Origin of the sequence: Rhodococcus sp. FH8 (genome assembly GCF_019266085.1) — a bacterium.
Taxonomy (GTDB): Bacteria; Actinomycetota; Actinomycetes; order Mycobacteriales; family Mycobacteriaceae; genus Rhodococcus_F; species Rhodococcus_F qingshengii.
In genome coordinates this window covers 1,365,399-1,479,680 of the sequence record NZ_LPNQ01000057.1, presented here as the reverse complement: position 1 = coordinate 1,479,680, position 114,282 = coordinate 1,365,399, and the positions used below count along the sequence as shown (strand labels likewise).

Here is a 114,282-nt window from a genome sequence, read left to right as displayed (position 1 = left end):
CGTCTTCGGCGTTGCAGAAGCTGGTGAAGAACAAGATCGGTGTCACGGTCGAGGTGAGCGTTCTCGAACCCGGCGGACTCGAACGCTCGATCGGCAAAGCGCGTCGTCTGATCGACCAACGTCCGAAGGACTGAAACTACTCCAGGGCCATGCGGGTGGCGAAGATTCCGAGAATGCCACCAGCTAGCCATTTCTGAGCCCGCATCCACACCGGACGCGCCATGAGGAAGGTCGACACGGCTGCCGCACAGCACACGATCAACGCGTTGACGGTGACTGCGACCAGGATCTGCACGCCGCCGAGTACGAGTGCCTGTTGCCAGACCGGACCCGCAGTGGGATCGACGAACTGGGGGATCAGGGCCGCGTACATCAGCGCAATCTTGGGATTGAGCAGATTGGTGGTCAACCCCATCCCGAACAGACGGCCGCTACCGTGGCGGTCGACCTCGCCCACCTCGAAAGCGGACTTCCCACCTGGTCGGAGTGTCGACCAGGCGAGATAGGCCAGGTACAGGGCACCACCGATTTTCACCGCGGTGAACACCGTTGGTACGGCGAAGAGAACCGCCGTCAGCCCTGCACACGTGGCGGCGAGGTAGACCAGGAAACCGGTTGCGACTCCGCCGAGCGAGATCAAACCCGCCCGGCGGCCCTGGCTGATGCTGCGGGACACCAGATAGATCATGTTGGGGCCCGGTGTCAGAACCATCGCCAGGGCGATCAGCGCGACTCCCGTCATCGACGCTGACGTGATCATATCGGTCTCCCACTACTCGATGCGTATGTTTCGTCGAGTACACAAGGGTTTGCAGTCGCGCGCCAAGGTCCAGTTCGCAGGCAGTGGTCCGCTCAGGTGTTGGCCCAGCTGTCGGGCCCGAAGACCTCGTAGTGGATATTCTGTGCCGGGACGTCCCTTTCGAGCAACGATGCGCGCATCGCCAACATGAACGGCATCGGCCCGCAAAGGAAGGCTTGGGTATCGGGCTCCACTGCAATACCTTGCAAATCCGCCCGTCCTTCGTGAACCGATCCGAACGCAACGTGCGTGCCGAGATCCTCGTACCAACGGTGCAGGGTTGCGGCGGGAATCTGGTCGACGAGTGTGCTGAGTTCTGCGCGGTGCGCGTGATCCGCAATGGATCGATCCGCATGGATGACAGATACCGAACGGTCAGCACCGGTGTCCACGAGATGATTGAGCATCCCGATCATCGGTGTGCAACCGATTCCGGCCGACGCGAGCAGGAGCGGTGAGTTGTCGTCCGGCATGGTGAGATCGCCGAAAGGTGTGGTGACGGAGAGTTCTTGACCTTCGAATACGTTGTTGTAGAGGAAGTTCGACACTTCGCCATCGGGAGTTCCGGAGATTCGCTTGACGCTGATCCGCCAGTCTGCGCTGCTCGGTATCGAACACAGGCTGTATTGGCGGATCTGGCGGGCGCCGTCGGGCAGCGTAACCCCGACCGAAAGGTACTGTCCGGGAGCGAAGGTGGGGAGTGCGCTACCGTCGAGCGAGGTGAGCGTCAGTGAGACGGTGTCGGCGGACTGAAGAACTCGTTCGCTGATCCTTACCGTGCGCCAGACGTCACCGGCGTCGACGCCGGCGAGTTGGTAGAGGCCACGCTCCATCGTGATGAGGGTTTCCGCCATCAGCCAGTAGACCTCGTCCCAGGCTGCCGCGACGTCGGGAGTGACTGCATCGCCGAGTATTTCGACGATCGCGGCAAAGAGGTGTTCGTGCACGATTGCGTACTGGTCGGGCGTGATTCCCAGCGACGCATGCTTGTGCGCGATGCGTGAGAGTATGAGATCGACCTTGGCGCTGTCCGGCTCGAGCTGAAGCGTCGCGAATGCCGCGATGGCACCGGCGAGAGCCTTCTGCTGTTCGCCCTGTTTCTGATTGCCGCGATTGAACAAATCACGTTCGAGTTCAGGATGTGCGTCGAACATCTTGCGGTAGAACAGGGTTGTGATATCGCCGATGGCAGCGCCGACCACGGGAAGGGTGGCGCGAATGACCTCGGTTGACTGTGGGGAAAGCATGAGCTGCTCCGTTCGGTCGAAATTCGATTGATCAGCCTGCTTCGTCGCTCCGGGTGGTGAGGCGTAGCAGGACAGTTTTGGACGGCTGCCGGATGACGTCTTCGATCGTGACCGCGTCGAGTGAAACGAAAAACGCTTCCTGTGCTTCGCGCAACGCACTTCGAAGGAGGCAACCTCCGCGCAATGGGCACGGTTTGTCGCCTTCGCAGTCGACGACTTCACCCGGGCCTTCGAGGCGTCTGGCCAGCCAGCCGATGGTGGCGGTGCGGCCGAGTTCGGTGATGGAAAGCCCACCGCCGCGGCCGCGCCTGGTTGTCACGATGCCGAGCTCACCGAGCCGTGTAACCACCTTGGTGGCATGGGAGTACGACACGTTGAGCTGCTGCGCAACATCCCGGGTACTGGGGGAGGCATCCGCGTCGAGTACGGCCAACCGCATGACGACGCGCAATCCCAGATCGGTGAACTGCGTCAGTTGCATGATCTGAACCTACATAATTCGCATCTGAGATGACTATTTATGTGAGGGGGATCTCGAGGTGTCCCAACCAGGGCGAACGGTACGTTCGGCGCCTCCAGTGCGCTGAACGTGCCGTTCGCTCAGAGACGGGCGGCCGAACCCCCGGCAACGACGCCGAGAAAGTGTGGTGCTCGCCAACCTCGCGCCGCAAAGTCGCGGCTCACCGACGCGATGACCTCCGCTCCGCTTCCTTCCGGAACCAGCGCGATGGCTGAGCCTCCGAATCCGCCGCCGGTCATCCGCGCACCGATCGCGCCGCCGCGTCGTGCTGCGGCAACGGCGACGTCGAGTTCATCGCACGAGACCTCGAAGTCGTCGCGCAACGAGGCGTGCGAGTTGTCGAACAGCTCGCCGACGTCACTGAATCTGTTGCTGCGCAGAAGTTCTGCGGTCTTCCGCGTCCTCTCGATCTCGGTCACGACGTGCCGTACCCGCGCCCGGAGGATCGGGTCTCGCACTGTCTCGGCCTGGGCTGCTGTAGCCTCTCGCAAGCTGCCGACGCCGAGAGCTGCTGCTGCAGCGACGCATTGAGAGCGCCGCATTCCGTACTGTCCGTCTGCGAGTGAGTGTTTGACCCGGGTGTCGATGACGATCAGTTCGTAACCTGCACCGTGGAGTTCGAAAGGTATTGGTTCGGTGGATCCGTCCTGGCAGTCCAGCAGGAGCGCGGTCGAGGGCTGAGCAAAGAGGGCAATGGTTTGATCCATCCCTCCGGTCGGTGCGCCGACGCCGTCGTTCTCGGCCTGGATGCACACCTGTACCAGCTCATCGCGGGCGAAAGGTGAATCATGAAGTTCGTTGACGGCCAACGCAACCGAACAGGTGAGGGCAGCGGAGCTCGACAGCCCGGCCCCGACCGGTACCGACGAGTCGACGGCAAGATCGATTCCTTCGGTCGGGAGGCCTCTGCGCGCAAGAGACCACAGAACGGCTGTGGGGTAGGCGGCCCACCCTGTGGCGATGTCGCCGACGGGCCCGGTGTACGTCTCGGCGGATTGCCGACTGTGCACGCGGACGACCCCGTCGCTGCGCAGTGCGACGGCAACCAGTGTTCGCTGCTCAAGAGCGACCGGTAGGCACAATCCACCGTTGTAGTCCGTGTGTTCACCGATCAGGTTGACTCGACCGGGTGCCGCCCACACTCCGGTTGCCGGATAGCCGTAGGTGGCGTGAAACTGTTGGAGCACAGAATTGTTCGAGACCGTATCCACTATTTCAACTCCCGTAGGCGGGCCGCGACTGCCTCGGGAACGGTGTCGTTCACCCAGGCGCCCATGGCGGACTCGGACCCGGCGAGGTATTTGAGTTTGCCCGGTGCGCGCAAGATCGAGAACAGCTGAAGATGCAGTCGGCCCAGAGGTCGGTTGATGCGGACGGGAGCTTGGTGCCAGGCCGCGATGTACGGTACCCGGTCGACGCCCGGATAGAAGCGATCGATACGGCGTAGTAGATCTTGGTAGACGACCGCAAGCTCTTCGCGCTCTTGGTCGTTCAGCGAGGGAAGGTCCGGGACGTCTCGGTGCGGTGCCAGGTGAATCTCGATGGGCCATCGTGCGGCGGTCGGGACGTAGGCGCTCCAGTGATCGCCGTCGTAGATCAACCGGGCCTTGTCCTCGCGCTCGAACGCCAGAACATCGGCGAGTAGTGAGCGACCGGTGCGCTCGAAGTGTTTGTGCGCCTGCGTCAGCATCGATCGGGTGCGTGGCGTGACATACGGGTATGCGTAGATCTGTCCGTGTGGATGGGTGAGTGTCACCCCGATTTCTTCGCCGCGGTTCTCGAAGCAGAACACTTGTTCCACAAGCGGATCCGCCGACAACTCTTCGGTCCGAGAAATCCAGGCACCCACAATCGTGCGCATGCGTTCGAGTGGAAGCTTGGCGACGGCCGCCGTGTGATCGCTCGAGAAGCACATCACTTCGCAGTGGCCGGCCGCTGGGCGATCGCCCACACCGTCTCCGGGACTGTCAATGGCTTCCTCGGGCGCCGCGGCAAAGCTCGGAAACCGATTCTCGAACACCGCGACGTCGTAGTCTCCGTCGGGTATCTCTGTGGGCGTGCGTGTTTCGTCGGTCGGGCACAATGGACATTCGGCGGCGGAGGGGAGATGTGTCCGTGTCATGCGATGCGAAGCCATGGTGATCCACTCCCCGGTGAGAACGTCGAATCTCATCCGAGACGAGTGGTCGAGAGCCGGCAATTCGCGGGAATCTCGCGCAGAGTGGGCGCGGGCACTGCCGGCATCGTCGAAGTAGAAGATCTGACGCCCGTCGGCGAGGGTGCGACGGGTCGGATCCTGCTTGGGTGTCATGCGTCGACTTCCCATTCCAGAACACCCTTGCTGACAACGGGTTTCCACACTCCGATCGTTGATCCTGTTTCCAGCGCTACGGCATGGGCGGCCAGCATTACCGAGATGGACGCCCAGATCGGACCGCCGTTGTCAGTGGCGTCCGAGGCATACTCGGTCACACAATGGTGGAGTGCGCCGCTGCGGGTGTCCACGAAGTAGTGGTACTCGTCCAGTCCGGCGAAGGGAACGAACGAGGGGATGAACATGGTTGCGGCAGTGCCTGCGTCGCGTTGATCGTGTCGATCCATCTCGTCCTCGGCGTAGAGGTCTGGATTCTCGTAGATCGTCTCATCCCACGTTTCGAGCAGAGTGAGACGAACTTCTGTTGCGACGTCGATGGGGTAGAAGAATTTGTCCGGGAGCACGCTGCCGAGAAAGAGGCCGGTCCGGTCGTCGTGGGTCAGGCTGCCGTTGTGGACCCGATACAGGTCGCGAAGTTCCTGGGGCCACGTGACGCCGGTCGAGGCTTCGAATTCCTCGATAACGGCGTCACCGAGTCCTGGTTGAAACGCTGCAGCCGTCACCGGTGCGTGTGTACGGCACCACGCTTCGATTCGGCTCCATTCGTTTGCAACGCTCATGGGCTTTACGATACGTCCGAGTCAGGACCCGTGAATCAGGTACTGCAGTGTGTCCACGAGCTTGCGGTCCGAAGCCTCGGACTTTCGGCCGGTGATTCCCGATCGGAGAATTGCGGAACCCTCGAGCAGGCTCACGATGGTCTGCGCTGTCGCGCCAAGTTCAGTCGCATCCAGCTCCGGTTGTGCACACGCGACTGCGCGCTCTACGTGTGCGATGTACTGGGCGTAGAAGTCTCGAAGCACGACCGCGACTTCTTGGTCCGCCGCTGCAATGGCCCATACTTCGACGTACAGACGCACCGTGGCCTGGTCGTCCTGTTCTCCGAGCAGGACTCCGATGAAGTGTTCGGATTCCTCGCGGGAAAGGCTCTGATCCGTATCGGGGACGACGGCAAGGCGATCCAGTGAGCGGGTCAATGCACGTGACATCACTGCGCGTATCAGATCTGCACGGGTGGGGTAGTAGTGCTGCAGATGTCCTACCCGCACTCCGGCCGCGGCTGCGAAATCGCGCATTGCCGAGTTGGCATTGCCCTGAGTAGTGAGGACCTGTTCTGCTGCGTCGAGAAGTGCTGCCGCACGGGCGGCGCCCTTGGAGAGGGTCATGGTCGCAATACTGCCACCCCGAAGCTCTCCAACTCGGAGACGGTGCGGCGAGGGTTCGGAAGCGATTCGGGGAAAGTGACTCCAGGCCGGGCATCGTCGGCCAAGGCTCGTCTGACGGCCAGCGCGCCGCCCACCGCGGTGAGGTGAGCCTGGCCCTGCCGGTCGACGATTGTCGCGCTTGTCGTGCCGCTCGGGCCGGTGACATCGATGCGTACTTGCGCGCTCCCGCCCTTGCCCGGCGAGTACAGGAGTCCGCGTCGTAGCGGTGTGAAGCGGTCGCCGCGACCCCAACGGAACAGACCCACCTTCTTGGCGGCGAGCAGCGCAGTTGTGGATGCATTCGAACTGAAACCTATTCGAGTGCTGGCAGTTTCGGCGCCCAAGGTCATGGGGAACGTGAATTGTTCCGGAGTGTCGATTCTTCCGACCTTGGTGCGCGATTCGGGGAAGTCGACCCAGCGTGTATCCGTCAACGGGCTGACGGTGATCGGGTTTCCTTGCTGCATCACCTCGAAATCCTGCCCGAGCCGATCGATGAAGTCGACGGAGTCCAGCCCGGCAATGTCGTTGACGTCGTAGCGAATCGAGATGTCGATCGTGCTCGCGCCACCCAGTTCCTCGGCCAGCGCTGCGGCGACGATATTGGTGACTCCGCCCATCCATCCGGACGACAGGTACACCGGTGCGCTCGGCGACTTCTGACCTGCCAGAGTGGCGGCGCGAGCGACGCGGGTTGTCCAGCGGGTGATGTCCACGTACGGAATGCCGGCCTCGACGGCGGCGGACAGGACACGATCGTGGGGATCGTTGACCGTCGACACGACCGCGCGTACGGACGCGTCGAAGGGTGTCGGGTCGAGGAGGTCCCAGCGGCGGACGGAAGCGCCGTGACGGCCGGCCAGTTCGTCGCCTCGCTCGGGGGTGCGTCCGGTGAGGAGTAGTGGGAAGTCGGGGGCGAGCAACGCTGTCAGGGCGCTGCCCACGGTTCCGTATCCGCCGGCCACGAGGATCGGGCCGTCGGCTGAATACTGCAATGAATCGGTCATGCACCTAACTCTAGGTCAAATGACCTAAAACGTCGAATGGGGTTCTTTCCGCTGCTCAGTCCCGGTGTCGCACGATGTTGACGACGTTGCCATCGGGTGCCCGGACGAGGAATCGGCGAACACCCCACTCTTCGGTCGTTATGGGGTGCACGATTTCGTAGCCGAGCCTGCGGGCCTCTTCGTAGGCGCCGTCGACGTCGTCCGTGTGGACTGAGATGACCGAGTCCTCGGCTGCAGTGGCGTCGTGCGTGACGAGCTGTACGTTCGCGCCGGTGTCGGGAGAGGTGTAGCGAGCGACCCACCCCATGTTGAACTCTTCGGTGCTCAGGCCGAGAAAGTCGGAGTAGAAGCTCTTGGCGGTTCCGACATCGGCGACTTTGAGATTGGCGGTGATGCGTCGAGCGCGCATGTGGTTCTCCTACCCTCGGTAACAGATGCGCTCGATGATCGTCCGAAAGCGGAGCCATGTCGACTGTGCCGTCCGAAGATGCGGGCCGCCTGGTTGATTCGATCTGTCACTGCGGATCGAACGAGCTCACAGTTCCCCACCGTGAGAAGGGAAGGACGATCAATTGAACCTTGCCGATGACATTGTCGATCGGCACCGTTCCACTGTGTTCGTCATCGAGATGGAAACGTGAATCCTTCGAATGGGCGCGGTTGTCGCCCATCACCCACAGGTTCCCGTCGGGAACCGTGACCGGCCCGAAATACCTTCCTTGACAAGAGGTATCGTTGCCCGGAATGCGCTTGTCGATGTACGGCTCGGTCAGCGGCTTGCCGTTCACCCGAAGCCCCTCTTCCTCGGACAGACACTGTACGGTTTGGCCACCGACCGCGACTACCCGCTTCACGAGGTCGTTTTCGTCCGGCGGGACCAAGCCGACGATGGACCCGAGTCCCTGAAACGCGCGAACAATCGAATTGTCGGATCGAATGGATTTGTACTCGTCGTTCCAGGACTCGGGTCCCTTGAACACGACCACATCCCCAGGTTGCGGATCCCCGAATCGATAGCTGATTCTGTCGACGAAGATCTTGTCTCCCGTGCAGCCGGTGCATCCGTGAAGTGTCGGTTCCATGGACTCCGACGGGATCAGAAAGATGCGTCCGACGAAGTTCTGAATGACAACACTCAGGACAAGTGCGACGACAACGAGGATCAGAATCTCACGCCACAGTGGACGTTTCCTCGGGTGATCGGCCACTGCCGATTCAGTGGAGTCGGTCGAGTCCTCGTGGGCGTCGGATTCCGTCACACTCCCGACAATAGATGGCGCAACCAGTCGTCGGCCCGATACGAATCTTCTCGGTTCGTGGGTCTGTCTGTCGGCTGACATGCTTCGGAATTGGATCACATCACGCGCGAAGATCCGGTCGAGATCGGCAATCCGCGCAGTCCTGACCCAAACATCGTGCCGACGAATACCTTTCGCAGAAGCAGGTTGAACAACTCTCCGAGATTCAAGCGTGCAGCACGCCGGCGCCTCTGTTGATCGATCGGCACAATCTTTTGCGAGAGATGGGCATTCTCCCACTGAAGCGTCGGTGCGAGACAGCGCCTCGTAAGGACGACTGTACTTCCGGGCAATTTCTCTCGAACTTGGATTGACCGCACGAAAACCTGATGTTTGGGGGACAATGATCTGGGGCGATCACCTGGGGCGACAAGTCGAGGAGATGCAAATGTCCGAGGCCAAATCCGAAAGCACTGAGTCTTTTTCTGAGACGACACCGCCGGCGGAGCCGTCGAAACAATCAGTGCTCAGGTGGTACTACCCGGCTGCGGTGCCCGTCGTCCTCGGCTTGATCATCTATTTCATGCCTGTTCCGGACGGTGTGGATCCCAAGGGCATGCACATGCTCGGAATCTTCGTCGGCACCATCGTGGCGTTGATCTTGCAGCCTCTGCCGACGGGTTCTGTGGCGCTGGTAGGCCTGTCGATCGCCATGATCACCCAGACCGAGACGCCGACGGAAGCGTTGTCCGGCTTCAGTAACACCACGATCTGGCTGATTGTCGCATCGTTCTTCATTGCCGAGGGCTTTCTGGTCACTGGACTCGGCAAACGGGTTGCGCTCATGTTCGTGACCAAACTCGGCAAGTCGAGTCTCGGATTGTCCTACGGAATGGCGTTGACGGACTTGATACTTGCTCCGGCGACGCCGTCGAACACCGCCCGTGCGGGTGGCGTCGTCTATCCGATCATCGTCTCGCTGAGCAAGTTGGAGGACTCCAATCCCGAGCCCGAGGACTCTCGCAAGAAGCTCGGAGCATATCTGCTGCTCACGTCGCTGCAAGTCAACGTCGTGACCTCCGCGATGTTCATCACCGCCATGGCGGGTAACCCTGTGGCCGTCGATGCGGCTGCCAAGATCGGCATCGACATCTCGTGGGGCAAATGGGCGCTGGCAGCATCGGTTCCGGGAATTGCGAGTCTGATCGCGATCCCGTGGGTGATGTCGAAGATCTTCCCGCCCACGATGTTGAAGACTCCGAAAGCACCCGAGCAAGCCAGGGAGGAACTGCGCAAGGCAGGTCCGATCAGCCGCAACGAGAAGATCATGGCCGCCACCTTCGTTCTGCTGCTGGTGCTCTGGTGCCTGGGCTCGCAGCTCAACGTCAATGCCACTACAACAGCATTCGTCGGAATCGGCATCCTGTTGGTGACCAAGGTGCTGACGTGGAACAACCTGGTCCACGACACCGGGGCGTGGCAGACGCTCGTGTTCTTTGCCGTTCTGGTCGGTATGGCAAGCCATCTCGAAGAACTCGGCGTGATCTCGTGGATCGGAACCCAGGTCTCCTCGAGCGTCGACGGTTTGCCGTGGATCTGGGCTTTTGCGATCCTGACCTTGGTGTACTTCTATGCGCACTATCTGTTTGCGTCGAACACCGCGCAGATCGTCGCGATGTACGCGGTGTTTCTCGGCGCGGCGGTGGCAACCGGTGCGCCGCCGCTGTTCTCGGCCCTGGTGTTCGGCTTCATCGGCAGCCTGTTCGGCGGTATCTCGCACTACGCGTCCGGTCCGGCCGGAGTGATCTACGGTTCCGGATACATCAAGACCTCGGAATGGTTCCGAATCGGTTTCGTGATGAGCGTCGTGATCATCCTGATCTGGACGATCATCGGCGGCGCGTGGATGAAGCTGATCGGCGCCTGGTGACGATCAGTTGTCCTTGCGCCGCAATCCGAATCGCATCGATTCCTTGTTGACAGCGGCAATCGCGGTCAGCGGTATCTCCGCGGGACACACCTGCGCACATTCACCGTAGGTCGAGCACGGCCCGAAATCGGCCTCCATCTGGTGCGACATCGCTCGGGCCCGCTTGCCACGTTCGTTGCGGCCCTGCGTGACGAGAGACAGGTGGGTCAGTTTGGACCCGGTGAAGAGGTGCGCGGCACCGTTCGGGCAGGCTGCCACGCAAGCGCCGCAGCCGATGCACGCGGCGAAGTCCAGTGCAGCTTCGGCACTTTGATGCGAGAGCGGCTGACTGTCTGCGTCCGGCGCGGTTCCTGCATTGACCGAAACGTATCCACCGGCTTCGAGCACCCGGTCGAGCGCAGAGCGATCGACGACGAGGTCGCGGACCACTGGAAAGGCTGCGGAGCGGAACGGCTCCAGTTTGATTCGGTCACCGTCGGAGAAGCTACGCAGGTGCTGACGGCACGTGGGAGTGTTCGCAACCGGTCCATGGGGAACATTGTCGACCGTGATGCCGCAGGACCCGCAGATCCCTTCTCGGCAGTCGGAATCGAAGGCGATGGGTTCGTTGCCGCTCTCCACGAGTTGGTCGTTGAGTCGGTCGAGGAGCTCCAGCAGCGACATCTCCACCGTCGCGTCGTCTATTTGGTAGGTGTCGAATGCGCCGGACGACTCAGGTCCGGATTGGCGCCACACGTCCACGGTGATTTTCATACGTAGTTCCTCGTCTGCAGTGGAACAGCGGTGAAGGACAACGGCTCGTCGTGTCGAACGTGTCTGCCGTCCTGGGCGGTTTCCCACGCGGAGACGAAGCACCAGTCCTGATCGTTTCGCTGCGCTTCGCCGTCGGGAGTCTGATGTTCGGCACGAAAGTGCGCTCCACAGGACTCGTCACGATCGAGAGCATCGACGCACATCAGTTCGGCGAGCTCGAGGAAATCGGCTACCCTGCCGGCCCTTTCCAACTCCTGGTTGAACTGGTTTCCGCTACCGGCAACTCGCAGGTTCGACCAGAAATCGGTTCGCAGTGCGCGGATTTCGGCGATCGCCTTGGTCAAGCCCTCGGTCGTTCGGGTGACACCGCAACCCGCATAGAGGATCTCGCCCAGTTGTCGATGAAACCTGTCGGGGCCGTGTGTTCCGCCGACCGAGAGCAGCAGGTCCACCCGACCCCTCACGTCAGTGAGCGTCGACGTCACAGCGGGATCGGACAGTTCGAGTGGAGTGGATCCGAGTAGCGGCGCAAGATAATTCGGAATCGCGTACGGGAGGGTGAACCAGCCGTCGACGCATGCCGAGAGCAACGAATTGGCGCCGAGGCGGTTGGCTCCGTGGTATCCCCAGCCTGCCTCACCACCGACGAACAAGCCGGGGATGGAGGTCATCTGGTCGTAGTCGTTCCACAGTCCTCCCATGGTGAAGTGGGCTCCGGGGGCGATGCGCATCGGCACCGTATAGGGGTCTTCGCTGGTGGCGTCGCGATACATCGAGAACAGATTTCCGTATCGCTCCTCGATGGTCTTGCGGCCGAGCCGTGCCAACGCATCGCGGAAATCCAGGTACACACTGTTTTTCAGAGGGCCGACGCCGTGACCGGAGTCGATTTGCTCGCGGGCGGCCCGTGAAGAGACGTCGCGGGGAGAGAGGTTCCCGAACGCCGGATATTTGCGCTCGAGGTAGTAGTCGCGTTCGTTTTCGGGAATGTCGCCGGGCTCACGATCGTCTCCGGGCTTGGCCGGTACCCAGATTCGGCCGTCGTTGCGCAGGGATTCGCTCATCAGAATGGTTTTCGACTGCCACTCGGAGTTGACGGGAAGTGCCGTCGGATGGAATTGGATGAACGATGGTGAGGCAATCAGCGCGCCGCGTCGGTGCGCTCGCCACGCGGCCGTGGCGTTGGAATTCTTCGCAAGTGTGGACTTGTGGAATACGGTGCCGTAGCCGCCGGATGCCAGTACGACGGCATGGCCTGTGGTGGCGCCGATCTCACCGGTCACGAGATCGCGTGTGACTATCCCTTGTGCTCGTCCGTCCGAAACGATGAGATCGAGCATCTCGGTTCGGGTGTGTAGGTTGACCGTTCCGGCTGCGATCTGACGTTGCAGTGCCTGCGACGACGCTATCTGCAACTGCTGGCCTGTCTGCCCGCGCGTGTAGTACGTGCGCGACACCTGAACGCCGCCGAAGGATCGGGTGGCCAGAGTGCCGCCGTACTCGCGAGCAAACGGTGCCCCGATGGCATTCATGTGATCGATGACGCGTACGGATTCTTCGGCGAGACGGAAACAGTCGGCCTCACGGCCCCGGAAATCACCGCCCTTCACCGTGTCCTTCACGAAGCGGGCGAGACTGTCGTTGTCCACTTTTCGAGCGCGAGCGGCGTTGATGCCTCCTTGCGCGGCGACGCTGTGTGCACGGCGGGGTGCATCGTGGAAGGTGAAGGACTCGACGTGGTAGCCCAGTTCACCGAGGGAGGCGGCGCAGGCCGCGCCGGCGAGGCCGGTACCGACGACGATGACCGTGAACTTGCGCCGGTTGAGTGGGCTGACGAGCTTGTAGTCGAGTTTGCGAGTGGGCCAGGCCGTCGCCGGATCGCCGGCCGGGACCTTACCGTCCACCGGTGTCCCGATGCTGCGCAGATCGTCGAGTTCGAAGCTGTTCACTTATGACGCTCCTGTCTTCGAGATGGCGCCGGTCATGACCGCGATGGGGATCGACATGTTTCCGACCATCACGACGAGCGCAAAGATTCCGGAGAGTGCAACGCCAATCTGGCGCAGTCGTTGGCCGGTCACGCCGAGATCGTTGACCGCGCTCCAGAGTCCGTGCGCGAGGTGCATTGCCAGCAGAGCCATCGCGACGATGTAGAACGCTGCCACCAGCGGACGCTCGAAGCTGGCAATCAGATTGTCGTATGCGTAACTCTGTGTGCGCGTGGCCGCTTCGTACTCGCTGCTGCCGATGGGTCGGGTTCCGGTCGTGAGGTCGAGTATGTGGAAAATGACGAATAGCAGCAGCACAGCTCCGGTGACGGGCATCGTGCGCGCTGTAAAGGACTTGATTCCCAGACCTTTCCGTCGAAATTTTCCTCGAGCTCGGCGTCCGCGGACGGTGAGCAGCCAGGCACACCAGACGTGTGCGACCAATGACGCGAGCAAGACGATGCGAAGAATCCACAGAAGTCCCTCGTAGGGCAGGAAGGGTTCGAACACCGTTCGTAGCCAGTGTGCGTAGTCGTCGAAGTGATCGGCACCGGTGTAGACCTTCAGGTTTCCGATCATGTGGACGAGAACGAAAGCGGCGAAGATCAGTCCTGTCACGGCCATCAGAATCTTGCACGTGATGTTGGACGGCCGCGCTCGAGCTTGGAGTGAATCGCCGGTAGCTCGCGATACACGGGTCGGAGCACTCACAGACAAACCTCCCACGCCAGACTTGCCGGACAGGTGCCGTCAGCCTAAGCCCGATCGAGGTTTTCGGCCAACGGATGGGTGCCCGACTTGTCTGTTAATGCAGGTGAATGGGAGTGTAGGGGTGCTCATTACCCGAAAGTAAGGAACTCGTGAACGATGTTTGACTCGACGTGGCGACGGTGGTCATGGCGCGCCGGAACGGCATCGGCCCTGGCAGTGGCCTTGTTTGCGGTGGGGTCGCCGGCTGGTGCGCAGGAGACCGTCGACCTGGCCGACGTGTTCAACCCGTTGGTCGTGAAGGCACTCCAAGGCGCTGACATTTCCACCGAATTGACTCCACTCGGGCTCTCGTCCGATGATCCGTGGTTCGACGAACCTGAAAGCGAGCCGGGTACCGCCCCCGGCACACTTCTCAAAGCGCGTCCGGTCAGCGTGCAGGTCTACCAGGTCCGTCCCGACGTGGTCTCGGCTCACCAACTCATGTACACCACCACTGATCACTTCGGTCGGCAGGTGATCAGCACCGGAATTCTGATGATTCCCGAGGACGGAACTGCGCCAGGTGATCGCAAGATCATCGGATACGCCGAGGCGAACGACAGCCTCGGCGCGAACTGCGCACCAAGTCACCAGTGGACCGGCGGCAATCAGAGCGACCCGGCGATGTTCTCGGCGCTCGGCCCGGTGGCTCAGATGTTCGGCCACGGCTGGGCAGTGATGATGAGCGACGTCGGCAACGACGGCGACACTGCTCCCCATCCGTTCTCGATCGGACAGTTCTCAGGGAAGGCAACGCTCGACGGCGTTCGGGCAGCACTCGCGCTTCCGGAAGGCGGCCTCGAATCAGACACCCCTGTCGGCATCTACGGTGTCGCCGGAGGCGGTGTCGCAGCGGGCTTTGCCGCGGAACAGGCCCATGAATATGCGCCGGAACTGAACGTCCAGGCCAGTGCCATTCAGGCGATGATGATCGACCCGGCAACGTTCGAGGAAACAGCGGCCGGTGGGATCGGTTCCGGATTCGTCTTCTCGAGCATTCTCGGATTCGACGCGGGCTACCCCGACGTTCGGCTCGACGACCATCTGACTCCGATCGGTCACAACGTCGCCGCAGCCTTCCGCGCGTCCTGCCAGGCGCTCTACCTCGGACTCCCATTCGTTCCGTTCGACGTCCTACTTACCAACCCTTCGCCCCGAACGATCCCTGCGCTGGCCGCGGCGTACGCGGACAACACGTTGGGAAAGCAGGCGCCGGCTTCCAAGCTTCTGATTTCTTCCTGTGAGGACGACTTTCTCGTTCCCTTCAGTGAGGCAGAGCACTTGGCGCAGACATATCGAGCAGACGGCGGCAACGTGGACCTGCTCCCGTCGCAGTGCGGGCCGCTCGATTACGTGACCAACCTGTACAAGACGGTGACCGATCAGCTGGGTATGCAGGACATCGCCTGGCTGGCAAAGACGTTCGACGAAGCCGAGGGACGATGAGCTTGCGGAAGTCTCTGACGCGCAGGGATTTTGCGCGCACGGTTCTCGTTGCTTCGGCAGGTATCGGCGGTGCCGTCGTACTGGGAGGCAGGGCGTCCGCGGGTACTGGTGAGCTCGACAGGTACCTCGACCTGGAAGCAGTGAACGCAAACGCCGAAGCCACGGGCGGCCTGCATCCTTCTCTGCCATCGGATTCCGCGACGCTGCGGTCTTTGGTGGATACCGCCCGAGCCTCGGGAGTGGATCCGCATCGCTATCAGACACTGCTCAAGCAGTACTGGCTCGCGGTCGGGACGGAGTCGGCAGGTATCGATCTCGCTTCGTGGACTCCGTTCGACGGTGTGCACGCGAATCTCGGAAACCTCACCAACACTTTCCAATTCTACGAGCGACTCCAGCTCGAGCATCGAGAGCTGCAGTGGGCAGGTATGGGAGGAATGGTCGGGCCCGCTTTCGCCGGTGGACTCCTCGACTTGGACTACGGGCGGGTTGTGCTGGAAGTCCAAGCGATCAGCGAGGCGATGGCACTGGTGTGGCGAGAGATCGACCGCATCGGGGCGCCGGTTGCATCGTCGATGGGAGCGCCCGAGGACATTGCGGCACTTCTCCAGGTCGGCCACGAGATTCGCCCCGAGGACGTGATGTGGTTCCAGGGGAAAGTGATTGCGATGAGCAAACACATCTTCTCGGACCTGATTCCCATGCACATGGCGTGGGTTCACGACGGTGTCGACGGCATCGCCGAACTCGATCGCGCAGGGCTGCTCGACGAGAACGCCCGTATCGCGTGGAACAACATTGCTTCGGGGACACCGGAATCGGTCTTCGACGGCAATGTGCGTCTGCTGCGAAGGGAGCAGTACCAGTCGGTGGGTGATCAGTGGGACGAGGCGAAGGCCTACCGCGGCAGTGTTGGTCGCTCGTTGACCTACCTGACCACCTTCGCCGCATCACCGTCGATGCCTGGCGTCGTGCCGCCACGCGAGTCGAACCCGCTCTCGTTCGAGGTGGGCAATGCTGTTGTGCAAACGCCGCTTCCGGACTTCAACTGGGCGGACCGGGACGGTCGTTGGACCTACATCAACGGTCAGCTGCTCCCGGTCTACAACAACCTGATGAACAATCAACCGGAACTGTGGCGAGCGACGCTGGCCGCGCCCGTCTCCGTTCGGATAACCGAGCAGCGAATGATCGCTCGCTTGCCGGACATGTTGCGGTCCATGTTGTCGACTCTGGCGATTACGGTCAACTGAACTCGGCGGTGGCGGGGCCTCAGGGTCCCGCCACCGCCCGTGAACTTGTCGGTCAGGCCTGGCTCAGCTCCGCTTGCATGCGCGCGGAGTCCTTGCCGACAGTGCGGGTAGCCAGGTAGATGAATACCGCGGTGAGTGCCAACATGATCGGCACGAGATACATGGCCGAGTTCAACCCGTCGCCGGCGTACTGAGCCAACTTCCCGGTACCTGCATCTGCAAGTGCACGCTTGGCGAACCAGTCCGAGATCGCTCCAACGGCAACCGGTCCGGAGAATCCGCCGAGAAGGTACATGGCAGCGAAGAACAGCGCCGTCGCAGTGCCGCGGAGCCTGGGAACCACGACGTCGTGAATGGCGGGGTAGACGCTGATGTAGAAGCCGTAGGCCAGAAGCCACCCGGCCGAGAACAAGAGCGTGAACATCACGACGTTCCCGCCGTGTTGCAACAGTGCCAGCGCCGTCAAAGGTGCCGCCAATGCCGAGGTTCCGACACCGATCATCAACCGTGCGCGCGGTGAGCGTGCGCTGGCCTTGTCAGCGTAGCGAGCGCCGAGAAGCAATCCGATCAGGCCCGTGATTCCGACGATGATGCCGGTGACCGATGCCGCAGCAGTCAGTTTCAGGTGGTACTGGCGCATCAGAAGCGGGACGACAAACGAATTCACTGCGTAGGCGGCGAAGTTGAACGTCAGTCCGGCAAGGATGAGCCAACGAAGCGTGGGAATTGCGAGCAGACGACGGATCGGACGGGTGATCGGTGCCTGTGAAACAGCGGCTGCGCGGGCCTCCGGACTTTCGGAACCACCACGAACCGGATCTGCCATGCGGTAGAGCACGACTGCCAGCAGGACACCGGGAATCGCCGCGAGGAAGAACGGTGCACGCCAGCTGTCGAATGCCTCGGCGATCTTGCCGACGGTGAAGTAGGCGAGCATGAGGCCAATCGGCAAACCGAGCATGAAGACACCAAGTGCGCGTGAGCGTCGTTCTGCCGGGTAGATATCGCCGATCATCGAGTTGGCTGCAGGTGTGAAGGTCGCTTCGCCCACACCGACGCCTAGACGCGCGAGGATGAACAGCACATAGCTGCCGGCGGCACCGGTTGCTGCCGTCAGTCCGCTCCACACCAGGAGTCCGATCCCGATGATCTTGGGACGGTTCTTCGTGTCGGCCAACCGGCCCAGAGGCAGTCCTGCGACTGCGTAGACGAGGGTGAATGCAGAGGTGATCAATCCCAATTGCAAGTCGCTGAGCGAAAACTCGTTCTTGATCGGCTCGGCAACGACCGAGGGGATCGCCCGGTCGAAGAAGTTGAGCATGTTTGCGAGAAATAGTGCGACGAGTGTGCCGCCGAGAAGTTTGTCGCGTGTTCCGACAGGGGCGCCGTCGACGGACGGCAGCGGCGGAGCGTCTCGTTGAATTGACATGATTGTTCCACCCTTTTCGCGAGTGCTGAATGAATTGTGCTGGGGGAGAAGCTCAGGACAGAGCGTCGGCGACCGTTTTGCCGATCGCCTGCATCCCGGCCGCAGTGGGATGCAGTGGAACCGCCGGCTGGGTAGGGACGATTCCCGTGTAGTAAGCAGTGGCAGGGTCCGTGCAGATGTCATGCCCGGCAGTGGTTTCGGTGATGTCGATGTACTCGACGCCGTGACGGGCCGCAGTTGCTGCCATGACCGTGTTGCCGTAGTCGATCACACTCTGGAGATAGTCGGCGTCGCGCGGCCAGAACGGCTGAGTGCCGGGGCAGCCGCCACCACGGATGTATGTTCCGTATCCGACCACGACGATGCGCGCCGACGGTGCTCGATCCTGCGCGACTTCGATCATGGAACTCCAACCTGTGGACGCATTTTCGATCATTTGTCGCTGTTGATCGACGCCACCGGAGGTGAACTTGTCACGGCAGGACGTTCCGGTGGGTTCGGGGAGTGGATTGACGCAGCTCAGAACTGTCGGGAACAACGAGATGTCGTTGGCACCGATGGTGATGGTGACGAGGTCGGTATCAGGCCCCAATGCTGTTGCCTGCGGTGATACTTGACCGGAGAACGTCGATTGTGCGGTGTCCGTGACGTTGGCGGATCGCGCCGACGAGCAGGTCATATCCGTGAGTTCAGCGCCGAGTTCTCGCGCCACCACGGACGGGTAGTTGTCGAGTGATCGTAGACAGCCCGGTGACGACGAGTCCTGCGCGGTGACCAGTGGGCCGGCCGCCGCGGAATCGCCGAGTGCGACGTACTGGATAGTGCTGACCGGTGTCTCGGCACTCGACACACCGGTCCCGAGAGCCGCGATCGAACCGGCAGCCACGACGCCTGCCAGAATGGCTGCGCTGCGCGTTTTCCACGTCACTCGAGGCTCCTCTTGGTCGAAGGTGGGACTTCCAGTTACGCCGCTGATTGTGAATTCGTGAGTGGCGTGGGTTACATAGTGATAGGAAAAAGGCAGGTCGGCCTTGTGGTGGCAATTCAATTCTGTGGAGGGTTTTGTGTCAGGAAACAAAGATCTGCCGTTCGAGCCGATCCTGGTTGGTGGCAGATCTCTGGCCGACCGACTGGCGCAACGCACCCATCCACTGGTCATTGAGACAGTCGATCTGGTCCACCGCGACGTCACCTTCTACCGGTTGCTCCCTGACGAGGCATTACGTAACGACGTCACCACCATCGTGAGGCGCAATCTGGAACTGTTCATTTCGATGCTGCGGACCGGCGCCGATCTGGCGCCCGAGTTGCTCGCCGACATCAGCGAATCGGCTCGCCAACGGGCTCAGGAATTGGTTCCGCTCGGTGAGGTGCTGCGGGCATATCACCTGGCTGCCGGGCTGTGGTGGGAGACCATCAGCGAATGGGCGGTCCCGGAAGACGGTGTCGCACTTGCCCGCACCGGACGACTCCTGAATGCATACACCGCGGCCTCCGCGTCGGCGGTTCTTGCCGGCTACGGTTCCGACCATGCCACCCAGACGGACGAGGATTCTGCGCGAAGGTCATTGTTCGTAGCACTTTCGACGGGTGTCGATGTTGATCGGGTCTCCGACGATGTGGGCATCAGGTTGGCGCGCCTGTACTGGGTGGTGGCGCTGCACGTCGAACGGAATGACGACGAGTCCTCGACCGAGGTGGACACTGCCGTCGCCGAGCGGAGAAAGGTGCGCCACCTGCAACGAGAGCTCGATCAGGTGGGGCGTGACAAAGCGCTCGGGGTGCTCGGGAGCAGTGGCGGAGCCGTACTGATTCCTATTGTGGAATCGGAACCCGCTGAGGGGAACTGGGCGTCGAGTCCGCAATATCTTTCATTGTGTCGACGATTGGGTGATCTCGAGAAGGTCATCGGTGCATCGACGGTTGCCGCCGTACATGTCGCGGCACCGCCCGCAATTCCCGCAGCGGTGTCGCAGGCGCGCGAGGTGCTGAACGTTGCCCGAAAGTACGGCCGTACAAGTGGGGTCGTGCGTCTCGAGGATCTTGCAGTCGAGTATCAACTGACCCGCCCGAGCGCTGCGCTGCCGATCCTCGCAGATGTGTTGTCGCCGTTGGAGTCCGATCCTGCCGTGCTCGAGACGCTCGAATCTTTCATCGACTCCGGATTCGATCGAGCTACCACCGCTCGGCAGTTGCACGTACACCCGAACACGGTCGTGTACCGCCTGCGTAAAGCGAGTTCCCTGACGGGACTTGACCTGTCGTCACCGAAAGACCTTGTACAGGTCACCATGGCGCTGGGAGCGCGTCGCGCAATCGGCATGGAGGCGGACTCTTCCCAAACGTGATGGGTCTGTGGTTCTCTGTGAACGTGCCTGATTCTCGGATTGGCAATCCGGCCGGGAGACATGGCCAGACTGGGTCAGCTGATGGTGCAACGAGGCGCGTGGCGTGATCAGACGTTGATCGACTCCGCCTACCTCGACGAGTTGTCCGCGCCCTCTCCGTCCAATGGGGGGTACGGCTTCTTGACCTGGGTGAACGCGGGCGAGGACTTCTACTCCGTGAATGCGCCGGTGAGCAAGTATGTTTCGCATCCGGTGTGGCAGAACGCGCCTCGGGATCTCTATCTCCAGGAGTTCTTGCGGCTTGTCGTCGCTTCGATCGTGGACGTTCCACCGCCGCCGTACGTCGGGCCTCCCATGCTTGGGTCGGGTGGTCCGCTCATCGACGATCTGTCACAGCTCGTCGGCTTCGCGAACCCCGAATTGATCTTCGACACGATGGTCGGGACGGGGCGAGCAGGAACACCCGGATGCAACATCGTGATCTGCAACAACGAATTGTTGCCGTTCAGTGTCGTCGGCCTGCTCGGGGATGCTGCAGCTCAGATCGGTAACGCGGCAGGCGCGTCGATTCGAGATGCTGGTAGATGACGGTTTCGAACCCGAATTGTTGCCCAATATTTATGTTTAATCTGTGTGACGGTCAGTGAACAGTAAATTTGAGTCAAATGATGCAATCGCGACGAAATGTTCGTTACCGTGGGCTGGACAATCGACAATCTGGGGGTTCGGCTACATGGCAAATGTTCGTAGGTCTCTGACGAAGGGATTGATTGCTGCTTCGGTAATCGCCGCAGCCGGAGTGGGATTGTCGCCGGCGACAGCGAGTGCCGACATCACTCCGACGACGGTCGTCAACGGCATCCTGTCGACGGTGGGCGGCTGCCAAACACCGGTGCGGTCTCTCATTCTCGCGTGCACGAGTGCTGAGACGCTGACACGCCAGTCGCCCGTGCTGCTCGACCTCAACCCCGTGGGCACGAACATCGTCGTCTTGGGTGCCGGCCTCTTCGACGACGGCACGATGCGTCCGATGTTGGTCGACCGGCTTCAGGCGGCGCTCCAGCTGGCCCGTCAGTACCCGCAGTCTCCGATCATCACAAGCGGTGGGGCTCCGAAGGCCGGAGTAACGGAAGCCAGGGCGATGCGCGAATGGCTCGTTGCCAACGGCGTCAACCCGGGCCGGATCACCGAAGAGGGAACTTCGTGGTCGACGGTCGAGAATGCGATCAACTCTGCGCGGATTCTCGCCGATCGAGGCGCGACCGGCGTGGTTGTGGTCTCGAGCGCCAATCACGTGGAGCGCGCGATGGTGGACTTCCGCGTTGCAGTTCTCGGCCGGATCCCGGTCGCAGGCGTAATCGCTGCGACCTGACGTCAGTGATTGTGGGAGTTGGACTTTCGCCAGTTCAACGGCGAGGCGTCGAATCGTCGACGGAAGGCGCGGCTGAACGCGGCATCGGATTCGTAGCCGACAGTTATCGCAATGGTTCCGACCGGCTCGGTGGTTTGCACGAGTAGTTCGGCGGCACGGTCGAGTCGGCGCTCGGTGATGTAAGCGCCGGGCGTCTGGCCGACCAGTCGCGAGAAGCGCTCCGCAAAAGACGATCTCGACAGGGTGGACAGCGTCGCCAGTTCGTCGATGGTCCAGTTGCGTGACGGGTCGTTGTGGACGGCCTCGAGGGCCTGCCCGATTCGTGGATCCATTGCTGCGGTCAACCATCCGCCGTTCGATCCGTCCGCTCGAGCCCACGCTCTGAGGATCTGGACGAAGAGAAGGTCGAGAATCCGGGAAACCATCACGGAGGAACCAGGTTTCGGATCGTCCACCTCGGCGCCCAACAGTCGGCTGCTCACCTCGAGCCACTCGACCGGGGTTCCTTGTGTCGCGCGCAGTTCGACGAAGTCCGGCAGAACGGACAGCAGTCGCTGCGCTGCGACGTCGTCGAGTGTGAAAGTACCGAAAAGCCAACATGTTTCGTTTTTCGTGTGCATCGGCATCGCATTCTCGATCGTATGAGCATGCCCATGGGGTAACAGTACGAGTTCCCCGGGGCCGAGTTCGATCGGGGCTTTGCCCTGCGTTCTGATCACGATGTCACCGTGCTCGGCAATGTGAAGTGCTCGCACCCCCGTGGGTACCTCCACGGTGAAGTTCTCGCCGTGGACGCAGCGATGAATCTGATCACCGCGAAGGTGGACGACTTCGAGAACGTGCGAGAGGGTGTCCCGGGTTCGAGTCTCGTCGGTGGTGGGTACGTACCGCTGTGATGATGTTGTCCTCATGGATCGATCACTCCGATGTCTCGAGCATTCGGCGTTTCTGCACAAAAACTTGGCAATCTGGTCATGGTTATTGATCCAGGATCCCCTTAACGTGGGTAACAGGCAAGGTCTGGGTTTCGAAGGCTTGCCGATCGTCGGAGTATTCGTCGCACTGCGTATCTGGAGGAGTTGGTCATGACAGAGAAGGTAAACATCGTTCTGGTGCATGGAGCCTGGGGAGACGGTTCTCATTGGCGTCACGTCATACCCACCCTGCACAACGCCGGGCATCGAGTGGTTGCGGTCCAGAATCCACTTACTTCGCTCGCCGACGACGTGGACCGGACCAGGAAGTTGGCCGAATCGATGGACGGCCCGACCCTGCTGGTCGGACACTCGTACGGCGGCGCGGTGATCACAGGCGCGGGTCATGCGGAAAACGTTGTGGGACTGGTATATATCGCTGCCTTTGCGCCGGACGAGGGTGACAGCCTGGGAAGTATCTTCGCCCGCACGGATCAGCCGGCGGGCGCGGCGAACATCGCGCCGGACGCCGAGGGCTTCTTGTGGATCGCCCCGGACAAGTTTCAGGAGAGTTTCAGTCAGGATCTCGACGACACCGAAGCATTGGTCATGGCGCTGACGCAGAAACCCATTGCGGGTCAGTGCTTCTCGGACCCGTCAGGGCCGCCGGCATGGCGTGGGAAGCCCAGTTGGTATCAGGTTTCAGGGCAGGACCGAATGATTCCGCCGGAAACCGAGCGATGGATGGCAGAGCGTATCGGTGCCCGCGAGATCGAGGAACTCGACGCAGGCCATGCATCCTTGGCGTCCCACCCGCACGAGGTCACCCAGTTGATCCTGCGTGCTGCTGCAGAATTGTCGTGACGGCGTAAATCGTCCGGCTGTTCGAGTGGGCTGCCCATCACGACTAATTTGTCGTCAGTCCTCGGAACTGCCCAGTCGGTGAAGCAGCGCTGTCAGCGTGGTGATGTCGTCCGTATCCCATTTCGCGAGTCGAGCGCGCCAGCGATCTATCTGGTGATTGCGGATGGTCGTGAGCTTCGTTCGCGCCTCAGGGGTCAGAGCTACCAACTTGGCGCGAGCGTCGTCGGGATCGGGGATTCGTTCCACCAGGCCGAGTCGAGCTGCGGCGTCGATTTGCCTGGTCAAGGTGGACTTCTCGATATCGAGGGTGCAGATCAGGTCGGACATCCGCACCGCATCCGAACGGTTCAGGATGACCAGAACCGGGTAGAGCGCCGGATCGAGTTTGGGATGAATTGCGCGCGCATAGGTGCGCGCCTGGGCGCGTCCTCGTTGCCACATGTCGGCAAGTTCCATCTCCAGGCCCGTGATCGGATCTGAAACCACTGTCGTTTCCCCTTTGGTGCGATTCGTTCGGTGTTCATCAAACCAGAAGGGGGGCCGAAGTGATTTGGGTGAAGTCACGCTGAGCGAAAGGTACGTTCGGCGTACTGAAGGCGCCGGGCGTACCTTTCGCTCGCAAAAGTGCGTGGGTCAAGCCACCGCATACGCCCGCACGCACGTGTTCAGGTCGCGGGTGAGATCGGCCGCGGTACTGGTCGGAGAACCGAATTTCACGACGGACCCGTCGCTCCCGTGGAACAACAGCGTCGGAAACGAAGTGGCGCCGAGCCTGCGTGCTCGGACGAAATCAGCGCGGGCGGCATCCTTCGAGGCGGCGGTGAACAGGGAAGACACCGCGGCAGATGGGTCGAGTTGGAGGGATTCCGCGATGGATCGGTACGTCTCGGGATCGGAAAGGCTGCGACCGTCTCGGTAGAACGCGATCTGCATGGCCTCCGCGATGTCGAGGGCGCGTGTCGGATCTTGCGCGCGCAGTGCGGCGAGTCCGATCGCTGCATCCGTCGAATCCATGACGAACCGCCCATCAGTCACCAGTTGTGAATATCCGTCACCGAAGACAGCGCCGGTCTGGGCGGCGATGGTGGCGTTGGCTGATTTCAGGTACGGAGCCGAAGACATGGGCGCGACGCGCTCACCGGTGAACAGTCCGCCGCTGACCACGGACAAGTCGATGGAATCGGCATTTTGACGGACGAACTCCGTCAACGCAGGGCCGAAGCCGAAACACCACCCGCAATAGGCGTCGAAGACGTAGGTGAGTTGCGTCTTGCCTGCTGTTTCCGAGCGTGATGTCTGCACTGGAAGATTCCTATCCGAGCGTGAACTGATTGATACCCTGACGGTATGTCGCATTCGGGTATTCGGTCACGGTGAAGATGAGTCCCGAACTAGTGAAAAACAGACAAGTACCCGTCCGGGACGTCGGGTACGCATCGTCGGTGGCAGATGCGACCGAGATCGAAGTACTCAGCCTGGACACCATTCGCATCAACGGGGGAAGCGCAGAGTTCGTCGGCCCCCAACGTCCGCAATTTCACTTGCTCGCTCTGGTGACCGAGGGCTCGGCGCTACACACCATCGACTTCGTGAACTACGCGGTGAGCCCGGGGACCGTGTTCTGGGTCAGACCGGGGCAGGTGCAACAGTGGGGGCGAATCCAGGACTTCGAGGCGACGGTTGTTCTGTTCACGCCCTCGTCGCTCGATGCCGTCAGCCAGCAGTTGTTGGACGGGAACGCCCGCAGTCGGCAGGCAGCGTGGCAGTTGTCCGGCGAGAACCTCGAGACCATCAGCACGGGTATGAAACACCTGAACCTGAACTACGGCTGCCCGGATACTTCCGCGCCGGTCGTTCGCGCGGCCATTCTGCGGCACACGCTGACAGCAATTCTGTTGAAACTGACCCATCTCGGTGGACAGGAACAGAGTTCCGTGCTGGCGCACAATGACGTGTTCGAAAGGTTTCATGCCGTTGTCGAACGTGACTTCGCCACGGTCCGTTCGGTTTCGGAGTACGCCAACAAGATCGGGTACTCCGAGAAGACTGTGCTGCGGGCCACCCGAGCCGCTGCCGGGATGACGGCAAAGCAGTACATCGATCAGCGTGTGGTTCTCGAAGCGAAACGTCTGCTGTCTTTCGGCACGGACACGGTCACCCAGGTGGCGTCGAAGTTGGGGTTCGACGATTCTGCGAACTTCACGAAGTTCTTCGCCACCCGGGTGGGTGTTTCTCCGCTGACCTTTCGTCAGGACGTCAGAGCGCGCTGAATGCCGCCCATCGCGCGTCGGCGCTGTCGAGGGTTCCGATACTGTTCTGCCCCTTGCCATGTGCGATGCCGTCCAGATCCTGGATGATCCAGTAGATGGCAAAAGGATGGCTGCCGAACCAGAGATCACCGCTGACGTCCAGAGCGTGCGCCGGATCGGGTGTCAGGTTGTCGAACAGTGGAGTGTTTCGCACGATGGATGCGTCGTACTGCTGCCCGGAAAGTACGGCGACGGTCTGCGCCGCATGCTCGGGTAGGAGTTCCGGCGAGACGGGGGAAATCGTGCCGGTGTCTTGATTGTTGGTCGCGTTGATTTCCGATGCCGGCCTGGTGAATCCGGCCTCGGTGACCAGTGTGGAGATGGGAGTGGTCGGTGGCACGGTGAACAGGTTTCCGCTGTAGCCGAGAAGGATCGCAAGGCTCTGGCCGGCAGCCGCGGACTTGACGTCTTCGAGACCGGATTCCAGCTTTCCGATCATGGCGGTTGCTTCACTGCCTCGATCGAGCTGTGCCCCAGCTTGTTCGAGCACGTCACGCCACGGCGCCGAGTACGGGAGGACCAAGGTTGGCGCCACGGCGTTGATCTGAGCGAACAGGCTCGGTAATGGACCGGCATTGCTCATCAAGATTTCATCGGGTTCGACGGACGCGATCTCCTCGACGGCGGGGTTGGCGAAGAAGGTTGGCTTGTCGAGAACTTCGACGCCCTGCTCGCGCAGGATCGACTTGGCGACGTCCGATCGCAGGGTGCTGTAGACGACGGTGGGCTTCACGCCGAGTGCGAGTGCACTCAACCCCGCGTACTCGTCGAGCGCGAGAATGCGCTGCGGTGAGGCCGGAACTTCGACGGTGCCGAGTTCGTGGGTGACGGAGCGAGTTGCAGAGGCGGTGTCGGACTCGGCGGAGCTGCTGCACGCGCTTGCGCCGGCGACGGTCAGGAGAAGCGCCGAGACGATGCCGAATGCGGTTCGGGTGGTGAACATCTGAGGTCAACGATCCATTCGTGGGAAGAAGAAGGACAGGAGGGTACCGGCCAGCAGTAGGCCGGAGCAGACGAAGAGGGCTTGGGAGTATCCGGAAACCAGTGCTTCGGTCGGCGCGCTGTCCGAACGTGCCGTCGAGGAAGCGGCGACGCTCACGAGAACGGCTAGTCCGAGTGAACCGCCGATCTGACGCGATGTACTCAGTAGCCCGGATGCCATGCCGACTTCTTCGGGGGGAGCGTCGGCGGTGGCGACGTTACTGAGCGGCATGAACGACAGACCGATGCCGATGCTCGCCAGAAGCGAAGGCACCAGGATGACGGCCCAGAAGGGACTGTCGAGGTTCATGGTCGAAAACATGAAAGTTCCGATTGCGGCGACTGCTGTCCCGACTACGAGCAGCGGTCGAACTCCGTAGCGCGGAAGGAGTTTGGTGGACGCGAGGATGCCGATCACCAGGCCGAAGCAGAAGGGTAGGAAAGCCAGACCGGTGGTGGTCGGTGAATAGCCCAGCCCGCGTTGCAGGAAGAGTGAGACGAAGAAGAACGCGCTGAACTGTGCCGCGCACACCAGGCACATGATGGCGTTGGCCAGTCCGATTCGGGGTCGAAGCAGGGTGGACAGTCGTACCAGTGGTGTGGCGCAGCGGCTTTCGACCACAACGAAAGCAGTGAGCAGCGCGATCGTGAGCGCGAATCCACCCAGCACGTAACCCGAAGTCCAGGAATGTGATTCCGTGGCGATCACTGTGCCGACAAGGGCGGTGATTCCGGCCGTCGCCAAGATGGCTCCGGGGAGATCGAGGGAGCCGCCTCTGGCGGCTTGGCCGGCCGGCAGGCCACGGGCACCGGCAACTGCGGCGATCAGGGCCACTGGTGCGCCGGCGAACATCACCCATCGCCAACTGAGCCCTTCAGTCAAAATGCCGCTCAGGACGACACCGAGTGCGCCGCCCAGTGCTGACGACATTGCGCCGATGCCGAATGCCTTGGCCCTGGCGCGTCCGGTGGGAAAGGCCTGACTGAGTGCGGCGAGCCCGGCCGGAGCGATCAGTGCAGCGCCGACGCCTTGAAGCGCCCGCGCTCCGACAAGCATTTCGGCGGACACGGAGAAGGTGCCGACGATGCTGACGAGGGCGAACAGCAGAAGCCCGGAAACCAGAACTCGACGAGTGCCCATCACGTCGCACAGACGACCGCCGAGAAGAAGTAGTCCGCCGAAGGCGAGGGCGTACGCGTTGACGACCCAGGACAACCCGGCGTCGGAAAAGTTCAGCGATTCCTGGATGTCGGGCAGTGCGACGTTGATGACCGACATGTCGAAGGCCACCAGGAATTGCGCTGCCGCGGCGGCTGTGAGGACCAGAGTCGGTGCGGCTACCGCTCGAGTTGGTGTCATTGCAGGTACCTAATTTGTATACGCGTTCTCATAAGTAGTTAGGTTTACCTTGCTGTCGACTGAGATGCAAGGGGTTCCCCGGGCGAGAGCGTCGTAGCAGGGGCGCGCACAATCGACGGATGGCCGAAAAGATGGAACCGAGATCACCGCGGCTCGGACGTCCCCCGACGATCACGTCGGAGCAGATAGTCGACGAGGCGAAACGGCAGCTACAGACCGGCGGCGCCGACGCGTTGAGCATGCGAGCGTTGGCGAAGTCGCTCGGCACCACGCCGATGGCGCTGTACCGGCACGTGGGCGACAAGGAACAGCTGATCAGCGCGGTGCTCGATCTGTACTCACAAGATCTCGGCGCGCTGGTCCTGCCGCAGGATCAGGTCGAACGGCTTCGCACGATCTTCACCGCGATCTTCGAAAAGCTGGCGTCGGAGCGCTGGATCATCGAGTTGCTTCAGCGCGGTGGCCGTGGTGGGAGCGGCGCTGTGGTCTTGGTCGATCGGGCGATGGCCGCGTGTGTCGAACTCGGTATGTCACCTCGTCGCGCACTGTTAGTCTATCGAGCGCTGTGGAACTACACACTCGGCGCATTGCTCAACATCTACGACACCACTACGCGACCGGAAGGCAGCGTGTCACCTCTCGCGGTCAAGATCCGAGAAATCGGGCCCGAGAAACTGCCGGTGCTCAGTGAGGTGCTCGAGGACTGGCCTGGAGGGACGACGACTGAGAGCTACTTGGAAGGACTGGAAGTCTTGATCAGCGGATATATGAACTCCGACTGAGTGTGTTCACAGCAGTCCGTGCCGCGGTGGGATTGTCCCGGACAGTGTCCACCGGCCGATGTGCTGGACCTTCCACCTCGTCGGATCGTGCAGGGTGTGCGTGCGCGCGTCACGCCAGAATCGGGAGAGGTTCGCCGATTCGCCCGCGCTTCTGGTGCCACCGATCTCGAACAAAGTGCTCGTGGCCGCCAATGACGCCCTGGCGCCGACCACTTTGGCAGTTGCAGCGTCGATGGATGCTCGGGCCGTGGAGTCCTCGGTGGGATCACGACGCGCCACGTCGATCGATCGCGCTGCTTCCGCCAAGAGGGATCTGGCAGCGCGAACCTCGATTGCCGCTTCGCCGGCGAGTTGAACGAGCAGTGGATCCTCCACCGCTGTATCGACTTTCGCTTCGAAGAAGGGACGCGCCTTTGCCGCGAGTTTCACGGATTCACGCAGTGCAGCCGACGCGATGCCGGTGTCGATCGCGGCGTGCAGGATCTGGGCCTGTGCTCCGTAGGTGGTCGGGTGAGTGAAGAGCGACGTGAAGGGCACGACATTGAACCGCGGCACCGAAACGGATTCCAGGGTCACGGTTCCGCTTGCAGTTGTCTTCTGTCCCATGCCGTCCCAGTCGTCGACGATCGACAGTCCGGGAGTATTCCGGGGTAGGTAGACCGCGGATTTCACCTGTGCGCCGGTCTCGGTGAATTGATCCGCATTGGCGGCACGCACCACGATCCAATCTGCGAAAAGCGCTCCGGTGCAATAGAATTTTCGACCTTCGAGCACAAAGTCTTCCCCGTCGGGGGTGAGAGTGGTGCCGTCGATGTCGATGGTCTTGTTGCCGCGCTCGCTCTGGGCGTTGGCGAACTGCTTGCCCGACAATGCTTCGGCGTAGAAGAACTGCTTCTGCTCGTTAGACCCCTGGTACCGGAGCGCTTCCAGGAAAGTGAAGTGGCTGTGCGGAATCTGCGCGATGCTGGGATCGCCCTCGGCGAGTAGGCGGAAGACCTCGGCCAACGTCTCGGTGCTTGCGTCGATGCCACCGAACTCCTTCGGCACCGAGAGTCCGAGCAAGCCGGACCGCGCCAGGGTGCGAACCTCGTCGTGGGGAAGGAGGCGCTGCGCATCGCGGACTCCGGCACCTGCCGCGAACTCGTCGGACAGCTGTGACGCCACCGAGAGCGCCTCGTCCTCGCTGGTGATGCGGTGCGCGATCTCCTGAATGTCCACAGCAGTCATGCTGCCACCGTTTCACAGTCGCAGCACCCACCCAACACTTACAACCTGTGTGATCGCTACCCTGGAAACCACTGGGAACTGCATGTTTGCTGGGTTTCATGTCTACTGAACGTATCGCCGACGAGATCAAGTTCGCGTACTGGGTGCCCAATGTCAGTGGTGGTCTGGTCACCTCCGACATCGAGCAGCGGACCAGCTGGGACTACGAGTACAACAAGAAGCTGGCACAGACCGCCGAGAACAACGGCTTCGAGTACGCCCTGAGCCAGGTACGTTACGAGGCGAGCTACGGGGCCGAATTCCAGCACGAATCCACGAGCTTCAGCCTTGCGCTTCTCCTGGCCACTGAGAAGCTCAAGGTGATCGCCGCGGTGCATCCGGGACTCTGGCAGCCGGCCGTGTTGGCGAAACTGGGCGCTACCGCCGATCACTTGTCGAACGGTCGTTTTGCCGTCAACGTCGTCAGTGGTTGGTTCAAGGACGAGTTCACACATCTAGGCGAGCCGTGGCTCGAGCACGACGAGCGTTATCGGCGTAGCGCCGAGTTCCTTCAGGTTCTTCGGAAGATCTGGACGGAGGACGACGTCGATTTCCGCGGCGACTTCTACCGCATCCACGACTTCACGTTGAAGCCGAAGCCTCTCAACACTCCGGAGCGCCCCAATCCCGAACTGTTCCAAGGTGGTAACTCGGCGGCAGCCCGTGAGAACGCGGGCCGGTATTCGGATTGGTACTTCAGTAACGGCAAGGACTACGACGGCGTCACCGAACAGTTGGTCGACGTTCGCCGTGTTGCTCGTGAGAACGCTCGGGAGGTCAAGTTCGGGCTCAACGGATTCATCATCGCCCGCGACACCGAGGCGGAAGCAAAGGACACACTGCGCGAGATCATCGCCAAGGCCAACCGCCCTGCGGTCGAGGGATTCAAGAATGCAGTCCAACAGGCCGGCGCATCGACCGCGTCCAAGGACGGGATGTGGGCGGATTCGACGTTCGAGGACTTGGTTCAGTACAACGACGGTTTCCGCTCACAACTGATCGGCACGCCGGAACAAATCGCGCATCGGATCGTCGAATATCGCCGTCGCGGTGTCGATCTGATTCTCGGCGGATTCCTGCATTTCCAGGAGGAGATCGAATACTTCGGGGCCAAGGTGCTTCCGCTGGTTCGTGAACTCGAAGCAGCCGACAGCGACGAGCAGGTGCTCGTCACCGCCGGCTGATCGCCTGATCTCTCAGGACTTCGCGTGGCGTTTCGCCAGCATCCAACGTGAGATCTTCATGTCCCTGGCTTTTCGCTCGATGGTCAGCAGGTCCAGTGGAGCGCTGAACTTCTGAACGGCCAGTGATTTCACACTGCTGAACTCACGCAGCCCATCGGCTCCGTGGATACGGCCGAATCCGGAATCGCCGACCCCGCCGAACGGCAGGGCGGCGATTCCGGCGAAACCGAGAACCGAATTGACCGTGACGACACCGCAGTCGAGCTTCTCGGCAATTGCTCGGCCCTTCGACGAACTCTTGGTGAACACCGAGGCGCCCAAGCCGTACTTCGACGCATTGGCGCGTTCGATCCCCTCGTTCATGTCGGCGACCTTGTTCACCACGACGCTCGGGCCGAACGTCTCCTCGGTGATCGCCGTGGAATCCTCCGGAACATCTGTCAGGATGATCGGATCGATGAACGGACCGTTGAACGAATCAAGTCCGCCGAGTACAGCTTTCGCGCCGCGACTGAGAGCGTCTTCGATCTGGCCCCGGACTATCCCAGTCTGCTTTCCCAGCGTCATCGGCCCGTAGGTCGAGCTGTCGGTGGCGCCGGCGTGGGCGTCTCGTAGCGCGGCGGTGAGCTTGGACAGGAAGGCGTCGTACACGGGCGCTGCGACGTAGATTCGTTCGACGCCGGCACAGGTTTGTCCGCCGTTGCCCACTGCCCCGAATGCCGCGAAGCTCACGGCCGCATCGAGGTTGGCATCGGAGTCCACCAGCATGGCGTCCTTGCCACCGCATTCGGCGACCAGGGGAGTGAGGGTGTTCGCGCAGGCGGCCATTACGCGCTTTGCGGTAGCGGTCGAACCGGTGAATGCGATCTTGTCGACGCCGGACGAACACAGAAGTGCTCCGGTTTTGCCGTCGCCGGTAATGGTCTGCAGGACAGGGTGTCCGGGTGCCGCGATGTTCCACAGCCGGGCCAATTCGACGCCGACGCCTGGTGAGAGTTCGCTCGGTTTGAAGACTACGGCGTTACCGGCGGCCAGTGCGTAGCCGATCGACCCCATCGGTGTGTACAGCGGATAGTTCCAGGGGCCGATCACGCCGACGACGCCCATCGGCCGGTAGCCGACGGATGCAGACTGGTTGGCGCTGATCAGTCCTGCACCGACGCGTCTGCGGCGCAACACTTTCTGTGCGTTGCGTGCCGCCCAGTCGAGATGTTCGACGGCCAGCATGACTTCGAGTAGTGCGTCGTCGCTGGGTTTTCCGGTCTCGGCGGAAATGATCGCCGCCATCGATTCGGCGTGAGTGGCGATCGCGGCGCGGAAATTGCCGAGCACCTTCCGGCGGCCTTGGAATCCGAGTTGATCCCACCACTTCGACGCCGTGCGTGCTGCGGCGACCGCTTTCTCGATCTCTCGCTGGTCTGCAATGGGGTGCTGCGCGACCACGGAATCGTTGCGAGGGTCGAGGCTCGCGAAGGTGTGATCGTCCGATCTCGGATCTGTCGACGTGGACGTGCTCTGGCGGCCGAGCTGTTCTGTCATGTTCTTCAGATCCTCCACATGTCGGTGCATCACATATATGTGATGTGATTTACTGTGCTGGTAGTCACAGTATGCGTCGGACCGAGCTCCGACAAGCCTCCAGCCTCATCTCACTCGGGAGTTTTCGATGTACATGGATTTCACGCAGGAGCAGTCTGATTTCGCCAAGTCGGTAGCGTCGTTCTGCAAGAAGGAAAGTGGTACCCGTGAGCAGCGAGACCTGCTGACCGATCATGGCGCCCATAACCACAACCAGGCGTTCTACGAGAAGATGGCGGAATTGGGTTGGCTCGGGCTGACTGTCCCGGAGGAGTACGGCGGATCTGCCGGAAGCACGGTCGACCTGTGCATCTTTCTGGAGGAAGCCGCCAAGGGCATGGCGCCGATCGGTGGACTCGGCCCGACCGTCATCACCGGGGCTGCATACGAGAAGTTCGGCAGTCCGGCCCAGAAGGAGGCAGTGCTCGGCGGGATCGTCCGTGGCGCGTCTCAGTCGATCTCGATGTCCGAACCCGAAGCGGGCTCCGACGTGGGAAATCTGAGTTGCCGCGCCGAGAAGGTCGACGGTGGGTGGCTGATCAACGGCCAGAAGACGTGGTGTTCCAACGCGCACTTCGCCGAGAACATCCTTCTGGTGGCTCGCACATCCCGAGGTGAAGGCAAGCATGAGGGCCTGACGATGTTCCATGTCCCGGCCGACATCTCCGGATTGAAGATCAGTGGAATCGACACCATGGGCGGCAAGGAGGTCAACGATCTCTACTTCACCGACACATTCCTGCCCGAGGACGCGGTGGTTGGGGAAGTCGGCAACGGCTGGCGTCAACTCATGGCCGGACTCAACATCGAACGCCTCATCCTCGCGGCGATGATGCTCGGGACCGCGCAGCGCGCTTTCGACGACACCCTCGAATTCGTCACCACGCGTAAGCAGTTCGGCCGTCCGGTCGGATCGTTTCAGGCGCTTCGCCATCGGATCGCGGATCTCGCCACGGAGATCGAATGCGGCCGTCTGCTGGTCTACAGCGTGGCCAGGATGGTCGACGCCAACCCGACCAAGATGTTCCCGCGGGAAGCGTCGATGGCCAAGCTCAAGCTGACCGAGACCGCCAAGAAGGTCGCGCTCGAGGGGATGCAGATGATGGGTGGGTACGGTTACGCGACTGAGTTCGACATGGAGCACCATGTGCGAAAGACTCTTGTGTCCTCCATTTATGGTGGTACCAACGAGATTCAGCGAGACATCATCGGCAAAACGTACGGACTGTGAGGATCGGTTGTGGCAACGTCTGCACGCACTCGGAGAGCGACATCTGAGCTGAGGAGACGGCCACAGTTGTCGGAGGACGTGGCCAACCACGTTCGCAACCTGATCATGTCCGGCTCGGTCCGTCCGGGCGAGTTCGTCAGGCTGGACGAAACCGCGGCCGACCTCGGGGTCAGCGTCACGCCGGTGCGAGAAGCCCTCGTCGCATTACGCGGCGAGGGGATGGTCGAGTTGGTTCCGCATCGCGGTTATCTCGTCTCGCCCCTCAGTCGCCAGGACATCGAAGACATCTTCTGGTTGCAGGGGCAGATCGCGGTCAAGCTGGCGTTGCGGGCGATGGACAGCATCACCGCTGATCAACTCGCGGAACTCACGGAACTCAATGCCGATTTGCGAGCGGCGGTCGACGCTTCTGATGCAGCTGCGATCGAGCAGTGCGAATTCGAGTTCCATCGCCTGATCAATCGCGCTGCGGGTGGTGCGAAGTTGGCATGGTTCCTGTTCGGCGCGATTCGGTACACCCCTGCTCGTCTCTACGCGACGGATCCAGGCTGGGGTGAGCTTGCGGTATCGAGCCACGATGCTTTGATCGCGGCGTTCGAGAAGCACGATCGAGAACAGGTGGACGCGCAGATGAGTCTGCAGTTCTCCGACGGCGCTGCTCGACTTCTCGCTCACCTCGACAACATCGGGATCTGGGACTGAATCAGGAGCTCAAGACGGCGGCAGGGCGGGTGCGAGCAGGATCGCCGCACATTCGGCGACCAGTTCTTCTTCCGTCACGTCGATGTACCCGTCGAGCCATGCACTGAGGGTCTGCGCCAGGCCGCCGACCAGGAACGTGGCGGTCAGGGTCAGATGACCGCTGTCGTTCAATCGGTAGAAGGTCTTCGCGTTGGCGGCCAGGAGACCGATGAATATCGTCGTCGACGCTTGGCGTTTCTCGGCCAGGACAGGGCTCGTCAGGGCGCTGGAGAACAGTAGACGTCCGCGACGGGGATCGTTCGCGATAGTGCGGACGATGTTCGCGATTCCAGCGAGCGCCTTGCCGCGTTCGGTCTCGGCGGCGTCCACTGCAGCCTGGGTTGAAACGGCGATGTCCGTGATGACGGTGTCGTAGACGGCCGACATCAGAGCATCACGATCGGTGAAGCTCTCGTAGAAGTACCGCGCCGCGACACCGGCCTTCTTGCACACTCCGCGGACCGTCAGTTCGGGCTCGGCGGAGCCCATGAGTTCCAGACCGGCCTCGATCAGCGCCTCCCGTCGTTGGGCTATGCGGAGCGCGCCGTCGACGCCACCGTACGAACGCGGTTGGTCATTCATGAAGACCATCTTTGCATCCCGAGATTGCTTGACATCTCGGAATTTCGGCGTTTCACTCATCTGAGAACATGCGTTCGCAGATATCGACTCGAAGGGGTTCTGCCATGACGGTGAGTAGGGATTCGATGGACGGGCGCGAGGAAGCGGTGGTAGGCGGCATCGGAGCGGTCGGCGTCCAGGCGGTCGACATCGACGCCGAGGTTGAAAAGGCGATGTCCGGGCTCGGACTGTTGGCCGCAGGCGCCAACGTCATCATGCAGTTGGCGCGCCCGGCGGTGGGGTACGGCGTGTATGAGAGCAAGGTCGAGACGGGTCGGTTGGATCGGCATCCGGTGAAGCGAACCCGGACGACGCTGACGTATCTCGCGGTGGCGAGCCTGGCGACGGACGAAGAAAAGAAGCTGTACCGACGCGCAGTCAACGGCTCTCACAAGCACGTTCGCTCCGATGAGAACAGCGCGGTCGAATACAACGCGTTCGATCCCGAACTGCAGTTGTGGGTAGCCGCCTGCCTGTACCGAGGCTTCGAGGACGTCTACAAAATCTTGTACGGGGATCTCGATCCGGTAACCCGGGATGCGTTCTATCAGCGCAGCGCCACGTTCGGTACAACCCTTCAGATGCGACGCGACATGTGGCCGGCGGACCGGGATGCGTTCGAGGTCTACTGGAACGAGAACCTCGACAAGGTGGCGATCGACGAGACGATTCGTGAGCATCTCTACGGGATCGCGTCGGCGACCTTCACTCCGAAGCTGTTGCATCCCGTGGTCGGTCCGCTCAACCGATTTGTCACCACCGGGTTCCTGCCCCAAGCCTTTCGTGACGAAATGCGGCTCCCGTGGTCAGTGCGTCAGCAGCGTAACTTCGACCGATCCATGCGCGTCGCCGCGCTGGTCAATCGGTTCAGTCCGAAGATTCTGCGGATGTTTCCCTACAACTTCTATCTCTGGGATCTGCGTCGGCGCATCGCCAAGGGAATCCCGTTGGTCTGAGCCGACTCTGGCACTTGAAGTGATTGACACCACAGGTGAATCGGACACATACTCAACGTAGTTGAAGTTGACGTCAAGTTTCATCATTCCTGTGGAGGCTGTCAGTGGCGAACATCGAAGGCGTATGTGACCAGCGATTCTCTGGCTTGAAGGAGGCGCTGGCACGCAATCTCGATTCCGGCGAGGACGTCGGGGCAGCGATCGCACTGACGATCGACGGCGAATCCGTCGTCGACATGTGGGGCGGTTGGGTCGACGTCGAGCACACTGCTCCTTGGTCTCGCGACACCGTCACCAATGTCTGGTCCTGCAGCAAGACCGTGACCGCGCTGGCCGCGCTCATGCTCGTCGACCGCGGGTTGCTTGATCTCGACGCCCCGGTCGCGCAGTACTGGCCGGAATTCGCAGCAGCGGGCAAGGACCGAATTCGGGTCCGGCAACTGTTGTCGCACACCTCGGGTGTGTCGGGGTGGGATCAACCGTTCACCCTCGAGAACATTTGCGACGACGAATATGCCACCGCCCGGTTGGCGACACAGGCTCCGTGGTGGGAACCGGGTACGGCATCCGGATACCACGCCCTCAACTACGGCCACCTGATCGGCGAGGTCGTCAGGCGCATCGACGGACGAACCCTCGGTAGCTTCATCGACGAGGAAATCGCCGGCCCGCTCGATGCTGATTTCCGCCTGGGCTTGCCGAAGTCGGAATACGGGCGAGTCTCGAATGTGATTGCGCCACCGCCTTTGCCGATCGACATCGCGGCACTCGGGATGGACAACATCATGGTGAAGACATTCACCGCGCCGCCGGCTGACGCTACAGGTTCGTGGACCGACGGGTGGCGCGCCGCCGAGATCGGTGCGGCCAACGGTCATTCGAATGCGAGGGCACTCGCAAGGATCCAATCGGTGATCGCGTGCGGTGGCAAGGTCGGTGACGTTCGCTTGCTGTCGGAGGAAACGATCGACAAGATCTTCGAGGAGCAGTCGTACGGGGTCGACCTCGTCCTCGGCGTGCCGGTCCGCTTCGGTGTCGGATTCGGATTGCCGACGCCCGAGTCCGTCCCGTTCATTCCGGAGGGGCGAATCTGCTTCTGGGGAGGTTGGGGTGGCTCGCAGATCATCATCGACACCGAGAAGCGCATGACGTTCTCGTACGTGATGAACAAGATGGGGCCGGGTCTGCTCGGTTCCGAGAGATCGGCGCAGTACGTATCGGCGGCCTACGACGCTTTGAGTTGATCGACCGATTCAAATCCGGCAGAACGGTTTTGTCTGTCGCCGCTGACTATGCTGCCGGATATGCCAGTGTGCTCCGGGGGGAAGTCAGCGAGTCCGTTTCGTCGAAGTACGCCCAAAAGTTGCGGAGCTGCATCGGCTGATCGGCGATGAACGGTTTGGTCGACGTCGTCATGCGCTGGTGGCAGTTGCCGGACCAGTTCCACAGTTTCAGCAGGTACCTCGAGGACCGCGGGTTCTTGACTTCCTGCCGGGCGCTGGTCGGCGGAACAGCATTCTGGATGGGGCTGGTGTTGCTGTCGGCGCGATTCAGTGACGTCGGTCCGCAAGGTACGTTCTGGCGAGCGGTCAATCTGGCGGTCATCGCGCTGTGCCTCGGCGCGGCCCTGATCTGGTGGCTGTTTCCGCCTACGCCGCTGTGGTCGTACACCTTTGTCGTGGGTTCCGACGTCGCGATTGCGGCGGCGGCCGCAACCGACTCGGAACCGCTGGGACGACTCATCGCGTGCGTCGTTTTCGCGTCGATCGGCGGCTACATCGCGTTCTTCCACAATCCGAAACTCCAAGTCGGTCACTTGGTCTTCGCCTCGACCGTCACGGTGCTTTCGGGGTGGACTTTGTTGTTCGGGCCAGCAGCGGACGTCGGCTTGGGACTGGCGAAGATCTCGGTTGTGCTGGCTACGATCATCGTGATTCCTGTTGTGTCACAGATTGTTCTGGCGGTCCTGGGTTCGGATGCCACTACCTCCGACATCGACCCGTTGACCGGACTGCTCAACCGTCGCGGATTGGCGCGTCGGGTGAATGACTTGATGGGCGCTCCGGTCACCGAAGCGGATGCACTGCTCGTAGTGGTGATCGACCTCGATCGCTTCAAGACGATCAACGACGTTCACGGCCATGACGTGGGAGACAGCACGATCATGCGAACTGCACTGCGCATCCGTTTGTGGACAACCCAGTCCGCCTTGACTGCTCGTATGGGCGGTGACGAGTTCGTCGTGGTCGAACGGGTACCGGTCAGCGTGATCTCCAGGCTGGAAGGACAGATCCGCTCCGCGATGGACGGAGCGAACGATGACCCTCCGACGAGCGCGAGCATCGGAATGGCGATCCGCACCGCGCCCCGGAATCCGGGTGAGTCCGTCGACGCTGCTTTTGCCGAACTCTTCCGCGTCGCGGACTCGGTGATGTACGAAGCGAAGCGCGAAGGTGGCAACCAGGTGCGGGCGAGCCTGGTCTGATGTGAGAGCTCAGTCGGCGAAGCTCAGACCACGTTCGGCGAGTGCTTCGCGCAGAATCCTCAAGGCCTTCGGTCCCATCCCGTGCAAAGCGCCGAGTTCCTTCTCGGACACGGACGTCAGCTGCGCGAGATGGGTGTAACCCGCTGCGATCAGCGCGCGCTGTGCGGGAGCTCCCGTCTTCGGGAAGTCGGTTTCCACTGTGCCCGGATCCGGTTCTGTCACTGGCCAACTCCTCCGTGTGGGTTTCTCACAGTTTAGCGAGCGTCGTGAACGATTTCGGGGCTGCCGATTTTGTCGGGCGTTCGCGGAAGTGCGCGAGCTGCCACGGCAATGCCGATGATCGAGACAGCGGCGAAGGTGAAGAGAAGCAATTGCGCAGAACGAAGCGTCGACGGTTCGCCGATGTTGACCAGCACTCCGGCCAGGGCTGCACCGAAGGCATTGGCGATCAGCTGAACGGTGTTGATGGCAGCGGAGGCACGCGCACCTTCTCCGGGATCGGTGACCGAGGTCATCGCCCCGACTGCAAGATGAGGCCAGGCGATGCCGATTCCGACGCCGGCGAACAGCAGTCCGATCACCCACGCGACCACCGCACCGGCGCCGGCGTGTTCGGTGAGAAATGCTGCCATGATGCCCAACCCGATCGCGACGAGGATCGGACCGCTGACAACGATTCGTCGCACGATACGAGGGGCTGTTGCCGAGGCGCTCGGGATTTCGCCGAGAGTCCAGCCGAGAGCGAGTGCGGCCCCGAGGAATCCGGCCGCGAGCGGCGCCAGGCCGGCAAGTCGTTGCCCGAAGAGTGGAATGAACGTCTCGACGGTCGACGCGACAGCGAGGACGACGATGGTCAGGTACACCCATTTGAGGGACGACGCGTTGAACGTCGACGGCGGTAGTACGCCGTGGCGCGAGCGACGGTCAGCGGCGACAAAAGCGATCAGTAGCAGCACAGCGGCGAGAACCATTGCGGCGGTCACGGCGAGGTTGGACAGAATTCCGGCAACGCTGACCAGCAAAGCTGCCGCAGTCAGCAATGCCAGCGAGAGGACCGGCACCGGGCTACTGGTGGTGCTGCCCGGTTCATGTGCCGGTAGCGCGCTGGGGACGAGAGCGGCGACTGCGATCGTCGCGATGACCAGGACGCCGAAAGCCCATCGCCAGGCTCCGAACTGAGCAAAGACACCGCCGATTGCAGGGCCGGCGAAGGTGCCGACTCCCCACATCGCCGAAACCAGCGCGGCCCCGCGAGTCCACAGATGTCTGGGGAGCGCGGCATTGATGACGGCGTAACCGAGACCGGCCAGCAGGCCACCGCCCGAACCCTGGATCGTGCGGCCGACCAACAGCAATTCCATCGTCGGGCTGACCGCACAGACAACGGTGCCGAGCGCGAAGATCGCGAGGCCGATCAGGTAGGCCCCGCGCGGTCCCCTGGCAGCGAGGACGTTGGTGACCAACATCGAAGAGATGACGGAAGCAATGAGGAAGACCGTCGCGGTCCAGGCGTAGTACTGCTGACCGCCGATGTCGTCGATGGCAGTCGGAAGCAGGCTGGTCGTCAGGTAGACGTTGGTCGCGTACAGCGCAACGCCGCCTGCGAGGACGGTAGCGGTGCCGAGGTATCGACCGCTCAGGAGCTGCCGCCAGGTTCCGGTGGGAGCATCGGTGGGGGAGTGCATGTTGTCGAAGGTAGAATCTCGAGTGCGCTTCAGGTCAATGTCGCGCAGCCATTGGGAGGCCGAATGATCCGTAAGAGTGACGAACTTCTCTCGATCGGCGAGGTATCGGAGCGCACTGGCGTCGCCGTGTCGGCTGTGCGCTACTACGAAACACTCGGTCTGGTTCCTGCGGAGCGGACGGCAGGAAATATGAGGAAGTTCCCGCGGCACTCGATCCGGCGGGTGTCGCTGATCCAGTTGGCAGTCAGATTCGGGATACCCCTGGCCGAAGTTGCCGAAGTATTCGGATCGTTGCCGCAGGGGCGAACTCCGACGAAGAAAGACTGGCGCAAGATTTCCACGGAGTGGAATCAGCGCCTCGAGGATCGCAAGCAGGCCATCAACCGGATGCAGGACGAACTGACGGGCTGTATCGGCTGCGGGTGTCTGTCACTGAAAACATGCAACCTGCTCAACCCTGGAGACGAACTGGGCCGGGAGGGACCCGGCGCCAGGCGTCTCTGAAACTACTGTCGGTCACACTCTTTCGCGTGGCCGCGACTGAGCATTCCACCGACCACCACGACGCTCGATCTCGATGGGATGCGAGAAGCACTCGCTGATGTTCTGGGTGGTGATCACATCCTCGGCGAGGCCGCTGGCGGTCACGACGCCGTCCTTGATCAGAAGAGCATGTGTGGTGGTGCTGGGGATCTCCTCGATGTGGTGCGTCACGAGGATGCTGGCAAGTGACGGGTTCTGATTGCGGAGGTCGTCCAGTGCCGTCAAGAGTTGTTCGCGTGCAGCAAGATCGAGCCCGGTCGCCGGTTCGTCGAGCAGAAGCAGGCGCGGTTCGACCATGAGTGCGCGGGCGATCAGGGCTCGTCCCCGTTCGCCTTGGGACAAGTTGGGCCACAGTGCGTCCGAACGCGGACTCATTCCGAGTAGATCGATCAGTGCGTCGGCGTGAGCCTCTTGCTCCGGCGTCGGTGACCAGCGCGGCATCACCTCGGTGGTGTTGGTGAGGCCGGTGATCACGACGTTGCGGACGGTGATCGGAATTCCGATCGTGTGACGAGGGTTCACGTGCCCGATGTCCATCCGCAGTTCCCTCATGTCGACGCGGCCCAACTTGTGGCCGAGGACGTAAACGGAACCGCGAGTCGGGTGGGCGGTTGCTCCGAGCAGGCTCAGAAGCGTGCTCTTGCCCGCGCCGTTCGCGCCGAGGAGGACCCAGTGTTGTCCGGGTTCGATCGAAATGTTGATGTCTTTCAACAAGTATCGGCCGTCGCGGACGAGATCCACGTGTTCGGTCGACAGAACTGTGCCGGTGGGGTGTTGCACGAGAACTAACCTCTCTTAGGCGTCGAGCACACGCAGTCGTCGTAGGACGGTGTCGATGTTTGCTCGAGTTGCCGCTACCGCGGCTTCTGGGTCGGCGTCTTGAAGGGCCTCGACCAACTGATCATGGGCATGTGAGGTGTCGGGGACGCCGGCCTCGTGGGCCATCATCTCGACGAGGGATTCACGAAGGAGTGGACGCACCGACGTGAAAAGCGAGAGCAGAACTGCGTTTCCGGACAGCCGAACGACTTCGGTGTGGAAGTCGAGGTCGACGTCGACGAACTTCTCGACATCACCCTCGAAATGACTGTGTCGCATGGTCAGTCGACGCCGCAGGCCGTCGAGGTCCTCGGGTTGTACCCGCTCCGCGGCCAGTCTGGCGGCCTCGATCTCGAGTGCGCGACGGACTTCGAAGACCTCGAGGATCCTCGAGCGTCGAAGAAGTTTGGTGAATTCGTCGACGTGCTCGAGTTCGGACGCGGCAGCCACGAAGGTTCCTACGCCGTGTCGGACTTCGAGTAGTCCGTCGCGAGCGAGGAGGCGGATTGCCTCGCGAATCGAGGAACGCCCGACGCCGAGTTCGACGGCGAGGGCCGCCTCGCTCGGTATGCGCTCGGACGGCGCCCACGTTCCATGCATGATTCGCCCGCGCAGCAACTGTTCGAGTTGCGGTACCAGCGGACCACTGCGAAGTGTGAATCCTGTGTGGTCGTCGGACACGGCTTGCCTCTCGGGTGGGTACCGAAAGAGTAACAACTCATCAGACGTCTGAGGACTCGGGTGGCCGGTGTGTCGCCGTAGTGTTCACGCGGTCGAAGCGTGTCAGTTGCGGGTGACGCCGAGGAGCAGTGCGATCAGGTCGAGGGCCGTCTCGATCTCGGCCTTTTCTCGGCCGAGCAGGGGGGCGTAGAGGTGTACGTCGCAGATGCGAACGAGGGCTTCGCCCAGCACTTGCGGCGAGAGCGTGATCGTCAGCTGGCCGGCGTCGACCTGGGATTGCAGGATTTCTGCGGTGATGGAGGCGGAGATCGATTCGATGGAGCCGGGCATCATCGCGAGTTTGATGAACACCATCGGTTCGCGTTTGGTCAGCGCGCGCAGTTCTGTCGACGATTCCACCGATCGCATGACGCGGCCGAAGACGTCGAGAATGTACTCCGGACCTTGCCCCGACGCCTGTGACATCGCCTTTCGGTATGTCCGTTCGGTGGCCTCGGCCAGCACTGTTCCGAGCAGCTCGTCGCGGTTGCCGACCCAGCGGTACAGCGTCGCGCGCCCTACGCCGAGACGTTCGGCGAGCAGTGACATGTCGAGTGGTTCCTCCGCGAGGTACATGCTCGCGGCGGTGTCGATCGCGCGTCGGCGTTCGAGGTCGGTAGGCATCGGGACATTCTCTCCGGTTGTCCGGTACTGCACAATTTCGGCCGTTGAAAAATGGTGAGCCTCGGGGGATCGAGCCTATTGACGAACCTGGCCACGTGAGACACACTAGCTCATTGTCTCATGTTAGTGATGGCGATCACAGTCAGGGGTTCGATCGATGAGTTCAGTACAAACCGTTCGTGGGCCGGTGGATACAGCCGATCTGGGAAAGGTGTTGATGCACGAGCATGTCTTCGTTCTGGGTGAGGAGTTGCGCCAGAACTACCCCGACTACCCCGAACCCTGGGACGAGGAAGTACGGGTAGCGGACGCGGTGGCAAAGCTGACCGAGGTGAAGTCCCGCGGAATCAGCACGATCGTCGATCCCACGGTGATCGGCCTCGGCCGGTACATTCCGCGAATCGTCCGGATCAACGAGCAGGTCGATCTCAACATCATCGTTGCTACCGGCATCTACACCTACAACGACATTCCCTTCCAATTCCATTACACCGGACCGGGATTGCTGTTCGACGGCCCCGAGCCGATGGTCGAACTGTTCGTCAAGGACATCAGGGAAGGAATCGCCGGAACCGGTGTCCGAGCCTCCTTCCTGAAGTGCGCCATCGAGGAGCCGGGCCTTACCCCCGGCGTCGAGCGGGTCATGCGCGCGGTCGGACAGTCGCAGGTGGAAACGGGAGTGCCGATCACCGTGCACACCAATCCGCACACTGAATCCGGGCTGGTCGCGCAGAAGGTTCTGGCCGAAGAGGGCGCGGATCTGACCAAGGTGGTCATCGGTCACTCCGGCGACACCACCGATCTCGACTACCTGTGTGCGCTGGCCGATGCCGGTTCGCTACTGGGGATGGACCGTTTCGGTCTCGAACCGTTCCTGTCGTTCGAGGATCGTGTCAACACGGTGGTGGAGATGGCCCGTCGCGGTTACGCGGAGAAGATGGTTCTGGCACATGACGCGTCGTGTTTCATCGACTACTTCCCCAGTGCTGCAAGAGAAGTGGCACTTCCGAACTGGAACTACACCCACATCAGTGATGATGTCATTCCTGCGCTGCTCGAACGTGGTGTCACCGAAGACCAGGTCAAGGCGATGCTGGTGGACAACCCACGTCGGTACTTCGAGAGCTGAGATATGACCAACGTGTACGAGAGCAAGCCCTGGCTCGCCAATTACGACGCCGACACTCCGCCGAACGTAGACATCGAGCACGTCGACGCCCTCGCGATGTTCCGTGCTTCGCTGGAGCGCGATCGCACTGCCCCGATCATCAGGTACTTCGACAGGACCGTCAGCTTTGCCGAGCTCGACGAGATGTCGGATGCGCTTGCCGTAGCCCTCGCCAAGGATGGAATCGGGTTCGCAGACAGAGTTTCCTTTGTCCTGCAGAATGTTCCGCAGTTCGTGATCGCGACAGTCGCGGTCTGGAAGCTCGGTGCCGTCGTCGTTCCGGTCAATCCGATGTACCGCGACCGTGAGCTGTCCACCGTACTGGCCGACAGCGGAGCGGCGGCAGTCATCTGTCTCGAGTCCTCGGCCGAGACCGTGGCGACTGCGTCCGAGGGCACCGCAGTGAGACGGGTGATCACCACGTCGGAACTGGATTTTCAGTCGCGCGACGATGAACGGATCTTCGGTTCGGCGTCCAGGATTCGGCACGATGGATTTCCGGATCTACTGGAATTGATCGAGGCTCATCGAGGGCAGAAGCCCGAGAAGGTCGATCTGTCCCCGGAAGACCTTGCCTACCTTCCCTATACGTCAGGGACAACCGGCCCGCCGAAGGGGTCGATGAACTCGCACTCAAATGTCGTGTTCGCAGCGCAGATCTATCGGGACTGGCTGGGGTTGCGCCCCGGCGGCGCGATGTTCGCGGTGGCGCCACTGTTCCATATCACCGGGTTGATCGGGCACGTCGCGGCTCCACTCCTGGCCGGCGCGCCCACGATTCTGACCTGCCGATTCCATCCCATCGTTGCAGCGGAGTCAATTTCGGAGCATCGGGCTACCGCGATCATCGGAGCGATCACGGTATTCATCGCGTGGACGGACAGCGCCGCAGTCTCGAAGGAATCTTTGAGCTCTCTCGAGTCGGTGTATTCAGGTGGCGCGCCGATCCCGCACGCGGCGTTGGAAGCGTTCCGGGCGAAGTTCGGTCACTACATTCACAACGGCTACGGGCTGACCGAGACGAACAGCCCGGCAATCGTGGTGCCGAATTCGCGTGAAGCGCCGGTAGATCCGGCGTCGGGGGCCGTTGCTGTCGGCGTACCGGTATCGAATACGTACGCCGAGGTGGTGGACGAGAACGACAAGCCGGTACAGATCGGGAAGTACGGCGAGATCGTGGTCTCCGGGCCTCAGGTTGCACTCGGTTACTGGAACAAGCCGGACGAAACCGCGCATGCCATGCCGGACGGGCGTTTTCACACCGGCGACATCGGATTCATGGACGGCGACGGTTGGTTCTACATCGTCGACCGGATGAAGGATCAGATCAATGCGTCGGGCTTCAAAGTGTGGCCACGCGAAGTGGAAGATGTTCTCTACGAACACCCCGCCGTACGAGAAGCTGCCGTCGTCGGTGTCATGGATCCGTATCGGGGCGAAACCGTGAAGGCCTTCGTGTCTTTCAAGGACGGTTTCGAGGCGACCACCGAGGATCTGGTCGAGTTCTGCAAGGAAAGGCTTGCAGCATACAAGTATCCACGCATCGTCGAGGTCATGAACGACCTGCCGAAAACAGTGAGCGGCAAGATTCTTCGTCGTGAACTGCGGGTACCGAACTAGATCTACCTGACAAACGAATTGCCGGCCGCCGACAAGGTGAGCCGGCCATTCGTCGTGGTGGCTGACGAGCATCGGTAGGGGATTTAGTCCCCTATGCGGCAATGCATTTCAGTGATTGACATCACTCTTTTTGTATCGCAGACTGATCGCAACGCCACAGAGTTGAAGTTGGTGTCAGTTTCTACTTCTGGCCCGGTTCCGCTTCTCAACTCCCGGCGCGACGAGCGTCCGACCCATCGAGGAGTAACCCATGACGAGATCGGCAGTGGATTCGAGCACGCAGGCAGGGGGCCTGTCCGATCAGGAACGGAAGAAGAAGAAGGCGCACCGCAAACTTCTAGGCGCGGGACTGCTCGGCAGTTCCATCGAGTGGTACGACTTCTTCCTGTACGGAACGGCTGCGGCACTGGTCTTTCCGCATGTGTTCTTCCCCGATTCATCCGCACTGATGGGCACACTGCTCTCGTTCAGTACGTTCTGGGCCGGCTTCGTTGCCCGCCCCATCGGCGGTTTGGTCGCCGGACACTTCGGCGACAAGTACGGACGTAAGCCCGCCGTCGTCACCTGCCTGTTGCTGATGGCTGTCGCGACGTTCCTGATCGGCGCGATTCCGAGTGCTTCGGCAATCGGCGTAGTCGCTCCGATTCTCCTCGTGACACTGCGATTCATCCAAGGTCTCGCCTGCGGTGGCCAGTGGGGCGGAATCGTCCTTCTCCTCACCGAATCAGCGAGTCCCAAGAAGCGCGGATTCTCAGGCACTTTCGGTCAGATGGGTGTTTCGTTCGGTGTAGTGCTTGGCAACCTGGTCTTCCTCGTCGCGACCGCGACCATTTCCAACGAAGCATTCCTGAGCTGGGGTTGGCGGGTTCCGTTCTTCGCCAGCGCGCTGCTCTTCCCCGTGGTTCTGTACATCCAGACGAAGGTCGAGGACACGCCGGAATTCCTCGAGTTGCAGGAAGACGCCAAGAAGAACCAAAAGGACGTGGTCGTTCAGGCTCCACTGGCGCAGGCGCTCAAGGATCACTGGCGCAAGATCCTGCTTGGCTGCGGACTTCTGGCCGCCACCAATGCACTGTTCTACATCAGCATCGCCGGCGTGCTCAGCTACGGCACAACCGAACTGGGGTTGAAGCGGAACTCACTGCTCATCATCTCGCTCCTGAGTGCGTTGCTGACAGTCGGTGTGGTGCTGTGGTCCGGGAAGATGTCCGACAAGATCGGTCGTCGTCCGATGATCCTGATCGGCGCCGCGGCGATCGTGGTCTGGGCATTCCCGTACTTCTGGTTGATCAACACCAAGTCCCTGCCGCTGTTCTTCATCGCGGTGACAGTCGGCAGCGTGTTCCAGTCGATGACCTACGGGCCGATCGCTGCGTACATGGGTGAGCTGTTCGCGCCCAACGTGCGTTACTCGGCAGCATCGTTGGCGTACCAGCTGGCGGCGATCACGGTCAGCGGTGGTACTCCGTTCATCATGACGGCACTCATCGCGAAGACCGGGACCACTACATGGGTTGCCGTGTTCGTAGCCCTCATGGGTCTGGTGACCTTCTTCAGTGCCTGGGTGCTGAAAGAGACCAACCCGAAGGAAGTTCGGGACGATCCGAACGCAATTCCGGGCGCGCACCTGTACGCCAAGTAACTCTTTCGGTTTCGAGTAGACGCCCGCTATCGGTCACCGGTAGCGGGCGTCTGACGTATAACTGGAGCATGGCTGCAGCACGCACAGGCTCCGAAGATGCTTCGTCGACAGTGTCACGGGAACTCCCCTCCACTCAGCGTGGTTTGCGTACGCGTCGAGCGTTGATCGATGCGGCCCGCACCGTTTTCGAACGGTCCGGCTATCTGGACTCGCGGCTGATCGACATCACTGTGGAGGCGCAGTGCTCGGCCGGTACCTTCTACACCTACTTCGCGAGCAAGGAAGAGATCTTCGCGGCAGTGATGGAGTTGGCACGCGAAGACATGATGCATCCGGGTATGCCGCACACTCCGAAAGGCGCGGATCCCGCTGAGGTCATCGCGGCGAGCAACCGCGCGTACCTCGAGGCGTACCGACGTAACGCGAAGCTGATGGGACTGCTCGAGCAGGTAGCAAGCATCGATCCGGAGTTCCGGGTTCTCCGCCTCGAGCGTGCTGACGCGTTTGTTCGACGCAACGCGCGCAGTATCGAGAAGCTGCAGAAAGCCGGACTGGCGGACGCGAATCTGGATCCGCTACTGACGTCTCGGGCACTCTCCGGGATGATCAGTCGACTTGCGTTCGGGTACTTCGTATCCCGCGGCGGCGAGGACGGCGCCGCCGGAGTGACCTTCGACGGTCTGCTCGATACCGTCAACCGGTTGTGGATCAACACTTTGCAATTCTCGCTACGCCAAAATTGATGTTGACGCCGGGTTCATGTTTGGTGTCTGATGGAGCAATGACACCCACGCGTACGGCAGTGCTCGTCGATTTCGGTGGAGTTCTCACCTCCAGTGTGCTGCGGGCCTTCGAAGATTTCGGGGCCTCGCTTGGCGGCGACCCACGACTTCCGTTGACCCTGCTCTCCCGCGACGACGTCTCGAAGAAACTGCTCTCCGATCACGAATCCGGAAAGATCGACCAGGAGGCCTTCGAAGCAGGATTCGGAGAACGTCTACGAGCGCACGGCGCCGTCGTGGACAGCGAAGGATTGGTCGACCGTATGCAGGCCGGGCTTGTCCGAGACGAAGAGATGGTGCGACTGATTGCGGACGTCCGAGCGGCGGGTCACCCTGTTGCGCTCGTGTCCAATGCTTTCGGGCGTGATTGCTACGCGGGTTTTGTGCTCGAGGACCTCGCCGACGAAGTGGTGATCTCCTCGGAAGTCGGGATTCGTAAGCCCTCTCGTCAGATCTACACCATCGCGTGCGAGCGGCTGGGTGTTGCGCCCGAAGGTGCCGTGATGATCGACGACCTGCAACAGAACCTCGACGGCGCGGCACGATTGGGGATCGCCGGCATTCTCCACACCGATGCGGAAAGCACTCGCAGGCAGTTGGAATCGACGTTCGGACTACTGCCCATGCAGTGAAACTGTAGGTTCTCGGTAACACTCGAATTCTGCTGGAACACTTTTGGAGGAATGAATGATTGCTGTCATCGCGGATATCACCGTCAAAGACGGAAGCGGCGAACAGTTCGAAGCCGTAGTCGCCGAACTTGCCGAGAAGGTGCGCACGGAAGAGCCCGGAACGGTTCTGTATCAACTGATCCGCTCGAAGACGGATACGAATTCCTACAAGTTCATGGAGCTGTATCAAGACAGTGCTGCGATCAAGGCCCATGGATCGTCCGAGCATTTCCAGGCCGCGGGAAAGGCGATGGCGCCCTTCCTCGCAGGCGCCCCGCAGATCGAGTACTTCGACGCACTCTGAGCGCATGGACAGGGCACTCTGAGCGCATGGACAGGTGAACCCCGGCGAAATCTCGCCGGGGTTCACCTGTGTTTTCAGTTCTGCTTCTGGGCGCGGAGTTCGGTGCGGTCGATCGATCGCTTGAGGATCTTTCCCGTCGAACCCTTCGGGAGCGCGTCGATGAACTGGACCACCCGCGGAATCTTATAGGCGGACAGACGTTCCCGAGCCCACGAGGTGACGTCATCTGCTTCGAGGTCGGAGCCTGGGCGCACGGCCACCACCGCCGCAACCTCCTCGCCGTAGTAGTCGTCGGGTATACCGATCACCGCGGCCTCGATGATGTCGGGGTGCTGGTAGAGCACCTCTTCGACCTCGCCTGGATAGACGTTGTATCCACCGCGGATGATGAGGTCCTTGACGCGGTCGACGATGCGAAGGTCACCGTCGGCGTCGGTCTCGCCGAGGTCTCCGGTGCGGAACCATCCGTCGTCGGACAGGACGGCGGCCGTGTCGGCCGGGCGCTTCCAGTAGCCCTTCATGACCGTCGGTCCTTTGATGAATACCTCGCCCACTGTGCCTGCCTGGCAGACATTTCCGTCGTGATCACGGACCTCGACCTCGGTGCGCGGTACGGCGCGGCCGGTGTATCCGATCTTTGCGACGCGGTCGATGCTGTTGAAAGTTCCGAATGCGCTCGTCTCGGTCAGGCCGTAGCCCTCGAGGATTGTGCAGTTGAACCGTGCTTCGAAGGCGCGAGCGACTTCACCGGGAAGTGATGCGCCACCGGAGATTGCGATCCGCAGTTGTTCGAAGTCGGAGCTGTCCACGTCGGCTGCGGCGTGCAGCATGGCATTCCACATGGTGGGGACGCCGGCCATGATGGTGAGCTTGTCCCGACGCACCAGATCGAGCATGGCGGCCGGGTCGAACCGGGCGAGCAGGGACAGTGATCCGCCGCCGGTGAAGGTTGCCATCATGACCGAACCCTGGCCGAAGATGTGAAAGAGCGGCAGTCCGGTACCGGTGCGGTCCGAGGGATTTCCGCGGCTGCTCTCGGCGCCGATCTCACCGGCAGACAACAGATTCCCGACTGTCAGCTGAGCGCCCTTCGGACGTCCGGTGGTACCGGAGGTGTAGAGAATCGCCGTGGTGTCCGCTGCGTCGCGGTCGACCACCGTTGCCGGTGGATGGTCGGCCTTCGCCGATTCTTCGGTGAGCGTCCACACCGGGACGCCGCGCGCACTCCCTGCATCCTGAACTGCGGGACCGAGCTGGTGCCAGGCGATCGCCAGCGAAATCTCGGCGTCGTCCAGTACGTACTCGACTTCGGGTTGCGCCGACATCGTGTTGATGGGCACCACGACACAACCTGCAGCCTGAATCCCCATGTACGCCACGATGAATTCAGGCACCGACGGCGCCGCGAGCAGAACCCGGTCGCCGATGCTCAACCCTTCGTCGCGAATGCGGCCGGCAAACGCCAAAGACGCGTCGTGGAGCTGTCGGTATGTCCAATGATTATCCGTGCCGCGAATTGCAATATTTTCCGGAGTGGCTTCCGCGTGACGGGTCACCGGGTCGAGAACGCTAACCATGGTTCTGCCTTTCGGGAGGAATCGACCGATTGTGTGTCCTGGGTCTCACCAGAGCGTACACTTGAATCCGGCGTCAACATCGAGTCTGCTGGGATTGTCCCGAAAATGATGTTGATCGGAAGGATGAGGAGCGCACCGTGCTCGACGACGAATCGCGAATTGCCGCCTTGCCGGTGGCTCCGCCCGCGCTGCTCCGGGATCGACCGACCACCGAGCGGGGGACACGCACGCGTGCGGCTTTGGTTGCTGCTGCCCGTAAGGTTTTCGAGCGCAGTGGCTATCTCGATGCACGTTTGATCGACATCGCCAAAGAGGCCGGTTGCGCGACGGGATCGTTCTACACGTACTTCGCGAACAAGGAAGAGGTGTTCGCCGCCGTCCTCGAGGTCGCGCGAGACGACATGATGCACCCGGGCATGGGACGCGTTGCGGGTGCGGACGATCCGTACGCCGTGCTCGAGGCAAGTAATCGAGCGTATCTGGCCGCGTATCAACGCAATGCGAAGTTGATGGGGCTCATGGAGCAGGTTGCTCACATCGACCCGGAGTTCCGGAAGTTCCGCAGCGAGCGTGCCAATGCGTTCATACGCCGCAATGCCCGCGGGATTGCAGATCTGCAGTCCCGCGGCATCGCGGACGCGACGCTGGATCCGATGACGGCGTCGATTGCTCTGTCCGGCATGGTGAGTCGACTCGCCTACAGTCTGTTCACCCTTCGTGAGGGTGAGGTGGACGGGCGTTCACCGGAGTTCGATCAGATTGTCGCCACTGTGACCGATCTGTGGGCGAACGCTCTGAAGTTCCCCGACCGTCTCTGACGAGGTGGGCCGCCCCGGCTGCATAGATGTTCGAGCGGCCGGGCGTCCCAGTCTCGGTTCAGCTCTTTTCGGTCAGCTCTTTTCGACGACGCGAGCGACGGATTCGGCGACCACGACGGGCTTGTCGGAACCCTCGCGCTCGACCACCTGGCTCATCTTCACTTGGATTCCGCCGGGCAACTGCTCCGCGGACACGACGGTTGCGCGCATGCGGACCCGGGATCCCACGGGAACGGGAGCGGGGAAGCGAACCTTGTCGTAGCCGTAATTGAGGCTGTGGGCGAAGCCGTCGAAGTGGATGAGTTGGTAGGAGAACTGGGGGCCCAGCGAGAGGCTGAAGAGTCCGTGCGCGATCGTGCTGCCGAGCGGGCTCGATGCGGCTCGTTCCGGGTCGACATGAATCCACTGATGATCGTTTGTGGCTTCGGCGAACGCGTTGATGCGCTCCTGGGTGATGTCGTACCACTCCGTCGGGCCAAGTTCCTGGCCGATGAGCTTCTCGAGCTCGGCGAAGGTGGACGGGCGGACGGGCAATTGGTTTTCAGTCATCGTTATCCCTTTACTCGCAGTTCAGGAGGTCGGAACGGGCCGTTCGGGTGACCGTCGCGATTCGACGGTTGAAACTGACGCCGGATTCAACTATACATGAGGGGAGACGTGGATCACTGTCAGCGCGTAGGTATGACGCAAGCGAGAGGAATCGCTCATGAAGGTTGCCCAGAAGGTAGCAATTGTCACCGGTGGCGGCGGGGGAATCGGCGGTGCACTGGCCGAGCGACTGGCTGCCGAGGGTGCTCGCGTCGTAGTGGCTGACCTGGACGGGGCAGCAGCTTCGGCAGTAGCAGAGGCGATCAACGCGGAGCGTCCCGGAGCGGCCGTGTCTGCCGGTGGCGACGTCTCCGACGAGACGGTCATTGCGGGCCTGATCGCGCAGGCGGAAAAGGAATTCGGCCCGGTCGACCTCTACTTCGCCAATGCCGGCGTTACCGGTGGCATGGGCCTCGACATCAGTGAAGACGTCTGGGACACGACGATCGACGTCAACGTTCGCGCCCACATTCGCGCTGCCAGGCTCCTCGTCCCAGGCTGGACGGAGCGCGGGGAGGGCTACTTCATCAGCACGGCCTCTGCGGCCGGCTTGCTCAGTCAGGTCGGGTCCGCCGCGTACTCGGTGACCAAACATGCCGCGGTCGCGTTTGCCGAGTGGCTCTCGATCACCTACGGAGATCAGGGTGTTCGCGTCAGTTGCTTGTGCCCGATGGGCGTCAACACCAAGCTTCTCTACGAAGGTGAGAACTCCGGCGATCCGGTCGGCAAGGCCGCAACCGGAGCCGTGCTTGCGGCAGGCAATGTTCTCGAGCCTGCCGAATGCGCCGAAATCGTTCTTGCGGCAGTGGATGCCGAAGAATTTCTCATCCTTCCGCACAAGAACGTGCTGGACATGTACCGGCAGAAGGGCGCCGACTACGACCGTTGGCTGCGCGGGATGCGCCGGTACCAGGCGTCGCTCCTCGCGGGAACACGATGACCGAGGAACTCGTCCTCTCCGAGCAGAGAGGAGCGGTGCTGGTTCTGACATTCAATCGGCCCCGCGTTCTCAACGCGTGGACCAACGAGCTCGAAGATCAGTACTACGACTTTCTGGCCGTGGCAGACGAAGATCCCAGTGTCCGAGCAATTGTTGTCACCGGCTCCGGCCGAGGATTCTGCTCGGGGGCTGACCTCGGCAATTTGAAGAACGTCGGCGAAGTCTCCGAAAGTGATCTTGTCCGGCCGCGAGACCGTCATTTCCCGACCACCATCCGCAAGCCGCTGATCGCCGCCGTCAACGGCGTCGCCGCAGGGCTCGGAATGGTCGAGGCTTTGTACTGCGACGTTCGTTTCGGTTCGAGCGCAACACGATTCACTACCGCGTTCGCGCGTCGAGGCCTGATTGCGGAGTACGGCATCTCCTGGATGTTGCCCCGCTTGGTCGGGCACAGTCGAGCAGTCGATCTTCTGCTTTCCAGTCGGATGGTGGACGCCGACGAGGCGTACCGCATCGGTTTGATCGACCACCTGGTCACCGGCGGTGACGTTCTGGACGCGGCGATTGCTTACGCCGAGGACATCGCGGCGAACTGCTCGCCGACGTCCCTCTCCGTCATCAAATCTCAGATGAGTGCCGACGCGCACTCGACCTTCACCGATTCCGCCAGGCGTGCGGAATCGCTGATGCTGAACGCATTTCACGGCCCGGATGTCGTCGAGGGCGTCAACAGCCATCTCGAACATCGAGCCCCCAATTTTCCTTCCCTCTCTGTCAGGAGTTCACATGTCAGTGTTTGAGTTCTCGGATCGCACCAAGAAGTACCAGGCCGAACTGCTCGATTTCATGGACAAGCACGTTTACCCGGCCGAAGCGGTCTACGAAGAGCAGATGCGTGAGTCCGGTAACCCGCACTTCCAGCCGCCGATCATCGACGACTTGAAGAAGGAAGCCAAGGCCCGCGGGCTGTGGAACCTCTTCCATCCCCATCCCGAGTGGGGCCCCGGCCTGACGAACCTGGAATACGCACCGCTCGCAGAGATCATGGGCCGCAGCCACCTGGCCTCCGAGGCCACCAACTGCGCCGCTCCGGACACGGGAAACATGGAGGTGCTCACGCTCTTCGGCACCGACGAGCACAAGGAGAAGTACCTCAAGCCGCTTCTCGAAGGCGAAATTCGTTCCGCTTTCGCGATGACCGAGCCCGAGGTTGCCAGCTCCGACGCCACCAACATCCAGCTCCGTATGGACCGTGACGGCGACGAGTACGTGCTGAACGGCCGTAAGTGGTTCGCTTCCAACGCCTTGCACCAGAACTGCAAGGTTCTGATCGTCATGGGCAAGACCGACTTCAATGCCGCCACCCACCGTCAGCAGTCGATGATGGTCGTGCCGATCGATGCTCCCGGCGTCACGATCCTGCGCAACCTGCCGGTTTTCGGCTACCAGGACCGCGAAGGACACGGCGAGATCACTTTCGAGGACGTGCGCGTCCCGGCCAAGGACATTCTCGCCGGTGAGGGTGAAGGATTCGCGATCAGCCAGGCCCGCCTCGGCCCCGGCCGCATCCACCACTGCATGCGTGCAATCGGAATGGCCGAGCGCGCACTGGAACTGATGTGCAAGCGCGCATCCACCCGCATCACCTTCGGGAAGCCTGTCAGTGACAACGCGAATATCCAGGACTGGATCGCCGAGGCTCGTATCGACATCGAGATGGTTCGACTCCTCACCCTCAAGGCCGCACACATGATGGACACGGTGGGCAACAAGGAAGCGCGCACCGAGATCGCAGCCATCAAGGTTGCGGCACCGAACATCGCGCTCAAGATCATCGACCGCGCCATCCAGGTTCACGGCGGTGGCGGCGTCACCGACGACTTCCCGCTCGCGATGGCTTACGCCCACATGCGCACCCTTCGCCTGGCGGACGGCCCGGACGAGGTGCACAAGCGCGCCATCGCCAAGCAGGAACTGCGCAAGTACCGCGAAGTCAAGGCGAACTGACATGGCAGGACTGGATCTCACAGGTAAGACGGCAATCGTCACAGGCGCATCGCGGGGCATCGGCCTCGCCACCGCGCAGGCGATTGCGGCGGCGGGCGGAAACGTCGTACTGACCTCACGCTCACAGGAATCCGCAGATGCGGCTGCCGCACAGGTGAAGGGCAACGCGATCGGCGTCGGCGCTCACGCGACGGACGAGGATGCTGCCCGCAAGTGCGTCGAGCAGACGATCGAGTGTTTCGGCAGCCTCGACATCTTGGTGAACAACGCGGGCACCAACCCGTCGTTCGGGCCGATCATCAATCAGGATCACTCGCGCTTCGCCAAGACCTTCGACGTCAACGTGTGGGCTCCAGTCCTGTGGACCGGCCTCGCAGCGCGGGCCTGGATGGGCGAGCACGGTGGTTCCGTGGTCAACACCGCCTCGATCGGCGGCATGGCGTTCGAGGCGGGAATCGGTACGTACAACGCGTCGAAGGCTGCTCTGATCCACATCACCAAGCAGTTGGCGCTCGAGTTGTCGCCGAAGATTCGTGTCAATGCGGTCGCTCCCGGAGTGGTGAGAACCAAACTCGCCGAAGCACTGTGGAAAGAACACGAAGAAGCGGTGTCCGCGTCGACCGCGCTCGGACGCATCGGCGAACCTGAGGACGTGGCCGCTGCCATCGCCTTCCTGGTTTCGGATGCAGCCCAGTGGATCACCGGCGAGATCATGACCATCGACGGTGGCCAGTTGTTGGGTGACGCACTCCCGTTCCGGCAAGGGGCGTCCGTCGGTGGCTAGCGTCGGAGTAGTGGGACTCGATACCGAAGCGGTTACCGGGTGGATAGCAGCCCTGGGGATCGACTTCAGCGGGCCGCTGTCCTTCGACCGAATCGGCCTGGGGCAGTCCAATCTCACGTACCTGGTACGTGATCAGGGCGGCCATCGCTGGGTGCTGCGACGCCCACCGCTGGGTCACCTTCTGGCCTCGGCTCACGACGTGGCGCGCGAAGCTCGAATCCTGAGCGCTCTCGAGTCCACCGATGTACCTTCGCCGCGAGTATTCGGGTTGACCGAGGATCCGGCCGTCACCGAAGTTCCGCTGCTCCTGATGGAATTCGTCGACGGCGAAGTGGTCGACCGGATGCCTCTGGCGGAAGCGTTGTCGGAAGATCGTCGTCGGGAAATCGGCATCTCGCTCGCTCAGACGTTGGCGAAAATTCACGCCGTGGATCTGAAGCAGGCCGGGCTCGACGACTTGGCAAGCCACAAGCCCTACGCCGCACGGCAGTTGAAGCGTTGGGGTGGGCAGTGGGAACAGTCGAAGACGAGGGAATGCCCCGACCTGGACGATCTCACGCGACGCTTGATTGCAGCCCAGCCGGAGCACACTGAAACCACCTTGGTGCACGGCGACTTTCACCTGCGCAACGTGATCACCTCCGCTCAGAACGGCGAGGTTGTCGCGGCCCTCGACTGGGAACTCTGCACACTCGGTGATCCGTTGGCGGATGTCGGAAGCTTGTTGGCGTACTGGCCGGCGGCTGGGGAGAATACCGGCGGCGATTTCCCGGCGTCGGCACTCCCCGGATTCCCCTCGCGAGAGGAGATCTCCCGGATCTATCTCGAGGCCACCGGACGGGATCCGGCTGCGCTGAAGTTCTGGCACACGTTGGGACTGTGGAAGATTGCCGTGATCGCCGAGGGCGTGATGCGTCGCGCCCGCGACGAACCGCAGAATGCCGCCGAGAGCGGAACTCCCACCGTGGAACGTATTGACGCCTTGGTCGCCAAAGCCAGGGAAATTGCAGATCAGGCCGGGATCTGACGAGATCGTCCGGTGTCCGTCGAATCACGAAAGTATGGAGGGCCAGTGAGCCAGGAACGTAGAACCGCAATTGTCACGGGTGCAGCACGCGGAATCGGTGCGGCAGTAGCGAAGCGACTGTCGGAAGACGGTTTTGCCGTCGCCGTGCTCGACCTCGACGAAGCGGCGTGTGCCGGAACCGTCGACGCGATCAAGGCCGCAGGCGGACAGGCGCTGGCCGTCGGCGCTGACGTCTCCGACGAGGCTTCGGTCGCTGCAGCAGTGGATCGTGTGGCCGCAGAACTGGGTGCACCCACCGTACTGATCAACAATGCCGGCATCACTCGCGACAACCTTCTGTTCAAGATGAGCGTTGCCGAGTGGGATTCGGTGATGAACGTCCACCTGCGCGGAGCGTTCCTCATGTCGCGTGCGGTGCAGAAGTACATGGTGGAAGCGAAGTTCGGCCGCATCGTGAACCTCTCGAGCACGTCGGCTCTCGGTAATCGTGGACAGGTCAACTACTCCGCTGCGAAGGCCGGAATGCAGGGCTTCACCAAGACATTGGCCTTCGAGCTGGGCAAGTTCGGCGTGACCGCGAACGCTATTGCCCCCGGATTCATCGAAACCGAGATGACCGCCGCAACGGCCGAGCGAATGGGCGTCGGCTTCGAGGACTTCAAGACCGCTGCCGCTTCGCAGATTCCGGTCAATCGCGTCGGACAGCCCGAGGACATCGCGCACACCGCGTCGTTCTTCGTCAGCGAAGGCGCGGGCTTCGTTTCCGGTCAGGTCGTCTACGTCGCCGGTGGACCGAAGGACTGACCGTCCGCTCACCGCTCGAACCGAAGGAATGGGCATGGCTTTCGACGAAGAGGCAGTATCGCGTGATCTCACCGAAAAGGTGAACACGCTTCTCGCGGAGAACGATCCGAACAGCGTGTCGGTATCGGATTTCCTCGGCGCACGATTCGACGCCGGACTGGCGTGGGTTCATTTCCCCGAAGGTCATGGGGGACTCGGTGTACCGCAGAGCTTTCAGCGTCAGGTGAACGCTCAGCTGGAGGCCGCCGGTGCACCGGGCCCGGCCACCGGCAAGAACGGGATCGGACTGGGCATGGCGGCACCGACCATCGCTGCCTTCGGCACCGAGGAGCAGAAGCAGAAGTTCCTGCGCCCGTTGTGGACTGCGGAGACGGTCTACTGCCAGCTGTTCAGTGAACCGGGCGCAGGTTCGGACCTCGCGGCCGTCGCTACCCGCGCCGTCCGCGACGGCGACGACTGGATAGTCAACGGGCAGAAGGTATGGACGTCGGGCGCGCAGAATGCGCAGCTGGCGATTCTCGTGGCCAGGACCGATCCGTCACGTTCCAAGCATGCGGGTCTGAGCTACTTCATCTGCGACATGACCGACCCGGGCGTCGACGTCCGGCCGCTGCGCCAGATCACCGGCGAGGCCGAATTCAACGAGGTATTCCTCACGGACGTCAGGATTCCGGACGCCAATCGCCTCGGAGCCGAAGGTCAGGGGTGGAAGGTTGCGACCACCACCCTGAACAACGAGCGGGTTGCCATCGGTTCGGGCGCACCGCGTGAGGGCGGCATGATCGGAAAAGTCGCTCAGGCCTGGCGTGACGAGCCCGAGCTGCGTAACCCGGCGATGCACGACGAGTTGATGCGACTCTGGACCGAATCCGAAGTTGCGCGTCTGACCGGGGAGCGACTGCGCCAGCAGCTCGCCGCCGGCCAGCCTGGCCCCGAAGGCTCGGGAATGAAGCTCGCGTTTGCCGGTTTGGCCCAGCAGATTTCTGGATTCGACCTCGAACTGCACGGCGAAGCCGGTCTGCGCTACGACGACTGGACACTGCGTCGACCGGATTCCGTCGACTTCACCGGGCGTGAACCCGGATACCGGTACCTGCGAGCCAAGGGCAATTCGATCGAGGGCGGAACGTCGGAGATCCTGCGCAACGTCATCGCAGAACGTGTACTCGGGTTGCCGCCCGAGCATCGCGTCGACAAGGACATCGCCTGGAAGGACTTACCCCGATGAGCGCCGATCTGTTGTACTCCGAGACCGAACAAGATCTGCGAGCCAGCGTCAGACGACTGCTGAGCGAGCGCGCCGGCGCCGACACCGTGGTCACGGCGTACGACGACGTGTCCGCCGACTTCACCGGGCTGTGGAAGTCGCTGGCGTCGGAACTCGGTTTGGCGGGACTGCTGGTACCCGAGGAACTGGGCGGGGCAGGTGCGTCGACGCGTGAGGCGGCGGTCGTGATGGAGGAGATCGGACGTGCGGTCGCTCCCGTTCCGTTCTTCACCAGCGCGGTGCTGGCGACGACGGCGTTGCTGAAGGCCGGCGAGACCGAGGTGCTCGGTCAATTGGCAGCGGGGGATTCGACGGCTGCTCTGGTCGTCCCGTTGTCCACTGCACCAGGAACTTTCACACCTACTGTCAAGGCAACGGCGAGTGGACTCGTCGGCAGCGTCACGACGGTTGCCGGCGTCGCCGAGTCCGATGTTCTTGTTGTTCCGGTTGCGGGTGAAAGCGGTCTGGAGCTGCATACCGTTCGGATCGCCGACGCTACCGTCACGCCGGTTCTGTCCCTGGACATGACGCGCCGATTGGCGGACGTCGAGTTCTCGGGGTCGTCGTCGGTCCGTGTCGACAGCGGCAATGCGGCGCAAGCGGTTGAGGAAGCGTTGCTCTGTGGAAGCGCACTTCTGGCGTCCGAACAGTTCGCTGTAGCTCAGTGGTGCCTCGAAACGACTCTCGCGTATGTGAAGGAGCGCAAGCAGTTCGGCCGGGCGATCGGTTCGTACCAGGCGATCAAGCACCGCCTCGCCGATCTCTGGCTCGAAGTCAGCTCTTCGGGAGCGGCAGCACGATATGCGGCGGACACCTATGCACGCGGCGACGCCGATGCGGCGATCGCAGCGACGGTGGCCCAGGCATTCTGCAGCGGCGTCGCGGTTCATGCTGCCGAGGAGTGCGTCCAACTTCATGGTGGTATCGGAATGACGTGGGAGTATCCGGCGCACCTGTACCTCAAACGGGCGAAGAGCGATCAGCTGTCGCTGGGAACCGCGTATCAGCATCGGGCACGCCTCGCCGAGTTGGTCGACCTCCCGATCTCGTCCTGAAACTCACCCACTATCTGTCTGGAGAATTGCTGTGAAGGCTTGGCGCGTCAACGAACTCGGTCAACCCCGCGATGTGCTCGCGTTGGAGGAGACCGCGGATCCCACCCCGAATGCGACGGAGATGTTGGTCAAGGTGCTGGCGGCTCCGGCCAACTTCCCCGACGTCCTCATGTGCCGGGGTGAGTACCAGATCAAGCCGCCGCTGCCCTTCACACCCGGTGTCGAACTGTGTGGTGAAGTGGTCTCGGTCGGTGAATCGGTGACCAAATTCGCAGTGGGGGACCGGGTGATCGGTAATCCGAGTCTGCCGTCCGGCGGATTCGCCGAGTACTCGGTACTGGATCAGAACAACACGTTCCCGGCGCCGTCGGCTCTCGACGACGCGGAAGCATCCGCTCTGAGCATCGGCTATCAGACAGCGTGGTTCGCTCTGCATCGCCGCACCCAACTGCTCGAGGGTGAGACGTTGTTGGTCCACGCTGCTGCGGGTGGTGTCGGTAGTGCGGCAGTGCAACTCGGCAAGGCGGCAGGCGCCAAGGTGATCGGTGTCGTCGGCGGTCCGGACAAGGCCGAGTACGCGCGCAAGCTCGGCGCAGACCTCGTCGTAGACCGTCACAGTGAGGACTTCGTGGCAGCGGTCAAGGAGTTCACCGGCGGCAAGGGCGCCGACGTGGTCTTCGATCCGGTCGGCGGCGACGCATACGCGAAGTCCACCAAGTGCATCGCCTTCGAGGGACGGATCGTCATCATCGGCTTCGCCGGGGGCACGATCCCGCAGCCGGCACTCAATCACGCTCTCATCAAGAACTATTCGCTCATCGGACTGCACTGGGGGCTGTACAAGGCCTACAACCAGCAGGCCATCGACGACTGCCACGTCGAGCTCACCAGGCTCGCCGATGCCGGCTTGGTCAAACCACTGATCAGTGAGCGGCTGTCGTTGACGGACGTTGCCGACGGTATCGGTCGCCTCGGCGACGGCACCACTGTCGGTCGCGTCGTGTTCCAGCCCTGATTCTTGCTGTGCGCCTTTATTAACCCCCGGCGGTTAATAAAGGCGCACAGCACTTCGTGTTCGACGAAAGGATTCCCCGATGAGGCAAGCTGTCATCGTTTCCACCGCCCGTACCCCGATCGGTAAGGCGTACCGCGGCGCGTTCAACAACACTCAGGCTCAAGAGCTTGCTGCACATGCCATTTCGAATGCAGTTCAGCGCGCGGGCCTCGAGGGCGGCGAGGTCGAGGACGTCATCCTCGGCGCCGCGCTGCAGCAGGGATCCTCCGGCGGCAACGTCGCACGGCAAGCGGTGCTGCGGGCCGGGCTTCCGGACTCGGTTTCCGGAATGACGATCGACCGTCAGTGCTCGTCCGGGCTCATGGCCATCGCAACCGCAGCAAAGCAGATCGTGGACGACGGAATGCAGATCGCGGTCGGCGGCGGAGTCGAATCGATCTCGTTGGTCCAGAACGATCACATGAACAACTTCCGCGCGGCTGATCCGTGGCTGAAGGAAAACAAGCCGTCGATCTACATGCCGATGCTGCACACGGCCGAGATCGTCGCCGAGCGCTACGGAGTGACCCGCGAGCAGCAGGACGAGTTCGCGCTCGTCTCTCAGCAGCGGACCGCAGCGGCCCAGGACGCAGGTCGGTTCGATCTCGAGATCGTCCCGCTGCCCTCGATCAAGCAGGTGCAGGACAAGGAGACCGGTGAGATCCGCAGCGAGTCCGTGACGCTGACCCGCGACGAAGGCAACCGCGCTTCCACCACGTTGGAAGGGCTGTCGAGTCTGCGACCGGTTCTGGCCGACGGGACTGTCAGTGCTCATTCGTCCATTACTGCGGGCAACTCGTCTCAGCTCTCCGACGGCGCTTCGGCGTCGGTGCTGATGGAGGCAGGCGAGGCGCAACGCCGCGGGTTGGCTCCTCTCGGTATCTACCGTGGCATGGCTGTCGCGGGTTGCGCTCCCGACGAGATGGGCATCGGACCGGTGTTCGCGATTCCGCGTCTGCTGGATCTTCATGGGCTGAAGGTCGACGACATCGATCTCTGGGAACTCAACGAGGCCTTCGCCTCTCAGGCCCTGTACTGCCGCGACAAGCTCGGGATCGATCCCGAGAAGTACAACGTCGACGGCGGCGGTATCTCCGTCGGCCATCCGTACGGAATGACGGGGGCTCGTCTGGTCGGCCATGCTCTTCTTGAAGGAAAACGGCGCGGAGCCAAGCTCGTGGTGGTGACCATGTGCATCGGCGGCGGTATGGGTGCTGCCGGGCTTTTCGAGGTCGCATGAGCTTGATCGAGGGACTGTTCGACGTCAGTGGCAAGACCGTTGTGGTCACCGGTGGATCACGCGGCATCGGATACATGATCGCTCGCGGGTTTGTCGAAGGCGGAGCGACGGTCGTCATTTCGGCCCGAAAAGCCGAAGCCTGTGACGAAGCCGCGCGAGAGCTTTCGGAGTTCGGCACCTGCATCTCGCATCCGGCCGATCTGTCCACGGACGAGGGGATCGAGAGCCTCGTTGCGAAGGTCGCCGAGATTTCGCCGACGCTCGACGTACTGGTCAACAACGCCGGTGCCACGTGGGGAGCTCCCGTCGACGATTTTCCGGCCGCCGGCTTCGACAAGATTTTCGACATCAATGTCAAGGCAATCTTCCTCTTGACGCAGAAGCTGTTGCCGCAGTTGCGTTCTGCCGCCACGGCGGAAGATCCCGCGCGCGTGATCAATATCGGATCGATCGACGGACTCGTGGTGTCGGGTTCGGAGAACTTCTCGTACGGAGCCAGTAAGGCTGCGGTGCACATGTTGACGCGCAAGCTCGCGGCAACGCTTGCGGGGGAACAGATCACGGTCAATGCCATTGCGCCGGGCCCGTTCCCGTCGAAGATGATGGCATTCCTCCTCGAGGACGAACAGAGTGCAAAGGCTGTGGCGGACTCGGTCCCGTTGGGCCGGGTCGGAACTCCCCAGGATGCCGCAGGTCTTGCCATCTTCCTGGCTTCACGTGCCGGGGCTTATCTGACCGGCGCGGTGATTCCACTCGACGGCGGTGCGAGCGGAGCGCGCTGACCTACTGACCGATCTCCTCTGTCCCAAAAGGCCTGAAAGTCTGAACTACTATGACTTTCAGGCCTTTTCGTCCCTTTGTCTGATTGGGTTGTCTGTGACTGCAGTTGCTAGATTATCCGAGGTTCGGGGGGAACGACGACGACAACACCAACAATCCCGGCCTTGGGGGAGTCATGTTTCGCGCGGGGAGATCGTTGGGGGTGTTCGAGGTAGTTGCTGCTCTGGCAGCTGCTGCCGTCACGGTGGTGGCTTCGCCGGCGATGGCTGCGCCGGGATGCGTCGGAGTCAGTGGCGTCGGTAGTAGCGGTGGTCCGGCCAATGCGGCACCGTGGCTCAACGGCAACACCGGAGGGTTGCCAGGTCTGTCCGGTCGTACTGCCGCGATCGAAAAGGTCACCGGGACATACAGTCCCAACAAGACCGTTGATCGCTTCAATGTCCTGGGTACCGACCTGGGCATCATGTGGGACAACGGTGCGGGGCAGATTCTGACCGCTTTCGGCGATACCACCGGGCTCAGTCGTAACCCCGGCTGCGACGGTTTGGTGGGCGAGTGGCGAAGCAATGTACTCTTCCGCAGCTCGGATCGGGTACTGGCCGACGGTATGCGCATCGACAGTGCGCCGATGGACGGCACAGCTCAGGCGCGTGAGATCATTTCCGGTCTGAAGATTCCGGGTGTCGAGGCCTCCAGCATCCCCACGAGCGGCATCGCAGTGAACGGTGTGCAGTATCTGAGCTACATGTCGGTGCGTAACTGGGGCGAGGCCGGGCAGTGGAGCACGAACTACTCGCAGATTGCCACCTCATCGGACAACGGCGAAACGTGGACCACTCGTCCGGAAACTCTGCGCCCCAACATCGGTGGGGTTCTTCCCGCGGGTGTCGCCCCCGTCGCCGGTAGCGAGAACTTCCAGATGAGCTCGATGGTGAAGGACGGCGGGTTCGTCTACAACTACGGAACCCCCGCGGGACGATCCGGCGAGGTTCGACTTTCTCGCGCGCCCGAGGGGGCGATCCTCGATCTTTCCGCCTACGAGTACTGGAACGGAAGTGGCTGGGTCCTTGCCGATCCCGCTGCGGCCGTACCCGTCATGGACGGCCGCATCGGTGAGGTCTCCGTTCAGTACAACGAGTTCCTCGGCAAGTTCGTGGCGATGTACGCCGACGCGTTCAGTTCGATCGTAATGCGAACCGCTCCCAGTCCGGTCGGTCCGTGGACGGCACCGGAAACATTGGTCAATCTGGTCGAGGTTCCCGGTATCTACGCTGCATACATCCACCCGTGGTCCAGTGGTTCGGATCTGTACTTCCTTGCCACCACGTGGGCCGACTACAACGTCATGTTGATGCGTACGACGCTCGTTCGCTGATCCGGCTCACGCTTGCGTTTGCTGGAGATACACGATCTCCTCGGTGATCGGCGCGTCGTCGTCGTCGGTCGGCGGTTCTTGTCGCCGTCGCCACCAGATGGTGAACAGGACGGCTCCGATCACCAAGGCAGCCAGAGCGATTACCGCCACCCAGAATTTCGGGCCGTAGTATCCGACAAGGACCATGCGCATGGCGTTGCGCGCCCACGTGAGTGGCATCAGAGCGTGCAGCCACTGCAGAACCGTCGGCATCTGTTCGATGGGGTATACCGCGCCGAAGGCGAAGATCTGAATCATCAAGGCGCCCAGAGCGATGAAGGTTCCGTTGACGGCACCGAACACAACGGTGAAGAGCCTGCCCGAGCTGGCCGCGGCGGCACCCACCAGGATCATCACTGCGATCATCGCCAGAACACTAGGTGGTTCGACGTTTGCCACGGTCAGTGACACCACCGACAACACGAGCGCCGCGACCAAGGTGACCAGGGCGGGAATGCGGTAGCGGCGCAGCCCCTCACGTACCACGCTGGTGTGCGAGTTCAGTGAACGTCCGCGTCGTGGGCGGACGACGAACCACGTGAGAATTCCGCACAGGAACAGTGCCACCGAGATCACGGCAGGTACGGCTCCCGGCCCGAAACCGGCTGCGGGATAGTTGTTCCGCGCGTCGACGGCAACCGGGGAGGAGAGGAGATTGGCCGTGGTGGCGCGCTCGTCGTCCGTGAACTGCGGTACCTGGGCGGCACCGTCGGACAAACCGGTGGCGAGTTCCGCGCTGCCCGCGTCGAGCTCGCCGACGCCGGCCGATAGCTGCCCGAGACCGTCACGGAGCGCAATACTTCCAGTGTCCAACTGCCCCAGCCCGGTGGCGAGTTCCTGTGCACCGGTAGCGAGTTGGCCTGCGCCGTCGGACAGTTGGCCCAGGCCGGTGTTGAGTTCACCTGCACCGGCCGCGGCGGCAAGGAGCCCACCACGGTAGTCGCTGCTCGGATCAGTGAGCTGCCGCGAGATTTCCCGCGCGCCGTCGCGAAGCTGGCCGAGCTGACCGATCACGTCGTCGTCCGACGGTTGTGCAGTCAGGGAAGCCCGCAGTCCAGCCAGGGCTTCGACGAGTCCGGCGGAGACCGGATCGGCCGAGTTTCGAAGCATCGACGTGAGGGCGTCGATCTGACCGACGACGGCGTCCGAGGACCCCGCGAGGTCGAGTACCGGGGTGGTGACCATGTCGACCACTTCGCTGATCTGACGGGCGCCTGCGCCGAGTTCGTCGGTTCCCCCGACCAACTGGTTGAGTCCGCTGCTCAGCTCGCCCGAGCCTGCAGCAGCTTCGCCAGCTCCGGCAGCCAGCTCGCCGGCTCCGGCGGCCAGCTCCTTGCCGCCCTGATCTGCTTCGCCCATGCCGGTGGCGAGTTCCTTGCTTCCGGCGTAGAGCTCGTTGGTTCCGGCAAGCGCTTCGGAGGATCCGTCGGACAGCTGTTGCGCTCCTGCTGCTGCTTCACCGAATCCTGTTCCGAGTTCACCCAACCCGACCAGCACCTGGTCGATGGACTGCTCGCCGATCGACTCGGAGACCGCCGAGCGCACCTGAGCGATGATGCTTTCACCGACCGGGCCGGCGACCAGACTGTTGTAATCGTTGTACAAGACGTCGAGTTCGGCCTTGCGGCCCGAACCCGATGCGGCACTGGCCACATCCGCGCTGAAAGTCTTCGGAATGACGACAGAGAAGTAATAGGTGCCGTCGTTGACGCCGTCGGCGGCTTCTTGTTCCGAGACGACCTTCCATGCAACGTCTCCGCTCTCGACGAGCGCGGCAACAACTTCATCGCCGGCTTGCAGACGTGTTCCGTCGAGTTCTGTGCCGGCATCGGCGTTGACGATGGCGACGGGCAAGCGGTTGACCGTGTCGCCCGGATCCCACAGTGCCCACATGTAGAACGCCGCAATCGACAGCGGTGCGATGACGAGGACAGCGAGAACTGTCCGGATGATGTGCGTGCGTCGCGTCGTGGCCGCGTTGTCGACTACGGGTTGTGGCGCCATGTGGAGCTCTCTTCTCGTGGACCGAAGCAGGTGTGGCACGAAAGGAAGCCACCAAAACTGCTGGACATACGTCCAGCTCGGTCACGATACAAAGCAAACGGCCATCCTGTGACCGTTTTCGAAGAATTGGGCGTTATCGGTCGCCGTGCTCTGCCTCGATCTTTGCCCACTCCCACCCTCGGAAGTTGGCCAGACGAAGCTCCTCTGCTTCGTCGAAGGTGTACCACTCGGTGCTCGGCGCATCAGGGAGAGTGCCGCGCAAGTATTCGCCCAGGTAGTGAAGTGGGCCTTCCCAGCCGGTTCCGACGCCGTAGCAGCCGGTGTCCGGGTCGTTGCGGAAGACATCGGCGACGGAGGCGTGCTCCAACTCGAGCCAGGTGGCGTCGGGGCCGTCTGCAGTCAGCCGGATCTCGACCTGATCGCTGTATCCGCGATCGCCGGGCGGTGTCCACTGCAGTCGCAGCAGGTGTGGGGCGTCGCAGGCCAGGATCTCGCCACTTGCCTGGCCTTCGAAGGCGTACGAGCCGCCCACCTGGAAGTCTCCGCTCACCGGAAGGAAGAAACGGTTGATGCGGTCAGGGGTCGTGATGGCATCCCAGACGTCGTCGACCGACGCGTTGTAGCGGCGCTTGAGTACGGCAGTTCGAGCCGAACCTTCTGCGATGTCGCGGTTACCCATGCTCCGCTCCACCGCGGTGAGGCTGGTGTCCTGGTTCGCGATCTCGGTCATTGTGAGTCTCCTTCGTCGGAAGAATTCGATTGTGAAGATCTGCTCCGCTTCGAGCCGCGTCGTTTCCCGCGTGCGAGTTCTGTGGCCAATGCGTCGAGAGGGCCGCTCCAGAACTGCCGGAATCCGTCGAGCCATTGGTCCACTTCTTGCAATGGCGCGGGCTCGACGGCATAGAGACGCCTGGTGCCTTCGCTGCGGACGGTGGCGAATCCGTTTTCTCGGAGTACTCGCAGGTGTCCGGACGCGGTCGGTTGCGAGATTCCGAACTCCGCTGCCACGACTTCGGCGATCTGACCCGCCGAGCGCTCGCCGCCGGACAAGAGTTCCATGATTCGTCGCCGCACTGGGTCTCCGAGAACGTCGAATGCATGCACCAGTCATTTATATCGGCAATGACCAATATAGGCAAGCGCCGAAACTTGTACCCGGACTCGGTCAGTCCGAGAGCGCGAACTCGTCGGCGTCGAAAAGTTCGCCGATCAGCCCGCCGAGATGGCGTCGATGTTCGGCTGACAGCGTCGCTGCCGCCTCGGCATCGTGGTCTGCGCACAGCTTGATCAGCCTGTTGTGATGATCGACGGAGTCCTGGCTCCCGAGGAGGCTCGAGAACTTGCGGTAGTAGATGCGGTGAATTTGTGGGTGCACTTGGTGGATCAGCTTCTTCAACAGCGGATTCGCCGCAGCATCGATGATGACGCTGTGTAGGCGATCGTCAGCGGTCAGGGCTCGGCCTATGTCGTTTCGCTTGACGGCGGCAGCGAAGTCCTTGTTGGCCGAACGCATCGCCCCGATCATCTCGTCGGTGAGATTCGGTACAGCGGTGACGACGGCCAGTTGGTCGAGAGCTTCGATGACTGCGAGTGTTGCCTCGACGTCGCCGCGGTCGAGGGTGGTGATGCGCGTGTACGCACCGGGTTTCGCTTCCACGAGTCCGGTGTCGACCAGCCTTGCGAGCGCTTCGCGGACCGGAGTTCTGCTCAGTCCCAGATACTCGGCGAGTTCGCTGTCCTTGATCTTCGAGCCCGGCGCCAGTTCACCGGTGACGATCGCTTCGCGAATGCGTTCGAGAGCGATGTCGCTCATTCGTGCTCGCTCAACCGGTTTACCGCCACGCAACATACTGGATATCGTACTCTGCAGCCTCCCTGCTGCAGGTCAGCCCGAAACGACCATCGAAGGGTGTCTCCGGGCATCTGCAACCCGCCGGAGCAGAGCGCGGGCGAGAATTGTTGCCGGATCGATGATCTGACAGGTTGTGGCGTCGGCGGGCAGTCCGAGCGGAATCTCGGTGCATCCGGCCACGACGACCTGCGCGCCCGATTCGACGAGAAGATCAGCGGCCCTGACGAGCTTGTCGGTGGTCTCGTCTCCGACGTAGCCGCTCTTGATTGCTCGGATCGCCGGCATCACCAGTTCGTCCTGGATCGCAGGTCCGGGCACCAGGACGTCAATCGAGTATTCCGACAGCCATTGTTGATACAACCCGGTGCGGACCGTCCCCGTGGTGGCCAATAGTCCGACGGATGTGACGGCGGGTGAGAGCGTCCGGATGTGCCGAGCGACTTCGTCGATCATGTGGACGACGGGAAGTCCCAGTTGGGACGAGATGGCGGGCAGGAAGGCGTGGGCGGTATTGCATGGGATGGCGAGCGTCGTCGCGCCCGACTCTCGGAGAACGCGCGCACCGCGGATCAGCCAGGGGGTGGGGTCAGGGCCGTTCTCGGTGAGTGCCAATGTCCGGTCGGGAACGGTGGGATCGGCCCAGATGATAACTTTGGGGTGCTCCTGATCCGTCGAACCTGGTGTCAGCGCAACGAGTTTGGAGTAGAAGTCGGCAGTAGCGGCGGGCCCCATGCCTCCGAGTATTCCGATGACGGGGTCGCTCATGGCCGCCGGAGAGTTGACGCTCTGCCGTATTCGTTGCACCTTCATATTGCAATCCAACCTTTCGCATCCAATATATTGGATACTCGTAATGTTGACTACAGTGAAGGAGATCGGAGGTGGTTGTCAAGTAAGGCGCAGCGTTCCCGGAATTGCGAAGTTCGAGAACTCAGCCGATCAGCAGGGGTTCGGTTCGCCGATCTTCACGGCCGAGAGCACGGCTTCGATTTCCCCGAAAGGACTTCCGGCAGAGGGTGTCTGATCGACGACAATCCAGTTGGAATCGACCAGTTGGCGTCGACCCGCGCCGGTTGCGTCAGCACTTCTGGAGAAGAAGACTCCGGCCGACTGAATGGTGTCCTGCGCGTCTTGAAGATTCATGCACACGACGTTGGGCATGATCGCGGGAGCTGCAGCGGGCGTCACTTCCGCGGCGACTGGGGTCGTGGCCAGTGGAGAATTCGTCGTACCGATCACCGAGGTGGTCAATGGAGCCCGAGTCGTCGTGGGTTGAGTTGTCGAGGTTGCAGTGGTGGTCGCGGTGGATGTTGATTCGGCCTCGCTGTCGGTGCTTGTTCCTGAGCACGCGGCAAGTGACGCCAAGGCGAATGCGCTGAGTCCGATGCGAACGGCAGTTGAGGGCGGGCGAATCGATGTCGAAAAGAGGTGTGGTGCGCGCACAGACGTTCCTTGTCGGTAAAGGGGCGATGAAAGCGGAGATTCGAGCGCAGAGCACATCCGACGCCGTCGATGTGCCTTATGTCGAATAGAACCATAGGCTTTCGGCACCGGATTCGAGAGGAATTGCCTACATGCATTTTCTGGAACTACGACACGCGCAGTGTGAACCCCCAGCGGCGTATTCGCCTGTCCTGGAGAGCTACGGAGACGTGCAGACTGTTCTTCTGGGCACCGACCCGCTTCCGGCACATCGACGGTTCGACGCCGTGATCGTGATGGGCGGGCCGATGGGCGTCGGCGATCAGGGCGAGGTCGAGTGGTTGGCATCCGAGATCGAATACATTCGCGATCTGGTCGAGAGCGACGTCCCGGTGTGGGGAGTGTGTCTGGGTTCGCAGTTGCTCGCCGCGGCGCTGGGTGCTCGCGTCTACACGGGCGCTGTGCCTGAAGTCGGAGTTGAGGAGATCACCTTGACTGTCGAGGGCCGGCAAGATCCCGTGTGGGGAGATCTGCCCTCCACATTTCCTGCAATGCAATGGCATTCGGATACCTTCGACATTCCGAACGGCGCGGTGCGGCTCGCTGGTTCAGCCAAGTATCCGAATCAACTCTTCCGATACAAGCAGAGTTACGCCGTTCAGTTTCACCTCGAAGCGTCCTCCGCGGTGGCGCGCGAGTGGATGGAACTGGCCGAGTACCGCGATTCGCTGCATGCTTCGCTGGGAGCGGACGGTCCGCGCATCTTCATGCAGCAGTTGAGTGCAGCCGAGTCGCAGGGGCTCGAGATTGCCGCAGCCGTGATGGAGAAATGGTTGAAATCCATCTCCACCGAATAAGCCCGTTTTGTCCTGATTGACCGATTTACCTGTTACCTTGTGTTCTCGTGGGTGGATGAACCGATCCGGTCGAGCAACACACCTCGTAGAGTCCGGATCTCCCCCGCGAAAGGGGAGCGATGCGCCGGATGCGGAAGATATCGACAGCAGCAGTGACGTGTGTACTCGCGTCGACCGCGGTCTTGGGGGCGACCCAGGCCAATGCATCCCCGTGGGATTGCAATGTCACCGGGAGCTTGGATCAATCAGGTGGGCCGACCAATCCGATTCCCTGGCTCAACGGCACGGATGGCAAACTGCCGGAATTGCAAGGCCGCACCTCGGCGGTCGAGTACATCACGGGCGCGCTGAGCCCCAACCAAACCGTCGAGCGGTTCAACGTTCTCGGCACGGATCTGGGCATCATGTGGGACAACGGCGCAGGTCAGGTCCTGACAGCTTTCGGTGACACCGTCGGTATCGGATCTGACCCTCTGTGCTCCGGGGTGGTCGGCGACTGGCGCAGCAACGTCCTGTTCCGTAGCTCGGACGGAAATCTGTCCGACGGCATGAACATCGACTCCTCACCGACCGACCGACCGAATCACTCGCGCGAGATCATCGGAAGTCTGAAAGTCACCGGCGTCGAAACCAGCAGTATTCCGACGACGGGTATCTCCGTGGGCGGCGTTCAGTACGTCAACTACATGTCGATACGTTCGTGGGGAGGGTCGGGCGAGTGGGTCACCAACTTCTCGCAGATCGCGTCCTCGCACGACAACGGTGAGACCTGGCAGATCGAACCGGCCTCGTCCCGGCCCAATCTGCCGTTGACAGGTAACGACAACTTCCAGATGGGGTCCTTCGTCAAAGACGGTGGTTACGTCTACAACTTCGGCACCCCCGCCGGACGCTTTGGCGAGGGGCGTCTCTCGCGAGTCAAGGAAGCCTCCATCGCGGACGTCGCGGCGTACGAATACTGGGACGGAAAGGCATGGGTCCCCAACAATCCCGCTGCCGCGGCGGTAGTTCTCGACGGGGATGTCAGCGAACTGTCGGTGCAGTACAACAACTATCTCGGCAAGTTCGTCGCGATGTACTCCAACGAGTGGGGAGCGTTGGTGCTGCGGACGGCGTCGGACCTGACCGGCCCGTGGAGCGCACCGGACGTCGTGATCGGCACCGACGAGGTTCCGGGACTCTACGGCGCGTACATGCACCCCTGGTCGCAGGGGCAGGACCTCTACTTTCTCGCCACCACGTGGTCCGACTACAACGTGATGCTCATGAAGACCACGCTGCACCAGTGAACCGGATGGTTATCGTTGAACAGTGAGCACCACCGACAATGCGCTACTGATCACCGCCCTTCGAGACGTGTTGGTGGGACCACTTCCCGAAATCGGCCGACGATTTTCGACGCTGATCGCGGACATGGCGCCGCACACCTCTCTGGTGATCTTCACCCGTGAGTGCACCGGTAGGCCGCGCAAGGTTGCCGGGGATCCAGCTGTCGTCGATCGTGTGACCATCGCCGAACTCGACCGTATCCGTACGGAACTCACTGTCGGACAGATATTTCGGGGAAAGTGCGCTATCGCCGGCCGAGACCGTGAAGTGCTCGCGATGCTCGATCGAACAGACACCCTACTCGTGCTGACGCCGCACCCCGGACCGGTGAAGGCGGCATCCCTCGAATTGATCCAGGCACTGTTCGCGGTGACTGCAACCGGAATTCAGCTCCAGGTGCGGAACGCGAGTCCGGCATATCTCGCCGAGTCGCGGGCAGCGTCGTCCGAGCGTGCACGCACCGTGGCAGAGATGACGGAGGTGCATGCGGCCACCCTCGAGACGATGCTGGCGACGCTGCGCTCGGCGGATCTCGACGACACGCGTGCTCGAACCTCGGCCAGGGAGACTGCGGCTTCGGCCCTGATCGGCCTGCGTTCGGCCGTCGACGTGCACCGCGAGTTGGCCGAAGAGTCGACCACCACCGCTTTTGCGCGGATGCGTGGGGAATTGCGTTCGCTGCTCAAGCATCGGGAAATCGCGTTGGAGTTGGTGGAGCCACCCGTCGACGGGCGTGGGGTACCCGGTGAAGTGGCGCACGGCGCCCGCGCGGTCGTCCGCGGCGCGGTCTTGGCCTTGTCGGATCAGCAGACGCTCTCGCGAATCCGGGTGGCCTGGACCCTCGACGCGGCTTCGCTCTCGATCGACATCCGCGACGACGGTGGTGGTGAAGCCGACGTGATCGACGTGGAACGCCAATTACGTTCGAGGGTAGAGACTTTGGGTGGAACCGTCGAATCCGAGTCGACGCCCGGGTGGGGGAACCGGATCAGCGCAACCATCCCGCTCGACGCGCCCGTCGCCCTACCGAACCGCGACGTCCTGACGGAACTGGCTCCGCGGGAGTTCGAGGTACTCGAGCATCTGGTGGCCGGACGGCGCAACAAGGCAATCTCGGAGCGACTCGGCGTCAGTGAGAGCACAGTCAAGTTTCATGTTGCCGGGGTCCTGCGAAAATTGGGCGTCGAGAGTCGGGGTGCGGCGGCCGCCGCGGGCGCGGAGGCCGGCGTGAAGCCTGCACCCTAGTCCTTTCGGCCAGGTCGGTCAGTCAGTTCGACCAGGGTTGCGGGCACCTGCTTCGGGCTAACCTTTCAACGAGTGCACATATCGCAATGTGAAAACACGGCGCCATGTGACGACACGTCCTCAATCGCACGAAGCCAGGAGCAAAGCCATGCCACAGCAGGTACGCGGCGTCATCGCCCGATCCAAGGGTGCCCCCGTCGAAATCGTCCCCATCACGATTCCCGATCCCGGCGCCAACGAGGTAGTGGTCGCCATTGCAGCGTGCGGTGTGTGCCACACCGACCTGACCTACCGCGACGGCGGAATCAACGACGAGTACCCGTTCCTGCTCGGGCACGAGGCGTCGGGCATCGTCGAGAGCGTCGGCCCCGGTGTCACTCACGTCGAGGTGGGCGACTTCGTCGTCCTCAACTGGCGTGCAGTATGCGGGCAGTGTCGTGCGTGTAAGCGTGGCCGCCCGCAGTACTGCTTCGACACCTTCAACGCCGAGCAGAAGATGACGCTCGAAGACGGCACCGAACTGACGCCGGCACTCGGCATCGGCGCATTCGCAGACAAGACGCTCGTTCACGAAGGCCAGTGCACCAAGGTCGACGCCTCGGCCGATCCGGCTGTCGTCGGACTGCTCGGTTGCGGCGTCATGGCCGGCATGGGTGCCGCGATGAACACCGGCAACGTCGGACGCGGTGATTCGGTGGCTGTGATCGGGTGTGGCGGCGTCGGCGACGCAGCGATCATGGGTTCACGCCTGGCCGGTGCCAATACCATCATCGCCATCGACCGGGATCCACGAAAGCTGGAGTGGGCCACGGAACTTGGTGCCACGCACACGATCAATGCCACCGAGGTCGACGACGTCGTCGAAGCAGTCCAGGAGCTGACCGGAGGTTTCGGCGCCGACGTGGTTGTCGACGCAGTCGGCCGTCCCGAGACCTGGAAGCAGGCGTTCTACGCCCGCGACCTCGCGGGAACCGTAGTGCTGGTGGGAGTTCCGACGCCGGACATGAAGCTGGAAATGCCGCTGGTGGACTTCTTCTCGCGCGGCGGAGCCCTCAAGTCGTCGTGGTACGGCGATTGCCTGCCCGAGCGTGACTTCCCCGTTCTGGTCGACCTGTACCAGCAGGGGCGTCTGCCGCTCGAGAAGTTCGTCAGCGAGCGCATCAAGCTCGACGAGGTCGAGAAGGCATTCGAGACGATGCACCGCGGCGAGGTCCTTCGTTCGGTGGTGGTCCTGTGACATTGCGAGTCGATCGCGTCGTCACCTCGGGTACGTTCAGCCTCGACGGCGGAACATGGTACGTCGACAACAACATCTGGCTGATCGGTGACGACAACGAAGTGGTGATCGTCGACGCAGCTCACACCGCGCAGCCGATCATCGACGCTGTCGGTGGACGCAAGGTGATCGGAATCGTCTGCACCCACGGCCACAACGACCACGTCACCGTTGCGCCGGAGCTGGCCGAGAAACTCGACGCTCCGATCTACCTGAACCCGGCCGACGATGTCCTCTGGGAGATGACTCACCCCGGGGTGAAGCATCTGAGCTTGGAAGATGATCAGCGTATTGCTGTGGCGGGTACGGACATTCTGGCCATCCACACACCGGGCCATTCCCCGGGGTCGACCTGCCTCTACCTGCCCGAGGCGGGGGAACTGTTCAGCGGCGACACCTTGTTCTCCGGTGGACCCGGCGCAACGGGGCGGTCGTACTCAGACTTCCCGACCATCATTGGGTCCATTCGCGACAAGCTGTTCGCGCTCCCCTCCGAGACCAAGGTTCACACCGGTCACGGCGACGGCACGACGATCGGTACCGAGGCGCCGCATCTCGAAGAATGGATCCGCGCCGGATCCTGATGTGATCGGAAGCGAAGTGGGGACGCCGGTACCGGCGTCCCCACTTTTGTCACAACGCTGATGCCCAACCGGCGGTGTCGTTCTCACCCGGGATTGCCATCAGGCCGTGCCACAGTTCGAGGATCTCGAACCATTCTGTCTCGGATCGGCTGAGGGGACGGACGGATTCGTAGCCGGCGCGCAGGCTCTGCCGTACCGCGATCGGTGTCGGTCGCCAATCGGTGAACAGGGTGCCCAGATAGACGCTTGCCTTGGCCAGGTCGCTCACCCGGTGGTCGATCACCACGTCGTCGAAGTCGAGTACTCCGGTGGTCCGAGAGTTTCGAGTCAAGATGTTGGCTGCACGGAAGTCGTTGTGTACCAGTTGAGTTTGGTCATCGAGCTCGGACGCACGCGCCAGGAGGCCCACGAGCCTACGCGTTGCCTCAGGCGCGAACCCGCGGTCGAAATTCTCGAGCCAACCACCGATGCGCTCCTTCAACCCGGTGCTGCGCGACGAGAAAACCGATCCGTCGACATGGGTGGCGCCGAGCGTTCGGTGTATTTCTGCCAGACATGCTCCTGCCGAACGGACCGCCACGCGGTCCTGCACGTCCAACCAATCTCCCGCCAACTCCGGCAGTACGGTGAATGACACTGCGCACGAAGGCCCTTCCAGTGTTTCCCGGTCCAGCAGTGTTTCCCGGTCCAATCCGTTCAGGGACGTGATTGGTGACGGAACGGGCACGCCCTGCGCGGCGAGTGCGCTCAGCAGGCGCGTCGACGCCTCCAGGTTCGCGAAGCGCTCTGTGTCGCGCGACCACTTCACCACCAGCCCACCTCGGTCGCTCGCAACCCACACAATCGCGTTCTGGTCACTGATCGCCATTCGCGAGCACTCGAGGGCCGTCAATCCCCAAGTCTGCTCGAGTACCGCCGAGACCCAATGGGTGGCTGCGCCGAAGCTGTTGAATCCGAATCGCTGCTTCAGAGCGGCTTCCGACTCCACCGACTCCCAGAGCATGGACAACCCGAGTGGCAACATGCCGTTCGACTCTAGTGGGGGAAGTTCGAATCGAGGTGTCGATCTCGGAAGCACCCGAAGACGCCTTGGCGACAGCTGCAGTTCAGCCGCCTTGACTCAGTTCGCTGAAGATCAGGTTGGTCTGGGTATTGGCGATGGCCGGATCGTTGAGGTGCGCGCTGACGAAATCGCGAAGCCGAGTGGGGGATTCACACGACACGTGTACCAGGAGATCACGGTCCCCACTCATCAGGAACACTCGCTGAACGGAATCCAATCCGCTCAGGTGCTCGGCAATTTCCGTCATCCGGCTCCTGGCGTGGGAGTGAATCAGAATCGACACCATCGCCGAGATCTCGAGGCCGAGTAGCTCGAGGTCTATGTCTGCGTGAAACCCCTTGATGACGCCCGATTCGCGTAGCGCACGCATCCGCGCCAGAGCGGTCGACGGCGCTATCCCGACCTTCTCGGCGAGTGCGTTGTTGGGGATGCGTGCATCCCGGACGAGTTCGCGGAGAATCGCTGTATCGACGTCGTCGAGCCGAACATGATTCGGCCGAGCTGCGGCAGCTGCCCGTTCGATCGCATTTATCATCCGATTTCTCCCTGCCGTCGCGAAAATATTCAGCATCTATTGACCGCGCCCGTCGATGATCCTAGCTTTTGCCAAACACATCGAATTATCAAACGGTCGAGATCGACACAGTCGACTGTTGCGACGAAGGGGTCTGGATGTTTCCGAGGATCGGCCGCCACACGGGCGACTGGAGGGCGCGGTTGATCGACATCAGCCCGCCGATCTCCGAATCGACGCCCGTGTGGCCAGGCGATACCGCCTTCACCCGCGCTGTCACGTCCGACCTCGGCGGCAGTGACGCCGTCACCATCAACCGAATCACCACCACTCCGCATATCGGTGCTCACGCCGATGCGCCGGCGCACACTCGCATCGACGGCGCGACCATTGGTTCCGTTCCCCTCGAGCCCTATCTCGGCGAAGCACTGGTGGTCGACATGACGGGGGTCGACGGTGCCGCCTGCATCAGGCCCGTCGAAGAGACGGTGGAGCGACTCGGCGGACATCTGCCGCAACGGCTGATTCTGAGGACGTACCCGAAGTACCCACGCAAGTGGGACAACGACTTCGCCGGTGTATCTCCGGAGCTGACCCACTGGTTCGCCGACCGCGGTGGAGTTCTGATCGGAATCGACGGCGCCTCGTTCGATCCGATGGACAGCAAGACCATGGACGGGCACCACGCGGCAAGCGATCGTAGCGTCGCGATCCTCGAAGGACTTTGCCTCGACGACGTCGACGAAGGCTACTACGAGTTGATCGCACTGCCGCTGAAGTTCCTCGACCTCGATGCCAGCCCGGTACGCGCCGTGCTCCGGACTCTGCCTTCATCACCCTCAACGCCGACACATGCAGGAGAAGAATCGTCATGACATCGACAACCACACTTTCGTTGGAAGACTGCGTCAAGGCCGACGCAGTGGATCCCCTGAGGGAGTTCCGCCGCGAGTTCGCGATTCCGGAGGGCGTTCTCTACTTCGACGGAAACTCGCTCGGCGCGCGTCCCATTGCCGCGCAGGAATGCGCCGCGAGAGTGATCGGCGACGAGTGGGGCAACGGCTTGGTTCGCAGTTGGAACGAGGCTGGATGGTTCGACCTCCCGGTCCGCCTCGGTGACAAACTTGCCCCGTTGCTGGGAGCAGGTGAAGGCGAAGTGGTAGTAACGGATTCGACGTCGATCAACCTGTTCAAGGCATTGGCCTCCGCGCTGTCCATCGCGGCTGCTCAGGATCCCAGCCGGAAGGTGATCGTCTCCGAGCGCGACAATTTCCCCACTGACCTCTACATTGCGGAGGGCATCATCTCGCTGCTCGATCAGGGATACGAACTACGCCTGATCGACCAACCGGGCGACCTCACCGAAGCAGTAGGACCGGACACCGCCGTAGTGATGTTGTCGCACGTCAACTACCGCACCGGAAACCTGTATGCGATGACGGAAGTCACTGCAGCAGTGCAGGAACGTGGCGCCCTCATGATCTGGGATCTCGCACACTCGGCCGGCGCCGTCACTGTCGATCTGAGCGGTGCCGACGCCGACTTCGCGGTGGGGTGTACGTACAAGTACCTCAACGGTGGTCCGGGTTCACCTGCATTCATCTGGGTCAACCGTCGCCATCAGAACACCGGAATCCAGCCGCTGTCCGGGTGGTGGGGGCACGCGCGACCATTTGCGATGGAGTCGGCCTACGAACCCGGCGCAGGAATACGACGGTTTCTGAGTGGTACTCAACCCATCACGTCGTTGTCACTCGTCGAGTGTGGTCTCGACGTCATGCTCAAAGCTGACATGGCCGACATCCGCAGCAAGTCGCTCGCGCTGGCCGATCTCTTCATCAGCCTCGTCGAGGAGCGTTGCGCTGATTACGGTTTGCAGTTGATCACGCCGCGCGAACACGAGAGTCGTGGATCGCACGTGAGTTTTGTTCATCCCGAGGGCTATTCCATCATGAAGGCTCTCATCGCGCGGGGCGTCATCGGCGACTACCGCGAACCAGGAGTGCTGAGGTTCGGTATCACTCCGCTCTATCTCGGATACGCCGACGTGTGGAACGCCGTCGACGTGTTGCGAGACATCCTCGAGAACAAGTCCTGGGATCGCCCCGAATTCCGCGAGCGCGACGCAGTCACCTGATTCTTCCAAGTTTCCGCGGACCGGGAGGTACCGCCTTTCGCAAGGAGCTTTCATGAGTGATTTCAAAAACATTCAGCAGCGAGAATCAGGTCTCAAACGCGAACTCGGCCCCAAGCAGATGAGCATGATCGCGCTCGGCGGTGCAATCGGCACCGGACTCTTCCTCGGCAGTAAGTTCGCCATCGGATTTGCCGGCCCGAGCGTCATCATCAGTTACGCGATCGGCGGGTTGATCGCCCTCCTGCTGATGGGTGCCCTCGCCGAAATGACTGTTGCACATGCGACATCAGGTTCGTTCGGTGCGTACGCAGAGTTCTACGTCGGACCGTTGATCGGCTTCCTCGTTCGCTATCTCTACTGGTCGTGCATCGTCCTCGCGGTCGGTACCGAGGTCACCGCAATCGGTGAATATATGCAGTTCTGGTTCGCCGACGTACCGTCATGGCTGTGGATCGTGTTGTTCTCCGGAGTGCTGATCGGCGTGAACATGTTCAACGTCAAGGCCTTCGGAACGATGGAGTACTGGTTCTCGACGATCAAGGTCTTCGCGATCGTGGCGTTCATCGTGATGGCAGCGTACGTAGTGTTCGGTAGCGGGAACCCGGACTACGGATTTCACAACTACACGGCCGGTGGCGGATTCTTCCCGAATGGTTTGTCCGGCATGTGGTTTGCCGTGATCGTATCGATCTTCAGCTACTTGAGCATCGAGATGATCGCCATTGCAGCCGGTGAGGCGGAAAACCCCGCGGTGGCGGTGAAGAAGGCGTTCCGTGTGACGATCGTCCGACTGTTCGTCTTCTACATCGCAACGCTTGCCCTGATTCTGGCAATCGCTCCGATGGACAAGATATTGAGTGGCGGAAGCCCTTTCGTCACGGTGATGCAGGTTGTGAAGATTCCGGGCGCAGACAGTGTGCTGAACTTCGTGGTGATCATCGCCGCGCTGTCCGCGATGAACAGTCAGCTGTACGTGTCTTCGCGAATGATGTTCTCGCTCTCCCGTGCTGGTGACGCGCCGGCCATTCTCGGCAAGGTCAGGGCCAACGGCTCACCGGTCAATGCCTTGCTGCTGTCGACGTCGGGTATCGCCGTCGCAACCATCGTCTACGTGCTCTTTCCCGAGCAGGCATTCACCTTGATGATCTCGCTGTCGATGTTCGGGGCGATGGCGACGTGGCTGCTGATCTTCGTGACGCACTGGTTCTTTCGCAAGCGGATGGCAAGCGAAGGACGAACCCTCTCGTTCACGATTCCGTTCTTCCCGGTGGGGACGATACTGGGTGGTGTCCTCATGGTCGCGATCCTCGTCACGACATTGTGGGTCGAGGATTTCAAGATGACGCTGGTGTTCGGAGTTCCGTTTGTTGTGGCCGTGATCGGCATCTACTACTTCACTCGATCGCGTCGCGCGCAGAGTCTGGCAATGGATGCCGACCAGATTCAGGACGAGATCACCGGCACGGTGGTCAAGCGGGTGCCCTGACTCACGCTGGCAATCACAGGGTTTCGTTGAAGAACTCCATAGTGCGGGTCCACGCGATGGCAGCAGAGTTCGGGGCGTAGTGGCTGGCCGAAGTGTCGTTGTTGAACGCGTGGCCGGCGTCGGCATAGCGGTACACCCGGGCGAGATCGGACGCGGTTGCGCGCAATTGCTCGACGCTCTCCGGCGGGATACTGGGATCGAGGTCGCCGTAGTGACCGAGCCACGGGACCTGCAGTTGCGCTGCAAGTTCGGTGCCTGCGGCAATCCCATCCCATCGGGCTTCTGCAACGCCGCTACCGTAGTACGTGACAGCGGAATCGACGAGGGGTACGGCGGCACACCACAGGGATGCGGTGCCGCCCATGCAGAATCCGAGGGAGCCGACTTTGTCTGCTCCCTCGGATCGGCTGTAGTCGACGGCGGCACGTACGTCGTGGCCGATGCTTGTGCCGTCGAGTGCCATGAGCGCATCCTTCGCGGACGGGAAGTCGGTGAAGGAGGTCTGTGCGCCGCGGTGGTAGAGATGCGGGGCGACGGCAAGGTAGCCGGCATCGGCGAGACGCTCGAGGATGCTCTCGATGTGCTTGTTCACGCCCCACGCTTCTTGGAGAACCACCACCGCATGCTTCGGTTCTCCTGGCGAATCCGGTCGGCTGACGGTCAGCGGCACGTCGTGTGTGGTCGTCGTGAAAGTTCCCATATCCAGACTGTAGGCGAGCCCAGACTGTAGACGGACCGTCGAACTAGACTCGTCAAATGTTGAGTTCCGCCGTTCCGCCGATCAGCCTGGGCAGTTGGCCGACGCCCGTCGAACCTGTGGCGCGTTGCGCGCAGGCACTCGGATTGGGGCCGGAAGATCTGTGGATCAAACGTGACGACGTCACCGGCCTGGGCGGTGGCGGCAACAAGATCCGAAAGCTGCAGTACACCTGCGCTCAGGCTTTGGCCGTCGGCGCGACGACTCTGATCACTACCGGTGCACCGCAAAGCAATCACGCTCGCTTGACTGCGTCGGCAGCAGCCCGTTTGGGATTGCGTTGTGTGCTGGTGCTCGGTGGTGCCGAGCCGGAATCCGCGCAGGGAAATCTCGTTCTGGATGCACTCGCAGGCGCTGAGATCGTCTGGGCCGGTGGGGACACGGCATCCGCGCTCGACGCCGCGGCGCAGGCCGTCGCTGACTCGGGCGGAGTTCCTTTTGTCATTCCCTTCGGTGGTACCAGCGCGGTGGCTGCGCAGGGATATGTGGACTGCGCACGCGAGATCGAGCAGCAACTCTCCGGCGTCGATCGCGTCGTGGTTGCTCTCGGATCGGGTGGAACGATGGCAGGCCTTGTCGCGCATCTGGGCGTCGACAGAGTTGTGGGCGTCGACGTCGGGGCTGTTGCCGACCCGGTGTCGACTGTCGCTGGGTTGTTGGACGAGATGCCTGGTCCGACCGCGCGAGCCGCAGATCTTCAGATCCTGCGAAACCAAGTTGGACAAGGATATTCGACGCTCACGGAAGCATCAGCCGGCGCGATCCGATGTTTGGCTCGTACTGAGGGCATCTTCCTCGACCCGACGTACACCGGCCGAGCCTTTGCGGGATTGATCCAACTCGTGAAGGACAAAGCCATCACGGCGGGATCAAAAACGGTCTTCCTGCACACCGGTGGGTTGCCTGGCCTGTTCGGACATCCCGAACTGTCGACGCTGCGGTGAGCGAGCAGATCGACTACCCGCTCAGCAGTCCGCTCGACGAACTGTCCGAGTGGCAACGCGTAGTGCGACCGCTGCGCGTCAGTGCCGACGGGTATCTGCGTTTGGCGACCAATCGGCTGTCAGTCGACTCCGACTACACGTGGGAGATGCACCGCCACAGCGATCACGAATTGCTGTGGGCGATCGACGGTGTTCTCGAGGTCCGTACTCCGGAGACTGTGTACACGGTGCCGAGCGGGGTCAGTCTGTGGATCCCGTCCTATGTTCCCCACGAGGTGACGGCGCGTAGCGGCACAGAATTGTCGTGCACGTGGTTGGTGGCATCCGATGTGACCGGGTTGGATCGTGTGGTGGCCTTGTCCACCCCTCCGCTGCTCGAACAAGTACTCGATCACCTCACCCGAGACGACTTGACGGACGCGGCGCGTCGGCGAGCCGAGGCGTTTGCCATCGACCTCGTCGAACCTGTTCCGCGACTGATTTTCGATGTACCGCTGCCGACGACGCCGTGGCTTCGGCAGATCGCAGACCAGTTGGTTGCCAGCCCGGCCGACACCCGATCGGTCGAGGAGTGGGCCGCCGACGCAAAAGTCAGCACGAGGACTCTCACACGAAGGTTTCCGGCCGAGACCGGATTGACCTTCTCGGAATGGCGTATGCGATTGCGGGCTCATCACGCGATGCAACTTCTGGCACTCGGTCGAAGCATCTCGTTTGTGGCGCGGAAGACGGGTTTTCGTTCCGAAAGCGCGTTCGGTGCGGCTTTTCGTCGAACGATGGGCGTGACACCGGGGGAGTTTGCAAGCCTGATCGATCATCCGCGCGCGCCAATGACCGATTGGCTACAGGACTAGTCCGAACAGCGACTCTAAGCGCCTCGATCGGACTTGTGCCGTGCCGCAGAATGAACTTAGGGTTGGCTAAACAATCACCCTGTAGGAGTTCTGCGTGCGCGCAATTCGATCATTTTCTTTCGGTTCCAGAGTCATCGCAGCGGCGGCGGTTGCCGTCGTAGGTGCGATGGTGGTGAGCGGCTGTTCCTCGTCGTCGGCCGATTCCGAGCAGACGGACGTCCGGACCGTCGCGTCGGCGTACGGGGACATCGAGGTTCCGGTTTCACCTGAGCGCGTCGTCGCCGCGTCGTACGACACTCCTTGGCAGCTCATGTCTCTCGGAGTGAAACCGGCTGCTGTGCAGGACTACGGCAAGTGGATCAGTGAATTCACGCCGGAGCAGCAGGCCTTCGTCGACGGGCTCCCGACCATCGGGCCTTTCGGGGAAATGAACTTCGAAGCGATCGCTGCGGCAGATCCCGACATCATTGTCGGCGATGCCGACGAGGTGGACCAAGCGGCGTTCGACCGTCTGTCCGGCATTGCCCCCACTGTCATCGTCAAGGGGGAGAGCAGAGGCGACTGGAAAAAGATCACCACCGAGCTTGCTGAGGCAATTGGTAAGACCGACGTGCTCGAGTCGACGCGGACTGCTTACGAAGAGAATCTCGAACGTGTCCGTGGCGAGTACGCCGACGTGATCGCGACCAACAAGTGGATTCACATTTCACTCGGAGACGCACCCGGCGCTTTCTCGGTTCAGCAGCCCACCGGTGCGATCGGCAATTTGGTCGTCAACGAACTCGGATTGGCGTACGGGCCCGGTGTTCCGACCAATTACACCGATGCCGGATACGCGTCCTATCCGATGGAGCAGTTGGCCGACATCCTGAACGGTGTGACGGTCGTGCTGTATCCGCTGAACGCGGACGGGTCGACCAGTGCGGCGGTTCAGGCGGTCCTCGACGACAACCTCTTCACGAGGCTGCCGGCGGCGCAGGCCGGGCACGTCTTCGGATTGCAGTCGAGCGTCACAGACTTCGTGACCGCGAACGGTTGGCTGAACGAAGTGAAAACGAAGGTGTTTGCAACGCTCTGACGCTTGCTCACCTTATTCACTGCGTGCCCGCAACTGACCAGTTGAGGGCGCGCAGTCTTTTCGGTTGCCACTACGAGCGGAAATCCTGTCCTCTGCTTATGATTTCTGTCACTGCCGGTTACCGTTACTTCGACGAGGGCGACGCGGTTCGACCTTGCCTTGGCAGGGATCATCGATCCTCGGCGACGTGCGGAGGTGGTCGCCATCCCCGCAGATCCGTGGGGTATTTTGTCCGTATCTACTGTCGGGGTGAGCAGTGATGTGCGGGGGAGTTTTTGGTGAGTACAAGCGCTCGTGCCGTCTTTCGAGCAGGGCGCTCTGGATTTCGGGACCATACCCGTCCGGACATTAGTTCTGGTTTGCTGAGCGTGAACGGTGCGTGGGGCGAATCGTTCGAGGGGACGAAAGGCGAGATCGGCGAATGACAGCGACTTCCGACGCACGGCGTACCGAATCGAACGCTGTCCAGAACACCGACTCGCCGTCCGGCGCAAATCCGCGCTGGCGCGACCGCAAGAGGTACCTGTGGCCGCTCGGATTGCTGATTCCACTCAGCCCGTTCCTCTCCTGGATTCTCGTCGACAACCTTCGTCTCGGATTGTTCTGGGCGACCGGCGCGTGGCTACTGGTCATCGTCATCCCGATCATCGACATGCTGGCCGGTGAAGACGGCGAAAGTCCGCCGGACGATGCGATCCCACGACTGCAGAAAGACCGCTACTACCGCTGGTGCACTTACGCGTTCCTCCCCTTGCAATACGCCGGTCTGGTCTTCGCCTGCTGGTGCTGGATCAACGCTCCGATGGGAATCGCGGAGAAGATCGCGATGTCGTTCACGGTGGGCGTCGTCGCCGGCGTCGGTATCAACGCGGCTCACGAGCTCGGTCACAAGAGCGAGAAGATCGAACAGTGGCTCGCGAAAGTGGCGCTTGCGCAATCTCTCTACGGGCACTTCTACGTGGAACATAATTTTGGCCACCATGTGCGTGTAGCGACTCCGCAGGACCCGGCCAGCTCGCGGTTCGGTGAGAGCTTCTGGAGGTTCTTGCCGCGAAGTGTGTTCGGCGGCCTGCGTTCTGCCTGGCGGATCGAGAGCGCTCGACTCCAGCGGAAAGGCAAACGAACCTGGAGTTTTGAAAACAACGTCCTCAATGCCTGGGCGATGAGCGTTGTCCTTTTCGCGGCGCTGATCGGCATCTTCGGTTGGGAGGTCGCACCCTGGCTTCTGCTGCAGGCAGTTGCCGGATTCACCTTCCTCGAAGCCGCGAACTACCTCGAGCATTACGGCCTGCTGCGTGGCAAGCGCGCTGACGGCTCGTATGTACGCTGCAGCCCCGCTGACAGTTGGAACAGCGATCACGTCGTGAGCAATCTGTTTCTCTACCAACTGCAGCGGCACAGCGATCACCACGCCAACCCGAAGCTGCGGTACCAAAGTCTGCGTAGCGCGGCCGAAGCGCCGCAACTTCCGGCCGGCTACGCAGTGATGATCGTGATCGCGTGGATTCCACCGCTGTGGCGCCGGGTGATGGATCAGAGATTGTTGGACTACTACGACGGCGACACAGAACGAATCAACGTCGGCTGATCACGTAGCCGTCCGCTGAACTGTTCGGAGTTGTCGTCTCAGCGACCGTCATCCCACACGGTGTTACCGCTTGCGGTCGTCGACGGGTAGTCCTGGACGGCGTCCCAATGCTCGACGATTTTGCCGTTCTCGTCGAATCGGAAGATGTCCATCGAGCCGCTGCCGGCCGTCCCCTCACCGGACGAAGCGAAGGTGTGAACGAAGACGAAGTCGCCCTCGGCTACCGTCCGTGGAAACTTGGTGGCCTTGTCTCCGGTAACGGGTTCGATCCCGGCCAGTGCGGTGACAAATGCGTCCTTGCCGTCAGCGAACGAGGGGTTGTGCTGGGAGTAGGTCGGACCGACCAGCTGGTCGGCAGCCTCGGCGGCTTTGCCTTCGTTGAAGGCGAGCTGCAGGAACGTCAACGCGTTGGCCGTGTTGCGCTCCAAGACTTCTGACGACTTGGACGGCGACGAGGTGGGTCCGTCGAACATCGTGTTCGGATTCGCGGACGTTTCCGGCACGTCTTGAATGGCATCCCAGTGTTCGACGATCTTGCCGTTGTCGACGCGGAAGATGTCGAACACGGCCTGGCCGCGGTCGCCGGGTGCAGACGTGGTGTGAGACTGGAGGGCAACCAGATCGCCCTCGGCGAAAACGCGAGTGATCTCGGCGTGCAATCCGGGTGTGGCCTCGACGTAACCGCCTATGCCGCTGACAAATCCGGCTGCCCCGTCGGCGGCAGTGGGGTTGTGTTGGATGTAGACGTCGCCAAGGTACCGGTCGGCGGCTTGCTGTACCTGACGGCCGTTGAACGCCAGTTCGTAGAAGTCCGTGACGACGGTCTTGTTGGATTCGAGTTGATCGCCCTGTTCGGCAACAACGCTCGTGGACGTCGTAGAACTGCTGGGCGTTGCGGATTCCGCGTCGTTGGAGCACGCGGTGAGCAGGAGAGCGGCGGCAGCGGGAACAGTGATCCAGGCTGCGCGCCTACGGAGGTTGCTCATATTCAGTGTGCGACGGTGAAACGCTGGCGACGGTGTGCCGGAGTCTCGATCTCGTCGACAAAAGCGTGTGCGTAGTCTTCGCCCGCGATGGCGGAGTTGCCCTCGGCGTCCGTCAGGAGGATGTCGCCACCCACCTGGAAGGATCCCTTCGGAGCGATGCCGGCATGGGCGCCGAATGCTGCGGCCGGGCTCACGTAGAACCAGTCGACATTGCTGTCGGTCGCGCGGAGCGCATCGAGGACGTCGGCGTGAGCGAGTGCCTCACCCTTGTATGCGTCCGGGAAGTCGGGGGTGTCGACGACGCGTGGCCCGCCCTCGGAGACCAACAGGCTGCCGGCGCCACCGACTACGGCAATGCGAGCACCGTTGCGTGCGGCGGCATCTGCGAGGGGAGTGACGGCGTCGAGCAGGCGCTTGCCGTCGATCTCGCGAGCGGGGATGGCAACGACAACGACGTCGTTGTCTGCCGTGATCTGCTCCACGATCGTGTTGTCGTGAACCGAACCCTGCACGACATTCGTGTCGGTTCCGGACTGCGCGCTGCGAGCGACGACGGTTACCTCGTGGCCGCGTGAAGCGGCTTCCTTTGCGATTGCGCTTCCTGCAAAACCGTTTCCACCGAATACTGCGATCTTCGACATGGGGTGTGCCTTTCCTTGATGTCGTCGTTGTTCTTGTAGTAGTAAATTTATTCACCCCGAGGTGCATTGTCTCGGTCAGATGCGGGCATTCCTTGGTGAAAAACAGACATCATGATGACGATGGGCCGACTGCTTCGGGTCGACGTTGCGAACCGTAGGGTTGGTACATGACTCTCACCGCCGACAACAATGCAGGCCCAGTGGCAATCGAGCGCTCGGACGTCGAAGCTGCGCGGACTCGTATCGCAGGACTGGCGCGGCGTACTCCGATCTTTCGCAGTGCGCTACCGACGCCACAGGGTGAGGTACCGGTTCTGTTCAAGCTCGAGTACCTCCAGCACGGCGGTTCCTTCAAAGTGCGCGGCAGTCTCAATGCAGTGGAACGAGCGGTCGCCGACGGCACCATGCCCGATGCCGGCGTGGTGATCGCGTCTGGCGGCAACGCTGCAATCGGGGCCGCGTGGGCAGCGCGGCGACGAGGACTCACCTGCACAGTGGTGGTGCCGGAGACAGCGCCTGATGCCAAGGTGAAGGCTCTCGGAGAGTTGGGTGCAACCGTTCACAAGGTAGGCGACCGGTATGCACTCGCTGCTGCCGCTGCGGCGGACATCGCACGCACCAGCGGTGCGCTCGAACTGCACGCCTACGACCTGCCCGACATCGTCAGTGGGGCCGGCACCATCGCTCTCGAGCTCGAAGACGACGCGACCGGACCGATCACGTATTGCGTTGCAGTCGGCGGCGGCGGGTTGGTCTCTGGAATCGTCGCGGCGGCTCGTCCCGAAGATCAAGTGGTAGCCGTCGAGCCGACCGGGGCTGCCACCTTGCGCACCTCGCTCGATGCGGGGCGTCCGGTGGATATCGAAGTGAACAGTATCGCCGGAGACTCGTTGGGGGCTACACGAATTGGTGCCATCGCCTGGGAGACACTGCATGAGAGTTCGGTAGACAGTGTTGTGGTCGAAGATGATTCGATCCGGCAAGCGCGGGCATTCCTGTGGCGGGAGTTCCGGATTCTGGTGGAGTTGGGAACCGCGGCAGCATTGGCTCCGGTTCTGAACGGAACGGTGTCGCCGCCGTCCGACGGTGAACTGTGCGTGGTTTTATGCGGAGCCAACACACATCCGACCGACCTGTAATTTCAGCGTATTTGTTTGCCTGCGTGTGAGAAAGTCGCAGGTGGGTACCTCTCGCAGTATGAGTACCAGCAGCATTATCTGGATAATTGTTGCCGTGGTCGTGGTGATAGCGATCGTGGCCGCACTCCTGTGGGTGGCGCGAAACAGGCGTGACGAGCGTCGTCACATCGAGGCAGAACAGATCCGCGAAGACGTCGCAGACAAGTCACTGCAAGTAGGCGAGCGCGAGGCGCGGGCAGAAGAGACAGCAGCCAAAGCGCGCATGGTGCAGGCAGAGGCCGACGCCAAAGCGGCGGAAGCGTCTGCGCTGCAACATCATGCAGCGCAGCATCGGAAAGAGGCGACGAGTTCTCGCGAGGAACTGAACCAGCAACGAGATCATGCAGACACGATCGACCCCAAGGTTCCCAACCCCGAAGAACCGCGGTCGACGCCGGATCAGAACCCTCGAAACCCTTGATCTCGAAACACTTGATGCAGGCGTTCGAGGGAAGCGTCTGCCCGTATATGGTTCGACGATCATGATGAATAAAGAATCGTCACCGCACGACCAGAAGAGCGTTGCGTCCACGGCGGCTGACGTCGCACAGAACAATGTCTTCGAGCGCTTTGCCCGTGCCGGATTCGTCGTCAGCGGTGTGGTTCATCTGCTGATCGGATATATCGCGATCCGCCTTGCTCTCGGTGGATCCGGGTCTGCGGACCAATCGGGTGCGATGGCCGAGTTGGCAGGAAAGCCAGGGGGTGTCTTCGCTCTGTGGGTCGGCGTCGTGGCCTTCCTTGCCATGGCGTTGTGGAGATTGGCCGAAGCTGCGTTGGGAAGCTCGTCGTCGCCGTCCTCTGACGACAAGAAGAAAGAGTTCTTCAACCGCGCAAAGGCTCTGGGCATTTCGCTCGTCTATTTCGGTTTTGCGTTCACTGCATTCGGATTCGCCCGCGGTAGCGGGAAGTCCAGCAGCGGTCAGAGTGCGGGGATCACGGCGCGTTTGATGGAGAACACGCTTGGAACTATCGCATTGGTGATCGGCGGGATCGCGATCATCGCCGTTGGTGTGTACCACGTGTACAAGGGCGCGAGCCAGAACTTCCTCGATGATCTGAAAGGCACACCCAGCAACTTCGTGCGCCGACTCGGAACCGTCGGGTACGTCGCCAAGGGCTTGGCCATCGCTGCAGTCGGCATTCTGGTTCTTCTTGCGGTCAACAGTTCCGAACCCGGCAAGTCCTCCGGACTCGACGGAGCGTTCAAGACGCTGGGCGCGCAGCCGTACGGAGTGGCGCTGCTGATCCTTGCCGGATTGGGCATCATCACCTACGGGCTCTACTGCTTCGTGATGGCGCGCTCGACGAAGATGTAGCGCCTGTAGGCAAGTGGGCCTATCCGAATGACCCGGTCTGGAAGCCGACGTCGCTGCCCGACGAACTTCCCGTCGAGCTACCGAATATGGGTCGTCTCGGAACCAGATCATGCATCAGGTTCACGGCTGCAGGGTCGATCATCGCCGCATTTCCACCGTTCGCCAGAATCGTGATCGACCAGCCGCTGTCGGGAACCAGCAGGGTGATGCAGTTGGATCCCGAGCTGTCTCCGTTTTTCTTGGCGAACCGTTGTGGGAAGTTCGGCGTCGGGGGTTGGAGCTGCCACGCCATTCCCATTCCGAATGCAGGATTCTCCGGAGCTTGCGTGTCGATCTGCTCGAGCATCGAGGTCAGGACTGGTTTGAGCGGGTTGTTTCCGTAGCCGAGAGTTGTTGCAGCCCAAATCGACATGTCCTCGGCGGTGCTGACCAGCCCACCCCCTCCTGCGATCGCACCCGTGTTGTTCCACAGAGGCGCTCGTGTGCCGTCGAGGTGGTACGGAACGGCAAGGTCGGTTGCTTTGGTCTCGATCACGGTACCCATCATCCCGAGCGGGTCGGTGATTTCGCGGGCGACTGCCGCCGCGAATGGTGGCTTCTCTTGTCCCGGAATGATTTTGTCGGCCATGAATGTGCCGAGCAGTCCGAACCCGAAGTCCGAGTACAGCCAGTGGCTACCGGGGGCGAACTCCAAGGCGCCGGCGTCTTGGAGTCCTTTCCAGAGCATATTTCTGGTGTACTTCGCCTTCTCGTCCGTGCACGATCGTGTGGGATCGGCACACCCCGCCGAAAGATTGGGCGGGTCGTCGCTCAGGCCGGAACGGTGGGTGACCAGTTGGCGAAGCGTGATCTCCTCGCCGCCGATGCCTTTCGGCAGCGGGTTGCCATCCGAATACTTGCTCGCCAGGTCGTCCAATCCGACTTCTCCCCGAGAGATCAGTTTCGCCAGTAGTGCAGCGGTGAAGGTCTTGGTCTCCGAGGCGATCTCGAATTGCGTTCGTGGAGTGACTCTCACGCCGTTTTCGACGTCGGCCTGGCCGTAGTGGTACGTAGTGGTGACACTCGCCTTGCGGTTCTTCTCATCCGGTTTGACGATAGCGAAGGCAAGGCCGGGAACGCCGCTGTTCAGCAGTGTCTCTGCGACGCGTTGCACCGCTTGGGCTTCAGCAGGATCGCCGACCCGCGAACCTGGATTGGGTGCAGTGGGGCCGGCGGCGCCGGCGGTCGAGGAGGTCGCGAGGGTTATGACCGCGGTTGCCGCCAGCCCTGCAACGCTGATGAACTGCCGTCGTGACGTCCGGGCGGACCCTCGATCCTGGTTATCCATTGTTTGCACATTACAACCAAAGTCGACTGGTTTGACTGTTTTGTCGGAATTGCCAAGGTGTGGTCCTTAGGCGATGGTTTCGCTAGATCACGCCGCCGTTGACGTAGATGACCTGGCCATTGACCCAACGAGCTGGGCCGGCGAGAAATGCGACAGCCTCCGCGATGTCCATCGGTGTGCCGAGGCGTTCCAGGGGAGCCAGCTTGGACAGGTTCTCCACTGTAGCTTCGTCTTTCCCGTCAAGGAACAGATCGGTGGCCGTGGGGCCTGGGGCTACGGCGTTGACCGTGATATCGCGTCCCCGTAGCTCTTTCGCGAGAACCAGAGTGATCGCGTCGACAGCACCTTTGGTGGCGGCGTACGCGGCATAAGTCGGAAAAGCCAGCTTCTTCACGGAGGTGGAGAAATTGATGATCGCACCACCGCGCCGGACACGTCTGGCTGCCTGCTGGTCGACCACGAAGGTCCCTCGGACGTTGGTCCGATGCATCCGATCGAAATCGTCGAAGTTCAGTTCTGCGACGGTGGAGAGAATCATGATTCCGGCTGCATGGACGACGACGTCGATGCCCCCGAACTCCTCCTCGACCGTATCGAACAGTGTGGCGACTTCACCTTCGTCGGCGACGTCCGCATGCACCGCTATGGCGCGACCGCCCGCAGCGACGATGGCGTCAGCTGTTTCCTGGGCGCGTTGAATGTTTCCTGAATAGTGCACGGCGACAGCCATTCCGTCGGCGGCGAGCTTCTCGGCAGTCGCTCGCCCGATGCCGCCGGAAGCTCCGGTGACGATGGCGACGCGGGTGGTGGTGTCAGTCATGATGTAACTCCTGAACTGGTTTCAGTTGCATCGGACAGCTTGCGAAGCCACTCTCGTAGTAGGCCGACTTCGTTGGCGGAGAGAGAAGTTGAATCTGCGGCGGCCAGTTGGGCGTCGAGAGTAGATGCAACTCTGTTGAGTGAGGTTTCCGGGTGGGCGTCGGATTCGTCGATGATGGACGCGAAGATTCCGTCGCGAACTCGCTGTGACAGCGTCGGATCGGGGTACTGTTCCGGCCTGACGACGAGCATCAGAGCGACGCCCGCATTGGCGGACATCACCATCTGCGTAGCCACGTCGACCGATACGGTCAGAACACCTGCCGCAGCGCATCGTTCGAGAACGGATCGAAGTAGCGCCTGGGCCTGCAGAGCGGTGTCGGCGCTCTGGGCGGAAGGTGAGTGCATCAAGCGGTAGTGAGCGGGATGCGCGAGCGCGAAGGCGGTGTGCGCATCCCAGCCGGCCCGTAGATCGGCAACGGGGTCATCGGAAGGTGTCGCAGCCCGTTTGCCTTCGAGGTATTCGAAGAAGCCCGCCTCGACGACGGCTGCGAGCAGTCCGTCCTTGTCGCCGAACTGACGGTAGAGCGCGGGGGCGCCGACGCCGGCCATCTCGCACACGGCGCGGGTGGATATGTCGCCGTTGGGGGAGGTGTTGAGCAGCTCGGTTGCCGCGGCCAGAATCTTTGCTCTCGAACCCATGGAAACAACGCTAACACAAATATGTAATCGTTGCTATCGCCGGTTTGGTCGTGCGAACGAACTACAGACACAGGCGCCAGAACTTGATCAGATGAGTGAGCCGGTCCGGCCACGGTTCTGTGTGGAGTGACAGCTAGAGCCGTTCTGTTCTCACACTCTGAACGAAGGAATCCTGGTGATCGACTCGGAAACTACTGTTGCGCAGAATAATTCGCATTCCGGTTATCTGGGGTGGATTCTGCGGGTCATCAGTGTCGTGGCGTGCGCTGCGGTTGCAACGGTCGTTGTCTCGCTGACGCTCGGGCCGCCATTCGCGCGGGCCTGGGCACAGTGGGTTGCTCGTCATCTAGGTGGGGACTTCGAGACGGGAGTCGTTGTCGGATTTGTGACTGGGCTTCTGGGCACCGCTGTGACTTTGTTTGCAGCGCTGATGAGTTCGTTGGCGTGGCGGCGACGCGGTGGCCCGGCATTGTCGCTTGGTGTCGGTGCCATTGCCATGCTTGCCGTTATTCCTGGCGCAGTGAATTTGAGTATCGCGGTCGGTGCAGCAGGATCCGGTGTGAGGGCGGCGGGGAGGATCCTCGACGTCGACGGGCCGGCGTTTCGTGGAGCCTGGATAGCCGGATCTGTGGCGGGGCTGTTGCTGTATATGGCCGCGGCGCTGCTGTTAGGGAGGAGCCTTCGTTCGACGTTCGGGCCTGTCAGGCAGGTGGCGGCACCGCTCCCTGGGGTGGTCGGCTACACCGCCGATGGCCAACCCGTTTTTGCACAAGTGGGCTTCACATCGGACGGGATTCCGGTACTCGCAGATCAACTTGCAGCGCGCTATCCAGCGCGACCAGCGGTCGGCACGAATGCCTTGGCCATCGTCGCACTTGTACTTGGAATCTTCGGTGGAGTTCTTGCTATTCCAGTGGGGCATGTGTCGTTGAACCAGATTCGCCGTTCCGGCGAAAGTGGGCGCGGATTGGCAGTGGCCGGACTCGTTCTCGGCTATCTGTCCCTGGTCGTCGTCGTAGGTGTCGTATTCGTGGCTGTGTCCGCGGCCTATCGATAATTTGGGTCGCGCGTCAGAGTTGGGTGGGCTGGAGTGGCTCGATGTCGGAGGTGCGAGGTCCGAACAGGCCCATAGCCCGGGTGCGAATGGACGGTAGTGCTTCGTGGATGCTCCCGCCGAGGCGGTGGAGAGAGTTGAACGAGCGTGATTCCCAAACCGGAAACTCTCCGTCGGTGTCGCGTGATGCTGTGTCCCACAGGAGGGCGTCACCGTTTTCGCTCCATCCGAAAACCTGCAGCGAGTCGGGGAGTGACCAATCGCCGTCGGGTTCGATCATCCAATCGAACTCGTCATCCTGTCCTTCTCTGTAGACCGAATGAAGATGGGCGGTGAGGTTGCGGGCGCGCCCTTGCCAGCCGTCCGCAAATCCGGGAAGGACGGGCGGATAGATGAGCCAGAGTCCGAATGTCCGTGCCCAACCTGCGTGCCTGATGAATGCGCGATATGAATCGGGGAAGCCCTGCCGGTCGGGAAATCGATAGGAATCCATAAGGGCAAAATCGATATGCGCGAGCGTCGGTCGGCCGTCTACCGTCAGCGCGTTGGTTCCCTGTGCAAACACACCCTCAACGCTAGCAATAGGGGATACCGTGCCGCCCTTTCCGGCTATCGAAGCACGCCGGAATGGGTCACCGAGGCGTTTGCTCGGTGACCTCCGGGTTCAGAGTCGCGTGGTGGAGCGGCGGGGTTTCCGGTCGGGGTCGATGCCCGGTGGTGGGATGAACCATGGCAGGTGATCGGTGCCCATTCGGATTTCCCATTTGCCGGTGAATCCGGGTTTTCGGTGCATCAGGGTGTGGTGGGTTCGGCAGAGCAGGACCAGGTTGTCCATGATGGTTGGTCCTCCTTTGGCCCAGTGTTTGATGTGGTGGGCGTCGGTCCAGGCGGGGACGCAGTCGCAGCCGGGGAAGGCGCAGCCTTTGTCGCGGGCGATCAGGGCGGTGCGTTGTGCTGCGGTGACAAGCCTTTTGAGTGGGGTGACGTCGAGTGGGGCACCGTTTTCGTCGAGGAGGACGCTGGAGAGCATGCAGTCGCAGGCGATCATGCGGGTGCGGCCGACGCTCAGTGGTCCCATCCAGGGCATGTGGCCGACATCGAGATCGTGTTTGTCGAGATCGTGGAAGTCGAGATCGAGCATGCTGGGATCGTCGTCCTCGGACGGGGCAGGTGTTGAGCCATCACTCGTTGTGGCGCATTCACGGTGGTAGGCCAGGTCTTTGGCGTTGATGTGCACGTTCAGGTGTGGGCGTTGGCCGCCGTCAATGCCGGTGGCAGCGTTGTCGAGGTAGCGCCGGATGAGTTCTGCCATGGCGTCTGCGTTGCGTGTGGCGGCGGGTCGTTTGTCGGGTGTGCCGTCTTCGGCGGGGGTGGGCATGGAGAGGTTGGAGAGGGCGGAGAGAAGCATTTCGCCGGTCACTCCGTCGAAATCGCCTCGGACGGCGACTCTTCCGTTGAGGGTGGGGGAGATGCGCAGTTCGTTGCGGTCGGTGTCTTCGCTTGGTGGTGGGTCGTCGGATTCGAACATGTGCTCGAGGACGCTGATGGCGTAGCGCAGTTTGACGGTGGTTGCTTCGGTTCCCGATGCTGCGGCGAGGAGTGTGTCGCGGCAGTACGGTAGTGCGACGTCGGGCATTGCCTTGGGTGGGGATTCGCAGAACGCCACGATCAGTGCTGCGTGCTCGAAAGTGAGGTCACCGGCATCGAATTGGTCTTCGATCTCGGGAAACGACCGTAGCGCTTTTCCCAGGGCTGCGATTCTTCTGCCGGTGGAGATCTGCAGCATGGTGTGGTTCGCGAGCCATTGTCCGGTGCCGCGGTAGCAGAGTACTTGTTCGTCCGGGTTCAACGTCAGGGTGTCGACAGCGGCCACTCGAATGGCTTCCAGGCGAAGGATTTCCGCTGACGCGGTGATGGCGATCTCGCGGACGTCGCTGGGGTGAAGCCGCCACAATCGTCCGCGCACACCCACGGCGGAGTTGTTGACCACGTCGGTGACGGCATCGTCGGTGATGTTGATCGTCATGAGAACCCCCCGTTCCACCTCCCATCATACTCGAACATACTTTCGAGTCAAAGGCTTTTTCGAGAAGGTGAGGTGGGCCCGGCCGTCGTGATTCTATTGTTCGAGAACAGGTTCCGTCGCTACTCGACTCGTTGGAGGAAGGGGCGAGGCCAGGCGCCGAGTGCGAGAACGGCGAGGATCGTCTGGACTAGTCCGGTGGTGAAGAAGATGCCCTGCAGTGGCGACCAGGCGAGAACGATGGCGATCTCGACGAAGATCCAGATCATCATGGTCAGGCCGGCGGCCGCGTGCAGGCCCCACGTCAGACGGAACCTGTTGTGCTGAGCGAAGAGCGCGGCGGCCTGGATGCCTCCGACGACAACGCCGAGGAGGATTCCGGGCCAGAAATATGAAGGGAAGACGGTTCCCTCGATCCACTCAGGAGGCAGGCCCATCCCGCCGCCGATCGTCAGGCCCGCCATTCCTACGAGCGCAGAGAGCAGGTTTAGCCACGCGATGGCGGACAGACCGATCCGGAGACCCCGTGGAGGGAGCGATGTGGACGTCATGCCTGACAACGATAGAGAGGGTCAGTCGAGCCCGTCCATGTTCCTGCGCGTTGCCGCGCTGGCAGCGTCGGCATCACCCGCGACGATGGCTTCCACTAGATCTCGGTGGGCAGCGGCTTCGTCGTCGATCGATTCGGGGTCCCGCGCCGCGACGTCGGTGATCACGTCGAGGGCCGAGTTGCGGAGCGTTTCGATGAATGAATCGAACACCATCGACAACACGCTGTTGTGCGCAGCATTCACCACGGCGCGATGTAGTTCCATGTCAGCGTCGACAAATTCTGTTGGTGTCGAAGCATTTTCACGGGCTTCGAGTGCTGCCTGTAACAGATCGACGTCGGCGGAAGTCCGGCGCATGGCAGCCAGGCGGCCCGCTTCCACTTCCAGAAGTCTGCGTACTTCGTAGACTTCGCGGCGGTCCGAGCGTTTGAGTTCTCTCTCGAGCTCTGTGACCGGTGTCGAGGACATGACGTAGGTGCCGGACCCTTGATGCGAGTAGAGCTGGCCCGACGCAATCAGTGCGCGAACGGCCTCTCTGCCGGTCGAACGCCCGACTCCGAGGAGTGTGCTCAGATCCTGCTCGTTCGGGATTTTGGTCCCGACAGGCCACTCGCCGTCGCCGATGAGGCGCGCAAGTTCGTCCGCGGCTTTCTGTACCAGCGACTGCTGCTTGATCTGGCGCACTGCCATGTGACTGCTCCTGACTGACTCGGTGAACCGCAATGGAGCGGCTCACCGAGTAATACTTCATGTCCTCCGATGAATCTTCAGACTACGGGGCCGTCTTTCGGTTTATCGAAGGGCGATGACGTCCAGTTCGCGCTCCGTCTCGTCTTCCGGGTCGAGTCGTCGATCGCGCAAGGTGAATGCGATGACGGCGCCGACGAACAGCACTGCAGTTGTCGCCCCGATCGCCATGCGCGGTCCGAAGTGATCTGCCAGGTAGCCGAACAGCGGAGATGCGATGCCCCCCACGGACATCGCGAGTCCGAGCGTCACCCCACTTGCTGTGCCGGGGCGATTCGGTAGGTAGTCCTGCGCCAACGTCACCTGTGGCGCGAAGGGCAGGAACATAGCAAATCCGAGACAGACGATTCCCAATTCGGCAACTGCGACGTGCGGGGCGGCAGCGAGCAGTGCCAGTGAAGGTACCGCAAGCAGGTAGCCGAGTCGGATGGATGCGCGTCGACCACGACGGTCCGCGAGGACTCCTCCCAGTAGCGTTCCGGCCGCTCCTGCCAATGTGAAGGAGGACAACACGATTGCAGCGCTCGAGGACGATCCGTTCAGTGCGTTGAGCACGAACGGTGAGACCAACGACAGTGTGGTCACGTACGGAATTGACCAACAGACCGTTACCAGCACGAGTCGTGTGAACGAGCGCCAATCGTCTGACACGGGACCGTTCGCTGCCAGTTGCGCACTCAACGACTGGGCTGACTCGGCCGCACCCGTGTTGGCCGATCGCGACTGGGCGACCATCCACCAAATAGCCGCCACCACTGCAGGAACTGCGAGTAGATAGCCGCCGGACAAACCGAGTGAGCCAACCACGAGCGTGACAAACGGTGGCGCCAGCGAGGCGCCCAACGTACCGCCCACGGAGAACACGCTCATGGCTTTCTGTGAATGACCTCCAGCCGCGCGTGCCAAATTTGTGGCGGGAGGATGGTATGCGGCGATGCCGATGCCGGCCACGGCAATTGCCAGCCAAGTGACGATGTAGGTGGTGCTCATCGCTGCCACGACAATGCCTGCTGCGGCCGTCACAAAACCTGTGGGTACCAGCCAGTTTCGGCTCTTTCGATCGACCAGCATGCCGAATGCAGGTTGCACGACACTGGATAGTCCGGTCGCGGCGAGCGTGATTCCGGCGACCGCGGAATAGGAATATCCGCGTTCGAGCATCATGAACGGCAACAGCGCAGGCACAGCCCCCTGGTACAGATCGTTCACGACGTGTGTGCCGGTGAGAAATGCAACTTGCCCCTTCTTCATCTCCTTGGGCATCCCTTCGTTCAGGTCTTCAAGTCCTCAGGTCCTCTGAGGACTTGAAAGCTATCACGAACCCGCGGGCGCACGGTTGCGTTGGAGACCTGGATCTCATTCGAGACGACTGACTAACTCTCAGCAGTCGCGGCGTTGCGGGCGGCGAGTTGCGCGAAAGCGTGGGTAAGTTCTGCCGGGCCGACGACATCGATGTCGGTGTCGAATCGGTTGAAGGAGGCTGCCAGCGCCGTCCAAGACCATGATCCGGCTTCGAGACTGCACTGCTCGGGGCCAAGATCTTCGACGATGCCGTCCCCGACAAAGGGAAGAACATAACTGGCTGGTCGATGGAGAACGACCTTGCCGTGGCACGGCCAATTGTTGATATGTTCCGATCCTTTGAAGCGCGCGGAAACGTATTCGCTGACGTCGCCGCCGGGGATTTCCTTCGGCGTGAACCGGGGACCGTTCGGGGTGCGTGGGGTGATGCGATCGGCGCGGAAGATTCGCCAGTCGTCTCGCGCGAGATCCCACGCGACGAGATACCAGCGACGCTTGGAGGTCACCAGATGATGCGGCTCCACTCGGCGCGGGGGTGTTATTTCGCTGTTGTCGGTTGAGTGGTCGTTCGAGTAATCGAAGCGGAACACCTCGCGAGCGCGGACTGCAGCGGAAATCGCTACGAGCACCTCTGGGGACACGGAGTCTGCGTCGCCGGAACCGGCCGAAATTGTGGTGAAACTGAGCGCGTCGAGGCGATGGCGCAGACGCGACGGCATCACTTGCCGCACAGTGGTCAACGCTCGAACCGCATCCTCTTCGATACCGACGCCGGTCAGCGTCGCCGCCTGCAGCGCAACTGCCAGCGCGATGACCTGATCGTCGTCGAACAGCAGGGGTGGCAGCTCGCTGCCGGCGTCGAGTCGGTATCCGCCGTCCGGGCCCATGGTCGCCGCAATGCGGTAACCCATCTCCCTGAGCCGGTCGATATCGCGGCGGACCGTGCGATGGCTGATGTCGAGCCGCTCGGCGAGTAGAGCGCCCGGCCAGTCGCGCCTCGTCTGCAAGAGGGACAGCAGATTCAAGAGTCGAGTGGTGGTCGCCATGCGGTGAGACTACGACGAGTCTAGGACGAAAACAGTCCTATACGGCTGTGAGAGTCGACGTTGTCAGGGAAAACCCGAGCGACGTTCGTACCAGGAGCAGACGTGAGCATCAAGACAACGACCCACCTCAACTTCCGCGGAGACGCCCGCGCGGCTCTGGAGTTCTACCAGTCCGTCTTCGGTGGCCAGGTCACGATCGCAACCTACGGCGACTTCGGGATGCCCAAGGAGGTGCTCGGCGCTGAGAACGTCGTGTTCGGCCAGGTGGAGACAGAGGACGGCTTCTGTGTGATGGCATACGACATCCCTGGACAGTCGGGCGGCTCGGCCGGCAACGCAGGCTCGACACACCGCGAGAACGGCACCACGATCACCGACCAACCGTTCTTCGTCTCGGTTCGCGGTGAAACCCTCGAAGAGGTGCAGAACTACTGGGCCAAACTCTCTGCTGGTGCATCGATCATCGAGGGTCTTGCCGCCGCGGCGTGGAGCCCCGGTTTCGGCATGCTCACCGATGCGTTCGGGGTGACGTGGATCCTCGACGTCGCTGCCGGCGAAAACCCGGCCTAGCTACTCCCCGTGCTGCGGCGCGCGTTCCGAGTCACCGCGTCGCAGCACCTTCGTCATTGCGGCATCGAGTCCTGTGTCGCCGAGGCAGTCACAGTGCCTTTGTCGTGAACAGCAGGTCCCCGTGGATTTCGTGAGGCTCCGCATGGTCGGTCGCCACGAATACGAGTTTTTCCAGCACACGGCGAGAAGCGCCGTTCCAGTCACGGACCGTGGCCCACAGACGTCGATAGCCTGATGCCTGCGCCCATTGGATTACCGCCCATGAGGCCTCAGTCGCATATCCCTGACACCATGCCCTACGGAGAAATTCGAATGCCAGTTCAGGCTCTCCGTCAGGTCCGTGCTCAGTCTCGATCAGGCCGCAGTAGCCGATGACGTCATGGGATCCTTTACGCTCCACCGCCAGTAGACCGGGTTGGTGTGAGCGACTGCGAATCTGGTCCTCGATGTCTCCGATGGAGGGTCGACCATCGGAATCGATCCGACGATGCGGTGGGACACGAGGATCGCGCTCACCCCAGAGCTCCCGCAAGACAACGGCATCGGGCACACGGAACGGTCGCAGAAGCAGTCGGTCGGTCTCTAGCGAATTCTCCCGTTCGGACTGTGAAAGGGCGTCCATGTCATGGACTCTATCGGTGCGGATCACCTGCGGGCCGCGACGTACCAAATCGCGATGATCAACAAGGTTGCGGCCGAGGAGTATGCGAGGAAACCTCCCATATCGAGCCAGTTGGCCTCCCCGAACGGGCCCGGCTGTATCGGTGACGTCTCGACTGCGCGACTGCCTCGCCGTGAAAGGTGGATCCACCACACCACAGAGTTGCCGAGGCCCCATGTCAGCAGTAGCCATCGGAGTGCCCTGTCGGCAGAGGGACGGTCATAGCTGCTTTGGCGCATGATCGAGTGTCCACCCTCCGGTAGGAAAACCACGCGTTTTCGGTTATTGCAGATTCGGCGGTCGACATCGTGGACCTCGACCGTCACGGACCGAGGTCCGACCCCGGACACGACCAAGCCGCCGGACACCTGCAGGTGTCCAGCGGCTCCAGCGCGTCGGTGCCCGTCTTGCGCCTCTCGGCAAGTGGCCACTCGAAGTGGCAATTCTGGGGTGGTACCCGGGGCAAAGAACCGAACACCGACACCATCTCCAACGAACCTCCACACGGAGTTATTCCATGCTGACTTGTGCCGCGGTCAATCGTGGTCCTGCTCATCGCTCAGCTCCAGCAGAGCTGGCGACAACGGCTTCGATTCTCTGAGGCGCGCGTCGTAGCACCTCGAGGATTGCCTGGGTATGAGATTCCCTGGTCAGTAGGCGAAGCACGAGAGCGGCTCAGGCGCTCATCTCGGTGTGAGATGGGGGCCTGAGGTGAGGATCTGAATCAGCCGGTGACACCGGTCAATTCGTTCGGGGCGTGATCGAGAGTGGTCTCGGTCAGGATGCTGCCGTCCTCGAGGTCGACTGCGATCAGCTTCTTCGACGCGGGGTCGGTGACGTAAGCGGTGTGGTCTTCTACGAAGAGCGCGGGCCTGGGCTCTTGCCACTTGGTGGGCTCGGTCCATGCGTCTATGACGGCGATCTTCTTGGTGACGACGCCGGTGTTCGGGTCGATGACGTGGATGGCGCCGTCGGTGCCGAGCACCAGTGCCTCTCCGTGTGGTCCGCGGCCGAGTGAGCGGAAGGTGTAGCTGGTGCCGAGGTCGACGAGCTTGAGTTCGGACGTCGTCGTGTTGGTCAGCGAGACCCGTTGCGGACGTTCGAGTTCGGCGTCCTTGTCGGTCTTGTAATCACCCAGCACGATGTCCGACTCCTCCGAGCCTGCCTGATTTCCGATGCGGCCGTATGCATCCGGACTCTGGACCTTGGTGATCGCTCCGTTCTTGTACACGAGCAACCCGTCCTGGCAGCCCAGCACGATGGCTTCGCCGGCAGCGACTGCTTCGCCGTGGACACCGGGGCACTGTTCGTTGCGCAGGATTTCCTTGCGGTCGGCATCGAGGATGGCAATGCCGTTGCGGGACTCCGAATTTCCGATGGTCGTCAACAGGCTGCCGTCGGCAAGTGCGACCGCAACGCCGTGATGGGGTTCTGGCGTGGTGTACGTCTCGACGCGGGGTTGGCGTTTTGCCAACTGCGCCGGATCGAAGATCTCGACGAGTCCCGAGCCGTCGTTGAAGAGAACGGTTTTTCCGGCATGGCGTACAACGTGTCCGGGTTCGTTGGCTGCAAACTCGACCTCGGACATCGCGGGATCGGCTGTGTAGTAATGAGAATGATCACCGTGAGCCGAAGACCACGTGCCGGTGTCGAGCACCTTGAATGCTTCGCCGGCAGAGATCATGACGTGGCGACCGTCGCCGGCCGGGTTGAGTCGGGTGAAGCCGTCGATCTCGGTCTCGCCGACCACGTCGAGGGAAGTTGCATCCAGCACCAGGACGCCGCCGTCGTACGACACGGCGAGACGTGGTGTTGCCGAGGCCTGTTCGGTTGGTGCGGCCGACGTCGTGGTCGTGGTTTCGGACTGGGCGGAGTCCTTGTTGTCGGACGAGCAACCCGTAACGAGGGCGAGTGAGAGGCCTACTGATGTGGCAAGGGTGAGGCGCCGCGACATGCGGGTGTTGAGGTGCATGGGTATAGATCTACTGCTTAATGTAAATGATTGTCAAAGTCGAGTATGCGAATATTCGCATGTCAGGTGTAGTCGGCTCGTTCGAGCATGCGCGAGGCGATGACCCCGAAGACGAGTCCCCAGAAAGCGGCTCCGATATTGAGCAGTTCGATGTCGGAGATCGTCACGAGGAACGCGATCAAAGCGCCGAAGGTGAATTTCCCGCCGAATGCGGTCACGAAGGCTCCCTGTAAGGCCTTGAGCATGGCCAGACCACCCAGAGTGACGATGCATGCCGTCGGAGTTCCCAACATCATCGCGACGAAAGTCGGGGCGAACAGTCCGAAGACGACGGCGAGTAAGCCGCAGAAGATTCCGGCGGTGTATTGGCGTGTCCGCTCTCCCGACGCCGTGAGCAATGCGTTCGTCGGCCCGGTAAGGCACGTCGAGACACAACCCACCGCCGCGTTCACGAGAGAGAACACACCGCAGGCAACCGTTGCTGCCCCGATCGGCGGTTGATGACCCGCTGCGCGGAGGACTGCGATTCCTTGGCCGTTCTGCACGACGACGACTGTGATCGCCAGCGGTACAACCAGTTCGATCATCGCCTGCCAAGACCAGGTTGGCGTGGTCAGCATCGGATGCGCCAGCCACTCGTGCGCGTCGCCGGCGGAGTTGAATCTTCCGGCCGCGAGTATCACGACCACGCCGACGATCAACGCGCCGAGAACGGGCGGAACGAATCTTCCCAGCTTGGCGAACACGCTCAGAGCGACAAAGGTGGCGATCATCGGCAGGGCGATCACCGCGTCGTGGGCGGGCGCTTCGACCAAATCCGTTCCGAAATGAAGGAAAACGCCTGCCACCATTGCCATTACGATGGGCAAGGGTAATGCGGCCATGATCGGTGTGACCCACCCTGTCAATCCCAACAGCAAGATCAGGCCGCCGGTCGCGAAGAACGCTCCGAGCACTTGCTCCCACGGCAGATGCTCCAACGACGCTCCGACGACAACGGTTCCGGGAATCGTCCAGAAGAAGGCCAGCGGCTGCCGGTACAGCCAGGAAGCCGTGATGGTGAGAATGCCGTTGACGAAGAAGGCACCGAAAAGCCAAGAGGCCAATTGGGCTTGACTCAGTCCACCCGCCAACCCCGCAGCGAGAATGACCGCCACCGGCCCGGTGGCCGAGAAGACGATGCCGATGATTCCGTTGGCAATGGACGTTCCGCCGAAGGCGCGCAAGACCCGCTTCGGGCCGTAGAGCGGTTGGGGGAGTGGCTCGGTGACGACGCGAACGGGCGCGGTCGTCGTAGTGTCCGGCATGTTCTCAGTTCTCCTGATGCGGATCCGAAAGCCCTCGGTCGCGGAACAAAGCCGCGAGTTCGCTCCGTGATCGCAGTCCGAGTTTCGCGTACGCGCGCGTGAGGTGATATTGAATGGTCTTGACGGAGAGGAACAATTCGCCGGCAGCTTCCTTGTTGGACTTGCCCGCTGCGACAAGGTCGGCGACGGCTCGTTCTTGCGGGGTCAGGTCGGTGATTCCCTTCTCCGTCCGCGAGAGGTTCAACCCGCCCGCGCGGAGTTCGCGCTCGCAGCGCTCGACGTAAGTATCGGCGCCCAACGAGTGATACAGCTCGCGGGCGGCGCGGAGGACGACGTCGGCCTCCGCGCGTTTCCCCGCCCGGCGGAGAGTTTGGCCGTAGGCAAAATTGATTCGGGCTCGGTCGTAGGGGAGCGGCAGCGTCTCGATGCCGAGTAGTGCAGCATCGAAACTTTCTCTTGCCGAGTCGAGTTCGCCCCGTGCGCCGTGGATCCGGCCGCGAACGTAGCCGAGACGTGCCGCAGCTGAGCGGTGCTCCCGACGTCGTGCGGTCTGCTCGTGTGGTTGCAGAAAGGCGTCGGCATCATCAGCTCGCCCGACCATGACCAATGCATTGGCGTAGAGATCGACCCACGGCCAGAAGCCCGGCTCGTCGAGCCATTGTTGCGCCTTGCTCGAGGTGAGCGGAGCCAGCGCCACCAGAACTTCGGCGTAGTCGGCGGCGGCCTCGGCAACCTGGGCCCTGGCGAGAAGTGCAGGAACATACATGATTTCGTAGGCGTGAATGCCGGCGTACGCACGTCGCACATGGTCACGGGCCAGTTCCCAGTTGCCGCGCAGAGCGTGAATCTGTGCTCCCGACCAGTGGACCAACGGCCGGATGATCTCGATCTCGAACCGATCCACCTCGGCACCGGCGCCCTCGACGGTCGAGAGCGCTTCGTCCCAGGCGCCGAGAGCGAATTGAGTGCGGGCGAGCCAGGCCTGTGCCCACAGTGAGATTCTTGCCGAACCACTGGAAAACTCTGTGGACACCGCGCTTTCGAGGTCGCGTCTGGCGGACTCCGGGTGGTCCAACGCAAGCTCGAGCCATCCGCGTCCCATCTGGAAGCGCTGTGCTTGGGCTCCGGGGCGGACACGATCGGAGAGTTCGGCGTATGCCGCGAGCGCATTCTCGATTCTTCCGGTAGCACCGAGCCCGAGACCCTTGATCGCTTCGGACTCCACTGCTGCGGGATCAGAAGGGCCCACCAATTCGACTGCGCGGTCAACCCACTCGACGAGCGCCGTGCCATCGAGCCGAGCCAGAGAATGCAGGACCATTCGTTGGGCGATCATCGCAGCGATGCCTGGCTCACGATCCACGCTGCAGCTGTCCCACGCTCTGGTCAGAAGATCGGAGGCCTCGGTCGGTCGCCCTCTATGGATGGCGAGGTAGCCGAGGACGGCGTCGCGGAGAGGCCCGCGCGAAATACTCTCGATCTCCGGCACGAAGACCATGGCGCGGGGGATGTCACCCGATCCGGTCAGCGCGTCGACTCCGCGGAGCAGTCGGTCCTCGTGTTCGGTTCGGGCCGTGGTGAGACGGCTTGCCGTGACCATGGCGTCGGCGACTTCCGACCACGCGCCGTCGGATGCTCGTAGTGATGCGTACGCAACGAGTTCGGCGGCGAGGTCCTCGTCATGTGTGGTGCTGGCAGCGGCAAGGTGGAAAAGCCGTTCACCTTCTCCCCAAGCGATCTCGGCTGCGCGTGTGTGCAGCAGATGCAAGTGCGCGGGTCCCAACGCCCCGCGCACTGCGGCCGTGACCATCGTGCTGCTCAGTGACACCTCGGTGCTGCCGCGCTGCTCGTGGACAGAAAGGAGGCCGCTGGCAAAGGCGCTGTCCAAAGCGCCGACCACGTCGTCGATTTCGGCCAGCTGAGCAAGATGCGACAACGTCGTGCTGCGCCCGACAACTGCTGCGGCTTCGATCAACGTTCGTGCTCCCGCCGAACACGTAGCGAGGGCGGCGGCGATCGATACTGCACGATGGCGAGGGACGGGCAAAGTTCGGTGCCACTGGGTCCAATAGGTAGGTGGCAGCTCGTCGAGAAGCGAGACGATGTCGAGTGTGTTGCCCGCGGTGAAGTCCTGAAGGGCAAGCGCGACGCCGGAGCTGAGGTCGATTCCGCTTCGCATGCGCGCGATGTCGATGATGACGGGTGCGTCGATCGGGCTGATGTGCAATCGCGTCGACCAGTGCAGGTCGAGAATCTGCCTGACATCCTCGCGCAGGAACGGCGTTTCCTCGGCGACGAGGACGAACAGCAGTGGTGCCGTTCGGCCTCGATGGAGGGCGGAGGTGATTGCCTGAAGCGAGCTGACATCGCTGTGATGGGCATCGTCGACGACGATCAGGGTCAGTTGCTCCGCTGCGTCGACGATCTCGTGTGCAACGGCGACCGGGTCCGAGTTGGAAACCGGACGTTCGAGTAGTTGTTCGATCACTCCGAAGGCAGTGTTCGATTCCCACTCCAGCCCACGAGCGCGGCGGAGCGTATGAGCGGAAGAGATTTCGGCGAACCGGTCGACGAGAGTGGACTTACCGCTACCGGCATCGCCCTCGACCAGCACGAGAGTCGGCACTCCTGTCTCTGCCGCGGCCAGGGCTCGGCCGAGAACGGCGAGCTCGCGTTCTCGGCCGAGCAACAGGTCACGAAGTGTCACCCGACTACCGTAACGCCGGGCTCACCACGGGTTTCCTTTTCGGCACGGTCTCCATCGGATCGAAGTGCAGTGGCACCCAGATCAGGTGCTTGCTTCGGCACGAAGAAGGTGACGATGGCGCCAAGCACCGCGATGCCGGCGAAGACGTAGAACGCCGATTCGGAACTGATTCCGGCGCTGATCAAACTTCCGCCGATCAGTGGCCCGAATATCCCGCCCAGACGTCCGAATCCGGCGCACCACGCGACACCTGCGGCCCGAGCGGCCGTCGAATAGTAGTTGGACACGAATCCGTAGATCAGAACCTGAGTACCGATGGTTCCGACACCCGCGATGGCAACGGAGGCGAGGAGTACGGGAAGCGGGAACCCGAATGTGAACAGGAGCAGGGCGAGTGCGGCCAGGCCGAAGGTGGTTGCGACAACCCGCTGTGGACCGGTTACGTCTGCGATCTTGGAGGCGAGAAGTCCACCGATGATGGCACCGCCGTTGAGTACCAACAGGAACGAGAGCGAACCCTTCGCGTTGTATCCCGCGTTTTCCATGATCTTGGGCAGCCAGGTGTTCAGTCCGTAGGTCAGGAGGAGGCCGGCGAAGCTCATGAGGCCGAGAAGCGCGGTGCCCCAGACATATTGTCTGCTCGCCAACGCTCGGAAGCCGACCTTCTCGGCTACGGCGTCGTTGGGTCGATCTGTACCGACAGGCAATGGAATTCCGGTTTTCGAGGAAATGGCGCGAGCTTCCTCGACACGTCCGCGAGCAATCAGCCACGCGGGAGACTCGGGCAGTTTGAACCAGGCGAGTGGGAACAGGAACACCAATGGCAGGGCGCCGATGAGGAACAGTCCGCGCCATCCGATGGAATCACGGAGAACGATCGCCAGGACGGAAGCCATGACGCCACCGGCCGGGACACCGCTGTAGACGATGGCGTTGAACAGATTGCGGCGTCCCGGCGGCGCGAACTCGGCAATCATGGCTCCGGCGGTGGCGACAAGCCCACCGACACCGATGCCGGTGAAGAACCGCAGCAGACCGAAGGTGGTGATGCTGGTGGCGAACGCTGCCAGTGCCATTCCGACCGAGAACCAGATGATGTTGACCAGCATCATCTTTCGGCGACCGAAGTGATCGCCGATCGCTCCACACGTCAGTGCGCCGACCATCACTCCGACGAGTGCATACGAACCCAACGCGCCGGCCTGAGATGCGGTCAAGGTGCCGATATGGCTGGGGTCGTCCATGAGTACGGGCAGGATCGTGCCGTACACGACCAGGTCGTATCCGTCGAACAGAATGGCAATGGCGGCGATGGTGACCACCCACAACACTGACGAGCGATGGCGGGCACTGGCCCAGGAACCACGTTCGATCGAGGACATGGCGAATCTCCGTTCGAGAGATCAGGAATCGGGGGAGGCTGGATTCAGCCGAGGTCGCCACCGGCGACGGGCAGAACCGTTCCGGTGACATACGAAGCCTCTTCGGAGGCAAGGAAAGTGATAGCAGCAGCCTGTTCGTCCAGGGTGCCGTAACGCTTGAGTAGCGACGAGTCGACGGTCTGGTCGACGATCTGCTGGTACCAGGCTTTCTCCTCGTCGGTCTCGGCACCCGGCCCGCGTGCCACGACGCGTGGTGGCGCCTCGGTTCCGCCGGGAGCGGTTGCCACGACGCGTATTCCGTACTGCGCGACTTCCATCGCCAGTGCAGCGGTGATCGCGCTGACCCCGCCCTTGGCCGCCGCGTAAGGAACACGGTTGACACCGCGGGTGGCGACCGAGGAGACGTTGACGATGGTGCCGCTCGCCTGCTCGATCAGATGGGGCAGTACGGCGCGACACGTCCAGAGCGTGGGGAACAGTGATCGTGTGACCTCGGCTTGTATCTGCTGCGGCGTGTAGTGCTCGTAGGGTTTGGCCCAGATGGTCCCACCGACGTTGTTGATCAGGACGTCGATGCGTCCGAAGCGCTCCAATGCGGAATCTATTGCATTCTGGGCACCTTCGAACGTCTCGAGGTCCGCGGTCACCGAATGGGAACGCTCCAGCGGTGTCGCGATGTCGTGAACCAGTTCAGCTCGATCCACAAGCGCGACGGAACCACCTTCTGCGGAAACTCTTTCGGCAACGCTGCGCCCGATCCCCTGAGCCGCTCCGGTGACGACCACGACCCGGTCGTCGAACCGGCCGGCGAAGAATCTCGTGCTCACGACGCCACACTTTCCCGAGCGTCGGTGATGGCGCGGTGCATCGTCGACTTGGCGTGTTCGCTGTGCTGGACGATCAGATCACGGGCCGCGGCGCGATCATTCTGCTCGAATGCACTCACGATACGTGAGTGATCCTCCGCGACATGTTCGTCCACCCAATCGGCGGTGCGGAGCACTCGGTTCATCAGTTGTGTGACCTCGAGACGGTGGTATGCCTGCAGCAGCACTTCGTTTCCGGTGCAGCGGAAGAGGAAGTCGTGGAACAGGGCATTGGTTTCGGTGAATGCCGCTGCGTCCGTGAAGTGATCGCGGTCGATGGAAGCAGCCGAGTTCTCCGCCAGAATGCGGTACTCCGTCAACTGTGCCGGAGTGAGGCGGCCGATCGTGAGTTCCATTGCTCCGAGTTCGAGGGCCATCCGAGCGTCGAACTGTGCGTCCGACTCCGTGACCGGCAGATGTTCTTCACCGATCTCGTACGTGCCGGCAGCTGATTCTTCGGCCGAGGCTGCCGGTGAATCAGCCGGTGCTGCCGCATTGTTGAACTTTTCGAAGTAGAAGTTCGTGGGTGTGATCGATACGTCCTTGAAGTGCAGACGTACGGCTTCGACCATCGGCGGCGGGCCGCACAGGTAGACGTCTACGTTGCCGTCGTCGAGGTGATCGGGCTCGATCAAGCCCGTGACATAGCCCTTGTTCGGTGCTGTGCTGTCGGGATCGGATACGCAGTAGTCGAAGGTGAACTGGGGTAGAGACTTCGCGTAGTCGTGCAGTTTGTCGAGTTCGACGAGATCGGTGTCGGAGCTGACGCCGTAGACCAGATGGACGGGCCGAGTGGAGCTTTCGGTACGCATCTTCTCCAGTATGGAGAGCAGCGGGGCCAAGCCGGTTCCACCGGCAAGCAGTAGGGCTCTCCGTTGACCTGACCGGAGGAAGAAGCTACCCATCGGTCCGGTCAATTCGAGAGTGTCGCCTACCTGCGCACGCTGACTGAGATACTCGGACATCAGACCACCCGGGGTGATCTTGACCAGGAACGACGCCGACGCGACCTCAGGGCCGGAGCTGAACGAGTACGACCGCGTCGCTTCGGTTCCGGGAACGAGGATGTTCACGTACTGACCGGGGAGGAAGACCAGATCTGCGCGGTTGTCGACTGCGACGGTGAAACCCACCGTGGAATCCGAATGGCGAATGATCTCGGTGATGGTGGACGTGTACGAACCGGCAGTGGTCTTGGCGACCGCCGACGTGGTGGGAATCTGCAGCACGAGATCAGATTCCGGCACCATCTGGCACGGAAGGCAGTATCCCTGCTCGGCCTCGTCGTCCGTCAGGGCCTCCTCGATGTAGTCGCCGGCGTCGAAAGTACCTGACTCACAGAGTGATTTGCAGGTGCCACATGCTCCGTCGCGGCAGTCGAGCGGAATGTTGATTCGTGCGCGGTACGACGCGTCCGCGACGGTCTCGTCGGTGTTGCATTCGACGAAGCGGGTGATGCCGTCTTCGAAACTCAGGGCTACTTGAAAGGTCGGCGCAGCTTGAATGCTCATGGGAAACAGCTCGATTCGAAGGGAAGTCGTGTCAGAAGTGGTAGATGTCGACCACGTGATGGATGTAGTCGTTCTTGAGGACTACCTTCTTCTTCATGATCAACGGCTGCTCGCCCGAGAAGTCGATCGTGTAGTGCGAGGTGCCGAAGTAGGTGTCGACTGTGTTGTAGCGGAAGTACAGCGTGAACCAATTGAAGCGGACGTCGACGACGAAGCCGCGTTCTTCGATCACTTCCACGTTGGTGATGTTGTGACCGGTGCGGGGCTCGGGAAGGCTTGTCGCGCTGGAACGGTCAGTCCTGATTCGGAACACGCGGTCCTCGATACCGCCGCGATTCGGGTAGTAGATCAGGGAGATCTCTGCGGCCGGGTCCGTGGTCAGCTCGCCGTCGTCCGCCCATGCGGGCATCCAGTACTCGGAATCGGGGTGGTAGCACTCGATCCACTTCTCGAACTCGCGATCGTCCAGATAGCGAGCCTCACGGTAGAGAAACTGCTGCACTGTTTCGAGGGCGACGGCATTGGTGGTGGTGACAGTCATGGTGATCGTCCTCAGATGGTCCGGTTGGAAGCGGCTTGCTCGGCATCTACGGCCGCAAGCATGGCGTCGCGCCAGTACCCGTGCTGAATGGGATACAAGCCTTCGTCCTCGGTCTTGGCTCCGCTCGAGAGCACGCGATTCATGCCGAGATCCTTCGCGACGTCGTTCGGACCGGGAATCTGGTGTGTGACGCCACGGCTGAGGTCGTTCCACGGGGCGCCGGCTGCCTGGTAGGTCTTCTGGCAGGAACGGAACTCTTCGAGATCGTCCGGGGTGGCCATACCGCTGGCATTGAAGAAGTCCTCGTACTGACGGATGCGGTTGCTGCGCGCTTCGGCGCTCTCTCCCTTGGGCGCGATGCAGTAGATGGTGACTTCGGTCTGGTCCACGGAGATCGGACGGAAGTGCCGGATCTGGCTGCTGAATTGATCCATGAGGTAGACGTTCGGGTACAGGCAGAGGTTCCTCGACGCACCGACCATGAATTCGGCCTTCTTGGAACCGAACTGAGCCTCCAGTTCTGCTTTGCGTTCGAACAGGGGTCGGTCCTCGGGATTGCCCCACCACATCCAGAGCAGGAGGTGGCCGTAGTCGTAGGAGAAGTATCCACCGCCCTGCTTCCCCCAGGTGCCGGCGTCCATGGCTTTGGTCTCGTTGGACGATTCACCGGCGGTGCGGCGAGCGGTGGTAGCGGCGTAGTTCCAGTGCGTCGAAGACACGTGGTAGCCGTCGGCACCGTTCTCGGTCTGCAACTTCCAGTTGCCGTCGTAGGTGTAGGTGGATGCACCGCGCAGAACTTCGAGTCCGTCAGGTGACTGATCGACGATCATGTCGATGACCTTCGTGGTGTCACCGAGGTGCTCTTCGAGTGGCAGCACGTCGGGGTTGAGGCTGCCGAAGAGGAAGCCGCGATAGTTCTCGAACCGCGCCACCCTGGTCAGGTCGTGTGAGCCGTCTTTGTTGAACTGCTCCGGATAGCCACCGGTGCGAGCGTCCTTGGCCTTGAGGAGTTTTCCGCTGTTGTTGAAGGTCCAGCCGTGGAACGGGCAGGTGAAGGTGGTTCGGTTGTCGGTCTTACGGCGACAGAGCATCGCACCGCGGTGGCTGCATGCGTTGATCAGCGCACCCAATTCGCCGTCCTTGTTGCGGGTGATCACGATGGGCTGACGGCCCATGTAGGTGGTGAAGTAGTCGCCGACGTTCGGGATCTGGCTCTCGTGCGCGAGGTAGATCCAATTGCCTTCGAAGATGTGCGTCATCTCGAGTTCGAACAGTTGCTCGTCCGTGAAGACGCTGCGCCGCACCTGGTAGCGGCCGGTCTCCGGGTCCTCGACGAGCGCGTCGTCGAGGGCGGCGCGGATGTTCGCGAACTGGTCGGTGCCGCGGGCAGCATCCAACATATCCGTCATGGGTGTCCTCCAGATAAGAGTGGGCGCCTACCGAGAAAGCCGAGGGCTGTCGGACCAAATCGGTGGGACCCGCTTTCCGGACGGGGCTGCGTCCGGTACTGAATTCACCTTGACATCGTGTGTCTCGGGTCACACTAGGCAATTGCCTAGTCCTGACCAAGGGTGCAGTGTTCGTCGAATTCTGCTGATGGGCCATGCCTGCTGAAGACGACGACCAGGGCGGACTCGACATCGCGAGTCCGCCCTACCTGCCGCGGGGGTTACCGGTTCTTGAAGAACGAGACGTCGTCGTTGCCGATGAGGTCAGGGACCGTCCAGCCGTCGAGGTCGTATTCACTCAGGCATTGCTCGGCCAGTCCCTTCATGGAACTTGCGTGTCCACGATTCTGGGCTGCGAACAGCAGTTCCGCTTTGACGTTCTCGTGATTGCCGGAGTAGTTGCGCTCGTAGAGTTCGTGTCGGCCGCCGAACTCGGTCCCGATCGAATCCCACAGCGCCTTCATGACTTTCACGCGGTCGACGGCGGTGATGCCGTCGGAACCGCGAACGTACTTGTCGAGGTACGGACGCACGTCCGGGCTCTTGAAGTCGAGTGAACTCGAAGGCAGGTAGATCAAGCCCGACGCGACGTCCTGTTCGATGATCTCCTTGATCCGCGGGTACCCCTGAATCATGAACATTCGATAGGTGAGGCCGTACTCGAGCTTCGGGATCACCGAATCGCCGACCCACTGTTCGGGATCGCGTGCCATCGATTCGGTCAACGACCAGAAGAGGTTTCGCCACCCGATCACCTCACCGACACGGGTCTGGACTCCGCGGAAGCCGCCGGCGCCGGTGGCTTCGAGTGCCTTCATCAACAGTCCGGCGATGAAGTCGAGCTTGACGGCCAGGCGAGTGCAGCCCTGAAAGGTGAAGCGCGGCAGGAAGCCCGATTGAGGGAAGAAAGCGTTGATCCGGTCGACGTCGCCGTACATGAAGACGTTTTCCCACGGAACCAACACCTTGTCGAAGACGAAGATGGTGTCGTTCTCGTCCATGCGACTCGACAGCGGATAATCGAACGGACTGCCCATCACCGCAGCATGTTCGGTGTACGAGGTGCGGCAGATCAGCTTCACACCCGGCGCGTCCATCGGTACCGTGCAGATCAGGGCGAACTGCTTCTTCTTGATCGGCAGACCGTAGTGTGCGATGAAGTTGTAGTTCGTGATCGCCGATCCGGTGGCGACCACTTTGGCGCCGCTGACGATCAAACCTGCGTCGGTTTCCTTCTCCACCTTCATGAAGACGTCACCGACCTCGTCCGGTGGAAGTTGGCGATCCACCGGGGGATTGATGATCGCGTGGTTCCAGTACAGAACTTTCTCCTGCGATTCGCGGTACCAGCGTTCGGCGTTGTCCTGGAACGGTGCGTACAACTCCTTGTTGGCGTGGAGGGTTCCCAGGAAACTTGCCTTGTAGTCGGGGGAGCGGCCCATCCAGCCGTAGGTCATACGTGCCCACGTCGCTATGGCGTCGCGTTCCTTGAGCAGATCGGCCGAGGACGTCGGAGTGCGGAAGAATGGCATGGTGACACCGCCGTTGCCCGTGTCCGTCGGAACGGTCAAGGCGTCCACGTGCTCGCCCGTATGCAGAGCGTCGTACAGCCTCGCGGTCATGCGGATCGGATTCCGGAACGCGGGGTGTGTCGTGACGTCCTTGACGCGATCACCGTGAAGCCAGATCTCGCGACCGTCCTGCAGGCTCGAGATGTACTCGTCACCGGTCATCGGTCGGGTGGCGAAGTTCTTCGTGCGGTTGGCTT

At 61.9% G+C, this 114,282-nt stretch carries 114 protein-coding genes (2 of these 114 running past the window's edge); 54 read left to right on the top strand and 60 right to left on the bottom strand.

What is annotated here, in order from left to right:
• Nucleotides 1–134, top strand: the final stretch of a protein-coding gene (gene paaK, locus ATN38_RS09910) for a phenylacetate--CoA ligase PaaK (protein WP_007730627.1). It extends 1,168 nt beyond the left edge of the window; only the last 134 of its 1,302 coding nucleotides appear in the window; its start codon lies off the left edge, out of view; the stop codon is at nt 132–134.
• Nucleotides 135–136: 2 nt separating this feature from the next.
• On the opposite strand, the gene ATN38_RS09905 is transcribed toward paaK, so the two are convergent.
• From ATN38_RS09905 to lepB, 10 genes are all read right to left on the bottom strand, one after another.
• A complete protein-coding gene (locus ATN38_RS09905) occupies nt 137–760 on the bottom strand; it encodes a LysE family translocator (RefSeq protein WP_042446415.1) in 624 nt (207 codons plus the stop codon).
• 92 nt (nt 761–852) lie between these two features.
• Complete coding sequence (locus ATN38_RS09900) at nt 853–2,046, bottom strand: globin domain-containing protein (RefSeq protein ID WP_064075004.1); 1,194 nt, start codon at nt 2,044–2,046, stop codon at nt 853–855.
• Nucleotides 2,047–2,077: 31 nt separating this feature from the next.
• Entirely contained in the window at nt 2,078–2,527 is a 450-nt protein-coding gene (locus tag ATN38_RS09895; RefSeq protein ID WP_003943059.1) for an Rrf2 family transcriptional regulator, read from the bottom strand.
• A 119-nt stretch (nt 2,528–2,646) separates the two neighbouring features.
• Nucleotides 2,647–3,777: a galactokinase gene (galK, locus tag ATN38_RS09890; protein WP_116057749.1), complete on the bottom strand. Its 1,131-nt coding sequence runs from the start codon at nt 3,775–3,777 to the stop codon at nt 2,647–2,649.
• A complete protein-coding gene (gene galT, locus ATN38_RS09885; protein ID WP_116057750.1) occupies nt 3,777–4,877 on the bottom strand; it encodes a galactose-1-phosphate uridylyltransferase in 1,101 nt (366 codons plus the stop codon). Before galT ends, galK begins: the two co-directional genes overlap by 1 nt.
• Nucleotides 4,874–5,500 carry an SMI1/KNR4 family protein gene (locus ATN38_RS09880; RefSeq protein WP_042446400.1) on the bottom strand — a complete coding sequence of 209 codons (627 nt, stop codon included), beginning with the start codon at nt 5,498–5,500 and terminating at the stop codon, nt 4,874–4,876. The genes galT and ATN38_RS09880 overlap by 4 nt, the downstream gene beginning before the upstream one ends.
• A 21-nt stretch (nt 5,501–5,521) precedes the next feature.
• On the bottom strand, nt 5,522–6,106 hold the full coding sequence (locus ATN38_RS09875) for a TetR/AcrR family transcriptional regulator (RefSeq protein ID WP_007730752.1): 585 nt from the start codon (nt 6,104–6,106) through the stop codon (nt 5,522–5,524).
• The gene (locus ATN38_RS09870) at nt 6,103–7,152 is read right to left on the bottom strand and encodes a saccharopine dehydrogenase family protein (protein ID WP_218747890.1); all 1,050 of its coding nucleotides are present in this window, start codon (nt 7,150–7,152) and stop codon (nt 6,103–6,105) included. Before ATN38_RS09870 ends, ATN38_RS09875 begins: the two co-directional genes overlap by 4 nt.
• Before the next feature lie 55 nt (nt 7,153–7,207).
• Nucleotides 7,208–7,561, bottom strand: a complete 354-nt coding sequence (locus ATN38_RS09865; protein WP_003942961.1) for a glyoxalase superfamily protein — start codon at nt 7,559–7,561, stop codon at nt 7,208–7,210.
• A 106-nt stretch (nt 7,562–7,667) separates the two neighbouring features.
• Entirely contained in the window at nt 7,668–8,411 is a 744-nt protein-coding gene (lepB, locus tag ATN38_RS09860; RefSeq protein WP_054781019.1) for a signal peptidase I, read from the bottom strand.
• 427 nt (nt 8,412–8,838) lie between these two features.
• Here lepB and ATN38_RS09855 point away from each other — a divergent pair, with 427 nt between their 5' ends.
• Complete coding sequence (locus ATN38_RS09855) at nt 8,839–10,320, top strand: anion permease (protein ID WP_218747888.1); 1,482 nt, start codon at nt 8,839–8,841, stop codon at nt 10,318–10,320.
• A gap of 3 nt (nt 10,321–10,323) precedes the next feature.
• Here the strand turns inward: ATN38_RS09855 and ATN38_RS09850 are convergent, their stop codons facing one another.
• Genes ATN38_RS09850 through ATN38_RS09840 form a run of 3 tightly spaced genes read right to left on the bottom strand, consistent with a single transcriptional unit; the run spans nt 10,324 to nt 13,772 of the window.
• Nucleotides 10,324–11,073: a succinate dehydrogenase/fumarate reductase iron-sulfur subunit gene (locus ATN38_RS09850; RefSeq protein WP_003943253.1), complete on the bottom strand. Its 750-nt coding sequence runs from the start codon at nt 11,071–11,073 to the stop codon at nt 10,324–10,326.
• Nucleotides 11,070–13,022, bottom strand: a complete 1,953-nt coding sequence (locus ATN38_RS09845) for a fumarate reductase/succinate dehydrogenase flavoprotein subunit (protein ID WP_116057752.1) — start codon at nt 13,020–13,022, stop codon at nt 11,070–11,072. The genes ATN38_RS09850 and ATN38_RS09845 overlap by 4 nt, the downstream gene beginning before the upstream one ends.
• Entirely contained in the window at nt 13,023–13,772 is a 750-nt protein-coding gene (locus tag ATN38_RS09840; protein ID WP_007730765.1) for a succinate dehydrogenase cytochrome b subunit, read from the bottom strand.
• A 156-nt stretch (nt 13,773–13,928) separates the two neighbouring features.
• Between ATN38_RS09840 and ATN38_RS09835 the strand changes: the two genes are divergently transcribed.
• Together ATN38_RS09835 and ATN38_RS09830 are read left to right on the top strand one after the other, a co-directional pair.
• Nucleotides 13,929–15,257, top strand: a complete 1,329-nt coding sequence (locus ATN38_RS09835) for a lipase family protein (RefSeq protein WP_218747886.1) — start codon at nt 13,929–13,931, stop codon at nt 15,255–15,257.
• Entirely contained in the window at nt 15,254–16,510 is a 1,257-nt protein-coding gene (locus ATN38_RS09830; protein ID WP_218747885.1) for a Tat pathway signal protein, read from the top strand. Before ATN38_RS09835 ends, ATN38_RS09830 begins: the two co-directional genes overlap by 4 nt.
• A gap of 52 nt (nt 16,511–16,562) precedes the next feature.
• Here the strand turns inward: ATN38_RS09830 and ATN38_RS09825 are convergent, their stop codons facing one another.
• Together ATN38_RS09825 and ATN38_RS09820 are read right to left on the bottom strand one after the other, a co-directional pair.
• Nucleotides 16,563–17,939: an MFS transporter gene (locus tag ATN38_RS09825; RefSeq protein ID WP_003942962.1), complete on the bottom strand. Its 1,377-nt coding sequence runs from the start codon at nt 17,937–17,939 to the stop codon at nt 16,563–16,565.
• A 52-nt stretch (nt 17,940–17,991) separates the two neighbouring features.
• Nucleotides 17,992–18,867 carry an SGNH/GDSL hydrolase family protein gene (locus tag ATN38_RS09820; protein ID WP_218747884.1) on the bottom strand — a complete coding sequence of 292 codons (876 nt, stop codon included), beginning with the start codon at nt 18,865–18,867 and terminating at the stop codon, nt 17,992–17,994.
• 136 nt (nt 18,868–19,003) lie between these two features.
• Here ATN38_RS09820 and ATN38_RS09815 point away from each other — a divergent pair, with 136 nt between their 5' ends.
• From ATN38_RS09815 to ATN38_RS09805, 3 genes are read left to right on the top strand one after another with little or no spacing between them, the layout of a single operon-like run.
• On the top strand, nt 19,004–20,287 hold the full coding sequence (locus ATN38_RS09815; protein ID WP_058038471.1) for a CdaR family transcriptional regulator: 1,284 nt from the start codon (nt 19,004–19,006) through the stop codon (nt 20,285–20,287).
• 60 nt (nt 20,288–20,347) lie between these two features.
• On the top strand, nt 20,348–20,875 hold the full coding sequence (locus tag ATN38_RS09810) for a hypothetical protein (RefSeq protein ID WP_218747883.1): 528 nt from the start codon (nt 20,348–20,350) through the stop codon (nt 20,873–20,875).
• A 55-nt stretch (nt 20,876–20,930) separates the two neighbouring features.
• A complete protein-coding gene (locus ATN38_RS09805; RefSeq protein ID WP_030536059.1) occupies nt 20,931–21,659 on the top strand; it encodes a YdcF family protein in 729 nt (242 codons plus the stop codon).
• A gap of 2 nt (nt 21,660–21,661) precedes the next feature.
• Here ATN38_RS09805 and ATN38_RS09800 read toward each other — a convergent pair whose 3' ends face one another.
• Complete coding sequence (locus ATN38_RS09800) at nt 21,662–22,465, bottom strand: AraC family transcriptional regulator (RefSeq protein WP_233272387.1); 804 nt, start codon at nt 22,463–22,465, stop codon at nt 21,662–21,664.
• Between ATN38_RS09800 and ATN38_RS33185 the strand changes: the two genes are divergently transcribed.
• Together ATN38_RS33185 and ATN38_RS09795 are read left to right on the top strand one after the other, a co-directional pair.
• Entirely contained in the window at nt 22,388–22,555 is a 168-nt protein-coding gene (locus ATN38_RS33185; protein WP_231783601.1) for a hypothetical protein, read from the top strand. The two genes, ATN38_RS09800 and ATN38_RS33185, sit on opposite strands and share 78 nt — an antisense overlap.
• 189 nt (nt 22,556–22,744) lie before the next feature.
• Entirely contained in the window at nt 22,745–23,437 is a 693-nt protein-coding gene (locus tag ATN38_RS09795) for an alpha/beta hydrolase (RefSeq protein WP_007730784.1), read from the top strand.
• Between the two features lie 54 nt (nt 23,438–23,491).
• On the opposite strand, the gene ATN38_RS09790 is transcribed toward ATN38_RS09795, so the two are convergent.
• A complete protein-coding gene (locus tag ATN38_RS09790; protein ID WP_003942924.1) occupies nt 23,492–23,923 on the bottom strand; it encodes a MarR family winged helix-turn-helix transcriptional regulator in 432 nt (143 codons plus the stop codon).
• A 147-nt stretch (nt 23,924–24,070) separates the two neighbouring features.
• A complete protein-coding gene (locus ATN38_RS09785; RefSeq protein WP_007730785.1) occupies nt 24,071–24,739 on the bottom strand; it encodes a DsbA family protein in 669 nt (222 codons plus the stop codon).
• 140 nt (nt 24,740–24,879) lie between these two features.
• On the opposite strand from ATN38_RS09785, the gene ATN38_RS09780 reads away from it, so the two are divergent.
• The gene (locus tag ATN38_RS09780) at nt 24,880–25,707 is read left to right on the top strand and encodes an AraC family transcriptional regulator (protein WP_030536057.1); all 828 of its coding nucleotides are present in this window, start codon (nt 24,880–24,882) and stop codon (nt 25,705–25,707) included.
• On the opposite strand, the gene ATN38_RS09775 is transcribed toward ATN38_RS09780, so the two are convergent.
• Nucleotides 25,694–26,689 (bottom strand): ABC transporter substrate-binding protein, encoded by a 996-nt coding sequence (locus ATN38_RS09775; RefSeq protein ID WP_042446360.1) that lies wholly within the window; start codon nt 26,687–26,689, stop codon nt 25,694–25,696. The genes ATN38_RS09780 and ATN38_RS09775 overlap by 14 nt on opposite strands.
• Nucleotides 26,690–26,695: 6 nt before the next feature.
• A complete protein-coding gene (locus tag ATN38_RS09770; protein ID WP_218747882.1) occupies nt 26,696–28,087 on the bottom strand; it encodes an MFS transporter in 1,392 nt (463 codons plus the stop codon).
• A gap of 119 nt (nt 28,088–28,206) precedes the next feature.
• Between ATN38_RS09770 and ATN38_RS09765 the strand changes: the two genes are divergently transcribed.
• The gene (locus ATN38_RS09765; RefSeq protein ID WP_204855300.1) at nt 28,207–28,869 is read left to right on the top strand and encodes a TetR/AcrR family transcriptional regulator; all 663 of its coding nucleotides are present in this window, start codon (nt 28,207–28,209) and stop codon (nt 28,867–28,869) included.
• Nucleotides 28,870–28,875: 6 nt separating this feature from the next.
• Here the strand turns inward: ATN38_RS09765 and ATN38_RS09760 are convergent, their stop codons facing one another.
• On the bottom strand, nt 28,876–30,096 hold the full coding sequence (locus ATN38_RS09760; protein WP_058038329.1) for an SfnB family sulfur acquisition oxidoreductase: 1,221 nt from the start codon (nt 30,094–30,096) through the stop codon (nt 28,876–28,878).
• Nucleotides 30,097–30,194: 98 nt separating this feature from the next.
• Between ATN38_RS09760 and sfnG the strand changes: the two genes are divergently transcribed.
• A complete protein-coding gene (gene sfnG, locus ATN38_RS09755) occupies nt 30,195–31,319 on the top strand; it encodes a dimethylsulfone monooxygenase SfnG (RefSeq protein WP_218747881.1) in 1,125 nt (374 codons plus the stop codon).
• 12 nt (nt 31,320–31,331) lie between these two features.
• Here sfnG and ATN38_RS09750 read toward each other — a convergent pair whose 3' ends face one another.
• A complete protein-coding gene (locus tag ATN38_RS09750; protein WP_193604695.1) occupies nt 31,332–32,858 on the bottom strand; it encodes an aldehyde dehydrogenase family protein in 1,527 nt (508 codons plus the stop codon).
• A gap of 127 nt (nt 32,859–32,985) precedes the next feature.
• Here ATN38_RS09750 and ATN38_RS09745 point away from each other — a divergent pair, with 127 nt between their 5' ends.
• Both ATN38_RS09745 and ATN38_RS09740 read left to right on the top strand, forming a co-directional pair.
• On the top strand, nt 32,986–34,128 hold the full coding sequence (locus ATN38_RS09745; protein WP_007730792.1) for an acyl-CoA dehydrogenase family protein: 1,143 nt from the start codon (nt 32,986–32,988) through the stop codon (nt 34,126–34,128).
• A gap of 9 nt (nt 34,129–34,137) precedes the next feature.
• Nucleotides 34,138–34,830 carry a GntR family transcriptional regulator gene (locus tag ATN38_RS09740; protein ID WP_003942905.1) on the top strand — a complete coding sequence of 231 codons (693 nt, stop codon included), beginning with the start codon at nt 34,138–34,140 and terminating at the stop codon, nt 34,828–34,830.
• Nucleotides 34,831–34,839: 9 nt separating this feature from the next.
• Here the strand turns inward: ATN38_RS09740 and ATN38_RS09735 are convergent, their stop codons facing one another.
• Nucleotides 34,840–35,460 (bottom strand): TetR/AcrR family transcriptional regulator, encoded by a 621-nt coding sequence (locus tag ATN38_RS09735; protein ID WP_052416921.1) that lies wholly within the window; start codon nt 35,458–35,460, stop codon nt 34,840–34,842.
• A gap of 116 nt (nt 35,461–35,576) precedes the next feature.
• Here ATN38_RS09735 and ATN38_RS09730 point away from each other — a divergent pair, with 116 nt between their 5' ends.
• The 3 genes from ATN38_RS09730 (at nt 35,577) to ATN38_RS09720 (ending at nt 38,931) form a co-directional block, all read left to right on the top strand.
• Nucleotides 35,577–36,446 carry an oxygenase MpaB family protein gene (locus ATN38_RS09730; RefSeq protein ID WP_042446353.1) on the top strand — a complete coding sequence of 290 codons (870 nt, stop codon included), beginning with the start codon at nt 35,577–35,579 and terminating at the stop codon, nt 36,444–36,446.
• A 104-nt stretch (nt 36,447–36,550) separates the two neighbouring features.
• On the top strand, nt 36,551–37,690 hold the full coding sequence (locus ATN38_RS09725; protein ID WP_064687848.1) for a serine hydrolase domain-containing protein: 1,140 nt from the start codon (nt 36,551–36,553) through the stop codon (nt 37,688–37,690).
• Between the two features lie 146 nt (nt 37,691–37,836).
• Nucleotides 37,837–38,931, top strand: a complete 1,095-nt coding sequence (locus ATN38_RS09720) for a GGDEF domain-containing protein (protein ID WP_218747879.1) — start codon at nt 37,837–37,839, stop codon at nt 38,929–38,931.
• Between the two features lie 9 nt (nt 38,932–38,940).
• On the opposite strand, the gene ATN38_RS09715 is transcribed toward ATN38_RS09720, so the two are convergent.
• Together ATN38_RS09715 and ATN38_RS09710 are read right to left on the bottom strand one after the other, a co-directional pair.
• Nucleotides 38,941–39,153, bottom strand: a complete 213-nt coding sequence (locus tag ATN38_RS09715) for a hypothetical protein (protein ID WP_007730800.1) — start codon at nt 39,151–39,153, stop codon at nt 38,941–38,943.
• A gap of 32 nt (nt 39,154–39,185) precedes the next feature.
• Nucleotides 39,186–40,616: an MFS transporter gene (locus tag ATN38_RS09710; RefSeq protein WP_050656772.1), complete on the bottom strand. Its 1,431-nt coding sequence runs from the start codon at nt 40,614–40,616 to the stop codon at nt 39,186–39,188.
• A gap of 63 nt (nt 40,617–40,679) precedes the next feature.
• Between ATN38_RS09710 and soxR the strand changes: the two genes are divergently transcribed.
• On the top strand, nt 40,680–41,120 hold the full coding sequence (soxR, locus tag ATN38_RS09705) for a redox-sensitive transcriptional activator SoxR (protein WP_003943238.1): 441 nt from the start codon (nt 40,680–40,682) through the stop codon (nt 41,118–41,120).
• Nucleotides 41,121–41,132: 12 nt separating this feature from the next.
• Here soxR and ATN38_RS09700 read toward each other — a convergent pair whose 3' ends face one another.
• The 3 genes from ATN38_RS09700 to ATN38_RS09690 form a co-directional block, all read right to left on the bottom strand.
• Nucleotides 41,133–41,939 (bottom strand): ABC transporter ATP-binding protein, encoded by an 807-nt coding sequence (locus ATN38_RS09700; RefSeq protein ID WP_003943111.1) that lies wholly within the window; start codon nt 41,937–41,939, stop codon nt 41,133–41,135.
• 15 nt (nt 41,940–41,954) lie between these two features.
• The gene (locus ATN38_RS09695) at nt 41,955–42,659 is read right to left on the bottom strand and encodes a FadR/GntR family transcriptional regulator (protein WP_003943086.1); all 705 of its coding nucleotides are present in this window, start codon (nt 42,657–42,659) and stop codon (nt 41,955–41,957) included.
• Between the two features lie 102 nt (nt 42,660–42,761).
• Nucleotides 42,762–43,322 carry a QsdR family transcriptional regulator gene (locus ATN38_RS09690; protein ID WP_003943195.1) on the bottom strand — a complete coding sequence of 187 codons (561 nt, stop codon included), beginning with the start codon at nt 43,320–43,322 and terminating at the stop codon, nt 42,762–42,764.
• A gap of 157 nt (nt 43,323–43,479) precedes the next feature.
• Here ATN38_RS09690 and ATN38_RS09685 point away from each other — a divergent pair, with 157 nt between their 5' ends.
• The 6 genes from ATN38_RS09685 to ATN38_RS09660 all read left to right on the top strand — a co-directional run bounded on the left by ATN38_RS09685 (nt 43,480) and on the right by ATN38_RS09660 (nt 49,509).
• A complete protein-coding gene (locus tag ATN38_RS09685) occupies nt 43,480–44,451 on the top strand; it encodes a phosphotriesterase (protein WP_003943005.1) in 972 nt (323 codons plus the stop codon).
• 3 nt (nt 44,452–44,454) lie between these two features.
• Nucleotides 44,455–46,110, top strand: a complete 1,656-nt coding sequence (locus ATN38_RS09680; protein WP_218747877.1) for an AMP-binding protein — start codon at nt 44,455–44,457, stop codon at nt 46,108–46,110.
• A 250-nt stretch (nt 46,111–46,360) separates the two neighbouring features.
• On the top strand, nt 46,361–47,752 hold the full coding sequence (locus tag ATN38_RS09675; protein ID WP_003943131.1) for an MFS transporter: 1,392 nt from the start codon (nt 46,361–46,363) through the stop codon (nt 47,750–47,752).
• 68 nt (nt 47,753–47,820) lie between these two features.
• Nucleotides 47,821–48,495: a TetR/AcrR family transcriptional regulator gene (locus ATN38_RS09670; RefSeq protein WP_003943027.1), complete on the top strand. Its 675-nt coding sequence runs from the start codon at nt 47,821–47,823 to the stop codon at nt 48,493–48,495.
• A 38-nt stretch (nt 48,496–48,533) separates the two neighbouring features.
• A complete protein-coding gene (locus ATN38_RS09665; RefSeq protein ID WP_083056384.1) occupies nt 48,534–49,166 on the top strand; it encodes an HAD family phosphatase in 633 nt (210 codons plus the stop codon).
• 55 nt (nt 49,167–49,221) lie between these two features.
• Nucleotides 49,222–49,509, top strand: a complete 288-nt coding sequence (locus ATN38_RS09660) for a putative quinol monooxygenase (protein ID WP_007730819.1) — start codon at nt 49,222–49,224, stop codon at nt 49,507–49,509.
• 74 nt (nt 49,510–49,583) lie between these two features.
• Here the strand turns inward: ATN38_RS09660 and ATN38_RS09655 are convergent, their stop codons facing one another.
• Complete coding sequence (locus tag ATN38_RS09655) at nt 49,584–51,086, bottom strand: AMP-binding protein (protein ID WP_218747875.1); 1,503 nt, start codon at nt 51,084–51,086, stop codon at nt 49,584–49,586.
• 137 nt (nt 51,087–51,223) lie between these two features.
• Here ATN38_RS09655 and ATN38_RS09650 point away from each other — a divergent pair, with 137 nt between their 5' ends.
• Entirely contained in the window at nt 51,224–51,904 is a 681-nt protein-coding gene (locus tag ATN38_RS09650; protein WP_218747873.1) for a TetR/AcrR family transcriptional regulator, read from the top strand.
• A gap of 72 nt (nt 51,905–51,976) precedes the next feature.
• On the opposite strand, the gene ATN38_RS09645 is transcribed toward ATN38_RS09650, so the two are convergent.
• Nucleotides 51,977–52,453 (bottom strand): MaoC family dehydratase, encoded by a 477-nt coding sequence (locus ATN38_RS09645; protein WP_003942878.1) that lies wholly within the window; start codon nt 52,451–52,453, stop codon nt 51,977–51,979.
• 157 nt (nt 52,454–52,610) lie between these two features.
• On the opposite strand from ATN38_RS09645, the gene ATN38_RS09640 reads away from it, so the two are divergent.
• From ATN38_RS09640 to ATN38_RS09585, 12 genes are all read left to right on the top strand, one after another.
• Nucleotides 52,611–53,432, top strand: a complete 822-nt coding sequence (locus ATN38_RS09640) for an SDR family oxidoreductase (protein WP_003942864.1) — start codon at nt 52,611–52,613, stop codon at nt 53,430–53,432.
• Nucleotides 53,429–54,232 carry an enoyl-CoA hydratase-related protein gene (locus ATN38_RS09635; RefSeq protein ID WP_003942852.1) on the top strand — a complete coding sequence of 268 codons (804 nt, stop codon included), beginning with the start codon at nt 53,429–53,431 and terminating at the stop codon, nt 54,230–54,232. Before ATN38_RS09640 ends, ATN38_RS09635 begins: the two co-directional genes overlap by 4 nt.
• The gene (locus ATN38_RS09630; RefSeq protein ID WP_019745701.1) at nt 54,219–55,439 is read left to right on the top strand and encodes an acyl-CoA dehydrogenase family protein; all 1,221 of its coding nucleotides are present in this window, start codon (nt 54,219–54,221) and stop codon (nt 55,437–55,439) included. The genes ATN38_RS09635 and ATN38_RS09630 overlap by 14 nt, the downstream gene beginning before the upstream one ends.
• 1 nt (nt 55,440) lies before the next feature.
• Nucleotides 55,441–56,223: an SDR family oxidoreductase gene (locus ATN38_RS09625; protein ID WP_218747871.1), complete on the top strand. Its 783-nt coding sequence runs from the start codon at nt 55,441–55,443 to the stop codon at nt 56,221–56,223.
• Nucleotides 56,216–57,250: a phosphotransferase family protein gene (locus tag ATN38_RS09620; protein ID WP_218747869.1), complete on the top strand. Its 1,035-nt coding sequence runs from the start codon at nt 56,216–56,218 to the stop codon at nt 57,248–57,250. The genes ATN38_RS09625 and ATN38_RS09620 overlap by 8 nt, the downstream gene beginning before the upstream one ends.
• A gap of 45 nt (nt 57,251–57,295) precedes the next feature.
• Nucleotides 57,296–58,054: a 3-oxoacyl-ACP reductase FabG gene (gene fabG, locus ATN38_RS09615; RefSeq protein WP_020909429.1), complete on the top strand. Its 759-nt coding sequence runs from the start codon at nt 57,296–57,298 to the stop codon at nt 58,052–58,054.
• A gap of 34 nt (nt 58,055–58,088) precedes the next feature.
• Nucleotides 58,089–59,282 carry an acyl-CoA dehydrogenase family protein gene (locus ATN38_RS09610; protein WP_003943047.1) on the top strand — a complete coding sequence of 398 codons (1,194 nt, stop codon included), beginning with the start codon at nt 58,089–58,091 and terminating at the stop codon, nt 59,280–59,282.
• Nucleotides 59,279–60,376, top strand: a complete 1,098-nt coding sequence (locus ATN38_RS09605; protein ID WP_064074991.1) for an acyl-CoA dehydrogenase family protein — start codon at nt 59,279–59,281, stop codon at nt 60,374–60,376. The genes ATN38_RS09610 and ATN38_RS09605 overlap by 4 nt, the downstream gene beginning before the upstream one ends.
• A gap of 31 nt (nt 60,377–60,407) precedes the next feature.
• Complete coding sequence (locus tag ATN38_RS09600) at nt 60,408–61,391, top strand: NADPH:quinone oxidoreductase family protein (RefSeq protein ID WP_218747867.1); 984 nt, start codon at nt 60,408–60,410, stop codon at nt 61,389–61,391.
• A 79-nt stretch (nt 61,392–61,470) separates the two neighbouring features.
• Entirely contained in the window at nt 61,471–62,670 is a 1,200-nt protein-coding gene (locus tag ATN38_RS09595; protein WP_003943187.1) for an acetyl-CoA C-acyltransferase, read from the top strand.
• A complete protein-coding gene (locus ATN38_RS09590; protein ID WP_003942909.1) occupies nt 62,667–63,452 on the top strand; it encodes a RhlG family 3-oxoacyl-ACP reductase in 786 nt (261 codons plus the stop codon). Before ATN38_RS09595 ends, ATN38_RS09590 begins: the two co-directional genes overlap by 4 nt.
• A gap of 173 nt (nt 63,453–63,625) precedes the next feature.
• A complete protein-coding gene (locus tag ATN38_RS09585) occupies nt 63,626–64,825 on the top strand; it encodes a DUF4185 domain-containing protein (RefSeq protein ID WP_218747865.1) in 1,200 nt (399 codons plus the stop codon).
• Nucleotides 64,826–64,831: 6 nt separating this feature from the next.
• Here ATN38_RS09585 and ATN38_RS09580 read toward each other — a convergent pair whose 3' ends face one another.
• From ATN38_RS09580 to ATN38_RS09555, 6 genes are all read right to left on the bottom strand, one after another.
• Nucleotides 64,832–66,868: a YhgE/Pip domain-containing protein gene (locus ATN38_RS09580; protein ID WP_218747864.1), complete on the bottom strand. Its 2,037-nt coding sequence runs from the start codon at nt 66,866–66,868 to the stop codon at nt 64,832–64,834.
• A gap of 133 nt (nt 66,869–67,001) precedes the next feature.
• Nucleotides 67,002–67,598 carry an SRPBCC domain-containing protein gene (locus tag ATN38_RS09575; RefSeq protein ID WP_042446276.1) on the bottom strand — a complete coding sequence of 199 codons (597 nt, stop codon included), beginning with the start codon at nt 67,596–67,598 and terminating at the stop codon, nt 67,002–67,004.
• A complete protein-coding gene (locus ATN38_RS09570) occupies nt 67,595–67,972 on the bottom strand; it encodes a helix-turn-helix transcriptional regulator (protein WP_003942971.1) in 378 nt (125 codons plus the stop codon). Before ATN38_RS09570 ends, ATN38_RS09575 begins: the two co-directional genes overlap by 4 nt.
• Nucleotides 67,973–68,033: 61 nt before the next feature.
• On the bottom strand, nt 68,034–68,717 hold the full coding sequence (locus ATN38_RS09565) for a GntR family transcriptional regulator (RefSeq protein ID WP_003942830.1): 684 nt from the start codon (nt 68,715–68,717) through the stop codon (nt 68,034–68,036).
• 36 nt (nt 68,718–68,753) lie between these two features.
• Entirely contained in the window at nt 68,754–69,530 is a 777-nt protein-coding gene (locus tag ATN38_RS09560) for an aspartate/glutamate racemase family protein (protein WP_256931597.1), read from the bottom strand.
• A 129-nt stretch (nt 69,531–69,659) separates the two neighbouring features.
• Nucleotides 69,660–70,163, bottom strand: a complete 504-nt coding sequence (locus ATN38_RS09555) for a PASTA domain-containing protein (RefSeq protein WP_054827219.1) — start codon at nt 70,161–70,163, stop codon at nt 69,660–69,662.
• A gap of 209 nt (nt 70,164–70,372) precedes the next feature.
• Between ATN38_RS09555 and ATN38_RS09550 the strand changes: the two genes are divergently transcribed.
• The 5 genes from ATN38_RS09550 to ATN38_RS09530 all read left to right on the top strand — a co-directional run bounded on the left by ATN38_RS09550 (nt 70,373) and on the right by ATN38_RS09530 (nt 75,433).
• On the top strand, nt 70,373–70,999 hold the full coding sequence (locus ATN38_RS09550; protein ID WP_007730853.1) for a type 1 glutamine amidotransferase: 627 nt from the start codon (nt 70,373–70,375) through the stop codon (nt 70,997–70,999).
• 119 nt (nt 71,000–71,118) lie between these two features.
• On the top strand, nt 71,119–72,288 hold the full coding sequence (locus ATN38_RS09545) for a DUF4185 domain-containing protein (RefSeq protein ID WP_064074987.1): 1,170 nt from the start codon (nt 71,119–71,121) through the stop codon (nt 72,286–72,288).
• Between the two features lie 22 nt (nt 72,289–72,310).
• Nucleotides 72,311–73,573, top strand: a complete 1,263-nt coding sequence (locus tag ATN38_RS09540) for a response regulator transcription factor family protein (RefSeq protein WP_218747863.1) — start codon at nt 72,311–72,313, stop codon at nt 73,571–73,573.
• Between the two features lie 148 nt (nt 73,574–73,721).
• Nucleotides 73,722–74,810, top strand: coding sequence for an S-(hydroxymethyl)mycothiol dehydrogenase (locus ATN38_RS09535; RefSeq protein WP_007730860.1), 1,089 nt, complete (start codon nt 73,722–73,724; stop codon nt 74,808–74,810).
• Complete coding sequence (locus tag ATN38_RS09530; RefSeq protein WP_218747862.1) at nt 74,807–75,433, top strand: MBL fold metallo-hydrolase; 627 nt, start codon at nt 74,807–74,809, stop codon at nt 75,431–75,433. The genes ATN38_RS09535 and ATN38_RS09530 overlap by 4 nt, the downstream gene beginning before the upstream one ends.
• A 49-nt stretch (nt 75,434–75,482) precedes the next feature.
• Here the strand turns inward: ATN38_RS09530 and ATN38_RS09525 are convergent, their stop codons facing one another.
• Together ATN38_RS09525 and ATN38_RS09520 are read right to left on the bottom strand one after the other, a co-directional pair.
• Nucleotides 75,483–76,457, bottom strand: coding sequence for a phosphotransferase enzyme family protein (locus ATN38_RS09525; RefSeq protein ID WP_065351519.1), 975 nt, complete (start codon nt 76,455–76,457; stop codon nt 75,483–75,485).
• 82 nt (nt 76,458–76,539) lie between these two features.
• Nucleotides 76,540–77,031: an Lrp/AsnC family transcriptional regulator gene (locus tag ATN38_RS09520; RefSeq protein ID WP_007730865.1), complete on the bottom strand. Its 492-nt coding sequence runs from the start codon at nt 77,029–77,031 to the stop codon at nt 76,540–76,542.
• Nucleotides 77,032–77,168: 137 nt separating this feature from the next.
• Here ATN38_RS09520 and kynB point away from each other — a divergent pair, with 137 nt between their 5' ends.
• From kynB to ATN38_RS09505, 3 genes are read left to right on the top strand one after another with little or no spacing between them, the layout of a single operon-like run.
• The gene (gene kynB / locus ATN38_RS09515) at nt 77,169–77,885 is read left to right on the top strand and encodes an arylformamidase (RefSeq protein ID WP_054187492.1); all 717 of its coding nucleotides are present in this window, start codon (nt 77,169–77,171) and stop codon (nt 77,883–77,885) included.
• The gene (gene kynU, locus ATN38_RS09510; RefSeq protein WP_030536021.1) at nt 77,882–79,147 is read left to right on the top strand and encodes a kynureninase; all 1,266 of its coding nucleotides are present in this window, start codon (nt 77,882–77,884) and stop codon (nt 79,145–79,147) included. The genes kynB and kynU overlap by 4 nt, the downstream gene beginning before the upstream one ends.
• A 52-nt stretch (nt 79,148–79,199) precedes the next feature.
• Nucleotides 79,200–80,633: an amino acid permease gene (locus ATN38_RS09505; protein ID WP_030536020.1), complete on the top strand. Its 1,434-nt coding sequence runs from the start codon at nt 79,200–79,202 to the stop codon at nt 80,631–80,633.
• A 13-nt stretch (nt 80,634–80,646) separates the two neighbouring features.
• On the opposite strand, the gene ATN38_RS09500 is transcribed toward ATN38_RS09505, so the two are convergent.
• A complete protein-coding gene (locus ATN38_RS09500) occupies nt 80,647–81,333 on the bottom strand; it encodes a dienelactone hydrolase family protein (protein ID WP_030536019.1) in 687 nt (228 codons plus the stop codon).
• A gap of 56 nt (nt 81,334–81,389) precedes the next feature.
• On the opposite strand from ATN38_RS09500, the gene ATN38_RS09495 reads away from it, so the two are divergent.
• From ATN38_RS09495 to ATN38_RS09480, 4 genes are all read left to right on the top strand, one after another.
• Entirely contained in the window at nt 81,390–82,334 is a 945-nt protein-coding gene (locus tag ATN38_RS09495) for a D-cysteine desulfhydrase family protein (protein ID WP_218747861.1), read from the top strand.
• Nucleotides 82,331–83,188, top strand: coding sequence for an AraC family transcriptional regulator (locus ATN38_RS09490; protein ID WP_218747860.1), 858 nt, complete (start codon nt 82,331–82,333; stop codon nt 83,186–83,188). The genes ATN38_RS09495 and ATN38_RS09490 overlap by 4 nt, the downstream gene beginning before the upstream one ends.
• Before the next feature lie 94 nt (nt 83,189–83,282).
• Complete coding sequence (locus ATN38_RS09485; RefSeq protein WP_218747859.1) at nt 83,283–84,266, top strand: ABC transporter substrate-binding protein; 984 nt, start codon at nt 83,283–83,285, stop codon at nt 84,264–84,266.
• 421 nt (nt 84,267–84,687) lie between these two features.
• Nucleotides 84,688–85,854, top strand: coding sequence for an alkane 1-monooxygenase (locus tag ATN38_RS09480; protein WP_218747858.1), 1,167 nt, complete (start codon nt 84,688–84,690; stop codon nt 85,852–85,854).
• Nucleotides 85,855–85,892: 38 nt separating this feature from the next.
• Here ATN38_RS09480 and ATN38_RS09475 read toward each other — a convergent pair whose 3' ends face one another.
• Nucleotides 85,893–86,840, bottom strand: coding sequence for a nuclear transport factor 2 family protein (locus ATN38_RS09475; protein WP_217017951.1), 948 nt, complete (start codon nt 86,838–86,840; stop codon nt 85,893–85,895).
• A 2-nt stretch (nt 86,841–86,842) separates the two neighbouring features.
• Entirely contained in the window at nt 86,843–87,481 is a 639-nt protein-coding gene (locus ATN38_RS09470; protein WP_065351516.1) for an NAD(P)-dependent oxidoreductase, read from the bottom strand.
• 167 nt (nt 87,482–87,648) lie between these two features.
• Here ATN38_RS09470 and ATN38_RS09465 point away from each other — a divergent pair, with 167 nt between their 5' ends.
• The 3 genes from ATN38_RS09465 (at nt 87,649) to ATN38_RS09455 (ending at nt 89,978) form a co-directional block, all read left to right on the top strand.
• Nucleotides 87,649–88,620: a serine/threonine dehydratase gene (locus tag ATN38_RS09465; RefSeq protein ID WP_218747857.1), complete on the top strand. Its 972-nt coding sequence runs from the start codon at nt 87,649–87,651 to the stop codon at nt 88,618–88,620.
• Between the two features lie 58 nt (nt 88,621–88,678).
• Complete coding sequence (locus ATN38_RS09460) at nt 88,679–89,080, top strand: hypothetical protein (protein WP_020971062.1); 402 nt, start codon at nt 88,679–88,681, stop codon at nt 89,078–89,080.
• Nucleotides 89,081–89,141: 61 nt separating this feature from the next.
• Nucleotides 89,142–89,978, top strand: coding sequence for a DUF1206 domain-containing protein (locus ATN38_RS09455; RefSeq protein ID WP_003943056.1), 837 nt, complete (start codon nt 89,142–89,144; stop codon nt 89,976–89,978).
• A 19-nt stretch (nt 89,979–89,997) separates the two neighbouring features.
• Here the strand turns inward: ATN38_RS09455 and ATN38_RS09450 are convergent, their stop codons facing one another.
• The 3 genes from ATN38_RS09450 to ATN38_RS09440 all read right to left on the bottom strand — a co-directional run bounded on the left by ATN38_RS09450 (nt 89,998) and on the right by ATN38_RS09440 (nt 92,826).
• The gene (locus ATN38_RS09450) at nt 89,998–91,305 is read right to left on the bottom strand and encodes a serine hydrolase (protein ID WP_218747855.1); all 1,308 of its coding nucleotides are present in this window, start codon (nt 91,303–91,305) and stop codon (nt 89,998–90,000) included.
• A gap of 82 nt (nt 91,306–91,387) precedes the next feature.
• Nucleotides 91,388–92,125, bottom strand: coding sequence for an SDR family oxidoreductase (locus ATN38_RS09445; RefSeq protein WP_050655985.1), 738 nt, complete (start codon nt 92,123–92,125; stop codon nt 91,388–91,390).
• Nucleotides 92,122–92,826, bottom strand: coding sequence for a TetR/AcrR family transcriptional regulator (locus ATN38_RS09440; RefSeq protein WP_064074976.1), 705 nt, complete (start codon nt 92,824–92,826; stop codon nt 92,122–92,124). Before ATN38_RS09440 ends, ATN38_RS09445 begins: the two co-directional genes overlap by 4 nt.
• 175 nt (nt 92,827–93,001) lie before the next feature.
• Between ATN38_RS09440 and ATN38_RS09435 the strand changes: the two genes are divergently transcribed.
• Entirely contained in the window at nt 93,002–93,883 is an 882-nt protein-coding gene (locus ATN38_RS09435) for a DUF4190 domain-containing protein (RefSeq protein WP_030536008.1), read from the top strand.
• A gap of 13 nt (nt 93,884–93,896) precedes the next feature.
• On the opposite strand, the gene ATN38_RS09430 is transcribed toward ATN38_RS09435, so the two are convergent.
• The 6 genes from ATN38_RS09430 to ATN38_RS09405 all read right to left on the bottom strand — a co-directional run bounded on the left by ATN38_RS09430 (nt 93,897) and on the right by ATN38_RS09405 (nt 99,549).
• The gene (locus tag ATN38_RS09430; RefSeq protein ID WP_228401412.1) at nt 93,897–94,445 is read right to left on the bottom strand and encodes an SMI1/KNR4 family protein; all 549 of its coding nucleotides are present in this window, start codon (nt 94,443–94,445) and stop codon (nt 93,897–93,899) included.
• 99 nt (nt 94,446–94,544) lie between these two features.
• A complete protein-coding gene (locus ATN38_RS09425) occupies nt 94,545–95,906 on the bottom strand; it encodes an HNH endonuclease signature motif containing protein (protein WP_218747853.1) in 1,362 nt (453 codons plus the stop codon).
• A gap of 119 nt (nt 95,907–96,025) precedes the next feature.
• On the bottom strand, nt 96,026–96,454 hold the full coding sequence (locus ATN38_RS09420; RefSeq protein WP_225320164.1) for a hypothetical protein: 429 nt from the start codon (nt 96,452–96,454) through the stop codon (nt 96,026–96,028).
• Between the two features lie 21 nt (nt 96,455–96,475).
• A complete protein-coding gene (locus ATN38_RS09415) occupies nt 96,476–97,144 on the bottom strand; it encodes a FadR/GntR family transcriptional regulator (protein WP_003939850.1) in 669 nt (222 codons plus the stop codon).
• Nucleotides 97,145–97,246: 102 nt separating this feature from the next.
• Entirely contained in the window at nt 97,247–98,452 is a 1,206-nt protein-coding gene (locus ATN38_RS09410; RefSeq protein WP_042447245.1) for an MFS transporter, read from the bottom strand.
• Nucleotides 98,453–98,574: 122 nt separating this feature from the next.
• Complete coding sequence (locus ATN38_RS09405; protein ID WP_218747852.1) at nt 98,575–99,549, bottom strand: YafY family protein; 975 nt, start codon at nt 99,547–99,549, stop codon at nt 98,575–98,577.
• Between the two features lie 102 nt (nt 99,550–99,651).
• On the opposite strand from ATN38_RS09405, the gene ATN38_RS09400 reads away from it, so the two are divergent.
• Complete coding sequence (locus ATN38_RS09400) at nt 99,652–100,119, top strand: VOC family protein (protein WP_218747850.1); 468 nt, start codon at nt 99,652–99,654, stop codon at nt 100,117–100,119.
• An 88-nt stretch (nt 100,120–100,207) separates the two neighbouring features.
• On the opposite strand, the gene ATN38_RS09395 is transcribed toward ATN38_RS09400, so the two are convergent.
• The 10 genes from ATN38_RS09395 to ATN38_RS09350 all read right to left on the bottom strand — a co-directional run.
• On the bottom strand, nt 100,208–100,741 hold the full coding sequence (locus ATN38_RS09395) for a GNAT family N-acetyltransferase (RefSeq protein WP_007729791.1): 534 nt from the start codon (nt 100,739–100,741) through the stop codon (nt 100,208–100,210).
• Between the two features lie 763 nt (nt 100,742–101,504).
• Nucleotides 101,505–102,752: a zinc metallochaperone AztD gene (gene aztD, locus ATN38_RS09390; protein WP_007729787.1), complete on the bottom strand. Its 1,248-nt coding sequence runs from the start codon at nt 102,750–102,752 to the stop codon at nt 101,505–101,507.
• A gap of 62 nt (nt 102,753–102,814) precedes the next feature.
• The gene (locus tag ATN38_RS09385; protein WP_218747848.1) at nt 102,815–104,059 is read right to left on the bottom strand and encodes a benzoate/H(+) symporter BenE family transporter; all 1,245 of its coding nucleotides are present in this window, start codon (nt 104,057–104,059) and stop codon (nt 102,815–102,817) included.
• 4 nt (nt 104,060–104,063) lie between these two features.
• Nucleotides 104,064–106,766, bottom strand: coding sequence for a helix-turn-helix transcriptional regulator (locus tag ATN38_RS09380; RefSeq protein ID WP_218747847.1), 2,703 nt, complete (start codon nt 106,764–106,766; stop codon nt 104,064–104,066).
• Entirely contained in the window at nt 106,763–108,148 is a 1,386-nt protein-coding gene (locus ATN38_RS09375; RefSeq protein WP_007729781.1) for an aromatic acid/H+ symport family MFS transporter, read from the bottom strand. The genes ATN38_RS09380 and ATN38_RS09375 overlap by 4 nt, the downstream gene beginning before the upstream one ends.
• Before the next feature lie 44 nt (nt 108,149–108,192).
• Nucleotides 108,193–108,975, bottom strand: coding sequence for a 1,6-dihydroxycyclohexa-2,4-diene-1-carboxylate dehydrogenase (locus tag ATN38_RS09370; RefSeq protein WP_007729779.1), 783 nt, complete (start codon nt 108,973–108,975; stop codon nt 108,193–108,195).
• Nucleotides 108,972–110,525, bottom strand: a complete 1,554-nt coding sequence (benC, locus tag ATN38_RS09365; RefSeq protein ID WP_054188472.1) for a benzoate 1,2-dioxygenase electron transfer component BenC — start codon at nt 110,523–110,525, stop codon at nt 108,972–108,974. Before benC ends, ATN38_RS09370 begins: the two co-directional genes overlap by 4 nt.
• Before the next feature lie 31 nt (nt 110,526–110,556).
• Nucleotides 110,557–111,066, bottom strand: a complete 510-nt coding sequence (gene benB / locus ATN38_RS09360; protein ID WP_003939939.1) for a benzoate 1,2-dioxygenase small subunit — start codon at nt 111,064–111,066, stop codon at nt 110,557–110,559.
• A gap of 11 nt (nt 111,067–111,077) precedes the next feature.
• Nucleotides 111,078–112,475, bottom strand: coding sequence for a benzoate 1,2-dioxygenase large subunit (gene benA, locus ATN38_RS09355; RefSeq protein WP_042447174.1), 1,398 nt, complete (start codon nt 112,473–112,475; stop codon nt 111,078–111,080).
• Between the two features lie 260 nt (nt 112,476–112,735).
• Nucleotides 112,736–114,282, bottom strand: partial view of a 4-hydroxyphenylacetate 3-hydroxylase family protein gene (locus tag ATN38_RS09350; protein WP_003939685.1) — the 3' portion only. Its footprint extends 82 nt past the window's final position; only the last 1,547 of its 1,629 coding nucleotides appear in the window; its start codon lies beyond the right edge, outside the window; it ends in the stop codon at nt 112,736–112,738.

Bases quoted from the DNA above. Each gene is read 5' to 3' on its own strand.
- ATN38_RS09905 (WP_042446415.1), bottom strand. From the start codon at position 760: ATGATCACGTCAGCGTCGATGACGGGAGTCGCGCTGATCGCCCTGGCG.
- ATN38_RS09900 (WP_064075004.1), bottom strand. From the start codon at position 2,046: ATGCTTTCCCCACAGTCAACCGAGGTCATTCGCGCCACCCTTCCCGTG.
- ATN38_RS09895 (WP_003943059.1), bottom strand. From the start codon at position 2,527: ATGCAACTGACGCAGTTCACCGATCTGGGATTGCGCGTCGTCATGCGG.
- galT (WP_116057750.1), bottom strand. From the start codon at position 4,877: ATGACACCCAAGCAGGATCCGACCCGTCGCACCCTCGCCGACGGGCGT.
- ATN38_RS09880 (WP_042446400.1), bottom strand. From the start codon at position 5,500: ATGAGCGTTGCAAACGAATGGAGCCGAATCGAAGCGTGGTGCCGTACA.
- ATN38_RS09875 (WP_007730752.1), bottom strand. From the start codon at position 6,106: ATGACCCTCTCCAAGGGCGCCGCCCGTGCGGCAGCACTTCTCGACGCA.
- ATN38_RS09870 (WP_218747890.1), bottom strand. From the start codon at position 7,152: ATGACCGATTCATTGCAGTATTCAGCCGACGGCCCGATCCTCGTGGCC.
- ATN38_RS09865 (WP_003942961.1), bottom strand. From the start codon at position 7,561: ATGCGCGCTCGACGCATCACCGCCAATCTCAAAGTCGCCGATGTCGGA.
- ATN38_RS09855 (WP_218747888.1), top strand. From the start codon at position 8,839: ATGTCCGAGGCCAAATCCGAAAGCACTGAGTCTTTTTCTGAGACGACA.
- ATN38_RS09850 (WP_003943253.1), bottom strand. From the start codon at position 11,073: ATGAAAATCACCGTGGACGTGTGGCGCCAATCCGGACCTGAGTCGTCC.
- ATN38_RS09835 (WP_218747886.1), top strand. From the start codon at position 13,929: ATGTTTGACTCGACGTGGCGACGGTGGTCATGGCGCGCCGGAACGGCA.
- ATN38_RS09830 (WP_218747885.1), top strand. From the start codon at position 15,254: ATGAGCTTGCGGAAGTCTCTGACGCGCAGGGATTTTGCGCGCACGGTT.
- ATN38_RS09825 (WP_003942962.1), bottom strand. From the start codon at position 17,939: ATGTCAATTCAACGAGACGCTCCGCCGCTGCCGTCCGTCGACGGCGCC.
- ATN38_RS09810 (WP_218747883.1), top strand. From the start codon at position 20,348: ATGGCCAGACTGGGTCAGCTGATGGTGCAACGAGGCGCGTGGCGTGAT.
- ATN38_RS09795 (WP_007730784.1), top strand. From the start codon at position 22,745: ATGACAGAGAAGGTAAACATCGTTCTGGTGCATGGAGCCTGGGGAGAC.
- ATN38_RS09775 (WP_042446360.1), bottom strand. From the start codon at position 26,689: ATGTTCACCACCCGAACCGCATTCGGCATCGTCTCGGCGCTTCTCCTG.
- ATN38_RS09770 (WP_218747882.1), bottom strand. From the start codon at position 28,087: ATGACACCAACTCGAGCGGTAGCCGCACCGACTCTGGTCCTCACAGCC.
- ATN38_RS09765 (WP_204855300.1), top strand. From the start codon at position 28,207: ATGGCCGAAAAGATGGAACCGAGATCACCGCGGCTCGGACGTCCCCCG.
- ATN38_RS09760 (WP_058038329.1), bottom strand. From the start codon at position 30,096: ATGACTGCTGTGGACATTCAGGAGATCGCGCACCGCATCACCAGCGAG.
- sfnG (WP_218747881.1), top strand. From the start codon at position 30,195: ATGTCTACTGAACGTATCGCCGACGAGATCAAGTTCGCGTACTGGGTG.
- ATN38_RS09750 (WP_193604695.1), bottom strand. From the start codon at position 32,858: ATGACAGAACAGCTCGGCCGCCAGAGCACGTCCACGTCGACAGATCCG.
- ATN38_RS09745 (WP_007730792.1), top strand. From the start codon at position 32,986: ATGTACATGGATTTCACGCAGGAGCAGTCTGATTTCGCCAAGTCGGTA.
- ATN38_RS09735 (WP_052416921.1), bottom strand. From the start codon at position 35,460: ATGGTCTTCATGAATGACCAACCGCGTTCGTACGGTGGCGTCGACGGC.
- ATN38_RS09730 (WP_042446353.1), top strand. From the start codon at position 35,577: ATGGACGGGCGCGAGGAAGCGGTGGTAGGCGGCATCGGAGCGGTCGGC.
- ATN38_RS09720 (WP_218747879.1), top strand. From the start codon at position 37,837: ATGAACGGTTTGGTCGACGTCGTCATGCGCTGGTGGCAGTTGCCGGAC.
- ATN38_RS09710 (WP_050656772.1), bottom strand. From the start codon at position 40,616: ATGCACTCCCCCACCGATGCTCCCACCGGAACCTGGCGGCAGCTCCTG.
- soxR (WP_003943238.1), top strand. From the start codon at position 40,680: ATGATCCGTAAGAGTGACGAACTTCTCTCGATCGGCGAGGTATCGGAG.
- ATN38_RS09690 (WP_003943195.1), bottom strand. From the start codon at position 43,322: ATGCCTACCGACCTCGAACGCCGACGCGCGATCGACACCGCCGCGAGC.
- ATN38_RS09685 (WP_003943005.1), top strand. From the start codon at position 43,480: ATGAGTTCAGTACAAACCGTTCGTGGGCCGGTGGATACAGCCGATCTG.
- ATN38_RS09680 (WP_218747877.1), top strand. From the start codon at position 44,455: ATGACCAACGTGTACGAGAGCAAGCCCTGGCTCGCCAATTACGACGCC.
- ATN38_RS09675 (WP_003943131.1), top strand. From the start codon at position 46,361: ATGACGAGATCGGCAGTGGATTCGAGCACGCAGGCAGGGGGCCTGTCC.
- ATN38_RS09670 (WP_003943027.1), top strand. From the start codon at position 47,821: ATGGCTGCAGCACGCACAGGCTCCGAAGATGCTTCGTCGACAGTGTCA.
- ATN38_RS09665 (WP_083056384.1), top strand. From the start codon at position 48,534: ATGACACCCACGCGTACGGCAGTGCTCGTCGATTTCGGTGGAGTTCTC.
- ATN38_RS09660 (WP_007730819.1), top strand. From the start codon at position 49,222: ATGATTGCTGTCATCGCGGATATCACCGTCAAAGACGGAAGCGGCGAA.
- ATN38_RS09655 (WP_218747875.1), bottom strand. From the start codon at position 51,086: ATGGTTAGCGTTCTCGACCCGGTGACCCGTCACGCGGAAGCCACTCCG.
- ATN38_RS09645 (WP_003942878.1), bottom strand. From the start codon at position 52,453: ATGACTGAAAACCAATTGCCCGTCCGCCCGTCCACCTTCGCCGAGCTC.
- ATN38_RS09640 (WP_003942864.1), top strand. From the start codon at position 52,611: ATGAAGGTTGCCCAGAAGGTAGCAATTGTCACCGGTGGCGGCGGGGGA.
- ATN38_RS09635 (WP_003942852.1), top strand. From the start codon at position 53,429: ATGACCGAGGAACTCGTCCTCTCCGAGCAGAGAGGAGCGGTGCTGGTT.
- ATN38_RS09630 (WP_019745701.1), top strand. From the start codon at position 54,219: ATGTCAGTGTTTGAGTTCTCGGATCGCACCAAGAAGTACCAGGCCGAA.
- ATN38_RS09625 (WP_218747871.1), top strand. From the start codon at position 55,441: ATGGCAGGACTGGATCTCACAGGTAAGACGGCAATCGTCACAGGCGCA.
- ATN38_RS09610 (WP_003943047.1), top strand. From the start codon at position 58,089: ATGGCTTTCGACGAAGAGGCAGTATCGCGTGATCTCACCGAAAAGGTG.
- ATN38_RS09605 (WP_064074991.1), top strand. From the start codon at position 59,279: ATGAGCGCCGATCTGTTGTACTCCGAGACCGAACAAGATCTGCGAGCC.
- ATN38_RS09595 (WP_003943187.1), top strand. From the start codon at position 61,471: ATGAGGCAAGCTGTCATCGTTTCCACCGCCCGTACCCCGATCGGTAAG.
- ATN38_RS09590 (WP_003942909.1), top strand. From the start codon at position 62,667: ATGAGCTTGATCGAGGGACTGTTCGACGTCAGTGGCAAGACCGTTGTG.
- ATN38_RS09585 (WP_218747865.1), top strand. From the start codon at position 63,626: ATGTTTCGCGCGGGGAGATCGTTGGGGGTGTTCGAGGTAGTTGCTGCT.
- ATN38_RS09580 (WP_218747864.1), bottom strand. From the start codon at position 66,868: ATGGCGCCACAACCCGTAGTCGACAACGCGGCCACGACGCGACGCACG.
- ATN38_RS09575 (WP_042446276.1), bottom strand. From the start codon at position 67,598: ATGACCGAGATCGCGAACCAGGACACCAGCCTCACCGCGGTGGAGCGG.
- ATN38_RS09565 (WP_003942830.1), bottom strand. From the start codon at position 68,717: ATGTTGCGTGGCGGTAAACCGGTTGAGCGAGCACGAATGAGCGACATC.
- ATN38_RS09560 (WP_256931597.1), bottom strand. From the start codon at position 69,530: ATGAAGGTGCAACGAATACGGCAGAGCGTCAACTCTCCGGCGGCCATG.
- ATN38_RS09545 (WP_064074987.1), top strand. From the start codon at position 71,119: ATGCGCCGGATGCGGAAGATATCGACAGCAGCAGTGACGTGTGTACTC.
- ATN38_RS09535 (WP_007730860.1), top strand. From the start codon at position 73,722: ATGCCACAGCAGGTACGCGGCGTCATCGCCCGATCCAAGGGTGCCCCC.
- ATN38_RS09525 (WP_065351519.1), bottom strand. From the start codon at position 76,457: ATGTTGCCACTCGGGTTGTCCATGCTCTGGGAGTCGGTGGAGTCGGAA.
- ATN38_RS09520 (WP_007730865.1), bottom strand. From the start codon at position 77,031: ATGATAAATGCGATCGAACGGGCAGCTGCCGCAGCTCGGCCGAATCAT.
- kynB (WP_054187492.1), top strand. From the start codon at position 77,169: ATGTTTCCGAGGATCGGCCGCCACACGGGCGACTGGAGGGCGCGGTTG.
- kynU (WP_030536021.1), top strand. From the start codon at position 77,882: ATGACATCGACAACCACACTTTCGTTGGAAGACTGCGTCAAGGCCGAC.
- ATN38_RS09505 (WP_030536020.1), top strand. From the start codon at position 79,200: ATGAGTGATTTCAAAAACATTCAGCAGCGAGAATCAGGTCTCAAACGC.
- ATN38_RS09500 (WP_030536019.1), bottom strand. From the start codon at position 81,333: ATGGGAACTTTCACGACGACCACACACGACGTGCCGCTGACCGTCAGC.
- ATN38_RS09495 (WP_218747861.1), top strand. From the start codon at position 81,390: ATGTTGAGTTCCGCCGTTCCGCCGATCAGCCTGGGCAGTTGGCCGACG.
- ATN38_RS09480 (WP_218747858.1), top strand. From the start codon at position 84,688: ATGACAGCGACTTCCGACGCACGGCGTACCGAATCGAACGCTGTCCAG.
- ATN38_RS09475 (WP_217017951.1), bottom strand. From the start codon at position 86,840: ATGAGCAACCTCCGTAGGCGCGCAGCCTGGATCACTGTTCCCGCTGCC.
- ATN38_RS09470 (WP_065351516.1), bottom strand. From the start codon at position 87,481: ATGTCGAAGATCGCAGTATTCGGTGGAAACGGTTTTGCAGGAAGCGCA.
- ATN38_RS09465 (WP_218747857.1), top strand. From the start codon at position 87,649: ATGACTCTCACCGCCGACAACAATGCAGGCCCAGTGGCAATCGAGCGC.
- ATN38_RS09460 (WP_020971062.1), top strand. From the start codon at position 88,679: ATGAGTACCAGCAGCATTATCTGGATAATTGTTGCCGTGGTCGTGGTG.
- ATN38_RS09455 (WP_003943056.1), top strand. From the start codon at position 89,142: ATGATGAATAAAGAATCGTCACCGCACGACCAGAAGAGCGTTGCGTCC.
- ATN38_RS09450 (WP_218747855.1), bottom strand. From the start codon at position 91,305: ATGGATAACCAGGATCGAGGGTCCGCCCGGACGTCACGACGGCAGTTC.
- ATN38_RS09445 (WP_050655985.1), bottom strand. From the start codon at position 92,125: ATGACTGACACCACCACCCGCGTCGCCATCGTCACCGGAGCTTCCGGC.
- ATN38_RS09440 (WP_064074976.1), bottom strand. From the start codon at position 92,826: ATGGGTTCGAGAGCAAAGATTCTGGCCGCGGCAACCGAGCTGCTCAAC.
- ATN38_RS09425 (WP_218747853.1), bottom strand. From the start codon at position 95,906: ATGACGATCAACATCACCGACGATGCCGTCACCGACGTGGTCAACAAC.
- ATN38_RS09420 (WP_225320164.1), bottom strand. From the start codon at position 96,454: ATGACGTCCACATCGCTCCCTCCACGGGGTCTCCGGATCGGTCTGTCC.
- ATN38_RS09415 (WP_003939850.1), bottom strand. From the start codon at position 97,144: ATGGCAGTGCGCCAGATCAAGCAGCAGTCGCTGGTACAGAAAGCCGCG.
- ATN38_RS09410 (WP_042447245.1), bottom strand. From the start codon at position 98,452: ATGAAGAAGGGGCAAGTTGCATTTCTCACCGGCACACACGTCGTGAAC.
- ATN38_RS09405 (WP_218747852.1), bottom strand. From the start codon at position 99,549: ATGGCGACCACCACTCGACTCTTGAATCTGCTGTCCCTCTTGCAGACG.
- ATN38_RS09395 (WP_007729791.1), bottom strand. From the start codon at position 100,741: ATGGACGCCCTTTCACAGTCCGAACGGGAGAATTCGCTAGAGACCGAC.
- aztD (WP_007729787.1), bottom strand. From the start codon at position 102,752: ATGCACCTCAACACCCGCATGTCGCGGCGCCTCACCCTTGCCACATCA.
- ATN38_RS09385 (WP_218747848.1), bottom strand. From the start codon at position 104,059: ATGCCGGACACTACGACGACCGCGCCCGTTCGCGTCGTCACCGAGCCA.
- ATN38_RS09375 (WP_007729781.1), bottom strand. From the start codon at position 108,148: ATGTCCTCGATCGAACGTGGTTCCTGGGCCAGTGCCCGCCATCGCTCG.
- benC (WP_054188472.1), bottom strand. From the start codon at position 110,525: ATGAGCATTCAAGCTGCGCCGACCTTTCAAGTAGCCCTGAGTTTCGAA.
- benB (WP_003939939.1), bottom strand. From the start codon at position 111,066: ATGACTGTCACCACCACCAATGCCGTCGCCCTCGAAACAGTGCAGCAG.
- benA (WP_042447174.1), bottom strand. From the start codon at position 112,475: ATGACGGATATGTTGGATGCTGCCCGCGGCACCGACCAGTTCGCGAAC.